This window comes from Pseudoalteromonas aurantia (genome assembly GCF_005886875.1).
Classification (GTDB): domain Bacteria; phylum Pseudomonadota; class Gammaproteobacteria; order Enterobacterales; family Alteromonadaceae; genus Pseudoalteromonas; species Pseudoalteromonas aurantia_A.
In genome coordinates this window covers 1-107,301 of sequence record NZ_PNBY01000074.1, presented here as the reverse complement: position 1 = coordinate 107,301, position 107,301 = coordinate 1, and the positions used below count along the sequence as shown (strand labels likewise).

88 protein-coding genes and 1 pseudogene are annotated in these 107,301 nt (G+C 41.1%); 47 read left to right on the top strand and 42 right to left on the bottom strand.

Annotated elements, in window-relative coordinates:
- Positions 1–589 precede the first annotated feature (589 nt).
- Positions 590–1,504, bottom strand: a complete 915-nt coding sequence (locus CWC18_RS15565; RefSeq protein ID WP_138592512.1) for a hypothetical protein — start codon at positions 1,502–1,504, stop codon at positions 590–592.
- 189 nt (positions 1,505–1,693) lie between these two features.
- Here CWC18_RS15565 and CWC18_RS15560 point away from each other — a divergent pair, with 189 nt between their 5' ends.
- Positions 1,694–2,410 carry a response regulator transcription factor gene (locus tag CWC18_RS15560; RefSeq protein ID WP_138592513.1) on the top strand — a complete coding sequence of 239 codons (717 nt, stop codon included), beginning with the start codon at positions 1,694–1,696 and terminating at the stop codon, positions 2,408–2,410.
- 105 nt (positions 2,411–2,515) lie between these two features.
- On the opposite strand, the gene CWC18_RS15555 is transcribed toward CWC18_RS15560, so the two are convergent.
- The 8 genes from CWC18_RS15555 to CWC18_RS15520 form a co-directional block, all read right to left on the bottom strand.
- Entirely contained in the window at positions 2,516–3,682 is a 1,167-nt protein-coding gene (locus CWC18_RS15555) for a mandelate racemase/muconate lactonizing enzyme family protein (protein WP_138592514.1), read from the bottom strand.
- Positions 3,679–4,836 carry an alpha/beta hydrolase gene (locus CWC18_RS15550; protein ID WP_138675634.1) on the bottom strand — a complete coding sequence of 386 codons (1,158 nt, stop codon included), beginning with the start codon at positions 4,834–4,836 and terminating at the stop codon, positions 3,679–3,681. The genes CWC18_RS15555 and CWC18_RS15550 overlap by 4 nt, the downstream gene beginning before the upstream one ends.
- Positions 4,833–6,539, bottom strand: a complete 1,707-nt coding sequence (locus CWC18_RS15545; RefSeq protein WP_138675633.1) for a GH3 auxin-responsive promoter family protein — start codon at positions 6,537–6,539, stop codon at positions 4,833–4,835. The genes CWC18_RS15550 and CWC18_RS15545 overlap by 4 nt, the downstream gene beginning before the upstream one ends.
- A gap of 41 nt (positions 6,540–6,580) precedes the next feature.
- Entirely contained in the window at positions 6,581–7,372 is a 792-nt protein-coding gene (locus CWC18_RS15540) for a thioesterase II family protein (RefSeq protein WP_171041128.1), read from the bottom strand.
- A gap of 1 nt (position 7,373) precedes the next feature.
- Entirely contained in the window at positions 7,374–7,796 is a 423-nt protein-coding gene (locus tag CWC18_RS15535) for a PaaI family thioesterase (RefSeq protein WP_138592518.1), read from the bottom strand.
- A 71-nt stretch (positions 7,797–7,867) separates the two neighbouring features.
- Positions 7,868–14,251, bottom strand: a complete 6,384-nt coding sequence (locus CWC18_RS15530; protein ID WP_138592519.1) for a type I polyketide synthase — start codon at positions 14,249–14,251, stop codon at positions 7,868–7,870.
- A 178-nt stretch (positions 14,252–14,429) separates the two neighbouring features.
- The gene (locus CWC18_RS15525) at positions 14,430–15,176 is read right to left on the bottom strand and encodes a LuxR family transcriptional regulator (RefSeq protein ID WP_138592520.1); all 747 of its coding nucleotides are present in this window, start codon (positions 15,174–15,176) and stop codon (positions 14,430–14,432) included.
- A gap of 83 nt (positions 15,177–15,259) precedes the next feature.
- Positions 15,260–15,856 (bottom strand): acyl-homoserine-lactone synthase, encoded by a 597-nt coding sequence (locus tag CWC18_RS15520; RefSeq protein WP_138592521.1) that lies wholly within the window; start codon positions 15,854–15,856, stop codon positions 15,260–15,262.
- A gap of 254 nt (positions 15,857–16,110) precedes the next feature.
- Between CWC18_RS15520 and CWC18_RS15515 the strand changes: the two genes are divergently transcribed.
- Positions 16,111–18,210: a TonB-dependent receptor plug domain-containing protein gene (locus CWC18_RS15515; protein WP_138592522.1), complete on the top strand. Its 2,100-nt coding sequence runs from the start codon at positions 16,111–16,113 to the stop codon at positions 18,208–18,210.
- 77 nt (positions 18,211–18,287) lie between these two features.
- Here CWC18_RS15515 and CWC18_RS15510 read toward each other — a convergent pair whose 3' ends face one another.
- On the bottom strand, positions 18,288–18,830 hold the full coding sequence (locus CWC18_RS15510; protein WP_138592523.1) for a DUF1415 domain-containing protein: 543 nt from the start codon (positions 18,828–18,830) through the stop codon (positions 18,288–18,290).
- The gene (gene waaA / locus CWC18_RS15505) at positions 18,827–20,101 is read right to left on the bottom strand and encodes a lipid IV(A) 3-deoxy-D-manno-octulosonic acid transferase (protein WP_138675632.1); all 1,275 of its coding nucleotides are present in this window, start codon (positions 20,099–20,101) and stop codon (positions 18,827–18,829) included. Before waaA ends, CWC18_RS15510 begins: the two co-directional genes overlap by 4 nt.
- 148 nt (positions 20,102–20,249) lie before the next feature.
- Here waaA and CWC18_RS15500 point away from each other — a divergent pair, with 148 nt between their 5' ends.
- Genes CWC18_RS15500 through hldE form a run of 3 tightly spaced genes read left to right on the top strand, consistent with a single transcriptional unit; the run spans position 20,250 to position 23,791 of the window.
- On the top strand, positions 20,250–21,701 hold the full coding sequence (locus CWC18_RS15500; protein WP_138675631.1) for a capsule assembly Wzi family protein: 1,452 nt from the start codon (positions 20,250–20,252) through the stop codon (positions 21,699–21,701).
- 54 nt (positions 21,702–21,755) lie between these two features.
- A complete protein-coding gene (locus CWC18_RS15495; protein WP_138675630.1) occupies positions 21,756–22,346 on the top strand; it encodes a D-sedoheptulose-7-phosphate isomerase in 591 nt (196 codons plus the stop codon).
- Positions 22,346–23,791 carry a bifunctional D-glycero-beta-D-manno-heptose-7-phosphate kinase/D-glycero-beta-D-manno-heptose 1-phosphate adenylyltransferase HldE gene (gene hldE, locus CWC18_RS15490; RefSeq protein ID WP_138675629.1) on the top strand — a complete coding sequence of 482 codons (1,446 nt, stop codon included), beginning with the start codon at positions 22,346–22,348 and terminating at the stop codon, positions 23,789–23,791. Before CWC18_RS15495 ends, hldE begins: the two co-directional genes overlap by 1 nt.
- Positions 23,792–23,812: 21 nt before the next feature.
- Here the strand turns inward: hldE and CWC18_RS15485 are convergent, their stop codons facing one another.
- Positions 23,813–24,532: a 3-deoxy-D-manno-octulosonic acid kinase gene (locus CWC18_RS15485; RefSeq protein WP_138675628.1), complete on the bottom strand. Its 720-nt coding sequence runs from the start codon at positions 24,530–24,532 to the stop codon at positions 23,813–23,815.
- Positions 24,533–24,656: 124 nt separating this feature from the next.
- On the opposite strand from CWC18_RS15485, the gene CWC18_RS15480 reads away from it, so the two are divergent.
- From CWC18_RS15480 to glpG, 6 genes are all read left to right on the top strand, one after another.
- On the top strand, positions 24,657–25,700 hold the full coding sequence (locus tag CWC18_RS15480) for a glycosyltransferase family 9 protein (RefSeq protein ID WP_138675627.1): 1,044 nt from the start codon (positions 24,657–24,659) through the stop codon (positions 25,698–25,700).
- A 7-nt stretch (positions 25,701–25,707) separates the two neighbouring features.
- The gene (gmhB, locus tag CWC18_RS15475; protein WP_171041127.1) at positions 25,708–26,265 is read left to right on the top strand and encodes a D-glycero-beta-D-manno-heptose 1,7-bisphosphate 7-phosphatase; all 558 of its coding nucleotides are present in this window, start codon (positions 25,708–25,710) and stop codon (positions 26,263–26,265) included.
- Between the two features lie 156 nt (positions 26,266–26,421).
- Entirely contained in the window at positions 26,422–27,618 is a 1,197-nt protein-coding gene (locus CWC18_RS15470; protein WP_138592531.1) for a glycine C-acetyltransferase, read from the top strand.
- A 44-nt stretch (positions 27,619–27,662) separates the two neighbouring features.
- On the top strand, positions 27,663–28,688 hold the full coding sequence (gene tdh, locus CWC18_RS15465) for an L-threonine 3-dehydrogenase (RefSeq protein ID WP_119862228.1): 1,026 nt from the start codon (positions 27,663–27,665) through the stop codon (positions 28,686–28,688).
- Between the two features lie 67 nt (positions 28,689–28,755).
- Positions 28,756–29,073 (top strand): thiosulfate sulfurtransferase GlpE, encoded by a 318-nt coding sequence (glpE, locus tag CWC18_RS15460; RefSeq protein ID WP_138675625.1) that lies wholly within the window; start codon positions 28,756–28,758, stop codon positions 29,071–29,073.
- Complete coding sequence (gene glpG / locus CWC18_RS15455) at positions 29,070–29,882, top strand: rhomboid family intramembrane serine protease GlpG (protein ID WP_138675624.1); 813 nt, start codon at positions 29,070–29,072, stop codon at positions 29,880–29,882. Before glpE ends, glpG begins: the two co-directional genes overlap by 4 nt.
- Before the next feature lie 7 nt (positions 29,883–29,889).
- Here the strand turns inward: glpG and CWC18_RS15450 are convergent, their stop codons facing one another.
- Positions 29,890–30,285 (bottom strand): flagellar basal body-associated protein FliL, encoded by a 396-nt coding sequence (locus CWC18_RS15450; RefSeq protein WP_138592534.1) that lies wholly within the window; start codon positions 30,283–30,285, stop codon positions 29,890–29,892.
- A 174-nt stretch (positions 30,286–30,459) separates the two neighbouring features.
- Here CWC18_RS15450 and CWC18_RS15445 point away from each other — a divergent pair, with 174 nt between their 5' ends.
- Positions 30,460–31,011: a chorismate--pyruvate lyase family protein gene (locus tag CWC18_RS15445; protein ID WP_171041126.1), complete on the top strand. Its 552-nt coding sequence runs from the start codon at positions 30,460–30,462 to the stop codon at positions 31,009–31,011.
- Complete coding sequence (gene ubiA / locus CWC18_RS15440) at positions 30,992–31,864, top strand: 4-hydroxybenzoate octaprenyltransferase (RefSeq protein WP_138675622.1); 873 nt, start codon at positions 30,992–30,994, stop codon at positions 31,862–31,864. Before CWC18_RS15445 ends, ubiA begins: the two co-directional genes overlap by 20 nt.
- Before the next feature lie 166 nt (positions 31,865–32,030).
- Here ubiA and CWC18_RS15435 read toward each other — a convergent pair whose 3' ends face one another.
- The 3 genes from CWC18_RS15435 to CWC18_RS15425 all read right to left on the bottom strand — a co-directional run bounded on the left by CWC18_RS15435 (position 32,031) and on the right by CWC18_RS15425 (position 35,022).
- Positions 32,031–32,927 (bottom strand): LysR family transcriptional regulator, encoded by an 897-nt coding sequence (locus CWC18_RS15435; protein ID WP_138675621.1) that lies wholly within the window; start codon positions 32,925–32,927, stop codon positions 32,031–32,033.
- Between the two features lie 110 nt (positions 32,928–33,037).
- Complete coding sequence (locus CWC18_RS15430) at positions 33,038–34,564, bottom strand: DUF3369 domain-containing protein (protein ID WP_138592538.1); 1,527 nt, start codon at positions 34,562–34,564, stop codon at positions 33,038–33,040.
- 62 nt (positions 34,565–34,626) lie between these two features.
- Complete coding sequence (locus tag CWC18_RS15425) at positions 34,627–35,022, bottom strand: DUF2721 domain-containing protein (RefSeq protein ID WP_138592539.1); 396 nt, start codon at positions 35,020–35,022, stop codon at positions 34,627–34,629.
- A 44-nt stretch (positions 35,023–35,066) separates the two neighbouring features.
- Between CWC18_RS15425 and CWC18_RS15420 the strand changes: the two genes are divergently transcribed.
- The 3 genes from CWC18_RS15420 (at position 35,067) to tsaD (ending at position 37,062) form a co-directional block, all read left to right on the top strand.
- Positions 35,067–35,390 (top strand): DUF2007 domain-containing protein, encoded by a 324-nt coding sequence (locus CWC18_RS15420; protein ID WP_138592540.1) that lies wholly within the window; start codon positions 35,067–35,069, stop codon positions 35,388–35,390.
- Positions 35,383–35,973 (top strand): YjaG family protein, encoded by a 591-nt coding sequence (locus tag CWC18_RS15415; RefSeq protein WP_138675620.1) that lies wholly within the window; start codon positions 35,383–35,385, stop codon positions 35,971–35,973. Before CWC18_RS15420 ends, CWC18_RS15415 begins: the two co-directional genes overlap by 8 nt.
- Positions 35,974–36,048: 75 nt before the next feature.
- Positions 36,049–37,062 (top strand): tRNA (adenosine(37)-N6)-threonylcarbamoyltransferase complex transferase subunit TsaD, encoded by a 1,014-nt coding sequence (gene tsaD, locus CWC18_RS15410; RefSeq protein ID WP_138592542.1) that lies wholly within the window; start codon positions 36,049–36,051, stop codon positions 37,060–37,062.
- On the opposite strand, the gene plsY is transcribed toward tsaD, so the two are convergent.
- Complete coding sequence (gene plsY, locus CWC18_RS15405; protein ID WP_138592543.1) at positions 37,059–37,646, bottom strand: glycerol-3-phosphate 1-O-acyltransferase PlsY; 588 nt, start codon at positions 37,644–37,646, stop codon at positions 37,059–37,061. The two genes, tsaD and plsY, sit on opposite strands and share 4 nt — an antisense overlap.
- Positions 37,647–37,758: 112 nt before the next feature.
- On the opposite strand from plsY, the gene folB reads away from it, so the two are divergent.
- Genes folB through CWC18_RS15390 form a run of 3 tightly spaced genes read left to right on the top strand, consistent with a single transcriptional unit; the run spans position 37,759 to position 39,403 of the window.
- Complete coding sequence (folB, locus tag CWC18_RS15400; protein ID WP_119862239.1) at positions 37,759–38,112, top strand: dihydroneopterin aldolase; 354 nt, start codon at positions 37,759–37,761, stop codon at positions 38,110–38,112.
- Between the two features lie 2 nt (positions 38,113–38,114).
- A complete protein-coding gene (gene folK / locus CWC18_RS15395; RefSeq protein ID WP_138592544.1) occupies positions 38,115–38,603 on the top strand; it encodes a 2-amino-4-hydroxy-6-hydroxymethyldihydropteridine diphosphokinase in 489 nt (162 codons plus the stop codon).
- Positions 38,600–39,403 (top strand): undecaprenyl-diphosphate phosphatase, encoded by an 804-nt coding sequence (locus CWC18_RS15390; RefSeq protein WP_138675619.1) that lies wholly within the window; start codon positions 38,600–38,602, stop codon positions 39,401–39,403. The genes folK and CWC18_RS15390 overlap by 4 nt, the downstream gene beginning before the upstream one ends.
- A 322-nt stretch (positions 39,404–39,725) precedes the next feature.
- Here the strand turns inward: CWC18_RS15390 and CWC18_RS15385 are convergent, their stop codons facing one another.
- Both CWC18_RS15385 and CWC18_RS15380 read right to left on the bottom strand, forming a co-directional pair.
- The gene (locus CWC18_RS15385; protein WP_138592546.1) at positions 39,726–42,629 is read right to left on the bottom strand and encodes a TonB-dependent receptor domain-containing protein; all 2,904 of its coding nucleotides are present in this window, start codon (positions 42,627–42,629) and stop codon (positions 39,726–39,728) included.
- Positions 42,630–43,056: 427 nt separating this feature from the next.
- A complete protein-coding gene (locus CWC18_RS15380; RefSeq protein ID WP_138675618.1) occupies positions 43,057–44,169 on the bottom strand; it encodes a tRNA nucleotidyltransferase in 1,113 nt (370 codons plus the stop codon).
- A 118-nt stretch (positions 44,170–44,287) separates the two neighbouring features.
- Between CWC18_RS15380 and CWC18_RS15375 the strand changes: the two genes are divergently transcribed.
- Positions 44,288–45,202 carry an ExeA family protein gene (locus CWC18_RS15375; protein WP_138592548.1) on the top strand — a complete coding sequence of 305 codons (915 nt, stop codon included), beginning with the start codon at positions 44,288–44,290 and terminating at the stop codon, positions 45,200–45,202.
- Between the two features lie 8 nt (positions 45,203–45,210).
- On the top strand, positions 45,211–46,272 hold the full coding sequence (locus tag CWC18_RS15370; RefSeq protein ID WP_138675617.1) for a general secretion pathway protein GspB: 1,062 nt from the start codon (positions 45,211–45,213) through the stop codon (positions 46,270–46,272).
- A 24-nt stretch (positions 46,273–46,296) separates the two neighbouring features.
- Here CWC18_RS15370 and CWC18_RS15365 read toward each other — a convergent pair whose 3' ends face one another.
- Together CWC18_RS15365 and putA are read right to left on the bottom strand one after the other, a co-directional pair.
- Positions 46,297–47,496: an HD-GYP domain-containing protein gene (locus CWC18_RS15365; protein ID WP_138592550.1), complete on the bottom strand. Its 1,200-nt coding sequence runs from the start codon at positions 47,494–47,496 to the stop codon at positions 46,297–46,299.
- 161 nt (positions 47,497–47,657) lie between these two features.
- The gene (gene putA / locus CWC18_RS15360; protein WP_138675616.1) at positions 47,658–51,461 is read right to left on the bottom strand and encodes a bifunctional proline dehydrogenase/L-glutamate gamma-semialdehyde dehydrogenase PutA; all 3,804 of its coding nucleotides are present in this window, start codon (positions 51,459–51,461) and stop codon (positions 47,658–47,660) included.
- Between the two features lie 313 nt (positions 51,462–51,774).
- Between putA and CWC18_RS15355 the strand changes: the two genes are divergently transcribed.
- The gene (locus CWC18_RS15355; RefSeq protein WP_138592552.1) at positions 51,775–52,254 is read left to right on the top strand and encodes a winged helix-turn-helix transcriptional regulator; all 480 of its coding nucleotides are present in this window, start codon (positions 51,775–51,777) and stop codon (positions 52,252–52,254) included.
- A gap of 162 nt (positions 52,255–52,416) precedes the next feature.
- Here CWC18_RS15355 and CWC18_RS15350 read toward each other — a convergent pair whose 3' ends face one another.
- A complete protein-coding gene (locus tag CWC18_RS15350) occupies positions 52,417–53,052 on the bottom strand; it encodes a TIGR04211 family SH3 domain-containing protein (RefSeq protein WP_138592553.1) in 636 nt (211 codons plus the stop codon).
- Positions 53,053–53,216: 164 nt separating this feature from the next.
- On the opposite strand from CWC18_RS15350, the gene CWC18_RS15345 reads away from it, so the two are divergent.
- From CWC18_RS15345 to CWC18_RS15305, 9 genes and pseudogenes are all read left to right on the top strand, one after another.
- A complete protein-coding gene (locus CWC18_RS15345; RefSeq protein ID WP_138592554.1) occupies positions 53,217–54,737 on the top strand; it encodes a CYTH domain-containing protein in 1,521 nt (506 codons plus the stop codon).
- Between the two features lie 227 nt (positions 54,738–54,964).
- The gene (locus CWC18_RS15340) at positions 54,965–55,810 is read left to right on the top strand and encodes an HDOD domain-containing protein (RefSeq protein ID WP_138675615.1); all 846 of its coding nucleotides are present in this window, start codon (positions 54,965–54,967) and stop codon (positions 55,808–55,810) included.
- Positions 55,811–55,975: 165 nt separating this feature from the next.
- Entirely contained in the window at positions 55,976–56,176 is a 201-nt protein-coding gene (locus CWC18_RS15335; protein WP_138675614.1) for a hypothetical protein, read from the top strand.
- Positions 56,177–56,337: 161 nt separating this feature from the next.
- On the top strand, positions 56,338–56,541 hold the full coding sequence (locus CWC18_RS15330) for a hypothetical protein (protein WP_138675613.1): 204 nt from the start codon (positions 56,338–56,340) through the stop codon (positions 56,539–56,541).
- 285 nt (positions 56,542–56,826) lie between these two features.
- A complete protein-coding gene (locus CWC18_RS15325) occupies positions 56,827–57,939 on the top strand; it encodes an RNA polymerase sigma factor (RefSeq protein WP_138675612.1) in 1,113 nt (370 codons plus the stop codon).
- 266 nt (positions 57,940–58,205) lie between these two features.
- Entirely contained in the window at positions 58,206–59,873 is a 1,668-nt protein-coding gene (locus tag CWC18_RS15320; RefSeq protein WP_138675611.1) for a CocE/NonD family hydrolase, read from the top strand.
- Positions 59,874–60,171: 298 nt separating this feature from the next.
- Positions 60,172–60,396, top strand: a complete 225-nt coding sequence (locus tag CWC18_RS15315) for a helix-turn-helix transcriptional regulator (RefSeq protein WP_249348214.1) — start codon at positions 60,172–60,174, stop codon at positions 60,394–60,396.
- 144 nt (positions 60,397–60,540) lie between these two features.
- Complete coding sequence (locus CWC18_RS15310; RefSeq protein ID WP_171041125.1) at positions 60,541–61,041, top strand: AzlC family ABC transporter permease; 501 nt, start codon at positions 60,541–60,543, stop codon at positions 61,039–61,041.
- Positions 61,038–61,339, top strand: a pseudogene (locus CWC18_RS15305) (AzlD domain-containing protein). Before CWC18_RS15310 ends, CWC18_RS15305 begins: the two are co-directional and overlap by 4 nt.
- A 63-nt stretch (positions 61,340–61,402) precedes the next feature.
- Here CWC18_RS15305 and phaC read toward each other — a convergent pair.
- From phaC to CWC18_RS15280, 5 genes are all read right to left on the bottom strand, one after another.
- Positions 61,403–63,172, bottom strand: coding sequence for a class I poly(R)-hydroxyalkanoic acid synthase (phaC, locus tag CWC18_RS15300; RefSeq protein ID WP_138675609.1), 1,770 nt, complete (start codon positions 63,170–63,172; stop codon positions 61,403–61,405).
- A 169-nt stretch (positions 63,173–63,341) separates the two neighbouring features.
- Positions 63,342–63,692, bottom strand: a complete 351-nt coding sequence (locus CWC18_RS15295; RefSeq protein WP_138592562.1) for a phasin family protein — start codon at positions 63,690–63,692, stop codon at positions 63,342–63,344.
- Positions 63,693–63,770: 78 nt separating this feature from the next.
- On the bottom strand, positions 63,771–64,520 hold the full coding sequence (locus CWC18_RS15290; RefSeq protein ID WP_138592563.1) for an SDR family oxidoreductase: 750 nt from the start codon (positions 64,518–64,520) through the stop codon (positions 63,771–63,773).
- A gap of 298 nt (positions 64,521–64,818) precedes the next feature.
- A complete protein-coding gene (locus tag CWC18_RS15285) occupies positions 64,819–65,787 on the bottom strand; it encodes an LNS2 domain-containing protein (protein ID WP_138675608.1) in 969 nt (322 codons plus the stop codon).
- 158 nt (positions 65,788–65,945) lie between these two features.
- Complete coding sequence (locus CWC18_RS15280; RefSeq protein WP_138675607.1) at positions 65,946–67,718, bottom strand: ABC transporter transmembrane domain-containing protein; 1,773 nt, start codon at positions 67,716–67,718, stop codon at positions 65,946–65,948.
- Between the two features lie 489 nt (positions 67,719–68,207).
- Here CWC18_RS15280 and CWC18_RS15275 point away from each other — a divergent pair, with 489 nt between their 5' ends.
- On the top strand, positions 68,208–70,205 hold the full coding sequence (locus CWC18_RS15275; RefSeq protein WP_138592566.1) for a S8 family serine peptidase: 1,998 nt from the start codon (positions 68,208–68,210) through the stop codon (positions 70,203–70,205).
- 90 nt (positions 70,206–70,295) lie between these two features.
- On the opposite strand, the gene CWC18_RS15270 is transcribed toward CWC18_RS15275, so the two are convergent.
- The 3 genes from CWC18_RS15270 to CWC18_RS15260 all read right to left on the bottom strand — a co-directional run bounded on the left by CWC18_RS15270 (position 70,296) and on the right by CWC18_RS15260 (position 72,547).
- Positions 70,296–71,561 carry a metal-dependent hydrolase family protein gene (locus tag CWC18_RS15270; protein WP_138675606.1) on the bottom strand — a complete coding sequence of 422 codons (1,266 nt, stop codon included), beginning with the start codon at positions 71,559–71,561 and terminating at the stop codon, positions 70,296–70,298.
- Between the two features lie 88 nt (positions 71,562–71,649).
- Positions 71,650–72,249, bottom strand: a complete 600-nt coding sequence (locus tag CWC18_RS15265) for a 1-acyl-sn-glycerol-3-phosphate acyltransferase (protein ID WP_249930142.1) — start codon at positions 72,247–72,249, stop codon at positions 71,650–71,652.
- Between the two features lie 46 nt (positions 72,250–72,295).
- Entirely contained in the window at positions 72,296–72,547 is a 252-nt protein-coding gene (locus tag CWC18_RS15260) for a helix-turn-helix domain-containing protein (protein WP_138592568.1), read from the bottom strand.
- Positions 72,548–72,809: 262 nt separating this feature from the next.
- Between CWC18_RS15260 and CWC18_RS15255 the strand changes: the two genes are divergently transcribed.
- A complete protein-coding gene (locus CWC18_RS15255; RefSeq protein WP_138592569.1) occupies positions 72,810–73,535 on the top strand; it encodes an XRE family transcriptional regulator in 726 nt (241 codons plus the stop codon).
- A 60-nt stretch (positions 73,536–73,595) separates the two neighbouring features.
- A complete protein-coding gene (locus tag CWC18_RS15250; protein WP_138675605.1) occupies positions 73,596–73,922 on the top strand; it encodes an HIT family protein in 327 nt (108 codons plus the stop codon).
- Between the two features lie 242 nt (positions 73,923–74,164).
- Here the strand turns inward: CWC18_RS15250 and rluA are convergent, their stop codons facing one another.
- Together rluA and CWC18_RS15240 are read right to left on the bottom strand one after the other, a co-directional pair.
- Positions 74,165–74,818 carry a bifunctional tRNA pseudouridine(32) synthase/23S rRNA pseudouridine(746) synthase RluA gene (gene rluA, locus CWC18_RS15245; protein WP_138592570.1) on the bottom strand — a complete coding sequence of 218 codons (654 nt, stop codon included), beginning with the start codon at positions 74,816–74,818 and terminating at the stop codon, positions 74,165–74,167.
- Between the two features lie 137 nt (positions 74,819–74,955).
- Complete coding sequence (locus CWC18_RS15240) at positions 74,956–76,116, bottom strand: LamG-like jellyroll fold domain-containing protein (RefSeq protein ID WP_138592571.1); 1,161 nt, start codon at positions 76,114–76,116, stop codon at positions 74,956–74,958.
- A 305-nt stretch (positions 76,117–76,421) separates the two neighbouring features.
- Between CWC18_RS15240 and CWC18_RS15235 the strand changes: the two genes are divergently transcribed.
- Positions 76,422–77,450: a hypothetical protein gene (locus CWC18_RS15235; protein ID WP_138675604.1), complete on the top strand. Its 1,029-nt coding sequence runs from the start codon at positions 76,422–76,424 to the stop codon at positions 77,448–77,450.
- A 122-nt stretch (positions 77,451–77,572) separates the two neighbouring features.
- On the opposite strand, the gene rapA is transcribed toward CWC18_RS15235, so the two are convergent.
- Positions 77,573–80,467, bottom strand: a complete 2,895-nt coding sequence (gene rapA / locus CWC18_RS15230; protein WP_138592573.1) for an RNA polymerase-associated protein RapA — start codon at positions 80,465–80,467, stop codon at positions 77,573–77,575.
- A gap of 279 nt (positions 80,468–80,746) precedes the next feature.
- Between rapA and CWC18_RS15225 the strand changes: the two genes are divergently transcribed.
- The 3 genes from CWC18_RS15225 (at position 80,747) to CWC18_RS15215 (ending at position 86,909) form a co-directional block, all read left to right on the top strand.
- Positions 80,747–82,153, top strand: coding sequence for a PhoH family protein (locus tag CWC18_RS15225; protein WP_119862275.1), 1,407 nt, complete (start codon positions 80,747–80,749; stop codon positions 82,151–82,153).
- A gap of 142 nt (positions 82,154–82,295) precedes the next feature.
- On the top strand, positions 82,296–86,006 hold the full coding sequence (locus tag CWC18_RS15220; protein ID WP_138675603.1) for a PAS domain-containing hybrid sensor histidine kinase/response regulator: 3,711 nt from the start codon (positions 82,296–82,298) through the stop codon (positions 86,004–86,006).
- Complete coding sequence (locus CWC18_RS15215; RefSeq protein ID WP_138592575.1) at positions 86,007–86,909, top strand: GGDEF domain-containing response regulator; 903 nt, start codon at positions 86,007–86,009, stop codon at positions 86,907–86,909.
- Positions 86,910–86,943: 34 nt separating this feature from the next.
- Here the strand turns inward: CWC18_RS15215 and CWC18_RS15210 are convergent, their stop codons facing one another.
- Positions 86,944–87,324, bottom strand: coding sequence for a DUF3192 domain-containing protein (locus tag CWC18_RS15210; protein ID WP_138592576.1), 381 nt, complete (start codon positions 87,322–87,324; stop codon positions 86,944–86,946).
- 147 nt (positions 87,325–87,471) lie between these two features.
- On the bottom strand, positions 87,472–88,419 hold the full coding sequence (locus CWC18_RS15205; RefSeq protein WP_138675602.1) for a D-2-hydroxyacid dehydrogenase: 948 nt from the start codon (positions 88,417–88,419) through the stop codon (positions 87,472–87,474).
- Between the two features lie 72 nt (positions 88,420–88,491).
- Between CWC18_RS15205 and zntR the strand changes: the two genes are divergently transcribed.
- The 4 genes from zntR (at position 88,492) to CWC18_RS15185 (ending at position 91,790) form a co-directional block, all read left to right on the top strand.
- The gene (gene zntR / locus CWC18_RS15200) at positions 88,492–88,902 is read left to right on the top strand and encodes a Zn(2+)-responsive transcriptional regulator (protein ID WP_138592578.1); all 411 of its coding nucleotides are present in this window, start codon (positions 88,492–88,494) and stop codon (positions 88,900–88,902) included.
- Positions 88,889–90,118 carry an SO_0444 family Cu/Zn efflux transporter gene (locus CWC18_RS15195; protein ID WP_138675601.1) on the top strand — a complete coding sequence of 410 codons (1,230 nt, stop codon included), beginning with the start codon at positions 88,889–88,891 and terminating at the stop codon, positions 90,116–90,118. Before zntR ends, CWC18_RS15195 begins: the two co-directional genes overlap by 14 nt.
- 106 nt (positions 90,119–90,224) lie before the next feature.
- Positions 90,225–91,319: a 1-acyl-sn-glycerol-3-phosphate acyltransferase gene (locus CWC18_RS15190; protein ID WP_138675600.1), complete on the top strand. Its 1,095-nt coding sequence runs from the start codon at positions 90,225–90,227 to the stop codon at positions 91,317–91,319.
- 222 nt (positions 91,320–91,541) lie between these two features.
- A complete protein-coding gene (locus CWC18_RS15185; RefSeq protein ID WP_138592581.1) occupies positions 91,542–91,790 on the top strand; it encodes a DUF1289 domain-containing protein in 249 nt (82 codons plus the stop codon).
- Here the strand turns inward: CWC18_RS15185 and CWC18_RS15180 are convergent.
- The gene (locus tag CWC18_RS15180; protein WP_138592582.1) at positions 91,787–92,473 is read right to left on the bottom strand and encodes a substrate-binding periplasmic protein; all 687 of its coding nucleotides are present in this window, start codon (positions 92,471–92,473) and stop codon (positions 91,787–91,789) included. The genes CWC18_RS15185 and CWC18_RS15180 overlap by 4 nt on opposite strands.
- A gap of 116 nt (positions 92,474–92,589) precedes the next feature.
- On the opposite strand from CWC18_RS15180, the gene CWC18_RS15175 reads away from it, so the two are divergent.
- Genes CWC18_RS15175 through CWC18_RS15165 form a run of 3 tightly spaced genes read left to right on the top strand, consistent with a single transcriptional unit; the run spans position 92,590 to position 97,698 of the window.
- Positions 92,590–92,799 (top strand): DUF3283 family protein, encoded by a 210-nt coding sequence (locus CWC18_RS15175; RefSeq protein ID WP_119862285.1) that lies wholly within the window; start codon positions 92,590–92,592, stop codon positions 92,797–92,799.
- Between the two features lie 17 nt (positions 92,800–92,816).
- Positions 92,817–93,206, top strand: a complete 390-nt coding sequence (locus CWC18_RS15170) for a GNAT family N-acetyltransferase (RefSeq protein ID WP_249348212.1) — start codon at positions 92,817–92,819, stop codon at positions 93,204–93,206.
- Between the two features lie 16 nt (positions 93,207–93,222).
- The gene (locus CWC18_RS15165) at positions 93,223–97,698 is read left to right on the top strand and encodes an EAL domain-containing protein (protein ID WP_138675598.1); all 4,476 of its coding nucleotides are present in this window, start codon (positions 93,223–93,225) and stop codon (positions 97,696–97,698) included.
- Here CWC18_RS15165 and CWC18_RS15160 read toward each other — a convergent pair.
- Positions 97,695–98,639 carry an ion transporter gene (locus CWC18_RS15160; RefSeq protein ID WP_138592585.1) on the bottom strand — a complete coding sequence of 315 codons (945 nt, stop codon included), beginning with the start codon at positions 98,637–98,639 and terminating at the stop codon, positions 97,695–97,697. The two genes, CWC18_RS15165 and CWC18_RS15160, sit on opposite strands and share 4 nt — an antisense overlap.
- On the bottom strand, positions 98,636–101,314 hold the full coding sequence (locus tag CWC18_RS15155) for a bifunctional acetate--CoA ligase family protein/GNAT family N-acetyltransferase (protein ID WP_138675597.1): 2,679 nt from the start codon (positions 101,312–101,314) through the stop codon (positions 98,636–98,638). The genes CWC18_RS15160 and CWC18_RS15155 overlap by 4 nt, the downstream gene beginning before the upstream one ends.
- A gap of 132 nt (positions 101,315–101,446) precedes the next feature.
- Between CWC18_RS15155 and CWC18_RS15150 the strand changes: the two genes are divergently transcribed.
- Positions 101,447–102,160, top strand: coding sequence for an SIMPL domain-containing protein (locus CWC18_RS15150; RefSeq protein ID WP_138592587.1), 714 nt, complete (start codon positions 101,447–101,449; stop codon positions 102,158–102,160).
- Here the strand turns inward: CWC18_RS15150 and CWC18_RS15145 are convergent.
- From CWC18_RS15145 to CWC18_RS15130, 4 genes are all read right to left on the bottom strand, one after another.
- Positions 102,111–102,923: a substrate-binding periplasmic protein gene (locus CWC18_RS15145; protein ID WP_138675596.1), complete on the bottom strand. Its 813-nt coding sequence runs from the start codon at positions 102,921–102,923 to the stop codon at positions 102,111–102,113. The two genes, CWC18_RS15150 and CWC18_RS15145, sit on opposite strands and share 50 nt — an antisense overlap.
- Positions 102,924–103,066: 143 nt before the next feature.
- Complete coding sequence (locus CWC18_RS15140) at positions 103,067–103,777, bottom strand: hypothetical protein (RefSeq protein ID WP_138592589.1); 711 nt, start codon at positions 103,775–103,777, stop codon at positions 103,067–103,069.
- Positions 103,778–103,927: 150 nt separating this feature from the next.
- Positions 103,928–104,437, bottom strand: coding sequence for an NUDIX hydrolase (locus tag CWC18_RS15135; protein ID WP_138592593.1), 510 nt, complete (start codon positions 104,435–104,437; stop codon positions 103,928–103,930).
- Positions 104,438–104,558: 121 nt separating this feature from the next.
- Positions 104,559–105,611 (bottom strand): aldo/keto reductase, encoded by a 1,053-nt coding sequence (locus CWC18_RS15130; RefSeq protein WP_138592590.1) that lies wholly within the window; start codon positions 105,609–105,611, stop codon positions 104,559–104,561.
- A 604-nt stretch (positions 105,612–106,215) separates the two neighbouring features.
- Here CWC18_RS15130 and dinB point away from each other — a divergent pair.
- Positions 106,216–107,274 carry a DNA polymerase IV gene (gene dinB / locus CWC18_RS15125; protein WP_138675595.1) on the top strand — a complete coding sequence of 353 codons (1,059 nt, stop codon included), beginning with the start codon at positions 106,216–106,218 and terminating at the stop codon, positions 107,272–107,274.
- Positions 107,275–107,301 lie beyond the last annotated feature (27 nt).

Sequence of the window (107,301 nt, the reverse complement as noted above, 5' to 3'; positions counted from 1 at the left end):
CCCCCATGCTTCTTGCCGCTGTTAATATCACAGGCTTCATATACTTACCCTGTTGTTTTCCTGACGAAGGTCAGGGTCAAAACCGCCATGCTTCTTGCCGCTGCTATTGTCACAGGTTTCATACGCTCACCCATTGTCTTCCTGACGCAGGTCAGGATCCATAACGTCTATGTTTACCGTTGGTATGATCACAAGTTTCTGAGCGCTAACTCATAGTCCTCCTGACGAAAGTCAGGATCCATTTCGCTGATATACCTCTTTTATTCCAAAAAGGTAATGAAAACCATGGATCCTGAAATGAATCCAGGGAGACAGGGATTTGTATCTAGAGACGGGTTTTGTATTTAGAGATAGAATTTTAACTTAGAGGTGTTCAGTTCATTCAGATAATGCCTTTAATATTCTTATACCTTTCATACTCTCAGCCCCCCAAATTTGCCCTTCTGACTAAGGTTAGGGAGGCTGAAAAGCCAACTTATCACATCAATTTTAGTGCCAGTTGACGTTGTGTTATGGTTTTATGTGATTTTTTAAGCCTTCTGTCATTGAATGCTATTTAGTAAAAAGGCATTTTCGTAAAATCATATTTTTACTTATCGGTATTCGTATAAAATGCACTTTCCGGCGTAAATGTTGTCGTTTGTAGTATGGATTGTCCAATAACATCATATTTTGTCTGATCACCTTCAGATTGTAACGCCTGCTGTGATTCATCTAACATATTTTGACTGCTTAATATGTGGCTCAATGTTAATGAGCCATCCAGGCAGACTTCCCCATAGTCCTGATTTACATGAAAGTTGTTTAACGCAGCAGCTTGTTCTGCCGATGTTAATGTTGTTGCTATATTTAGAATCGCCTTACCTTTAGAGTCCACAAGGCTAATATGTGAATGTTGAGGCTTTTCAAACATAATGTTAAGTGAAGACTTTGAAATTATATTTCTGTAAGCCCAAGGAAGAATGCAGTTATCGAAACGTTGCAGAAAATGTTTAAAGTACCCACCTTTATCTGCATTTAATATAGGTTCGATATGCCCCTGCGCAGTGATACTTTGGCTGTTCAAATACCAAGGTCTAAGACGTTGCATCAGGTGGTTACGACCAAAATTCAGGCGTTCACATAATGGGTCGGGTAAGATTGTATAGGAGATCCCCTTTAGAGCTGCCTGTTTGATACTCATGTTAATCTCGGTACTATTAAACCACGAGCTGAGAGCATATATATGATTTATGCCGAACAATTTCAGCTGCTCGATATCAGACATAGATAAAGGGATAGCAAGTACCATCCATAATTGATGATGCGCGTGTGAGGAGGGGGGGGCGCTTAATAAGTCGTTTAGTAAATTCGGTTGTGCACCCGAACAAATAGTTAATGTTTCTTTGGCATTATTTATGCTCATAGCTTGTCGCCAGCCTGGACGGTTGACTAATGTTGCAGCGCGGGTGAATAAGCGCTGGCAAATCAACATTTGCGTTTGGTTTAAAGCTGTTTCCTTCATAATTTCGCCTGTTCAGGTTTTTTCGGCCCTGTTGGACCTACTTTTCAATTTCATGACAATTTTAAAAAAGTCAGCCTATATTTACCCTGTTAAAACTGACAGGGCGGTGATTGGAAGAACAGCGATTGTTGTATTTTATCAGGCACGGTTAAATATGACACACATCAAGGAACAACGGGAATATCACTTATGACAGAGTTAAACTTTAGGTCTTTAAGCAGTGCAACAAGAGTACTTGTTGCTTATAGCGATGACGTACTTTCTGAAAGCTTATTGAATGAGCTTGAATTTGCTGGAGTTACGGTTGATTATGCGGGAAATTTTTTGACTGCAATGCACTTGTTGTCTGAACATGTGTTTGATTTTATTTTTGTCTCAGATAAATTAATAGGCGGAACTGGGACTAAATTAGTGACCCAAGTACGCTCTCATTTACCTCGAAATTTAGTAATTTTTTATAGTTACTCACACAAGCTTAACTTAGATGAGCGGCTCAACTTATACCGCCAAGGCGTGGACGACGTATATTGTGAATTAACGCCCGTTAGAGAGCAATTAGCAAAACTTAATGCGATAGCGAGCAGAACTCAAAGCGATGAACATAGTATTTTGACTCTTGGCCCATTGAGACTTGATATAAAAAATCGTCAAGTATTACGTGATGGCCAAGAAGTAAAGCTGACTCAAACTGGTTTTCAAATATTAAAAAAATTATTAAAAAGTTCACCGAACGTTGTTGCAAAGCAAGAACTTGAATGGGACCTATGGCGTGATGAGCCCCCGACAACAGATGTTTTGCGTTCTCACATGTATCATTTAAGAAGGCAGTTAGATAAGCCGTTTGGGTTTCCGCTTATTCATACGATTCATGGACATGGTTTTAAGCTGTTGCAGCAAGCGCATTAATTACAACGAAGAGTTTCCCTGGGATCCAGTCTGCCCGATTGGAGCGAGTGATTAAACCACTCGGCAAAAAGAGCATGTTATCCATGCTCTTTTTTTATGTGTCTTTTAAGAGAAGTTATGTGATTGATAGGTAACCTTTGAGATTAAGTCTTGATCAACCTCAATACCAAAGCCAGCATGTTCCTTTAATAGTGATATTGGGAGTTTACCAGCATGAGCGAACATGACACTTGGATGTGTAATATCTTGTTCCAGTAAGTATGTACCAAATGCCCCCTCATAAAATCGACACTTTGGTAGAAGTTGTGCAAGTGTATGCCCTGCGGCTGTGAGAATCGCGGTTTCACCAACTTGGGCGCCAAGTTGGCAATCAATGTCATGTGCTTGAGCTATTTTTGCAATTGCTAAACACGCTGAGATACCGCCAAGCTTCGATACTCTTAAATTAAATACTGTTGCGCCAGCATTTTCAGCAAACCACAATGCATCGTCATAATGACACAGTGATTCATCTATACATATGTCCATAATGCCTTTAAATTTTGAGACTAATTCTGGATATGCCGCTTTTAACTCAACGGGCATGGGTTGCTCACAACAAGCAACCCCTTTGTCAGCGAATTTTTTCAGTGCATCAATGGCTTGGTTTAAATCCCAGGCACCATTGGCGTCTAAACGTATTTCAATATCACCTGAATTAGCACTGCGAATTTTATCTATCAGTGCTAACTCAGCGTCTAGATCTGTGCCGACTTTGACCTTAAATTGTCTCAACGATAGCTTGTCATAGACACTTTGATACCGTTTAAATGCTTCATGGGAGCCCAATGAATAAGTGCCGCTATAACGAATATCAGGCACTTTGTTTGTCGTGGTATCTGAACTAAATAGCTTATAAACCGACGACTGTGTCGATTTTGCAAATGCATCAATAAGTGCTAATTCAGTAATAGCCAAAACACAGGTTTGACGGTTATTTATGTTATGTACTTCAAAGAATGAGTGGAGCCACTGTTTGAGCTCACCAAAACTTGAAAACGATTTATGTAATAGTGCTGGTAGCACTATATCTGACAGAGCCGAGATGACACTTTGATGTGTCTCCCCCGTGACATAGTCACGAGGAAGACATTCACCATAGCCAATCTGACCGTCGCTTAATTCAACTTCTAAAATCATGCCTTGAACCTCTTTACGAGTATGCAGCGCATGCTTAAAGCTGACTTTAAATGGAATATGTGTCTCACGAAGGCGACAGGCTATAATTTTCATTGTTCGATATACTCCAATACTTCTTGTTCATCGATGTCGCGGCCATTTAGAAAGTCATGGATATCTAAGACGGCTTGCTCCATATCACTGCTGAAACTAATGAAATGTTTATTGTCCAAGGCACGATAAAACTTTGCTACAGCGTTTTCTGGTGAGCGATTAATGTATGCAAGAGTTTTAGTGTTATTCATCATGGTGTCTTGTTCAGCAAGTAAATAGAACCTTGGGTAGTTGCTAAGCGGATCATTATTCATTGCTTCTCGACTTAAATTATATTGGCCTATGCCAACGACTGCATAATAAAAGCTTTGCGTTACTTCTCTTAAAGAACGCTGATCATGACGGATAGACCACAAATAAATCGGATCTTGTGTGAAGTAGTTACCCCCTTGGTCACCTTCTGTTTCTGGAATACTTGAAGGAAAGTAGTCGTATGGTTGTTTCGTTACAAACTCTTCTAACGTGAAGGGTAAAGGTAAATCAACAAATAAACCAGGGGTCGTAAATACGGCCTGTGATACATTGCTCGGGGCGTATTGGTTCATATATGCGGTGACAATATGTGCACCAAAACTGTTGCCCCAAATTGTAATCGAATTTTCAGGTATATCTTGGTGAGCAAGCGTTACGACTTGGTCAAGTGTCCATGTCCATGTTTTCCAGTTATTTATATGGCCTGGCTGTATTACAGGTTGAGTTGTATTGTTCAGATCCTTGTGCAAGGTGATCCCGCCTGATGACCGGCCAGAGCCGATACGGTCAAAAGCATAAACGGTGTAACCTAATACGGATAAATACTCAGCTGTAAAATTAAACCAGTCTTTATGTGATTGAAAACCATGGTTGTATATGATGGTTTGTCCATTACTACGCCATGGCGTCCACTTTGTATATGAAATGTCATACATTAAAGGGCGTTGAGCTTGTTCAGAAAGTTCAATGTCATTTAATTTCAGCGTATATTCTTGCCCTGTTAAATTTAACAGGTCAAATGGTGAGTAGAGGCTGTGCGCATAGCGATTGTTAGCCTCAACTTGTATAGAGCTATTACTTGCTGATGGGGCGCTTTTCACTGGTTCAGCATTAACATGTGTTACTGCGGTAATAGATAACCCTAAAAGAAGTGCACTTAACTGTGTTGTGATAATTTTCATGCTGCTGATTCCTTAATGCTTAAGCTTTGGTAAATGGTTTCTACTGTGAATGAGGTTAAAAGATTTTTGTCCATGCTAAGTGGGACTGTTTTGAATTGTGCTTCACGAACTCCCCCGGCAATTCGCGCGCGTTTAAATTTTTCGAGTGCCCCAAATGATAGGCTGTGTACAGCTGCTGGCTGAAGACGCAAGGATTCTCGCTTAGTTTTATATTCTAAATTGAGTTTTTGTAAATGAAGCTCAAATGCATCGGCAAATTCGGCATGCTCTTGCGTGCTATATCCTGGTTCAAACTCGGCATAGAGTTTATATTGATTGCTTTGTAAATCGGCATGACAATGATAAAAGTTAACTTGAATTTGGCAGTCAAACTCAGCCTGTTTAACGGCGCCTATAACTTGCTTTTCATATATTTTCTCACCCGTTATATTGGTGATCCCTTTACCTTTTTGTACAAAAACAATTTTCGGCGTATTGCCAACAAAACCAGTAACCTGAACTATGTCATTGATATTGTAACGATATAAACCAGCCTTATTGGTAAAGAATAAGTAGTATTGGCTGCCGAGCTCAATTTCGTCAGCGAGGTATGTTTTGGGGTTTGCATTATCAATTTCATCAGTACGGATAAACTCAAAGAAATTGTCTTCGATGGTAAGTACACCGTCGCCTCTATTTAAGTCTAGGGGAACTGAACCTCGTATTTCTGATGCTAAATACCCCAAATCTTTAATATTTACTTTGCCATACCATGCCTGCATTTTGTCAATAAATGTGGCAGAGTTACCGCCGGTCCAGGTTGCAACGACCTCTAGGTCTGGCCAGTAGTGGACTGGGCGAAGTTTATGCTCCTCATCTTGTTCAATACATTGCTCTAGGTAGTTGGCGCGTTCAGGGTTCGGCGTTAACCTATCTTCAACCAGTTTTCTGATGGGTTCAGGTAGTACTAATGTCTTGTCGAGGATCCCGAGTCTAATATCATTTATTAAACGTTCTTTCATGTCATCGGCTTTGTTACAAAGCAGGCTTAGAGTTGATGGGTTGGTTGAGGAGACTAAGCTCACGTTATTGTCGGCTAAACCAAGCAGCAAAATACAGTAGTAGCGGGTGTCATAATCAGCTATTTCGTATACTCCATAGGGAATTGAATACTTTGCTTTTATTGCCGGATCTAAATCTTTGACGTATTGCCCTGAGGTCGATCCAAACGGTGTGCCATCGGGTGCATATCCCTCGACTGCGGGTGAGACGATAACGACCCAGTTACCTTGCATTGCTTCAGGAGAGTTACAGGCTAATGAATAAGACCATAACATTGCTGAGCCTTTATGAGCCCCAGAGCGTTGCTCCGTTGTCACTGGAATATATTTGGGCTCTCCAGTTGAGCCACTTGTTGTAGCGTAATAGCAAGGGTTGCCACTGACTAATTGATCCGGTATCCCTTGCAAGTGCTTTTCCATATAGGGATAGAGTGAATCATAGTCTTGAAGTGGCACTTGGTTACGATAATTATCATACGTGACAACGTCATCAAAGTTATGATCAGTCCCGAATTGAGTGTGGCCATGTTTTTGTAAAATTGAGCGCAATAAGTCCAGTTGCGTTTGTCTACAGTTATGTGCACCAGACATAAACGCATTCATCAGTTCCTGACCTTGGGCCATGAATTGAGCCGCAGCATCATTGGGGGTGTTTGTTTTCATGCTAATTCATCCTTATAAGTTAGTCATTAATTAGTCAGTGTTTAGCTGGCGCATGCAAATTGGTTAATCTCAGATAATGCATCGCTGAGCTTGGTATTGATGTATTCGAATAACGCGTCTGGGTGCTGGTTTAAATAAAAGTGTTCTCCTTCTATATCGAATTGATTGAGTTGTTTAAGCGGCAATTGTCGCCATGCGTTTATTTGCGTATCTGAGACTAATTTGTCCTGTGTTGCTGCAATAATCTCTAACGGTTGTGTTATGGCATCTGCCTGACCTTCATATGAAAACTGTTCTAACAAATGATAGTCAGCACGAATAATGGGTAAAACACTTTGCATAAGCTCAGTATTTCTTAACACTTCTTCTGGCGTGCCTCCGAGCGTGCGAAGTTCATTGATAAGCGCAGGCTCCGGCAAATGGGCACGGCGTTTTAAAATACTCAGTTGCGGTGCGGGTCTGGCAGATATAAATGTGCCTAATGTGCTGACGCCTCTTTGATTCAATGCTGCGGTCACCAAAAACGCTAATAAGCCCCCCATGCTGTGGCCAAATATTGCAAAGGGCTTTGGGTAGTTCACAAGCTGTTCGACGATTGGGCTAACTAAATCGGCTACCTGCTCAGGGAACCCTTCACGGCTTCTGCTAGGACGCCCTGGCATTTTTAGGGCTGCGACGTCAAAGTGCGAATTTATTTTGTCGCACCATTTTGTATAGTTATGCTCATTGCCTCCAACAAAGGGAAAGCAAAATAATGTCGCGTCAGCACTGATGTCAGAGCCAAAGTACTCAAACCAGCGACGGTGTTGTCGAGAGTGAAGAGAATTAGTCATGTTAGCTCCCATGTACCAAGACACAGCAAGCCTTTGCTGTTGCACAAACTTCCCCTTCAGTATCAACAAGCTGACCTTCTGAGAAACCATGGGTCTTTGTCATTGACGACACTTTGCCAATCGCTTTTAGCGGTGTGTGAGGGGGAATTGCCCTGATGTAATTTAACGTTAAACTGACGGTACCGACGGTCGCATTTGATCCTTGTAATGTTTGAATTGCAAGGGCTGTGACAGAATCCAGCATTGTTGCGGCATAACCCCCATGCACTGTGCCATTGGCATTTAAGTGGGCCTCTGTAGGGGTTACCGTCACAGAGACTTCACCAGGAAGTGCACGTCCATCACTGAATGGGAAATAATCGATAATACTTGCTTTATTTACGTCACTGTTGAGCATATGATTAACGAGATTTAGACCAGTCATAGTTATATCCTTCTGTTTTATTATGTTTTTATGTAATTAGGGTACGGCGGCACATGGTGCCGCCTAATGTTTTAAGCGGCTTGTGCCAATTGCTCGTCCAGCGCTTGTTTTGCTAGTTGCTCAATGCTTGGACCAGCCAGTAAGACCATGCCAGACACTGATAGACCTAGATTGACAAATATGCGCTTGCTTAGCTCATGGGTCATCAGTGAGTCGACACCGAGCGACGTAATGCTCACCTTTGCGTCTATTTGTTCAATGGGGTAATTAAGCAGTGCCGATATCTGCTCTTTGAGGCTCTCAACCAATAAAGCGCGTTTTTCTAAGTTCGGCAGCTCATCAAGGGCTTTTTGGAATCGCAGGGCTGGAGAGTCCGCGTCTTTTTGAGCGAACTGCTCAAGCAGTAAGCTGAATCGAGCGGAGCTTTTGGATGGTTTGTTGACGTTGAACCAGAGTGGCCATTCAACGTCCATAATACCGCACATCACTTTTTTGGCACTAAGCGCTTCATCTAACTGGCTAAAGGCATATTCGTTATGCACACCATAGACCCCTTGCTCGGCTAGTATCTGTTTTACAGTATTATCTCGCGCAACCATTCCGGCATCCGCGAGGGCACCCCAGTTTATGGTAGTAGCGGCCAGACCTAAACTTTGTCTATGCTGAGCCAGTGTATTTAAGAATGCATTTGCAGCAATATAATTTGCTTGGCCAGGGTTACCAATCATTGAAGAAAGCGATGAGAACATGACAAAGCTTTCAATTTGTTCTTTTGCTAAATGACTAGTTGCTTTGTGCAGATTGACCGCGCCTAATGCTTTTGGTTCAAGTACCTTCTTGAATCGTTCTGGTGTCAATTGCGCTAAATTGTCATCATCAAGTACAGCGGCGCTGTGAATGATGCCTTTTAGTGGTGTGTTAACGTTATCGATATCGTGAATAAGCGCTGTTACTGCAGTGAGATCTGTAATGTCGACGCTATCGATATAGACTTCGCAACCGAGTTGTTCTATGTGTTCAATGACGCCTTTATCTGCATCGCCAACACGGCCACTGCGGCTTACTAACGCAAGACGTTTTACTCCCCAATCAGCCAATTGTTTGGCTAGACGCAAGCCGAACCCCGCTGTGCCCCCAGTGATTAAATAGGTGCTGTTGCACGTTAACCATGTTCTTTTTTGAGGTTTAGTTACTGAGATAGACTGAGTATCAAAGTCTATCGCGACTTTTCCTATATGCTGGGATTGAGCGACATATCTTAGTGCTTCCTGAGTCTCAGTTACTGAGAATGACTTACAAGGCACAATAAAGTTGTTTTGATCACTTAAGAAATCAGAGACTTCATCCATTAGAGCCTGAAATTGCGTTGGGCGCTGAACCATAATACGGTCAATATCTAATGAGTTAAATTGTAAGTTTTCATTAAAGCAGCGCATTGCTAGGCCAGAATTGTCAGCAATGTCTTTTTTACCGATTTCCACGAAGCGACCAAATGGCGCGAGCAATTCAACAGATTTTTGTAGTATCTCTCCATCTCTGGCGTTTAAGACGACATCGACACCATAGTTATCTGTCACAGTCTTAATATCTTGGAAAAAAGACAATGAGCGTGAATCAAACACGTGTGAAACTCCGCGAGATTTCAAGTATTGACGCTTATCATCACTGCCCGCAGTAGCAAATACTTCAGCGCCATTGCTGAGCGCAATATGAACAGCTGCTAATCCAACACCACCTGTGGCGTTATGAATGAGTACTTTATCTCCTTGTGTTAATCTCGCCAGATGTATCAGGCCTTGGTAAGCGGTCACATACCCCATATAGTTGACACTTTCGGCAAAGCTTAAATGTGCTGGCTTTTTGCTAATAAATTGATCTGCCGTGGTAATGTAGCTGCGGTATGCCCCTTTATCATAAAATGCGACAACTTCATCGCCGACTTCCCAGGCTGTATTTTTACCCGCTTTTGTGATGACGCCTGCCACTTCCATACCAAGCTCATCGCCAAAATAAGTATTTTCTGTGACAAATTCTGAAATACGGTTATGTACCTTCAATATGTCTTTGTAGTTAACACCGCTGGCCATGACGCGTATTTCAACTTCATTATCTTGCGGGTTGATTCGCTCTATCAAACTGTACTCTAAGCTACTCGCCTGGCCGGCTTCTGTTTGTAAAAGGTTTATGGGATCATCCGTCGTTGTGACTAGTTTACTGTCTTCATCGAGCTGACTAGAAGTGGGCGTGATACGTCGAACAAATCGTCCATCTTTATCGAAACGAATTTCTGTTTCTTTGAGGGTGTCTTCAAGCTCATTAAACAAGCAGGTTAATATCTGTGCTTGTTCTATATCACCGAAATCGAGGCTTTTACATAAGATATTTGGGTATTCGTTGACAATACTCGGTGCAAGCCCTGCTATCGGCGACGCTGAAAAATTGAACGTGTCGGCATGCGTTGAAAGCTCGTTAATTTGACCGTTGCGAGTTACTTTAAACAGCTCAATTTCATGCTCAGGGAAGTGGCTATTTAATGCTTCTACGGTATTGCGCAATGCATATGCATGCTGACTGACTTCGTATGCATTAAACTCTTCTGTATCGTTAAGGTGGCTAGACCACAGATCAATGATGACTCTTGGTTCAATAAATGGGCAGTTTTCAATCGCTTTTTCAATACTCGTTTGTGTTGTTGGATCTACCGTGAAGTGACTAAATCCATGTTTTTTATATGTTTCACCTGCATCAAGGGTCAGTACTTGCATACCTAGCTCAATGGCATGTGCTTTCAACGATTGTGCAAGTAGAGAACCATCGCTGAGTATTGCGATAGGAACACTTACGGCATTTCTCTGCTTTTCAGTGTATTGTGCTAACCATTCATAGTGATAATTATGAGGGTTATTTACTTCGTTATTTTGCTCGTTACTTTCAACCGCCATACAATGCAGTCCTTCGATCTGCACTACGGGCTGTTTTGATTCATCAAATAGATAAATATCACAATGCACACTGCGCTTTGATTGCTTGCGCATAATGGCGTAGCAGTAACCATTTTGTACACTTTGTTGTATGAGCGTCAGCTTTGCTATGGAAACAGGAATAAAGGCTTTTTCAAGTCCTGTAATGGTTAATAGAGACTGAAATGCAGCATCAAGCAGTGTTGGGTGAACCCGGTATTGATCTATTTCGTTAAGGACTTTTTCTACACAACTGACTTCAGCGAGTACCGCATCTTCAGATACTTTAAGCGACCGTATTGACTGAAAATAGTGGCCATAATCTAAGCCAGCATTACGGCACTGGTCGTAGAAAGTATGCACATCATAACTTTGCTGAACTGTTTGTGTGATCTCGGCGAAGTTGACTTGCTTTATTGGCAACGCTTGCGTTAAGCGTTTCGATGATGCAATGGGCTTCCAGTTATCGTTTTCATCAGCTACATTTCTAGACGCAATGTTTAGTCGTTGTGTGGTTGGGTTATAGCTAGTTTCCATTCTGGTTACGTGATTATCATCCACGGTCAGCATATTTTCTATTTTGATTTCTTCTAGCGTTAATACAGTATCCCCCGTTGCTTCTGTTGCAGCACACAGCATACTGTCAATCAGTCCTGCACCTGGGTATACGACTGTATCGTGTACTTTGTGATCATGAAGATATGGAATAAGGTAAGGGTTTAACTCTACTTGCCAAGTCGGTTCTAAGCGGTCCATACGTTCATTTAAATAAATATAGCCTGCGCGACCGTGCCGCTTTTCAAGTGAAAGCTGAGTTTCACGCCAATATGTATCACGTTGCCAAGGGTAGGTCGGTAAGCGAACAAATTGAGCACTGTCATCAAACTGCGTTTCCCAATTGGGATGTCCACCATGACAAATAAACTGTGCAAGCTGGTTGAAGAAGTAATGTTCCTCAGGCTCTTTTCTATGCAGAGAAGCCAATTGTTGGCGGCTGTCTTCGGCAATAGTGAGTCCCTCTTTGATAGCACTTTTTAATACTGGGTGAGGGCCAATTTCCATGACAGGAGCATCATTGACTTGAAGTAAAGTTTGTAACCCATCAGCAAATAGCACGGCTTGCCGAACGTTTTTCCACCAGTATTCGGCATCCAGTGATTCCCCGTCGATATGTTGCCCTGTCACTGTAGAGATAAGAGGAATATTGGTTTTACGCGGGGTAATATCACTCAAAGAAGAAAAAATATCAGCTTTGATCGTGTCCATATATCGGCTATGGTAGGCGATTTCTACGGCGAGTAATCGAGCAAAAATCTCTTTAGATACTAACTGAGCTTCAAGGAGTTCTAGTTGTTTTTTATCACCAGCAACGGTAATGGTTTTTGGACCATTGACGGCGGCGATTTCTATTTCTGGGTAGGATGTTTGCCAAGTACTAAACTCTTCAACCGAGCACCCAATGGCAAGCATTGAACCATTTTCTTTTGCACAGGTTTGTTGTAAGCGGCTGCGGTGATAACTGACTTTACACGCATCTTCTAATGATAAAGCACCTGAAATATAGGCCGCGCTGACTTCACCAACACTGTGGCCAATAACACTTAATGCTTTGATCCCATATGCAGCTAAGACATCATATAATGCGACTTGAATGGCAAAGTTGGCTGGCTGGGCTACCTGAGTTTCATGCATTCGTGAGGTATCTTGATTTTTTAATAGCTCATCTTTGACAGACCAGCCAGCTACCTCACTAAAGACAGTATCACAGCGCTCAATACTTGCGCGGAAAATATGATTATTTTCATAAAGTTGTCGACCCATACGCCACCATTGTGGTCCCATGCCTGTACAGATCAGGTTTATGCCGTCATATTTTTCGTGGCTGGTTCCGGTTGCACTAGCTGGGTGAGGCTGCTCGTCTAAGTAATCAGCAAGCTGTTCAATTAAATCATTTAAGTTAGCTACCACAAATGCGACTCTGATATTCAAGATGTCTCGCTTTTGTGACAAGGTGTATATGATATCTGAGAGGCTAACAGGCTGCTCTGTGCGTTCTGGTGCTTCTAGAAAATCGAGTAACCGCTGTGCCACTTGATAAAGTGCTTTGTCAGACTTAGCGGAAATTGGCACTATATAAGGCCCGTCAATAAAGTCGCTATCTCTGCTTTTTGGTTGGTTAGTTTGTTTTTGCTCTTTTTCTGATAGGGAACGCAATAAGGCATGACCGTTACTGCCGCCGTAACCGAATGAGTTAACGCCTGCAAAGTGCACTTTATCTTTATCTAATTGACGAACCGTGGTTGGGATTTCGATAGGGAGCTGGTCAAATGGAATTTCTGGATTGGGGTTATTGAAGTGCAAGTTAGGTGCAACTTCTTTACGGTTTACTGTCATTGCGGCTTTAATGAGCCCCGCAACACCTGATGCTGCTTCTGTATGGCCTATATTTGTCTTAATGGAGCCAACGAAGCAAGGGTTATCTAACTGACGCTTTTGTAATACTGAGCTGATTGCTTTGATCTCTAGAGGATCACCTGCTTTTGTGCCAGTTCCATGTGCTTCTATATAACTTAACTCTTCAGAGGTGACACCGGCTTTACCATAAACTTCTTCTAGTAAAGCTTGCTGAGATTCAGGATTAGGAAGGGAGATCCCCGTTGTTTGTCCGTCTTGGTTTACACCGGTTTCGCATATGACAGCGTAAATATCATCGCCATCGCTTATGGCTTTCTCTAGCGGTTTTAGCAATAAAATTGCAGCACCTTCTGAGCGCACATAGCCAGCAGCATCTGCATCAAAGGCTTTACAGCGACTATGGTGAGATAAAAATTGTCCTTTGCTCATGGTAAGCGGGTAATGTGGCGTCATCATTGTATTTGCGCCGCCGACCATTGCTAGTTCGCAGTCTCCTTGACGTAGGCTTTGTACCGCATAATGAAGCGCAGTCATTGATGCTGAACAAGCCGTGTCTATCGACATACTCGGGCCTGTTAGATTATAAACATAGGAAAGTCGGTTAGATAAAAGTGCATGTGTCACACCAAATGGCGTTTGGGAGTCAATGTTATAGATATTTTGACTGTCTAACTGAATCGTCTTATTGTCTATAGCAAAGCCGCCGACAAATACACCGGTTTTTACCTTCTGTATTGCGTCAGAGGTTACGCCGGCATCTTCCATCGCTTCCCAGCTAACTTCGAGCAGTAGTCTTTGCATTGGGTCGACTACATCAGCTTCTTTAGGAGATATATTGAAAAACAGTGGGTCAAAAGTGTCTAAACGCTGTGAGAGGAACCCACCTTGTTTTGCATATGTTTTACCGGGTTTTTTTCTATTTTCACTGTAGTATTTACGAACGTCCCATCGAGATCCTGGCACATCACATATCGCATCAATTCCTTTTTTTGCGTTATTCCAAAGTTGTTCTGCTGAGTTGGCCTTCCCTGGAAATCGACAGCCGACACCGATAATAGCTATTTGGTTAGATTTATTCATAACAGTTCCCAATTATTTATATTATTAAGTTTTATCAGAATGTAATTCTTATTCGTTTCTGATTGGTAATAATAATAAATTCGGTACTGTCGATTTTTTGTTTAATTATTGCCTATATTTAGTTTTATTGTGTTTTTTTAATCAAACCTAGTATTTATAACAGGTATGGGTTGCTTGTTTAAATTACTGGTTTTAATAACCCTGAAATAAGTAGCTTAGCTATTGCTTGCTGTCTGTTTGATGAGCTTGTTTTTTCTATAACATTATTCACATGGAAATTTGTTGTTCGTTCAGATATACCTAATATTTGAGCTGTTTCCCAAGCTGTTTTCCCTTCAATTACCCACTCCATACATTCAGACTCCCTACTTGTTAGTTCTATTTTGTTTGCTGGGCTATTGTTTATTTTTAAACGATTTGATGCTTCATATAAGTACGGAGTTATACTCAATAATATTTGATTTAAATTTATATATTTATCGAGTTCTATAAGTTGTTTTGAAGCAATGCTAATAAGGCCAAACTCACCAAACATACCTCGGATCGGTGCAGTGATCCCATCGACTAACCCTGCGTCCGCAGCCTGCTGCATGATTTTTATGTCTGCATGAGGGTTTGTGGTACTAATGATATTGGCATTTTGCCAAAAAATGGGGGTAACACTGGTTTGTGCATGGAGTACAACGGGGTCATTTTTCTTTAAATCATTCCCCAAATAATGTGACATCCAATCGCTCGGATAGTTGTCAATCACAAACATATCAGAAGATTTAAGCTGTTGAGGTGACACAACACACATTAGGTAATAGTCCATGTCGAGCTGCTTGACTATGGATTGTAAAATCTGCGTTAGCTGTGCTTTCGTCGAGGCGCGTTGGCACTGCATTAACCAACGCTCTATCATAAATGCGATATCTTGATCCATACTTATTTCCGTATCATGCTCTTCATTAATATCTACCAGTATCCGTGGTAGTTCGATGTCGATACGGAGTGGATGAACGCTAATTAATGAATTGAAAAAACTGCATTCTTAAATTCATCATTAATGCTCATTTTAATAGCGACGGAATTAACTCCGCCTATGTCCATACTTAAGCCGTTCCCTAGTCTACTGGTGGGTACACCCAGTATTCTAAGATAACGCTCTATTGCGCATGTTGTTACCATTACGTACTCTTCCACTCCTTGTTCGATTGCATGCAGGTATGCTTGCTGCAACACGCTATATGTTACGTAGCGTTTTTCATTTGGATCAAATAAATGTTCACTTTTTTGTGTGGCAAAGCGACTAATTTCTAATACCGACTTTGATTGAGGGGCTGCTTGGTTATCTAATAACTGAGGGAAGGTATCTTTTAACATATACTTGTTAGTCGTTTTTAAAATTCTTAAGCAACCCATTAGCTCACCACTATGATCTTTAGCAGTAACAAATACAGGGTCTAAATCATCATACTCATCTATTTCTTGATCATTAATAACTGGCACGTCCCATTTTAATTGTTTGTGAAATACATTGTACCTTAGTTTGTGTATTTTGTTTTTTGTGTCTGTGTCTATTTTATTAATGTTGTATGTGTTTTTTATTATATTATCTAGCATTGTATTATTCCTTTTTTTTAATGCTAGTAATTACACTTTAATCTGCTTTTTAATGAGCTTGGTTTTATAACAATGTATAACCTGAAAGCTTCTCTTGGGTTGTCCTGTTGTTTCTTACAGGTTGGTGATTTATTTTAATGTTAAGAGGGTTTTGCACAAAAAATTCACATTTAATATATTATTTTTATACGTTGAAAGACTCATAATTATCGTAGTTTTTTACACAATCAATTTAAGCTATTTAAGGTGTTGTCATGACATATAGAAATAATTATCAAAATAGTTTGGTGTATTCTACATTGGCCCTCGCAATATCAGGCGCAATCGTAGGGACGGCAAACGCAAATGAAACGGCCAACGAAAAAGTGCAAAGTGAAATAGAGACAATTCAGGTATTGGGGACTAGAGGATCGGGTCTGGAGCTTTCAAGCAGCAAAATCTTAAAAGTGCCAGGAGCGAATAATGATCCTTTAAAAGCGATTGAAGCTCTACCTGGTGTAATATTAACGCCACCAGCAACAGGGGGGCCAGTTGCAGAGCCTGCGATTAGAGGCTCAAGCTCTCAAGATAACTATTATGAAACTGACTTTTTAGAAGTCGGTTATACATTCCACAACGATGGTCTATCAACATATAACCCTAGGCTCATTGAAAACTTCTCATTAGAGACTGGTGCGTGGAGTTCGCAATTTAATGATGCCAACGGGGGGTTAATTGTTACTAAGCTTAGAGATCCCAGTTTCACTGAGTCAAATACAAATGTTGAGCTGAGTTTTATTCGCGCTTCTATCTTACATGAAGGTCAGATCAATGATGATATGGCTTATTATGTATCATTTCGAGAATCTTTGGTTCATTTATATATTGAAAACTTTATTGAAGATGAGGACTTTACTTACCCCACGCCGCCAAGGAACAATGATTATCAAACTAAGTTGGTATGGGATTTAAATAACCAAGACCGACTGACTTTTGTTGCAACCGGAGCCAATGATAAAATTGAAACAGAGTTCGATGAAGGCAGTCGAGATGTGGCTAAAAATCCAGATTTAGAAAGTGGTGAACTGTATGAGTTCAGCTACAATAATCAAGGGGTTATTTGGGATAGACAACTTGATAGATATCGCCATAAGATGGCATTAAACCACTTATCCAAAGAAGATATGTCTAAAGAGGGGGAGATATTAAACCTGAAGGCGGATACCGACATTTTGAGCTTAAAAGGTTTGGTAGAATATGATTTTGATTCGGGAGTATTAATGGTAGGGGGTGAATATCAACTGCAAACAGTTGATATGAACGCAGCAGGACGAGATTTCCCATGTAACGACGATTTTGAAATGTGCCCGCCAAGTTACTTTAGCCCTAAATTCTCAACAACGGAAGAACTCGATCTTGATGAAGTATCAGCCTACGTTGAGTGGCGTCAAGAGATTGGTAAGTTTGATATTAATGTTGGCGTTAATGCCAGTAAATATGATTATAACGATGAGTCATTGCTAGAACCTCGATTTAAGGCATCACTCCCTATTCAAGATGCAGGTAAGCTGAGTGTCAGTGTAGGCCGACATCACCAAGGATTTAAAGACTTTGCATTTGTTAGCGAAAGTTTAGGTAATCCAGAATTAGAGCAAGAAAAGTCAACTCAGTATGTACTAGGTTATGATTATGTTGTCGATGAGATTTGGGCTGTACGTGCACAATTATATTATAAAGAACTTGAAGATCTGATAGTGACAAACCCTGCTGCTCAAGCAAGTCGCTACGGTGAGGTGATTGCACCAAATACGACACGATATTTTAACGAAGGCGAAGGTCAAACATATGGTGCTGAGTTACTTATTAATAAAAACTACAGCGACAAATGGTATGGGTGGGTAAGTATTGCTTATTCACACTCAGATAGAACAAATAATGTTACTGGGGAGGAGTTTGATTATGCATTTGATCTGCCTTGGGTCGTCAATATGGTTGCCAGCTATGACATAAGCAATGAATGGCAAGTCGGTGCTAAATGGCGTTATCAAAGCGGCCGGCGTTATACGCAAGTGACAGGATCAACCCCTATCTATGACCCTAACTCTAATGCGCAATCTGAGCCTGTGTTATATCAACCAATATACGAGCCTTTTAACGAAAGTACCTTGAGTGCGTACCATAGATTGGATATACGTGTTGATTATAACACCGAGCTATGGGGTCAAGAAGCGAACGTATTTTTTGAGATATTGAATGTGTATGGCAATCGTTCTATTCAAGAGTTTGAATACAATGCGGACTACTCCAATTATGAGAAAGACTACATATTTCCTGATATGCCCTTGCCATCAATTGGTATAAATATTGATTTTTAAATAAAGAATGGCAACACAATGCCCATGTTTCACTGCATGAACATGGGCATTTTTTTCAGGTATCGTTTCGCTTTATTTTATTGAGGATGATGGCAGCTGTTTAATAGCTGTTGCCAAAAAGCTTTGCCTTTACGGTGTGCAAGTTTAATATTGTTCTGTGGGATACTTTCTGGGTCATCATATGTGGCGAGTGCCTGAGACATGCTTGCTTCACGAATTAAATGTAGGGTGGGAAAGGGCGCTCGATTGGTGTAATTGGCTGGGTCGTTGTCATCACTATCAGCAAATACATAGTCGGGATGAAAAGTCGCGATTTGGAATACGCCTTCATAATTTTGAATTCGAAGCATGGTGTTTGCAAGATCGATTAAATCGACAAAATCGTCAAAAAGTGCAAAACCATTGGGAAACATGAGCAATGTTGTTTCTCGGTCTGGATCGGATGTTAGTTGAGCACACTGCTCCAACATATCCATCACCGCATCATCATGTGTTGTGCTTTCGGATACGCAATAGTGAATGCGGTTTTCTTCAACTTCTTTACGTGCAAATGGACAAAAGTTATATTTAACTATGACTGCACTCACCCAACGTTGCATAGCGTTTATTTGAGCATTCATGAGATTGTCTCTTTTATTAAATTATGTTTTAAAACCTGTAGTGATTTTTCTATTGCACCTTGGTTTTTATTCAGGCAGCGCTTTGCGCTAGAGCCAAGTTTTTTAAGCTGGTGGGGATCGTTTAATAAACTGATTAATAGAGTTGCTAATTCCGCTTGGTCTTCAACACAAATAGCGCCTTGATGTAAAAATAGTTCAGGGTAGATATGTGCAAAGTTATAAATACTAGGGCCAGTAATAACACCTACATTAAACGCTGCGGCTTCTAAAGGGTTATGCCCACCTCTATCAATGAGGCTTCCGCCAATGTATGCGATATCGGCACTTCCATACAGCATTTTGAGCTCGCCTAACGTATCAGCAAGAATTACTTGCTTTGTCGGTGCGACCTGTTCGCTGCGTCGAGTGAAAGTGAACCCTTGTTGCGAGAGCAAGTCTGCGACCGGCTCGAATTGTTCTGGGTGCCTAGGCGCGATAATTAATAGTGTGTCAGGGTATATTTTTAGCAGTTCTTTGTGTGCATAAAGTAGCTTTTCATGTTCTATTGGGTGGCTTGAGCCTGCTATCCAAACGGGACGAGTATTAAATTCAGACTTTAATTGCTCAGCTTGTTGTTGGGCAGTGTCATCGACGTGGATATCAAATTTAATAGAGCCCGTGACGGTGACCTTATCTGCAGGTAAACCCAAACAGATAAAACGTTCAGCATCCTCATGACTATGACTTGCTATATGATTAATGCTACCCATAAGCGCTTTAGCTAATCGCGGTACTTTTTGATACCCGCGCAAAGACTTTTCAGACAGTCGGGCGTTGATGACAACTGTTGGGCACGCCACTTTTTGTGCCGCTGTCATAATATTTAACCATAATTCGGTCTCTAATGTAATGAACAGCTTTGGTGAAAGTGTCTTGATAAAGCGATTGGCACAATCCCAAAAGTCAAAAGGTAAATAGCACACAGGGACCTGGTTTTTAAAACTGTTTTTTACTTGTTGGCGACCAGTCGGGGTGTTACAGGTGATAATAATATGGTCATTTTTATGACGAGCTTTATACTCTGAAATCAATGGCACCGCAGCCAAGACTTCTCCAACTGACGCACAATGAAATATGACGGCATTTTTTGGTAAATTGATGAGTGAGAATGCAAAGCGCTCAGTAAAGTTCTGTCGATATGCAGGGGCTTTTTTACCTCTGAAAAAATACAGATAAATAACAATTAAGGGGCTGAGAATATAGAGTAAACAGCTATATAAGAAGCGGATCATGAGTTACATATCATAGTCATAAAAGGCTATTTTACTGTGTATCGAGAAAAAACTGAAATCTAATAACAAATTTACACACTTTAGGGTCGTGCCCCCACAAAATAACTTTGTTACCATAGCGGTATATTATAAAAACCAATGATAAAAGATGAAGTTTAAAATTACCTATTACCTAGCTGGTGCATTGTTTCTTTTCTCAAGCCAATCTTTTTCAGCCCCAACGGCTTACTTGCCAATAGGAAAAGACGCTATTTTAGAATATCAAATTGATAAAATGTTTGCTTTGACTGATGGTACGCCGATGGCTAAACCCTATCGAATAAGTGAAATCAACATGGCATTACGTAAACTCAGCGCGGTTGATAGGTCGCTATATAATAGTATTAGAGGGCGTCTAAAGCCGTACTTTAGTAAGGATGATATAACACGACAAGGTATTAAATTGAGAGCTGATTCTGGTGAAGTCGTGAAGTTGGCGAATGACCGAAGTAACACATCAGATGAGTATGCTGAGCTTTCTTTGGAAGGTGTATGGCGCGGTAGTGATAGCTCTTTGTTGCAGATAGGGGTTGATTATCGAGTCGATGCTGGTGATTTAGTGGCTTACAATACATTTTATGCATTGGGAGGTGACACATTTCAGCTTAATTTAGGGTATAAAGAACATTGGTTTTCTCCTTTTAAGAGCTTTGCACAAGTTTATTCTAATAACGCTAAGCCATTGCCGTCCGTTTCTCTGGGCTTAATAGCACCATTGAAAAATTGGTGGAACTTTGATTTTGAACTGTTCTACGCCGAAAGTGAGCATGTTGAAGACGCAATTTTGTATCAAGGTACGTTGCATAGTGGTAAGCCTAAGTTGGCGGGCACTCACTTTAGCATTGAGCCTTTAAGCGGTTGGAAGTTAGGCTTAAACCGTATGATGCAGTTTGGTGGCGGCCCACGAAAAGTGACGACCAAAGATGTCTTTAAAGCATACTTCGATCCTGCGGGTAATGACAATAGTGGCTTAACTGGCAGTAAAGATACAGAGCTTGGCGATCAATGGGTAACGTTTACCAGTACTTTACGCACAAGCATGTTAACCCCAGCAGAGTGGTATTTTGAGTATGGTGGTGAAGATACTAAGGGCCATAAAAACTATCAATTTGGTAACACGGCGACTAATTTTGGCGTGTATCTGCCACAAATGACAAAAGAGAGTACATTACGTTATGAGTACTCGAATCAACATAGTTTGTGGTACGTTAATGAAATTTATCCTGTGTATGGTAACTCCATCGATGGTGCTGTCATGGGGAGCTTTATTGGCGATCAGCGTCAGTTTGATGATGCCGCGCCGTCTCAAGCCCACATCATTGAGGCGACTTACAGTGAAAACCTACACTCACTATGGCGTGCAAAGTACACTAGAATTGCAAATGAAAGTAATTATCTTAACGAGCTCGGGCAGCTTGGTCAGAGTTATGAAGTGGGGCAGGAACTACAAATAAGCAATAGCCGAAAAATATCTCACCGTCAGGTTGAAACAACGTTAGCCGTTGGTAAAGATGTATTCGGTGAAAGCTATACTTGGTTATCAGTCAATGTATACTGGTAAATCACGGATACTATTTACAGAATAAAGCCAATAAGCGGTAATTTAGGAACTTATATGTCGCAAAATCAACATATTGAACAAAGCTATTTAGCCTCGTTACAACGTCACTTAGACGTTTTTAATACGATGGCGAACTATCATAAAGAATCCATGCAGCTACTTGAGGCATGTCAAAAGACACTGGCAAAGGGTGGTAAAGTAATTTGGTTTGGTAATGGTGGTAGCGCTGCAGATGCACAGCATTTAGCAGCTGAATTTGTTGTTCGATATAAGCTGGAAAGGGGACCATTAGCATCGATTGCATTAACCACGGACACCTCAATTCTGACAGCGCACAGTAACGACTATCATTTTGATACAGTATTTGAGAGACAAGTTCAGGCACTATGTAAGCCAGAAGATCTGGTCATTGGCTTAACGACCTCGGGAACCAGTACGAATATAAATTTAGCATTACAGGCGGCAAATGATATTGGCGCTTTCACTGTTGCATTGACGGGCAGAGAGGGGGGTAAGGTAAGAGACATTGCTAAGTTGCCTATTATTATTCGCAATGACGAAACTGCGCGTATTCAAGAAGCACACATGTTCATTGGTCACTGGTTATGTGAGGCAATTGATATGTCGATGGCGGAGCAACAATAATGGACTTATCACGCTTACAGCATTTAAATAAAGCGCGGGTATTGGTTGTGGGTGATGTCATGCTCGACCGCTATTGGTTAGGCGATACTGGTCGTATTTCGCCAGAAGCACCAGTGCCTGTCGTTAAAGTAAGCACTCTAGAAGACAAAGCGGGCGGTGCAGCCAATGTTGCAAAAAATGTTGCGCACCTTGATGGTAAAGTTGGGCTGTTGGGATTAATTGGTCAAGATGATATTGGTCAAACCCTTGAGCGTATTTTAGAGTCTGAAAATATACATTCACAATTAGTGAGTGTTACTGGGCTGCCTACGATTGCCAAAATGCGAGTTATTAGCCGTCACCAGCAAGTTGTACGTTTAGATTTAGAAGAGACATTTACTCAAGCACATAGCCGTTTGTTACGAGAAAATTTACAGCAAGTAATTGATGATTATGATTATGTATTATTCTCTGATTACAATAAGGGCGCTTTATCTGCAATTCAAGAGATGATCGCTGTAGCAAAGGCCGCGGGTAAAATTGTGCTTGTAGACCCTAAGTCATCAGATTTTTCAATATACAAAGGTGCTGATTTTATTACGCCGAACCTGAATGAGTTTCAGTTGGCTGGCGGTGAGGTTAAATCAGAGGAAGCTTTGACTCTGAGTGCGCGTAAGCTTTTAGCCGATGCGGGGGTAGATGCCATGTTATTGACTCGTTCAGAGCAAGGTATGTCATTGATAAGCCATACTGAAAAACATCATTTTGCTGCACAAGTTCGAGAAGTGAGTGATGTGACCGGGGCAGGTGATACGGTGATTGCAACACTTACAACGATGTTGGGTGCAGGTATGGTCGCAAAGGACGCGGTTGAAGTGGCGAACATTGCAGCGGGAATAGCTGTCAGCAAATTGGGGGCTGCAACGGTTACACCTGAAGAACTAAGCCAGAAATTAGGTCAATATTTGATTGAAAATGGTGAACATTATCAAGCGCCTTTTGATGACGTGCATCAGCATATCGCATTCGCGAAAAGAAATGGTGAACGCATTGTATTCACGAATGGCTGTTTTGACATACTACATGCTGGTCATGTTAAATATTTGGCACAAGCCAAAGCCATGGGGGATAAGCTGGTTGTTGGATTGAATAATGACGAGTCTATCTCACGTTTGAAAGGCGCAGACCGGCCTATAAACCCGTTAGATGAGCGTGCAATGGTTTTATCAGCCTTGGCCTCTGTTGATTGGGTGATCCCATTTGGCAGTGAAGCTGAGGGGGACACACCCGCAGAGCTTATTACACAATTAAGCCCTGATATTCTTGTGAAAGGGGGCGATTATAAAGTGTCTGAAATCGCTGGAGCCGAGCATGTTCTAAGTACGGGGGGGCGTGTTGAAGTACTTGATTTTCTGAACGGTTGCTCGACATCGAATATTATCAAAAAGGCACAGGCTACAGAATAGGGCTGGTCATTTGGGCGCTTATCAACGCGCTAAGGCTTGTTTATAAGCCAGATTAAGTTGTTCCCAATTGTTATCTGTGAAATAAAAGGTCGGCCATTTGCCGGCCTCTTTATAAAATGAACGACGTAGTCTGTCCATATTATGTTTTTGCCAGCTATGGGAAGGCGTGCGTAATTCACCTCGATCAAAGTCAATTAAATATACCTCTCCAGCTTCATTAAATAGAATGTTATTGATGTTTAAATCGGCATGATAGACGCCAGCACGGTGAAACTGAGCAATGGTTTGCGCAATTTTGTTGAGCTGATTTAATGTCATCTCTCTCGTTTGAAGCACTTCGCATAGACTGGTGGCGCCAGTAATAGCGGCGGTGATCAGATCACCCCGATAAATACAATAAGATGTAGATATTTTTGCGGCCACAGGACTGGGAACAGGTAAGCCTCGCTGCTCTAATTCGCATAATAATAAAAACTCTTTATATACTCGGGTGCTTTTTAAACCTTGAAAAAGGTATTGGTCAGATAATAACTTACCTACCATCCCGCCACGCCAGTAATGTTTTAATACACTGATTTGGTTATTGTGGCGAAAAAACCATGCGGTTGCCCGACCTTCTTTTGTACCTACAATTGCATTTTGCTGCTGCCAGTAATTTGGGTCAAAGTGCTCTGGAAGAAAAGGGGTTTTTGTATGGTCAGGCGTAAGGATATAACCCTGTTCAATGTTATTAATTAGCATGCAAAGTGACAACGTAAATCTAGATGAGTTAAGTGTATCGTTTTTTTACCCCGCTATAAACTTGCAAAGCCAGATGAATAATTTAAGATCGGGCACTAATTGAAGTTAACCCTATGGGATATGTGTGTCAGCTCAATATAATTCAATCTGTATTCTTAGGCTTTCAGCCATTGGAGACGTTTGTCATGCGGTAGCCGCTGTTCAAGCGATTCAAGCAGCACACCCTCATGCAAAAGTGACCTGGGTGCTTGGCAAGGTTGAGGCAATGCTCTTATCTGGTTTAGCGAACGTCGAGTTTATCATTTTTGATAAAAAGCAAGGTTCAGCTGCGTATAAGCAGTTAAAATCTGTGTTTAAAGGGCGACGGTTTGACGTACTTTTACACATGCAAGTGGCACTGCGAGCGAATCTAGCCGCACGTTGCATTCCCGCAAAGGTAAAAATTGGCTTTGACAAGCACCGCAGTAAAGAGCTGCACAGTCTATTTGTTAATCGCACAATTGATGCTCAGCAATCTGCGCATGTATTGGAAGGTTTTCAGAATTTTGCGAGTGCTATAGGTGCTAGCTGTAACGCGCCCAGTTGGGTTATGCCTTTTTCTGAGCAAGATGAGCACACGGCAAGTGGTTTGTTGGCAGGGCGAAACAAAGTGTTTGTGATAGCAGCCGCTGCAAGCAAAGCTGAGCGTAATTGGTTGCCAGAACGTTACGCGGAAGTCGCTCAGCATGCACATGAAAATGGGTTTGACGTGGTGCTAACGGGGGGGCCAACTGAACTAGAGCGTACTTTAGCGGATGATATTTTGAGTTATGTTACGTTCCCTGTTTTAAATTTAGTCGGTAAAACACAGTTAAAAGAACTGTTATGTGTATTAAAACAAGCAAAACTGGTCCTGGCACCCGATACTGGGCCTGCACATATGGCGGTAACGGTAGCCACGCCAGTGATAGGTTTATATGCCCATTCTAACCCTGCGCGAACAGGGCCTTATTTATATTTGGATTATGTGGTTGAGGTATATCACCAAAATTTAGTAAAGCAAAAAAATAAAACGGCTGACCAACTTCCGTGGGGCACTCGAGTCAAAGGTGCGGATTTAATGTCTCAGATAAGTACTGAGCGTGTTATTACGATGTTTGACAATGTCGTCATCAAAGAAGGGTTGTAGAAGTTCTATGAGTCGCAAAGCTGTTTTTTTAGATAGAGACGGTGTGATCAATGTGGATCATGCTTATGTTCACAAGATTGAAGACTTTCAATTTATTGAAGGCGTATTCGAAGCATGTCAGTACTTTTGTGAGCAAGGGTATTTAATTGTGATAGTCACAAATCAATCTGGTATTGGTCGAGGGTACTATACGGAACAACAATTTCATCAGTTAAGTACTTGGATGTGTCAGGAGTTTAAGCGCCACGATGTTGTTATTAGCCAAGTTTATTTTTGCCCTCACCACCCTAAACAAGCGCTGCCTGAGTATTTAACTGACTGCACATGTAGAAAGCCACAGCCAGGTATGCTCAATCAAGCAATCGCAGAATTTGATATTGATGTGGCTCAGAGTGTGATGGTGGGTGATAAAATATCGGATATTCAAGCCGCACGAGCTGCTGGCGTTAACACGGCAATACTGGTTGAGTCTGGTCAGATATTTGATAGAAAAACGATGGAACTCGCTGATTTTGTATGTTCATCACTAAAGAATGTACCCAGTATTATGTCTTCTACCTCATAAACATATACTTTGGGCTGTGGTGGCCAATAATCACAATTCGTGCAATTACGGCCTGAAACTTTTACAATACAATTCTATTTGATATCACTCACAACTCAGTCACGACGACCAAGTTGTAAGAATGTGAGTGACCCGTGCAACCAATGGAGACTCTAAATGAGAGCATCGGCCTTTTATAGCCAGTTAGAGCAGCAACTTGAAGAAGTTAAAGCTGAAGGTTTATACAAAAATGAGCGAGTGATCACGTCATCTCAGCAAGCTGAAATAGCCGTATCTTCGGGCAGTTCAGTTATTAATTTTTGTGCAAATAACTACTTGGGTTTAGCAAACAGCCCAAGCTTGATTGAAGCGGCGAAACAAGGCCTTGATGCCCATGGTTTTGGTGTGGCGTCTGTGCGTTTTATTTGTGGTACGCAAGATATTCATAAAACGTTGGAAGCGAAAATAAGTGAGTTCTTGCAAACAGAAGACACAATTTTATATTCTTCTTGTTTTGATGCAAACACCGGACTGTTTGAAACGATATTAGGGCCTGATGATGCGATTATTTCTGATGCGTTAAATCATGCTTCTATCATTGACGGTGTGCGTTTATGTAAGGCAAAACGTTTCCGCTATGCAAACAATGATATGGCTGCATTAGAAGAGCAACTTATTGCCGCTACACAAGCGGGTGCTAAAACTAAGTTGATCGCAACTGATGGCGTATTCTCAATGGATGGCGTGATTTGTAATTTAGAAGCAGTATGTGATTTGGCTGATAAATACGATGCATTGGTCATGGTTGATGATTCTCATGCGGTTGGCTTTGTCGGTGCAAATGGTCGCGGAACACCCGAGTATTGTGGTGTATTAGATCGAGTCGACATTATCACGGGCACATTGGGTAAAGCCCTTGGCGGTGCATCAGGTGGCTATACGTCAGGTAAAAAAGAAGTGATTGATTGGTTACGTCAACGTTCTCGTCCGTATTTATTCTCAAATTCACTGGCACCGTCTATTGTAACAGCTTCAATTGCAGTGCTTGAGATGCTTAAAGATGGAAAAGCGTTACGTGACACGCTGTGGAGCAATGCGGCGTATTTCCGTGAGCAAATGGAAGCGGCTGGCTTTACCTGTGCGGGTAAGGATCATGCCATTATTCCAGTGATGCTAGGGGATGCGAAAGTAGCAGCAGCAATGGCAGACAAACTACTTAGCGAAGGCATTTACGTAACGGGTTTCTCATTCCCAGTTGTCCCTAAGGGTCAAGCACGTATTCGAACTCAGATTTCTGCTGCGCATACCAAAGCGCAATTAGACACAGCGATTAATGCGTTTATCCGCATTGGTAAAGAATTAGAAATAATTTAAATAAATAGAGGAAGCAGCTGCTTCCTTTTTTACGAGCGAAAAGTATGAAAGCGTTATCTAAGTTAAAAGCAGAACCTGGGATCTGGATGACCGATGCTCCGAAACCGGAGATGGGACACAATGATTTATTGATCAAAATTCGTAAAACGGCGATATGTGGAACTGATGTACATATTTATAAGTGGGATGAGTGGGCGCAAAACACCATTCCAACGCCGATGGTAGTTGGTCATGAATATGTGGGTGAAGTTGTTGAGATGGGTCAAGAGGTCAGAGGTTTCAACATTGGTGACCGCGTATCTGGTGAAGGTCATATAACCTGTGGACACTGTCGTAACTGCCGTGCTGGTCGTGTACATTTGTGTCGTAATACCACAGGCGTTGGTGTTAACAGAGAAGGCTCTTTTGCTGAATATCTGGTGATCCCTGCATTTAACGCATTTAAAATTCCTGACAATATTTCTGATGAATTAGCGTCAATTTTTGACCCCTTTGGTAATGCAGTACATACGGCTTTGTCGTTTGATTTAGTCGGCGAAGACGTATTGATCACAGGTGCTGGCCCTATCGGTATTATGGCAGCAGCCGTTGCTAAGCATGTTGGTGCACGCCATGTTGTTATTACTGATGTTAATGAATATCGTCTTGAATTAGCAAGAAAAATGGGTGCGACACGCGCTGTAAATGTCTCTTCAGAAAAACTTGAAGATGTTATGTCAGAGCTTGGGATGACAGAAGGGTTCGATATTGGTTTAGAAATGTCAGGTGTACCTGTTGCTTTTAATAGCATGCTAAACAATATGAATCATGGTGGTAAAATTGCCATGCTTGGGATCCCTCCATCGGATATGGCAGTAGATTGGAATCAAGTTATTTTTAAAGGCTTGGTTATTAAAGGTATTTATGGCCGAGAGATGTTTGAAACATGGTATAAAATGGCCAGTCTTATCCAATCAGGGCTAGATCTAAACCCGATTATCACGCATCAATTTCATATTGATGAGTTTCAGACGGGCTTTGACACGATGATTTCTGGTCAGTCAGGGAAAGTTATTTTAAACTGGACTTAATATAGATCGTAACTATTAGCAATAGACGACTCAGGTCGTCTTTTTTAATTTTGAGAGAAGTAAATTTATGCCATGTAAACATATTTCAGTTGCCCAAACTCACGAAATGCTTGAGCGAGATGATGTCGTTATTGCAGACATCCGAGACCCAAATAGCTATGAAGGTGGCCACATCCCAGGTTCTGAGCATTTATCGAATGGCAATATTGGTCACTTCATGCAAGAAAAAGAATTTGAGCAGCCAATTATTGTTGTATGTTATCACGGAGTAAGTTCGCAAGGCGCTGCAAATTACCTGATAGAGCAAGGTTTTGAAGAGGTATATAGTATGGATGGTGGCTTCACACAATGGGCTGCTGAACTACCGAGTGTTATAGCTAAATGATTTTAATTGGTACCTCAGATAACCCACGTGCCGTGCAAGGAGCTGCTGATTATTTTAAGCGCCAAGGCGTCAATGCTGTATTGAAAAGCATGGATGGTTGGCATGTCGAAGTATGGGTACCAGAGTCAGAAGAACACAGTGCGATACCGCTTTGGAATGAGTTTGTTGATAATCCACATGATGAAAAGTATTTAACTGCTTCATGGCACACCGGGAACACAGAAACACAGTTTTTGTATAAAGGCGGCTCACTGAACTTAGCGAAACGATTTAATGAGTTACATTACTTCTTAAAGACCATTTTTGTGATCGCGCTTGTTATTTTTTCCTGTTTATATATTGTTGAAGGAAAAGCGGTTTATGCACTTTTACAGTTCGATCCACGCTCCCCATTAACATGGGTATCACCCGCTTTAATGCATTTCAGCGCATTGCATCTTATTTTTAACTTAGCTTGGTGGTTACACTTGGGAAATAAAATCATTAAGCGGGTTGGTGCTAAACAACTTATTTTGATATTTGTAATAAGTAGTTTAGTCAGTAACTGGGCACAATATTTGTTTGTCGACCCAAGGTTTGGTGGGTTGAGTGGAGTAGTTTACGCATTGCTGGGGTACGCCTGGGTGTATAGTGCGCAGCATAATCATCAGGAAGCATTAATTGAAAAGCCCGTAGTTGGCTTTATGCTTATATGGATGATATTTGGTTTTACAGATGTATTTTTTATTAGTATGGCAAATTGGGCGCATTTATTTGGTTTGCTGACCGGCATGCTATTAGCTTTACTATCTAAGCTAAAACGCGCTTAATACTAGTTTAGTGATAAAGGTATTTAGTAAAGAGCACTTCTCTGACAATTTCTTGCCCAGTTTCTTCATTGAGCAAGCCTTTTAGCTTTTCGGCACAGCGCATACGAATTTCTTCACGACCCGTTAGCGACTTAATTGTCTCTTCGGGTTCTTTACTGAGTATTTGCACTATTGCATCTCGTAAAAGCGGTGTGTGATGCTCGACAATTGCAATGTTTGATACATCATTGAGCATCAAGTCGACCGTTACCCTGACGTAGCCTAATTTTTTATTTGATTGACCGATATAGTTAGTAATTATATCGGGTTCAAAACCAAAGTATCCGACTGTGGACTCAGCTTTAACATTTACACTGCTAATTAGTAGTACGAGCGCCAAAGTTAAATAAGCATGCATCTTCATTATTATTTAAAGTCCTTGAGGTTTGCTCAATCAATTTGTGATGTGTAAGTGTATACTTATTTGAAAGAAATTTACAGATAACCTGCAAATTTTGAACTATAAATTCAAGCTGCTTTGTGGCTACAGTGCTCGATGGTATGATATCGCCCGTCGTATATAAGGGCTATATTTATTGTGTTTGAACATCCATTTTCTATTGATTTTTGTTGGCAAAGTACTGACAAATTAGACTGTCCATCGACGGAAATTGCAATGTTGCTTTTTGAACAAGGGTCTTTAACCTCTTTGTTAAAGGCTCGATGTAAGCATTTTCGTGTCAAGCTGTTATCAGAAAGATGGCTTACAGCAAGTTCAGGCCATAATAAGGTCTTTGATAACCAAAGTCATCGTGTATTGTGCCGCGAAGTTTTGCTTTATTGTGACGATGTTGCCACCGTCTATGCGCAAAGTTGGATCACTGAAGCTGCTTATTGGGACGAAGTTGGCGAGCTAGGAGAAACGCCGCTAGGCGAGGTGCTGTTTAGTGATGAGAGTTGGGGCCGTTCTGAGCTCGAAGTTAGTAATTTTAATGGCCAGAATACACCTATTTCATGCTTTACGTTAGAGAACGCACAAGCCTCGCAATCTTTTTACGCAAGGCGCAGAATATTTACCAAAGGTCAGTCACAGATAATGGTATGTGAAGTATTTTTATTTGGAGAAAAAGATGCAATTAAATGCACTTAGAGTAAGTAATTTATCTGAATATAGCCAGCTAATGAGGTTAGATAAACCTATCGGTACATTGTTGCTACTGTGGCCTACTTTATGTGCTTTGTGGATTGCAAGTCGTGGAGTGCCGCCATTAGAGTTAATAGTGGTATTTAGTTTAGGCGTCTTTATTATGCGTAGTGCTGGCTGTGTTATTAATGATTACGCAGATAGGAAGGTTGATGGCGCTGTACAGCGCACATCACAAAGGCCTCTTGCACGTAAAGCAGTCAAGCCTGGTGAAGCGTTAACACTCTTTGCTAGTTTGATCAGTGTCGCATTTTTACTCGTCATTCAGTTGAATTTTAATACTGTTTTACTATCGTTACTCGCGCTTGCACTGGCTGCTTGTTACCCTTTTATGAAACGTTTCACGCATTTACCTCAAGTAGTCCTCGGTGCAGCCTATAGTTGTTCAATTCCTATGGCATTTATGGCTACCAATGACACAGTGCCAATGTTAGCTTGGCTATTATTTGTAGCAAATTTACTCTGGACTGTCGCTTACGATACTATGTACGCCATGGTTGATAGAGAAGATGACTTAAAAATTGGGGTGAAGTCTACGGCGATATTGTTTGGTCAATTTGATAGGCATTGGGTTGCCTTATTGAATATGCTATTCATTGGAATAATGTTATTTGTTGGATATGTATTACAGTTAGGTACTGCTTACTGGGCAGGAGTGTGCTGTGCCGTTGTACTGCTTGTTAATCAACAAAAAAATATTACTAATCGTGATAGAGCTGCATGCTTTAAGGCATTTTTGAACAATAACTATGTTGGGATGGTTATTTTTCTGGGACTAGTTACCTCAATGGCGCTTTAGTGTTCAGTACGTGATGGGCTTGTCATTTAACGGAGTAGGTTGAGTTACTCAAGCACAGTGAAGGTATTGCAATTGTGCTTAAAGTAACTTGTTTGATAAAGTGTAATTTGTCAATGAACACAATAAAAGGTGGTAGTTCTACTTTTATTGTGTTCATAGGTAAATTTTATTGAGTAGCACAGGATTGGGCTTGTGCTGTTTGCTCAATCAATTCTAGTAAATGCTTTATATGACTATCGCTATTCACATGATGATTTGTTTGCACTACTAATTGCTCGTGATCAACATCTTTATTTGTTTTCAAAAGAACTAAATTAGGGTCTTGTGCAATCGTTTTTGAATGCTCAATGCTGGCAATAGCAAAGTGGTTTGAGTTTTTAAGTCCGTCAATCACTTGATCAATATTGCCAATTTTCATACTGGTTGATTTATTAAGCCCTTCAACAGCCTCGTTAAGCATAGTCTGAACTTGTTTTAGTTGCGAAAAGCAGCCATACATAGGAAAATCAGACAACTCTGAGCGCCTTAAACTGTCTTTGCTTGCAAGCGGGTGATGCTTTGATACGAATAAAATAAGCTGATCTGGTAAATGTATATCGCTCATCACATTACTTGCGCTTTGCAGATAGACACTAATATCAATTTCACCGAGTTGTAGCTTCCTTGTTAGCTCATTTTCGTCTTGTAATTGCATCTCTACTTTTACATTCGGATAGTCAGCTAAAAATTTGCCACATGACATAGGCACTATGGCACTCGCTTTACTTGTATAACCAATCACTAACTTGTGTTGGTCTCTACCAAACAAGCTTTGCTTAATCGTTTTTTTCGTGAGTTCTAGCTCAGAAAGCGTTGCTTTACAGTAGTTAAGAAACAACTCTCCTTGCTCAGTTAACTTTACTGAGCGGGTCGAGCGCTTAACTAATTCACACCCAATTTCATCTTCCAATGTTTGGATGCTGCGTGTCAGTGCCGAAGTACTGATTTTTGTTTGTTCAGCTGCTTGTCTAAAATGACGCAGACTACCTAGCGCAACAAACTGTTCTAGTTGTTCAAATCTCATTCGAAATTCCTTTTAATTTCATCAATACACAGAATTTGTGTGATTTTCCCTAATACTAATACAGCTACAGGAAAATTTAAAGTGAAATTTTTACATTTTGCTTACAAAGTTCAATCAGGATAACGGTCTCTTATCGCAATAAACTGGTCAATATTTTGCATAAATAAGTCTACAAGCTTAGGATCAAACTGTTTCGCTTTTTCAGATTGTATCAATGTTAATACCTTTTCTAAAGGCCATGCCTTTTTGTAACATCGGTCACTACCTAAGGCATCAAATACATCTGCTAGCGCGGTGATCCTTCCAACAATGTTAATATTTTCTCCCATTAATCCTTGCGGATAACCACTACCATCCCATTTTTCGTGATGCTGATGCGCAATTGTAGCACCACATTGTAAAATTTCATTGGTAGAGCTTTGTAAAATTTCATGTCCGATTTGAGCATGAGTTTGCATAATTTGCCACTCATCTGCGGTGAGTTTCGCTGGTTTGTTCAATATATTGTCAGGAATGCTTATTTTTCCTATGTCATGTAAAGGAGAAGCTAACTTAATGATTTCTGACTGATAATCACTTAACCCATATAATTGAGCAAGTAACATACTATAGTGAGCAACTCGTCTTACGTGCGAACCGGTTTCTTTTGAGCGCTTTTCTACGGCTTCACCCAGGATGTACGATAGCTCTTTCTGTGATTCTTTTACGGTTTCTCTAAGCTTTAAATTATCATAGGCGAGTGCAATGTTGTTCGAAAAAAATTCTAACAACTGATGGTCAGTATGTTGCAATGCTGATTCCTTACTGACATACAGCATGGTCTCTCCGCCGCATCGAGAAGGGAAATAGCCAATATACTCATGGTGTGTTTTACAGGAGGTTTTACTGTTGTGAGATTCAATAAAAAGGTTTTTAACACTGTTGGGGATGACATCAGAGTTAGGTTCAATACCTTCTCCAGAAGCTGCGAGTAACTTAAATTTAGTTGCCGCATCTTTTTGGTTATTAATTGCGGCTGCGCAGTAAATATCATTGTCTTTGAGGCCTAACACATCGGCTACATGTGATAAAATGGTAGAGGCAAAATCTCGAACACTATCACATTGTAAAAAAGAGGATGAGGCGTTAATTATTCGCTCTAAGCCTAGCTTATGTCGCTCAATGGTTTGTATATCTCGATGGGAACGCAATGCAGAGTAGAGCAATGTTTTGAGCTTAACAGCTGTAAGTTCTGTCTTATTTTTATAATCATTAATATCATAATCACGTATCACAGATTCTTCAGGCGCTTCGCCGGGCTGGCCTGTTCTTAGAATGAGTCTGATATCATGATTGGCGATGTCATTCCTAATATATTTAATTAAATCAAGTCCAGCATGATTGCTTTCCATTACAACATCAATGAGCCCAACGGAAATCTCATCTTCGCTTTGCAATATTTCCATAGCTTGTTTTGCTGAGTAAGCATGATGAAAGCGCAATGTTTTCTCTTCGAATTTAAAATTAGAGAGAACTAACTTGGTTACTTGATGAATATCTTCTTCATCATCAACAACTAGAATATCCCAAAAATCAGCGTGTTGTTCTTGGGTATTCGGTTCGTCTAGCGCTTCATTAGAAAAAAGAAAACTATTCACTTGTGGGCCTTTTTCAGACTACTCTCACGTTAAGTATAGTCATGAAAAGAGGCTGTGCTTAATTACAATGAGGGCTTTTTTTCGATATTTTGCAATTCTATTTCGATTGCATCACAAGAAATGTGAATTTCATATAAAGAAATAATCAGTGAAAGCGCTAAGCAACACAGGCTTGCTCCAAATAAAATAATGCCAGTTAATGCCACATCTATGAATAATGCAAACATAGAGAGAGTACATAATAAAAATGAAATAACGCCCCAAACTTGCATAAAGCGGATGAGCTTTATGCGCTTTCTGAGGTTATCGATTTGTGCTCTAACGAGGGGCCTTAAGGTATTGCCTTCGCGGGCATTTAATTCACGAATTAATTGTGCGAGCACTAAAAACCGATTCGTGTATGCTAAAAGTAATAATGAGATTGCAGGAAAAAGCAAGCCAGGTGTTGTGAGTGTCATAATTAATGCCTCTAACAGAGCGTTTTGCAATAGGTAAGTTAAGTATGACAGAAAATAACTTTAAATGGCGATGTGCTTTCACTACAGATAATTTGATGGAGGCACATATTGTGCAGGGGCTTTTTGCACAAGCAAAAATTCAGTCACGTATCAAGGGTAGTGCATTGCAAGGCGCCATTGGTGAAATACCAACCGAGCAGGCAAAATTAAGTCTCTATGTCTATGAGATAAAGCTACGCGATGCACAGCAAATATTGTTAAACTACGCACAATCGCAGCTACATGAAGATTGGCACTGCATACAGTGCCGTGAAATAAATGGCCCAGCATTTCAATATTGCTGGCAATGTGGGAAACAACATGAGTAAAGCAAATAACTTCCAACGTATCCGAGATTTAAATTATCTACAAAAGGCGGTATTGGCCGCTGCGGTCATTGAGCGTATGTTACCGAATTACGATTTATTTAGTGATGCAACCGGGTTTGGTGACATGGCAACGATGAAAAGTACGTTGAATGTCTGTTGGGAAATTATTGTTTTCCCTAAGAGTAAAATTAATTTAGAAAAGCAAGTTGATAAGGTTGAGGCAAATGTACCTGAACTATCACTATTCGATATGTTCGGCACATACCCAGCCATTGATACGGCCACTGCCTTATTGGGTCTGCTGCATGGTTTAATGGCCAAAGATGAACAGGAATTTATTGATATTGCGAAAATATCTCAAGCCACAGTCGCTCGATATGTTGAGTTTGTGCTGGAGAATGAAGAGATCGAACCAGACAATAGCCTTGTGCGAGAGCATGAAATAATGCAATACGAAATAGAGGTATTAGCAGGGCTGATTGATTTTGTGGAGCAAATGGGCCGGATCACCAGTGAGAGTGTAAAAGAACTTAAGCAACATGCGACTGCTGATGGGCAAACTAATATTGGTATAACAATTTAGCGTTGCAGTTTTACTTGCTGAGCAAAAGCAGCTCAAGGTAAAATTGATATTTTGAAATAAGGTGGGAGAAGTACATTGCGAATTTTAGGTATTGAATCATCATGTGATGAGACTGGAATTGCTATTTATGACGATGAACAAGGCTTGCTTGCACATCAGTTATACAGTCAAGTCAAAGTACATGCTGATTATGGTGGTGTTGTACCTGAGCTTGCTTCTCGTGATCATGTTAGAAAAACGATCCCCCTAATTGAAGCTGCATTTAAACAAGCTGGATGTGGTCCAGAGTCGTTGGATGGTGTGGCTTATACGGCAGGACCAGGTTTAGTGGGCGCATTGTTAGTGGGCACATCTATCGGGCGTTCAATGGCATTTGGTTGGGGGATCCCCGCTGTGGCAGTGCATCATATGGAAGGGCACTTACTAGCGCCGATGCTAGAAGAAGAGCAACCAGAATTTCCGTTTGTGGCATTGCTTGTATCGGGTGGTCACACCATGATGGTTAAAGTGACCGGTATTGGCGAGTATGAAGTGCTAGGTGAATCGGTTGACGATGCCGCGGGAGAGGCTTTTGATAAAACGGCTAAGTTACTAGGGCTTGATTACCCTGGTGGTCCGCGTTTAGCGAAGCTAGCTGAGCAAGGTATTGCAAAGAAGTTTATATTTCCGAGACCAATGACTGATAAACCTGGGCTTGATTTTAGTTTTAGTGGCTTAAAAACGGCTGCTGCTAATACCATTCGCTCTGAAGGCGATGACTTACAAACCAAAGCTGATATAGCCCATGCTTTTCAAACTGCGGTAATAGATACACTCGCAATAAAATGCAAAAGGGCGTTGAAGCAAACTGGTATAAAAAGTTTAGTTATTGCAGGAGGTGTGAGCGCAAATGTGGAGCTACGAGGCAAGCTGGAGCGAGTCATGCAAGGCATGCAGGGGAAAGTTTATTATCCGCGTACAGAGTTTTGTACTGACAATGGCGCAATGATTGCCTTCGCGGGAATGCAGCGTTTAAAAGCGAAACAATTCGCACCGTTAGATATGAAGACTCAACCACGTTGGCCACTTGATAGCTTAAAGCCGCTTTAATTTTTTTTCTTACCGACTTTAGGCTCTTGACCTTTTAAGAGCCTTGCAATGTTGGCTCTATGCCGCATGATGATCAAGATGGTTAAAAAACTCACCGGAATGGTGTATATCGGTTTTATCAACCATGTGTATAGCGGTGCAGCGGTTACCGTAATGATCGCCGCTAAAGAGGCATAACGCGTCAGCCAAAGTACACATAACCATGTAGCAATGAGCATCCCACCCAAAGACAGGCCGATAGGTAGCAATGCGCCAAATGCAGTAGCAACGGCTTTACCACCATTAAAGTGGAAGAAAATGGGGTAAATGTGACCTAAACAGGCAGCCACAGCCACGGCGCCTAACCAAACAGGTTCAATTTCTAAAAAGTAAGCACCCCATACAGGAATAGTTCCTTTTAAAATATCAAAAATAAGTACTAATGCCGCAGGTAACTTTCCTCCAAGCCTGAGTACATTTGTTGCCCCTGGATTATTCGACCCTGCAAAGCGAGGATCGGCTAAACCAAATACCTGACAAACGAGTACAGCTGACGAAATTGAGCCAATTAAGTACGCACAAATACAGATTAAACTAACTAACACACGTTTCCTTATTTTGTCTTACTAAGTTTTGGGCTATGATCGAACGTTGTTGTAGGTTGGTTTCAAGCATTAAAACAACCTTAATTTGAGTTACGTCATCGCTGGAGTATGAATGGATAAGGTCTATATCTCACAACTACACGTCGAAACCATAATAGGAGTTTACGACTTTGAGAAGGAAAGTAAACAAAGCTTGTACTTTGATATTGAGATGTTGACCGATATTTCGGCTGCTGCTCAATCAGATGATATTAGCTTGGCAGTGGATTATGCCAAAGTGAGTGAACGTGTCATTGCGCATACAATCAGTAAACCAGTAGAGTTATTAGAAACGTTAGTTGAGCAACTCGCGGCGATTATTTTAGCTGAATTTAATGTAGTCCAAGTGTCTATTTGCGTCAGTAAACCGGCAGCGGTGCCTGCAGCTAAAACTGTTGGTGTGGAAATTACACGGAAAAAGAAATAACAATGGCGCAGATTTATATTAGTTTGGGCTCTAACGTCAATAAAGAACATAACTTAGCCGTGGGCTTAAATACACTTTTAACGTATTTTCCTAATAGTATTCATTCGAGTGTTTATGAAAGTGAGGCGGTTGGTTTTGCTGGGAGTAATTTTTATAACTCCGTGCTCGGTGCGCACACAGATATGGCACTAGATGACGTTTGTCTACTTTTAAAGCGTATTGAGTTAGAGAATGGTAGAACACAGCAAGATAAAAAGTTCAGCCCTCGTACACTAGATTTAGATTTATTATTTTATGATGATGTCGTGTGCGACAGCCCCGCACAATTGCCTCGAGATGAAGTCGTTAAAAATGCGTTTGTTTTGTTGCCTTTGCAAGAAATTGCCGCTGATTTTTATCACCCTACCGAGCAGAAAACAATACAAGAAATCTATCGGGGTTATCACAACCCACAACAAAAATTATGGAAAGTGGAGTTTGAGTCGCAATGAGTCTGATTGAAATTATTGTATTGGCTTTGGTTCAGGGATTAACCGAGTTTTTACCTATATCTAGTTCTGCACATTTAATTTTGCCATCGCAATTATTGGGTTGGCATGATCAAGGTACAGCATTTGATGTTGCTGTTCATGTGGGAACACTTATCGCCGTTATCATTTATTTTCGTAAAGAAGTCGGTGAAATATTAAATGCGTGGTATAAGTCATTTGGTCAGCAAGGTCAAACAGAAGATAGCCAACTTGGCTGGTGGATTTTATTAGCGACTATTCCTTCGTTGATCATCGGCTATTTCTGCAAAGATTTTGTAGAGGTGTATTCTCGTAACGCTTACATTATTGCCACGACTACCATCGTCTTTGGTTTGTTACTGTGGTACGCAGACGTCAAAGCTAAGCAGATAAAAACGCTTTACCAGTTAAACTGGGTCAGCGCATTATTAATAGGCTTATCGCAAGTTGTCGCAATGTTGTTCCCTGGTACATCACGATCAGGGATCACTATGACTGTGGGGCTATTGATGGGCCTAAACAAACAAAGTGCGGCACGGTTTTCTTTTTTAATGTCAATCCCAGTCATTGCAGCGGCAGGCTCTTACTATATTTTTAAGTTAGCATCTTCAGATGAAATCATAGATTGGAGCGCCATACTACTGGGTTCTGTATTGTCTTTTGTTTCTGCGTATTTTTGTATTCACTTTTTCCTAAAGGTAATAGAGCGAATGGGCATGATGCCATTTGTTGTTTATAGATTATTATTGGGGTTGGGCTTATTTGCATTCCTGCTGTTATAGCGACGCTAAGCAGGTCGAGTTATTTGAGTGAAAAAAGCGCATTAAGCGCTTTTTTTATGCTTGGCTTTTATTTCGTTGAAGTCTGATTAGTGGATCCAGTACCAGCCATTTACTATACAAACTATATGAATAGGCGTGACGTAAAAGGGGAAGTGGAACTGAACTATTAGCCTTAAGCTAGCGACTAGGGAAGATGATAGTGCGTGTGATGGTCACTGTTTAAATGACAGTGATAAAAATGGATGAATAACTCAGCTAAATATAAAAACGCGCCGATAAAAAATCAGCGCGTTGAGGTATTACTTATGGGTTATTTCTTAATTTAGAAAGTGTATTTAGCACCTAAAGAAATACGACGTCCTTTAACATCGAAGAATTCACCATCGTCATATGCAAATGGATTACGTGGTGGAGCCTTATCCAACAAATTATTTATACCAACACGTAGTTGTAACTCATCCAATAGGTAAGTCTTATACATGAAGTCAAAAGTAGTATACGACGGAATATCGTTGTAGTTGTTGTCTTCAAGTGTCCACGTGTTGCTTTCTACAGTCGAGTGACGGTAATTAACAGTTAACACATATGCCGAGTCATCATGAGCATACGTTGATGATAAACGTGCTTTAATTCTTGGAGACTCCATTTCACCTAAGTTCACACGAAGGTCATCAGATCGACCAGTTGAGTTCTCAGTCGCTTCAGTTAAATAGGTTGCTGTGAACTTAACCGCAAGAGAACCATTGAATATATCAGTTCTATATGCTGATTCGAAGTCGAAGCCTTTACGTGCAAACTGCGCGGCATTGATTGGCTTGTCTATGAAGTAATCTATGTTACGAGTTTGCTCATTGCGAACTACGTTACCACAGAATGGGTTGTCTAATGAGTTTGACTCGTAGCAATATTGAACAGCATCTCTTCCAAAGTACTCTATCGCACCATCGATTTCAAATGACCAGTAATCTAAAGTGAAATCTAAGCCATCAACGAAAGAAGGCGTATAGATAACACCAATTGTATGGTCGTTAGACACTTCGTTCTCTAGGCTTTCATTACCGCGAATATAGCCAGGCAAGCTACCACCAGCTAACCACTCATCAGTTGGCATCCAGCCTGTAGGCATGTTATCCGCTGCACAGTTGCGGATCACATTGTCTTTAAATTCACTTCCTGAAGCGGTAATTGAATCGGCACGACAGATGTCTTTTCGGCCAGAATCGAACGTCTTAGAGTTTGGCGTAAATAAGTCACCTAGGTTTGGTGCCCTTACTGACTTTGAGCGGTTTAAGCGAACACGTAAATCATCTGTTACACCCCAGTTTAAGGCAAGCTTCCACGCATCATCAGCACCCGTTACAGAGTAATCCATGTAACGGAATGCTGTTTCAAGCGTTAAGTCTTGCGCAAAACGCATGCCCTCAATAAGCGGGATAGAGATTTCAGTAGAAAGTTCGTCTACTTCAATTTCACCATTCATAGCAAGACTAGAGTTACCAAAAATTAGCCCTTTTTCCATATTTTCAGATGGTGTCGTTGTTACTGATTCACGTCGGTGCTCCGCTGTAAATGCCGCAGCAACATAGCCTGCTGGTAGTTCAAATAAAGAACCATCAACTGTTACGGCAAATACGACTTGGTCGTGCTTTGCAAAACGTGTTGCGGTAGTGCCAATGTAGTCAATTTGCTCTTGTGTTGCTGATGTTGCACCCATGGTATTAAATGGTGTACAACCCGCTAAAGCACCAATGACATTGCCTTGTGCATCTCGGTCAGCACATACGATTTCGCCGTTGTACTCAACTGCGTCAATTGCATTGATTTGGTTTTGAGTTAAAACTTCACCTTCCCATAGCGTGTCTTGTTCAATACGACCATATTGAACATAGGCGCTGTAGCCCCAATCGTCGTTTAAAAAGCCTTCTGCGCCAATAGAGGTACGAAACACTTCTCGCTCTTGCCCGTATGTACGGTCACCCCAAAGATGCTCGTTTGCTTGACGCAGTGTTACTGATGTTAAGCCATTGTCATCAAGCAGCTTAGCCATATCGTCTTTCATGTAGGCATTATCACGACGGATTGTATGGCGGAAAAATGCAGGGCTACTTTCTGATGTTGCTTCTGTATTTGAGTAAGTAAAGTCAAATGTCAGTGCATGCTCATCATGTAATTGATATGTAGCGTACGCTGAAGCAATAACACGCTCAAGAGGGGTTTGAAAGTAATCTTTATAGCCGTGACCAAATACGCCATCACCTTGTTGACCTTCGCCTTGAATATAGTGGCGGGAAGGATTACCAACACCCGGGTTAGGAATACGGCCTAGACCATAATCAAAAGCACGTACGTTACCATTTTCATCAAAAGTATAATGATGGTTATTAAATGCGTTGTCATCAAATCCACCTTGAGTGAAGAAGTCACCGCCTTCAGAATAGTAAGCCAAGGCAGTAGGCTGACCTAATACAACTCTATTTGGAATGCCGTCTTCGCCACTTGTATTTGCTGGATTTAAATAGCTATTGACAGGTGTGCGCATAAAGTCACGGCTCAGCTGTGTGTAGCTTTTATTTTCGGTGTAATTCAGTGATGCAATGAACGATAGTTTGTCACCTTCCATTCCGCCTGTGATTGAGAAAAAGTTTTCTTCGCCACCGCTTTGCTCAGGTCGAATTGTTGATACATCAACTTCGATGCCATCCATTGATTTTTTAGTAATGATGTTTACAACACCCGCAACAGCATCTGCACCATATACGGCAGCAGCACCACCTGTGGCAATTTCAATACGTGCAACCATTGACGTTGGGATGTTGTTTAAATCGACAGCAGTTCCGCCTACTGAACCTGGCACAAAGCGACGACCATTTACTAACACTAATGTCCGCTCTGAACCAAGGCCGCGTAAATCAGTCGTATTTAGTCCAGACGAAAAGATATAGTTAGTTGTTGTCTCAGGAGAAAGTCCCACAGTCGCTTGTGGCATTTCTGCTAGTAAGTCATTAACGTTGGTAATACCTTGGTTTTCTAATTCCACGCCACTGATAACAGTTACTGGAGTCGGTGATGTTAGGTTAAAGCGTTTAATTTTAGAACCTGTTACTTGAATACGTTCTACTTTTTTTGCTTCGCCAGAATCACTTGCCATGACGGCTGAACCTGATACCGCGCCAGTTAATAGTGCTGCTTTGATACCTACAGCTAATAGATTTAACTTCTTCAACATAAGACCTTTTTCAATTGTTGTTACGGACCCCACTTACTTTTGTAAGTGCGGTTATGCTTATGCTGCGTTTTTAGCACATCTAAATGTAACAAGTGGGACTTAGGTAGTTGTTGGTTTTGTTTTTATTTTGTGGATGATGTTTATGTAGGTTTGTAATTTTGTTTTTCTGCGCATTTTTGCTGGTTTCGTAGCAGTATGGTGGTGTAACCAAAGCTTTACAGTGAGTGATTTTTAATTTGAATGTTATCGTTGATGTGAATTAAATTTTCAAAAAAGAAATGATTATTCAAACTATTAGGCTGATTAAGCAGCTTGAATGTTCAGTCTATGTTATTAAATTTTTAATTTTACCGCTTTTTTTTTATTCGTTCGGATATTTTTTTCTCGATAGGGAACTTTTATGCTCCCTATTGATGTCAGTGTACTCTTATGGGTGTAAATTAACTAAGAGTGTTATTAGAGATAATCGTTCATTAGTAAGCTGCTTTTTTATTTGTGCGCCACGAAACCCTTTGGTAATAATTGCTTGAGCGCTTATGGAACGAGTTTCTTGAGCAATTTTCTTTAATTTTTCACTCTGGCTTTTTTTAAACCCGACTGTAAAACGCATTATATCAATAAGTAGTTCGAAGCGCGCTGGTCGTCGCCAAAGGTCAATACTGTTAAATAGTTTCAATAGGTCATTGGGCGAGGGGGATGTCATTAACGTTGTCGTATGTTCACAGTAATCCCTCAATGCGACAGCATATTTACTGGGAATTTTTAGAGTTTGCTCTATTCCTGTGAGTTCAGTTACACATGCGTGTTGAAGCCATAAACAAAATAAGATCACTTTATAGTTTGGAGCTGACTTTGGTACTTGAGTTAGTTGGGCGTTTAGTTTTTGATGTGCGTCGTCACTCCACTGTACTAATAATGGCTGAACATCATTTAAGGCATTTAGATGAGATAATACTGTTGTGAAAACCTCAATGGATCCATCTCCTAAGCTTTTTTCTATTTCTAGCCAGACTCGCTCTTGTGTGAGTGTTTTTAGTTCTCCTTGCTGTACCATGTTTTTCATCAGCACCATTGTTTCATCAGCAATACAAAACCCTAAGTGATGATAACGTGCTGCGAATCGTGCGACGCGTAAAACCCTTAATGGGTCTTCGCAAAAAGCGGGGCCTACATGACGCAGTATTTTGTTGTTTAGATCTTGTTGGCCGTTATAGGGGTCAATTAAAGTACCGTTATCGGCTTGCGCTATCGCATTCACCGTTAAATCGCGTCTATATAAATCTTGCTCTAGGGTGATCGTCGGCTCAAAATCACAAATAAATCCACCGTAGCCTTGGCCATTTTTTCGTTCTGTTCGTGCTAGGGCATATTCATCTTGACTGACAGGGTGCAAAAAGACGGGGAAATCGTTGCCTACTTGTTTGTACCCTAAGGCGATCATTTTTGCAGGCGTTGACCCAACCACAACATAGTCTCTTTCAACGATTGGTCGGCCCAGTAGTGCATCACGAACAGCACCTCCCACTAAATATACTTTCATGTTTTCCTCAAATTATACCCTAGGGGTAAAACTAATTTCACAAAATTGGAAACAAGGTTTTAACTTGTTGGCTTTTTTTGCCATTATAGAGTGCATCATAACAATAAAGAGACACAACGTGTATTTACGCTACTTTGGGTTGAATGAAAAACCCTTTTCGATTGCCCCAAACCCGCAATACTTATTTTTGAGTGATAGGCATAAAGAAGCTCTGGCACATTTAACCTACGGATTGGGGGATGCTGGTGGGTTTGTTCTTTTAACTGGGGAAGTCGGTACCGGTAAAACAACGGTAACCCGAAGCATGCTGGCACAATTACCACAGAGCACACAAGTTGCTTTTATATTAAACCCTGCGTTATCTGAAATGGAGTTGTTAGCCAGTATTTGTGATGAATTTTCCATTGACTATGATGCTGAACAGGCAACGCTCAAGCGTTTAACCGATGTGATTAAAGCACGTTTGTTAGCCAATCATGAGCAAGGTGGCCACACCATGTTGATCATTGATGAGGCTCAACATCTTGCACCTGAGGTGCTAGAGCAACTCAGATTGTTAACAAATTTAGAAACCGACCATAAAAAGCTGTTGCAAATTGTGTTAGTTGGGCAGCCTGAGTTGCAACAATTATTGCAGCGTAATGAATTACGACAATTGGCGCAGCGGATCACGGCGCGGTATCATTTGTTACCTCTGAGTGAAGCACAAGTGTTTGCGTATATTCAACATCGCTTAAATAAAGCGGGGTGTAAAGCAACGCTGTTCGATCATGATGCGATTGCTTTTATGCATAAAGTAACGGCTGGGATCCCTCGGTTACTAAACCTGCTTGCGGACCGTTGTTTGTTAGGGGCTTTTTCGGCACAACAACAAGTAGTAAATAAAGTGATTGCAGAGCAAGCTGCACAAGAAGCTTTACCGCTTGGTTTAGTGCCACAAGAGGCAAGTGTGAAACGCAGCTACACGTGGCGTGTTGTTTCAGCATTTACGCTGTTGTTCTTCTCAGGTTTTGGCCTGTCATATATCGTATAGTGATAAAAATGTCATACTTATTTAATGCTTTAAAACAATCAGAAAAAACAGAGAGTTCTGAACCGTCTCATTTAGCTTATCAACATCAAAAGCAGTTGAACTTTTATCGCCGTTTATCTTTTGGGCTTGGTGGTATTGTGCTTTTTGGTGGTGCAATGGCTGCGGGGTTTGCGGCAGGCAAATTTGTGCAAACATCAACACTGCATAATAGTGAACAGCCTACAGTTGTGACTGAACAGGGTGTTCTCTCAGCACAATCAACCGTGCCTAAAAAAATAGCGCCAACGGAGTCAGCCAGTAACCCTATGTCTGCGCCTAATCTAGTTCAAGGTGCGGTTAATAACACCGCGAGTGTCGTTAATCAGCCCATGACACAAGGACAGCAACCTATGCAGTATCAGTGGGTATCAGTACAAATTGGTGTCAATGTTTCTGGGCAAGCGGTGTATGAGCAGCGTTTAGTACCGGTCAATAGCCAGCATTTGGGTAGCCCTATGGCAGTGCCAAGTCAGCAGCTTACACAACCTCGTTTGTTACATCCAAGTGCTTTACAGCCCAACGTGGTAAGATCGGGTGTGATATTGCAACCGAACTTAGTTCAACCACAACTAGTTCAGCAAGATTTAGTTCAGCCAAGCAGAGCAACCATAAATGGCAGTAACCAGTATCAAGCAGCAGGAAACACTGCGAATAGCGCTATAAAGCCTTACTCTGATCCTGAGCTCGATAATGTATCGGATGAACTTAAAGAAGCGTTTGCACAGGCCGTTTCTGATACTGAAGGTAACAATAGTGGTGAGGTGATAGCGACAAGTAAAGACTCAGCAAAAGCGGCACCAGTAGAGTTGTTACCAGCAGGTTTGCAAAATAGTATTCCGAGATTGCGTTACCAAGCACATATTTATGCAACTGAGGCTGACAAACGTTGGATAAAGCTTAACAATAGAGAATTGTATGAAGGCGATAGTATCGGTGCGCTGCAGTTGTTGGAGATAACGCCGGAGCAAGCGTTGTTTAACTTTGATGGTTATGAATTCACATTAAAAGCGATGCAAGATTGGCCACTGTGAAATAGTGGGTTGGTCTTACGCTCTTCACGGCAGCATGGAATGACGGAAAAATTTTAAGAGGTCCAAACTAAATTCTTCCGGTTTAATTGCTGCTTCTAAACCATCATTAACCCGCTTATTAGCAAGATCAATATCTTTTACTTCAATGTAGCGCATATGTTTGGCGTGGTAAAATACTTTCACAATGGGTTGCAGTGGGGTGTCTGGATTACTCCCGCTGACAATGCCGACTCGTTGACTGGTCAGTTTAACCAGTGTACCAACAGGGTACACGCCAATAGCATTAATAAACACATTAAGCAGCTCTGTATCGAAGTGGTGCGGTGTTTCCTCTCTTAGGAGGCGAAATGCTTTGACAGGGGTCATGCCTACCTTGTATACACGTTCAGCCGTTAATGCGTCATATACATCTACAATCGCGGCCATTCTCACATATTGAGATAGGTCTTTGGCTTCATAGCCAAATGGGTAGCCCGAACCGTCTAAGCGCTCGTGATGATAGCCTGCAATCTCCGTTGCGATCTTACCTAGTTGTGCGTTCATCACGATATCATAACTGTATTTCGCATGTTGCTTCATGACTTCAAATTCTTCGATACTCAATTGGGCCGGTTTTTGTAAAATGGTATCAGGAATATGTACTTTACCGATATCATGCAACAATGCCCCAGTTGTCATTTGCTCTATGACCGAGCGTTCTAACCCCATATGTTTGGCAAAAATACTAATTAAAATCGACACATTAATGGAGTGCTCTAATAGATAGGTATCTTTTTCTCTTATGCGGGCAATACAGGCCAGAGCATCTTGATTACGAAATACCGAATCAATAAGCCCATGAGCGGTTTCTTTGAACGCTGAGATATCAATAGTGCTGCCTGATTGGAGATCTTTAAAGGCTTTTTTTTGTAAATTTTTGGCTTCGTCATATAGCTTAGCCGCTTGGGTTAACTCAGAGTCCATACTGGTCGATTTATGCCATGGATTTACTACGCTATCGACTGCTTCTGGCATGTCACAAGGGGGAACATCGCTATGAGCTTCTTCATGAAGGGTTTTACTCGGATCTATTTCTACTTCAAGTACGCCAGTAGCCTTTAAGCTGTCGATGCTTTTTTGTGTTTTCACCCAGCCTTGGTTTTTAATTTTGATATGCCCAGTTTGCTTAATAACACCAACCACAAACATACCTGGGTTCAAGTCCTTGATATTTATTATTTTCATCTTGAGCCCTAAAAACGAGAGTGAGAATTATAAGCCTAGCAAAGAACAGCAAAAAAGGTAGTGATAAAGGGTGGCTTTTTATTGATTGTAAACAAAAAGAAGTGTGAGGTGGGAATGGACATAAGCTAAAAGTAACTTATGTCCATGATGTTTGTAATGGTTTATTCGTCGTCTTCAACTAGGGTCATCAGTGAGGTATTACCACCTGATGCCGTTGTATCAATACTGATGGTTTTCTCCGTCACGAGGCGGCTGATCAGCGTGTCATAGTATTCTGCACTGATAACGGGCAAAATTGCACCGCTACGAGCAGCTAAGTGCTGACTGAAGTAACCTAAACGTGATGAACGTGCAGCAACAACTGCACCTGCTAAATGCGGATGGGTGAGTACCGCGTATAACTGGTTTGGTTTAGCAACTTGGAACACACCTTCTGCAATGCCAGTAGAAATAAACTTATTTCTAAATGCTTGTGCTTCTTCATAAAACAGCTCTGATGCCACGGTTATCACGGTATTACCCGCCGCAAGCGCTGTAATGATAGAAATAGCCCAGAAGTTAAATGAAGTACTCTTATCGGCATAACACACCACACAGCCGCGCGCTTCAAGGTGCAAGGTATTCGACTCACCTGTCGGACCCGGTAAAGTGGTATGATTACGCATGCGTTTTTCTAAACGGTTAAGTTGGGTACGTGCATCAGCCAATGTTTTGGCTAAATCGTCGGCTAAGTCGTCAATGATCTCAACCGTTGCTATTTTAGCCAGTAATTGGCGAACAGCTGACACCCGATCATTTAAAGGGGTTGCACGCCAAATTTTCTCATCGCGCATTGAGTTACGCATTAAGCGATCAACTTGCTCTGTTGCACCAGGGAAGTTATGCGTTTCTAACTCATCTGCGGTTAAGTTGGTCATTTGCACGTTGTCTGGAGAGGCTTTCTCTTTAACCAAACGATATAAGTAGTTTGGTCCACCCGCTTTCGGGCCTGTTCCTGACAAGCCGCGTCCACCAAAAGGTTGCACGCCAACAATCGCCCCAATCATATTGCGGTTTACGTATACATTACCCGCTCTAGACATTTTAGCTAAATAGCGACAACGCTCTTCAATACGTGAATGAACACCCATTGTTAAGCCATAACCGGTGTTATTGATTTGATCAATAACATTGTCTAGCTCGTTGGCTTTATAGCGAATAACGTGTACAACAGGACCGAATACTTCACGTTTTAATATTGATAGATCTGCAATTTCGTATAAACGCGGGGCAAAGAAGAATGCACCATTTTCTGAATTATCAGGAATTGGCGATTCAAATAAGAGCTTGCCATTGGCTTTTAAGTACTCAACATGTGCAGTCAGCGTGTTCAGTGCTTTTTCGTCAATGACTGGGCCAACATCAGTATCAAGCTGAGCTGGGTCGCCGATATGTAATTCTTGCAGCGCGCCCTTTAGCATTTTAATAATGCCATCAGCCACGTCTTCTTGTAAGAATAAAACTCGCAGCGCCGAACACCGTTGTCCCGCACTTTGGAAACCAGATGAAATTACATCATCAACCACTTGCTCTGGTAAAGCCGTTGAGTCAACGATCATACAGTTTTGACCACCGGTTTCGGCTATCAGAGGAACTTGAATGTCATTTCGTTCAGCAAGAATTTGTGAAATTAACGTACCTGTTTCGGTAGAACCAGTGAACATCACGGCTTGAATACGCTCATCAGGGACTATGTGCTTACCTACCTCGCTACCGCGTGCGATAACCGCTTGTACAACATGTTCAGGTAACCCAACAATTTGCATTAGCTCAATACAACGTAGCGCGATCATACTGGTTTGCTCAGCAGGCTTCGCAATTACAGTATTCCCCGTCACAATCGCAGCAGCAACTTGGCCTAGGAATATGGCTAGAGGGAAGTTCCAAGGGCTAATACATAAAATAACCCCACGGGCTTCAAAGCGCTCATCTTCAGAGAGCTCTTCAGCACGCGCAGCATAGTAACGACAGAAATCGACGGCTTCACGAACTTCATCAACGCTGTCTTGGGTAATTTTACCAGCTTCTTTGATACAAATTGCCACGAGCTCATCATGATGGCGCTCTAGTATGTCGGCAATGCGGCGTAATAGTTCTGCGCGCTCAGATACTGGCGTCTCAGACCAACTTGCAAATGCAGTGTCAGCGTTAGCCAGCATAGCTTGCATTTCATCACTCTGGTGCAGTGGCACTTGACCGACAACCTCAGTATGATTTGCTGGGTTGCGAACCGCTAAAAAGCCTTCTTTAACATCCGCTTCAGTGATACGGTTATCTTTAAACCATTTGTCTAAGTTGTCTTTTAATGGCGAAATAACATTGATGTCTGTTAAATCCATGCCTCTTGAGTTATCACGCTCAGCACCATAAAGCTCAATAGGCAACGTAATTTGAGTATTAAATTTATTGCGTAAGCTTTGTAGGGTTTCAACTGGATCAGGCAATAAAGACTCGACTGGCTTAGTAACATCAACAATGGCATTTACGAATGACGAGTTAGCCCCATTTTCAAGCAAGCGTCGAACTAAGTAAGCCAATAAATCTTCATGTTGACCAACTGGTGCATATACACGACATTGTACATTGTCTTTTTCAACGATTTGATCGAATAAAGATTCGCCCATACCGTGTAAGCGTTGGAACTCAAAGCCTTTGTTATCGCCTTTTGCTACTTCAAGAATTGTCGCCGCAGTGTAAGCGTTATGTGTTGCGAACTGAGGGAATAATACATCTCGTGCTTCAAGTAATTTAATCGCACAGGCTTTGTATGATACATCTGTTGTTGCTTTACGTGTAAATACAGGGAAGTGATCTAAACCATCTTGTTGCGTGGTTTTAATTTCTGTATCCCAGTATGCGCCTTTTACCAAACGCACCATTAATTTACGACCAACACGGCGGGCTAAATCAGTCAACCATTCAACCACAAAAATCGCACGTTTCTGGTAGGCTTGTACAGCTAGACCAAACCCTTGCCAATCACCCAGTTCATCATCAGAGAAAACTGCTTCAATTACATCTAATGAGATGTCTAAACGGTCTGCTTCTTCAGCATCGACAGTAAACCCAATGTCATATTTTTTAGCAGCTAGCGCAAGCTCTTTTAGCTTAGGTACAATTTCGGTAAGTACACGGTCACGGTGACTGAATTCATAGCGAGGGTGAATAGCCGATAGCTTAACTGAAATGCCTGGGCTTTTGATTGGGCCACGGCCATTCGCTGCTTTACCTATTGAATGGATCGCATTCATATAGCTATTAAAGTAGCGCTGGGCATCTGCCATGGTGCGCGCGCCTTCGCCGAGCATATCGTAAGAATATACATAGCCCTTTTGCTCTTTTTCAGCAGCACGTTCAATTGCTTCGTCGATATTTTGGCCCATGACGAACTGCTTACCCATGATTTTCATGGCAAAGTTCACAGACTTGCGGATCACCGGCTCACCCAAGCGGCCAATGGTCTTTTTAAGTACACCGAATTGCTGATCTTTATTTTTATCTGTGTAGTTAACTATTTTACCGGTAACCAGTAGGCCCCAGCTTGATGCATTAACAAATAAAGAGTCACTACTTCCTAAATGAGAGCTCCAGTCACCATTCGCTAATTTGTCACGAATAAGGTTATCTTGAGTTTCTTTGTCTGGTACACGAAGCAATGCTTCAGCCAGACACATTAATACCACCCCTTCTTCTGAAGAAAGAGAGAATTCATTTAAAAGTGCATCCACGCCATTTTGACCATCTTGGTCTTTACGAATATTTACGACTATTTGGCGTGCGCGTTCCCATGCACGGCTTCGAGCCGTAACGCCTACTTCAGCAAGCGGCAAAATATGATCGATCACTTGCTCTTCATCAATACGGTAGAAGTCACGGATTTTTTGTCGAATAGGACAGGTAGTTATTAAATCGCCGTTATAAAGCATAAGGAACCCTCAGGAAAAGGAGTCAAAAACACAAGTAATTAACACGTATTTGGTCAGACATAGGGTAAGTTGGGTCAGACAAAATCGTGGCGCGATCAGCGCCTAATTAATTACAACATAGTTAATTAATGCAGGTGTTGGCTCAACATTATCACACCCTTAGACGGTGTGTAAGTTTTAGTCAATATGCATTGTGTTTAGTATCAAATTTTTCAGGCATTCTATCGGAGAATAAGCAGTATATGCTGTTTTATTTTGGGAAAATACGGTAAATTAGCGGGATAACTCTCTCATAAACAGAATTAAATGCTGCATGACAACTTCTACTAGAACTCGCGTATTAGACCGGATTGATTTAGCAATATTAGACGTGTTGCAAAAGAATGGTCGAATTTCGAATGTTAACTTGGCAAAAGAGGTTAATTTGAGCCCAAGCCCGTGTTTAGATAGAGTGAAAAAGCTAGAATCAGAGGGATATATTGAAGGCTATTCCGCCCGTTTAAACTCTGCGAAGCTCGGTCAAGCGTTGGTCGCACATGTAGAGATTACGTTAAAAAGCTCTACAGAAGCGGTATTTTCTGTATTTAGAGAACACATTGTGAAAATACCACAAGTTGTTAGCTGCGATATGGTTGCTGGTGGGTTTGATTACTTGGTGACTATTCGGGTTGCGGATATGGTGCAATATAGAGAAGTGCTGGGTAAGATTGTTGAAACGCCGGGTGTGAGTACAAATCATACTTATATGGTTATTGAGCACATAAAAATAGACAGTGGTTTAACCGTTTTATAAATCGGTGATATTTAAAGTCTCTCTAAAAAGCATTCATTGAAAAACGTTCTCATAAAAGTACTGTTATAAAAGTACTGTTATAAAAGTGCTCATTTGAGAGCGCTTTAGCTTTATAAATGACAAAGGCTGAATATTTCAGCCCTTGTTGTTTAGTCTGGCGATTTAAGCCCAGCCGTCGTAACGTTTACGGCGAGACAAAAAGATGGTTAATATAATGCCCAAGAACAACCCCGCAAATGCAATCCCACCACCATAGGCAAGTAGTTTGTGTTGTTCATCTTGCTTTTTAACATTACTTTCTTGGCGTTGTGTGGCTAATTGAGATTGTAAATCCGCAATGCTATTTTGCAACAGTGTGTTTTCGTTTTGTAAGTCGTCATTACTTTGTTGTAATTGCGGTAATTGACCTAGAGTGTTGTCTAACTCATTTTGTAGGGTAATCAGCATTTCGTTAGCTGCCGTGAGCTGTTGTTTTAACCCGGCTTGTTTGGAAACAAACTTGTCTTCTACCCACACTTCACGTTCTTTATCATCAATAATTTGAATATAACCATTTTGCGGCTGTGCGATTATACGGATCTGTGTGCCCGCATCGATTGACCCTAAAATACGGTAGTTTTTCCCCGGACCTGAATGTGCGTAGATGAAGAGGTTATCTACAATAAACCCTAAATCATCAGTGGTCTGTTCATCCGCCGTTACTGGTGCTGTAGCCAGCTGTAATTGCTCAGTGTCTTGTGCTGCTGAAAAGTGTGACATGAGCGCAAATACACTGGGTAATATAATTCGTTTCAACATCCCTCGACCCAAGTTTTAATAATTTTTTCAAATAGTATGGATTTCATTGAGCAATAGCAAGAGATAGCGAAAACTTCCTGGAACATACGGCAAAAAGATTGCAAACTGCAGGTGCATTGTATATTTTGGGCGTTCGATAATTAGATAGGTAACAACTTGCCATAATGGACACTGAAATAGAACTAAAGTTTTTACTTTCAGACAATGAAGTTCCTCTTATTCCAGGACTCATCACTCAATTTGCGAAAACAGTTAGTAACCAGCCCGCTCGGAATTTAAAAAACGCATATTACGACACCCCAAACAGAGAACTACGTGCACTTGATATTGGGCTTAGAACGCGTTGCTGTGACAATGACTGTGAACAAACCATAAAATTGGCAGGTGAGGTGGTTGGTGGCTTGCATCAACGACCAGAATACAATCTTCCTCTTCAGTCAGTAAAACCTGATTTGATGGCGTTTGCACAAGGAATATGGCCTCATGCTATGCAAGTTAGTAGCATTAATGAAAATCTATTCCCGATCTTCAGTACGAACTTTATTCGTCGCACTTGGTTAATCGAAACCGAGCAAGGCAGTAAAATTGAAGTAGTATTGGATAAAGGTGAAGTGGTTGCACAAGGCAAAGTAGAACCCATATCTGAGCTTGAGATTGAGCTTGTAGAAGGCACTAGGGATGATTTGTTTTTATTAGCGGATCATTTAATTAATGTATCTGGGCTACGCTTAGGGCTATACTCAAAAGCAGCTAGAGGTTATCGTTTAGCCGATGATAAACCACTAAAACCGAATAAGTTTATTGGTTTTGTGCCACTACAAGCCGGAGCGACGCAAGAGCAAGCGTTAGTTGCGGCAGTCAACTACGGTATTCAGTTTGTGCAAAAGCATGAACAATGCTACTTCAATAAACCGAGTTTAAAAACACTGAAGCGAGTTATCGACGGTGTAACGCTTATTCGCCATACGTTTCGTCTGTTTGCTGATATTGTAGATAAAACCACGACTGAGCATTTACGCAGTGAATTTAAGTGGCTATTGGATGAATTAGTTTGGGTCGAAAATGCCATTTATTTAAAAACCTATACGTCAAAACGTCATGCTTATTACAAAAAGATAAACAGTGCCCCAGAGCTTGCACAAGTGATTGGTGATTTAAAAGATGTGCAACCGACAGCAACTGACATTGAAGATTTATTTCATTGTCCGCGTTACAACCGCTTAATATTGACGCTCACTCGATGGTTAGTTGATAAAGAGTGGCGTCAGCACTGGGATCAAAAAGCACTCAATGCTGCAGAGCAACCTGTGTGTGATGTTGCAAGAGGCTTTTTTGACTCGGATTGGCGAAATTTAAAAGCGCAGCTTTCAGAAGATCAAGCTTTGACTAAAACCGATTATTTACGACTACGCCATCAGCTTGAAAATACCTTACTTAGCGGTAATTGTTTAGGCCAGTTATACGACAAAGAAGAGCGGCAGGAGTTTAGAATGCCGTGGATTGATATTGTTTATGGCATTTATGAACTCGATACTTTGTCATATTTAATGCAGCTTTGCCAAGGTCAGGATAGTGATGCTTTGAGAGATATTCAATCATGGTTAGAGAAAAAAGCAGACTTCTTAGTCAGTGCTATGGAACAAAGCCGTAATGCCTCTATGAATGTGCAGCCTTACTGGCGATGAATATCATGTAGCTTATTATTGGCAGAGTGCGAGTAATAAGCTCTATTCCTCTGACACACCATGAACTTTATTCTCAGTTTGACAAGCGGCTGTTACCACCAAGTTATGCATAGCGCAAGCGGCAATCTCCACTCATGATTGCGTGTTGTTTTAACGCGTATTCGCCAAGACAGCATAATATTGTTCGACTACACTCATAAAATCTTTCTCTCTCGTAGTTAGGTATTATGATTGATATTGACGACAAAGTACTGAGTGATCTACGTTCTGGGTTTAGCTTGCCAGCTAAGCCCGAAATACTACAAAAGCTGCAAGTTGAGTTAAACCAAGATGAGCCGGAGCTCGGGGCGATTGCAAAAATCATCTTGGAAGATGTGGCAACGTCTGCAGCGGTGCTGAAAGTGATTAATTCACCTGCCTATGGTATGTCTCGATCTGTGACAGATATTAAGCAAGCGGTGATGTTTTTAGGGGTTAATTGCATTACTCAGCTTGTAACAGGTCACCTATTGAAAAATGCCTTTAGCCAAAGTGATTGTGGTATTTCGCTTGAACGGTTTTGGGACAATGCTTCAGAACTGTCGCAAATAGCGATGCTGATTGGTCAGCAAATCAAACCAACGATCCCGGTTGAGAATTTACAGCTCGTAGGGCTATTTCATGATGCGGGTATCCCGGTAATGGCTATGAAATACGACAACTATTCTGAGCTGCTAACCAAGGCAACACAACGACCAGAGAAAACTCTCGTTATGTATGAAGAACAAGTTTATCCAGCGAACCATACTATTGTGGGGTATTTTTTAGCAACTTCTTGGCATTTACCCAAACCTATTTGCCAGATGATTTTACGTCACCATGACCCTGAGTATTTAAATGGGACCTTAGACCCCGTGACCAAGGCGACGTTTGCAGCATTAAAACTGGCTGAGAATTTAGCCTTTGAAGCCAAATATTTCCGTTCATGTGCTGATTGGCATGCATTTAGAGACAACGTGATGGTAGCGCTTGAGCTCAGCGATGATGAGTACACAGATATAAAAGAAGATGTTGAGGAGTTTTTCATTCACTAAACGTGATGTTTTTTTCATGTTTTTTTTGTACATTTTTTGTGGTTGTTTAGTCGTAGCATTAATGTTTTATTTTGAGTTAGCGCTGACTTTTGATATTTGCTGTAACGGCGTTGGCTCTGAGTAAAAGTAAAAAACACAACATGTACACATTAAAAGGATAGTTTAATGACTCATCACCAACGTAAGTGGGCAGCTGCATGCTTTGCCATCGCAAGTTTAAGTTCAGGCTATACTGTTGCGCAGAGTGAAGCACCAAATAGTCAATCGGTGAGTGAGCCAACCAACATAACATCACTTTGGGCGTCACCTGTGAGTTGCCACATAGATCCATCTGCACTCAGTAGAGCAATTTACAACAGCCGTTGATCAACACGCACGACTAGGTTTGTGATTTCTGGCCAATGCCACGGCCCCATTGTTATTCACAAACGAGATATAAAAATTAGTAATGATACGCATCAAAGTGGATCAATTCGTTTATTAAGAGACTCTATATCGCTGTTCAGGTGTCGGGCAATGGTTATTTTTTGGGAGATAACAAAACCCATGTAGAGTCTTTAATGGTATGGGGCAAAGCTTTAGCAGAGGTTAACCGTGAAAGCACTCTTGCCCAATTGCAGATGGGTGGGCAAACTCTGTTTGCTGCCTATCGTAATTCATCTATTACGTGGCCGTATTTTTTATATGGTAATGTGGTGTTTGAACTAGAGCATTCCATAGCCAGTAACTAGGTGGGTGTCGATAAACCACAATCGATTTTACTCGGTAATAATGCTACCGTAAACGGGACATTGTACCCGTCTTGGTAATGGGCAGGGCAAGATGGTAATGAGCCGTAAGCTTTCATAGCCTATAAACCCTAGCCGATACTAGACGTCGTTAGGGTTTTATGAAGTTTTTCGCATTGAAAGCTTCTTCCTTCATAAAATATAAATTAATAACAATATGAGTTTAATAGTCACACTGCGTGCTTGGGTTGTGTCTTATAAGTACGCTTAATTTAATGAGAGAAAAACATGACTAGCACGCTCACTGAAACTGAATTGAAAACCCAAGTACGACTGGCAAAAATGGGCAATGTGGATGCTTTTACATCTTTAGTAAAGCATTCAAGCAATGTTGTCGAGTGTATTGCTTTAGGAGTTGTCCGCGATATTGATGCCGCTAAAGATGTAGTACAAAAAGTATATATAAAAGTATGGACTGATATAAAGCAACTTAAGGAAGCGAGTAGTTTTTTACCTTGGGTGCGACAAATCACGCGTTATACGGCAATGAATAGTTTGCGTCGTACTATTGTAAACGTTGATATAGATGCGGAGTCTGCCGAAAGGTTGCTCGCGAAGTTATCTTGCGCAGGAACTGATTTAGACACTACGCTGCAACGAGCTGAACAAAGCCAACTCATTGCGCATCTGATTGAACAACTCCCTGAAGAATCTCGAGAGATCACGTTACTGTACTATAGAGAAGAACAAAGTTGTGAAGCTGTCGCACATTTACTTGATCTGGCGCCAGCCACAGTTAGAAAGCGTTTACAGAGAGTGCGAGAAAAAATTAAGTCACAAATATTAAATGACTATGGCCGTGTTATTTTAGCCAATGCACCAATCGAGTTGGCGAGTCTTATCACTATAAGCATATCATCAACCCCTGTTGCGGCGTCGATTGGAGCCGTTGCGGCGCCAACATCTTGGTACAGTAAGTTATTGATGATGTTAGGTGGGGCGGGGATTGGCGGCATGATTGCGATGCTTGCGATTTGGCTGAGTACTCGCTTAGTGTCTAGTCAGCTAGATGATGAGTACGCTAAACAGGCAGTAAAAAAATTACGAAATCACGGCTTCATTGCAGTTGGAGCTGGGACCGGTGTTATGGCGCTAGGCTATGCATCTACGCAAGGGTGGTTACTCCCGGTATTGGGTTTTATGATCATTTCTTGCTGGTTGGTTTGGAGCACGTTACATATTCGTTTGATTACTCAACAACTGAATTCAAGTGCTAACCAGGGTCAAAGAGTTGCGCAAAAAGCAGCGGGATTGGTTGGCCTCATTGTTGGTGTATTAAGTGGGGGGACAGGGCTTTATTTTGGTCTTGAAAACAGTGGCCGTTTTACATCCTTACTGTAAATGCCCTTTGAGCACAGCCTAGGAGTTTATTAATCAAGACGATAGAGAACCTTTGTGGCAAAAAGTTCGGGGGGAGTAGCTGAGGAGTAACAGTTTTTGAAATTCAACATTTGGAACTTTTATGGTGATGAAATAAAGCCTGTTACCCAAGCATAAGAGTTATCAGAAAGTTTGCAACTTCAGTATGTCCGACTAAAGTAAATAAATTGTAACTAGTGGTGTACATGCACTAGCTGCAATTAAATGACAACAGTTAAGGATACATAATGAAAATAATGACTCGAATATTTACGGTATTATGGGTGGCTCTATTTAGCACGCCGCTTATAAGCCTTCATGCCAATGCAGCGTCACATCTACCTATACTTGATTGGTTGAGTAAGCCGCAAGAGTTACTTCTCCCTCGCTCAGAACACTTTACCATTGACGATTCTATTGAGATCACAACAGAGGATGGATTAAATCTAAAAGCAAATATATTTGTACCGACGCAATTAGATGAAAAATTCCCTGCGGTGATATTTATCAATAGCTGGGCACTTAATGAGTACCAGTACATTAAGCAAGCCGCTTATTTGGCTGAACGTGGGTATATTGTACTGAGCTATGCAACGCGAGGGTTTGGTGGCTCTGAAGGGGTGGTTGATACCGCAGGACCCAACGATATTGCTGATTACAGCAAGGCCATAGACTTTCTAATTGATAACTATCCCGTAGATGTAAATGCGATTGGGACGGGCGGCATATCGTATGGTTCAGGTATAAGTTTAATTGGGGCGGCACAAGACAGCCGGGTTAAAGCTGTGGCTGCCTTAAGTAGCTGGGGTAGTCTGGTTGATTCACTATATGGCAATCAGTCGCCGCGACTGGCTTGGGGCGAGATATTAACATTGTCTGGTCAATTAACCGGTAACCTTGATGACACTGTGCCTCGTTACTGGGAGGCAATAAAGTCTCACGATGAAAGTACATTACCGGAGGTCATTGATTGGGCGTTAGTACGCTCTCCCTCAGAATATATTGATAAGTTAAATGCCAATGGTACAGCCATCTATTTAGCGAAAAGCTATGGCGATAATCTATTTCAACCAAATAGCTTAATGACTCTATTTGAGCAATTAACCACCCCGAAATACATCGACTTGCTGCCAGGCACCCATGGTACCGCTGAGGTTTTACCTGATCTATTGGGGATCGGCGAGAATCTTGTATGGGAAAATGTATACCACTGGTTTGATTTACACTTAAAGCAACAGCCAAATAGGTTACCCAGTGATAAACCCATCAATATGAAAGTAAAGTTTAGCGATAGTACTGACCAGTTTACTTCATTATCGGACACAAAAATTGCAACACAGCGATATTTTTTACATCCAAGAACGTGGTTTGATAATGGGGATTTAGAGGTAACGCCGTATGGCGTATCACAGAGTAAAGACAACACTTTAAATGCTTGGGCTGGCACCTTATTTACCACCAGCATCCCTGTACTCTCGCAGTTATTGGAGCAGCTGGAGGTTCCGGTATACAGTCATATATATGCGGCTTCAAATATACGTGGCATTTATTATCAATCGCCAAAAGCAGTGAGCAAGATGAAAATAAGAGGCAACCCCTCAGTGAGTTTATATGTCCAGCCACATGCAGAGCAGGCTCAGATAGTTGCTTACTTATATGATATGAATGCACTTGGTATGGCGAAACTTATTACTCATGGAGTGTATACACTCCCAAAAGCTAAGGCGGGTGAAGTTATTAAACTAGATATAGAAATGACTACCACCGCTTATGATGTCCCTCAAGGACATCGCGTTGTACTGGCGCTTGATACACAAGATCCACAATATAAAAAGCCAAACCGTCGGGCGTATTACATTGATATTGAATACGGCAATGGCAGAGAATCTGAGCTGACAATTCCCTTTATACGATAATAGCGTTGCAGTAGGTTTCACTGGCTTAATAAGTCACACGCGGTGCAAAGGGGGGACGCTTTTGTTGCATGATGTATAGCAGGCGTTATTGCATCAAACCATGTGACTGCTTTGTAAGCATTGAATACTTTTATAAAGCAGCCACATGTATTACTGCGCTTGGGTTAGGTGATATCCAGCACCAGTAAGTTATTCATATTTTGCGCGATGATTTATGGAGTGTGCCAATCAGCCGGAGGCTTTTTCCAAGTCAGTGACTTCCAGTGCCAGTTATAGGGCATTTTGATATAAGCGTCGTATGCGTCTGCAATTTGGTTCGCCGCCAAATACTTATCAAATTCAAGCGCGATTGAGGCATGCTAAAGGGTTGTTGCGTCAAGGTAATAATCAACTTGATGTCGCACTTGCATGTGGTTTTCATGACCAGAGCCATTTTCACAGACACTTTAAACGTTCCATGGGGGTGACGCCTGGGCATTATGCTAAGGCTGTGAGCTGCAATAACGTACAAGTTATTTATTAGTGCATAGAGTAGGGTATTTCTATCATTCAATGAGGTAATAATGATGAAAATGCTTGGTTTTAGAATACATAGTTCAGAAAATTATAATAAATATGGTTCGCTTATGCGTGGTGCTTTGGCTGTTTTCCCTTTGGCATTGGCGCTGTGGGTATTTTGCTTACGACCGTTTTGATCACATCTCGGCACATACTCTATAGTTTATCATTACGTCCTTCATTACACACATTCCCTACACGATGGCGAATTGCCTTAGGCTTTTTACTGACCGATGAGATGTTTGCTATTGTGATGGCCGATAAGTTTAAAAGCTTTAAGGCTGATCCCTGGTTTGCCTTAGGAGTAGGTGGCTGCTTTTATATTGCATGGAATCTTGCAACGACGCTGGGTATTGTGCTTGGCATGTCCATGCCACAGCTGTATAGCTTAGGGTTAGACTTTGCCATTGTAGCGACGTTTATCGCGTTGATTGTGCCTAGTATTAAAACATTTCCCATCTTGGTATGTGTTGCCGTTGCGGCGTATAGCGCCGTTGTTTTTGCGCTTTTTCAGTGGCAGGTGGGTTTATTTTTATCTTCTGTGCTCGGTATGTTGGTAGGGTACATAACTGAAGTCGCGTACAAAAATAAAGGGAGAGAAGTGTTATGAGCTGGGCTGTTTTATTCGCTATGGCAGCGATTATCTTTATCAGTCGTTACGTGTTCTTAGAGCCTAGGCTGCCTTTGGTGCTTAGCCCTAACATTCAGCGGTTATTAACCACTCTGCACCTGCGGTATTGAGTGCGATTGCTGCACCTTTGGTCTTTATTGACGGTGAGCAATTACATATTGGGCTGCAAAGCCGTTACTTTATTGGCGCAGTAGTCGCCTGTTTACTTATTGTGTTAACTCGTAATACCTTAGTGACAGTGCTTGGTAGTATGGGGTTATTTTTCTTTGTGTTATAAACCCGATGATGAGTAAAAGAAAAGGTGAGTTACTACCCTAAAAGTAGTTCCTCACCTTTTGGGCTAAAGTTTTACTTTGACGTATTCACCGGGGGCATCATAAATACCGGGGGCATCTTCTGTGTGAGTTGCACGCGCAGGGACTTTTTCACTGTTGTGGCTTGTCACCCACTTTTGCCAATGTGTCCACCAAGACCCTTTACTATGTCTAGCTTTGTCAAACCAATCTTGGGGGTCGCCTGTTGCGTCAGGGCCAAACCAGTAGCCATATTTATTGGCTTGTGGCGGGTTAATTACGCCGGCTATGTGCCCTGACTCTCCCAGTACAAAAGTGACATTTTTACTGGTCTGCTGAGCGCCTTTAAAAGTGCCTTGCCAAAGCGCAATATGATCGTCTCTTGTGGAGAGCATATAAATGGGTTGTTTAATTTTGCTTAAGTCGATTTTAGTACCGCGAATACTGACTTGCTTTTCACAAATAAGCTTATTTTCTAAGTACAGTTCTCTGAGCATAAAGTTATGGCAGTTAGCGGTTAAGTTGGTGCTATCGCTGTTCCAATACAATAAATCCATACTCATTGGTGCTTTGCCTTTTAGGTAATTATTGACGTAATAATTCCAATAAAGGCTATTTTCTCTAAGCATGCTGAATGAGGTGCCGAGCATATGCCCGTGCATAATGCCATTTTGTGTATTGTATGCTTCCAGCGCACTCACTGTGGGTTCATTGACAAAAACACCGAGCTCACCAGGTTGTGAGAAATCCAGCAGGGTTGTAAGTAGCGTGGCACTTTTTATCCTTTGTTTCATTCGCTTTGAAACAAAGTAAGCCATGGCTGTTGCTAAAAGCGTCCCTCCAATACAGTAACCGATTGCATTAATATCACTTTCACCAGTGTGTTTTTCTATGGCATCAACGGCGGCTATGACGCCATCAACCACATAGTCTTCAAAGCCAATATCTTTCATACTGATATCTGGGTTTTTCCACGACATCATGAAAACGGTATGACCTTGTTCAACCGCCCACTTCACCATCGAATTACTGCTTTGTAAGTCAAGAATATAATACTTATTGACAAACGGCGGCACGAATAAGAGAGGGACTTGATACACTTCATCACTGCTGGCGTTATATTGAATGAGCTCAAATAAATGATTTTGGTAGACAACACGCCCTGGTGTCGTTGCTAAATCAGTGCCTAATTCAAAGGCGCTTTCATCTGTCATGCTGATCCGCAGCATGTCTCCGCCTTTTTCTAAATCGCTTTTAAATAACTCAAAGCCGTCAATGAGGTTCTGTCCGTTAGAGTCTAAAGTTAGCTTTAACAGTTCTGGGTTAGTAGAGATAAAATTTGACGGCGACAGTGAGTTCACGGTTTGTCGAGCAAAAAATTCTAAGCGCTCTTTCAGTTTGTCGTCAAGCCCCGGGGTTTCACGAATTGAACTCAGTAATGATTGGCCAAAGAGTAAATAGCTTTGCTTGATATAATTGAACCACGGGTTTTCTTGCCATTCATCGGCTTTAAAGCGGCGATCGCCTCTCTCTTCTGTCACGGCTTGTGTTGTATTGTCGAGATCTGTGGGGGCGAAAGTTTGTTGAATAATGTGTAGTTGGTTTTGCCACCAATCTAATTGGTTTTTTTGCATGGTTTCAGGTTTTTTTATTATGGCATCGAGCCATGCACTAAAATCACGGTTACTTTGTTCAGAAAGTGCCTTTTGCACAGGGTTATCTTTGAATAACGAATTATTGAATGCAGTGTACATGTCTTGGTTGTATTGCCACCATGCATTCAGAGTTTGGTTTAGATCTTTATCTTGAGTATCCATTACGTTCGTCCTAATGGCATTGGTTAATATCAATAACAACAAGGAGTAGGTGCGCTAGGTCATTAGTGTGTTTACATAAATCTATACTTAAACACGGTGACCATCACACACCTCAAGTTGGCGAATGATTACGTGATGTAATGATTCGGCTTAGCAAATTGATGCGCGATTAAGCCGGTGTTTGAGCTGCTTGAAGGTTCTCTTTTGTTAACTCTTCAAGATTGTCTTTGAACTCTTGACCTAATTGAGATAGCTTTTGACCATCCTCAATCATTTGTTGGCTGATATTATTCAAGACGTTAACTTGGCTTGCATTAAAATCAACGAATGACTTTGCATCTTTTACGTCTGCAGCAGCTTTAACTTGTGCTACTGAGGTATTTGAAAAGTTCTGCACCGCATTTACTTGAATGCTTGCAAGTTGTTCAATATTTTGTGCAACTAATTGGTTGAACTTAAGCATAGGTGATAGAAGCTTTTCATTTTGCTCTGAAAATGTTTTTAATAGATCTGTGTACATGATTGCTGGTCCTTTTAACGTTCATTAATAAATACTGCATGGGGTATCTGTATTAGGCCGTGATGACCCAACTTAGATTTAGTTCATGTATAAACCACCGTTAAGCGCGAGTGTTTCACCCGTAATATAGGCCGCTTTCTCTGAGGCCAAATACACTACGGCATGTGCAACTTCATCAGGTGAAGCAAGCCGTTGCATAGGGACTTGGGCTTTTATATTGTCTAGTACGTCTTGGCGCATAGCGGCAACCATTGGCGTTTCGGTATAACCCGGAGCGATGACATTTACGGTCACACCAGCTCTTGCCCCTTCATAAGCTAATGATTTGGTAAACCCGACCATACCCGCTTTGGCTGCGGCGTAATTGGCTTGACCAAATTGACCTTTTTGGCCATTAACGCTGGAAATATTAATGATGCGACCGTATTTGTTATTACACATATGTGCAAAAAGCGGTTGTGTCATATTAAACAGTGAATTGAGGTTCGTATTTATAACTTCATTCCATTGCGTTGATGACATCTTTTTAAATGATGTATCACGAGTGATCCCTGCATTATTCACTAATACATCAATGCGGCCCCGTTCAACAATTGTGTCAGTGAGTTGTGCTTCACACGCTTGTACATTAGTCACATCTAAAAAAAGAGGTTTGACTTGAGAGGGGTTTATCTGGGTTTGGTTCAACCAAGCATCATAATTTGCTTGTGTTCGGCGTTCACTTGCAACGGCAATAATAAAATAATTGGCATTAGCAAGCTGCTTAGCGATCGCAGTTCCAATTCCACCAAAGGCGCCAGTGACAATGGCTGTTTGTTGATTTTCCATAATGATACTCCGTATCTGTTGTAGCAAATTAACTGCAAACCTTTACTACGTTCTCTAATGCGTTTGGCATGGCACTAGAAAGGTTTAAAGTGATAACCTCATTGTTGATGGTGAACATGACGTTCAAGTAACAAAAGGGTGTCATTTTTAATACACGTAGCTTTAACTGCCTATAAACTTAATGCAAACTAGAGAATTTGCTGTATTTCGCATATTTATGGCTGATATAGGTGTTAATTATTTGTAAATTAATATTTGTGAGTAATAAGTCTAACTTGAGTCGTTTTAGCCAGTTTAATTATTCACATTGGGCTAGTGGAAAAGTGTCAACTTCTTGCGTTATGTGCTCACGATAGCTGTTACCTAGAATAGCTGAGGTGCCAAAATGTCCAGCATCTTCACCAATTGTAAAGCTGTTTGATGCGCCCACCCCCGAGTTTATAAAGGCTTGTGCGTCAGTTTTAGCATTCCCATAGGCTCTGACAATGTTGAGCCCTTTGGCTTTGAGTTGGTTAATTTGTGTCGTTTTATACTCGGCAGTACGGAACAAGCTTGTTTCGTTGCTCAGCGATGTTCGTAGGTAGCCTTGCGGTAAGTTCATCCAAGATAGCCAACTTCTGGTTCCTTTAGCGTACCAATACACGCGAGCTGTTAAATAGATGGGTTGATAGCCTAAATCAATATATCGACGCACGAGTGCGTATGCGGCTTCTTTTGGCTCTGCGCGTTTAATGCCAGTATAATCGCCAATTTGTTCTACATCAGACTCGGTCAATGTACCGTCTATATCAAATAATACTGCAGGGGTGTTGGGGTCGATAACACTCAAAAAACCTTGTGTACCAGTGCCATCAGCAGGGACTGCTGCATATAGTCGATATTGTCCGGCTGTTAATGGGGGTAAAGAGACGCTGGCTTTACCATCATGATTTGTTATTGCTTGCTCAATGAACTGCCAGTCAGGGTCATGTTCTCCACGTAAGTAGAAATGGACCGTTTCAAACTCTAAATCTTTATGGGCGATACTGCCATAATCAAATTTAGCTGTGACAGTTACAGGTTGGCCCGCTGCAGTCACTTCATCATGGATCATATGATAATTGGGCAGCCACGTAATAAAACGATTTAATGCATTATGGTAGGGGGCTATGGCAACATTGGGCGGCGCAATAGTGCGCTCCATGACCTCAGGTTGTGGGCACTTTGGCAACGCCTGTACTGACAAAGTGGTAGTAAAAAGTGTGGCAACGAGACAGGTATTTTTCATTATTCTTCCTTAATTTCCAGTGTGGATAAAGTTTAGAATAAAAACTTTGTGTTGCAAAAATGTTTAATTTTGATTTTTTGCCCTAATTAAACCTAGGGCCTATTAAACCTCGCGAGAGTCGCACCTGAAAAAACGCGACTCCTCTTTTTAAAGTGGCTTTAAACCGATTTGAATTGCAGTTTCACTAAGCGCTGATACAGTTCGCAGCTTTGCAATAATTGCTCGTGATTGCCCACTTCAACGAGTTTTCCTGCATCTAATACAGCGATTTTGTCAGCGTGCTGTATGGTGGATAAGCGATGGGCAATAATAATGGTCGTTCGATTGTGCATGAGAGTGTCAAGTGCTTGTTGTACGTGATATTCACTCTCACTGTCTAGGGCACTGGTTGCTTCATCTAATAATAAAATGTGTGGGTCTTTTAAGATTGCACGTGCAATCGCAATACGTTGTTTTTGACCGCCCGATAACCTTACTCCACGTTCACCTAAAAAGCTGTTATAGCCATCAGGTAAGGCAAGAATGAATTCGTGAGCATAAGCTTTCTTGGCAGCTTCAATGACTTGTTCATCACTTGCTAGTTCGTTGCCGTACCGAATATTATGCATCACGTCGCTACTAAATAGTGCTGGTTGTTGAGGCACAATGGCCATTTGTTGTCGTAAATCCTGCGGGGAAAGATCGCGAATATCAACGTTGTCTAAGAGGATTTTGCCTGATTGAGGATCGTAAAATCGCTGTAGAAGTTCAAATAAGGTACTTTTCCCGGCGCCTGAGGGCCCTACAAGTGCTAACACTTTGCCTTGTTCTATGGTTAAGTTTAGGTGTTTAGTCGCGGCTTGATTCGGGCGAGAAGGGTAGTTAAAGCAAACATCTTTAACGGTTATTTGCGCAGCGAGAGAGCCTGCATTGAGTGATGTCACATACGAGGCTTGAATGAGACTTTTCGCTTGTAGTATTTCTATGAGTCGCTCGGTCGCGCCAGCGGCTCGTTGTAACTCTCCAATCACCTCAGAAATTGTGGCTAACGAAGATGCGACTAAAATAGCATAAAAGACAAATGCACCTAAGTCCCCGCCGCTCATATGACCAGAGATAACGTCGCTCCCCCCCACCCAAAGCATACCGGTAATGGCACCAAAAACGATAATAATAACGCCCGCGATCAATGTTGCACGTTGCTGTATTCGACGACGACCTATCGCGAAAGCTTGCTCAACCTCGTTTTTAAATGAGGTTTTCTCAGCGCTCTCTTGTGTGTAACTTTGCACTGTTTTTATGTGCTCAATCGCTTCACCCGCATAACTACCCACATCGGACATGGAGTCTTGGCTTTGCCGAGACAGTGTTCTTACCTTGCGACCATAGACTAAAATGGGCACTAAGATAAAAGGAACTGCACATAATACGATCAGGGTCAGTTTGATATTGGTCGCAAATAGCATAAATAATGCACCAATGAGCATTAAAGCGCTACGAATAGCCATCGATAATGATGACCCCACGATGCTTTGGAGGAGCGTTGTATCTGTGGTGAGGCGTGACATGATATCGCCACTTTTTGTGGTTTCGAAATAACTTGGGTGCAGAGATATCACGTGATTAAACACGGCTAAACGAATATCAGCACTGACTCGTTCACCTATCCATGACACTAAGTAAAATCGTGCGTATGTGCCGATAGAGATCAGCACAGTAATGAGTAAAATAAATTGTACGGCATGCTGTAGCTGCTCAAGAGACTGCTCAGCAAAGCCTTGATCAATTAATAACCTGACGCCTTGACCAATAGAAAGGGTCAACCCTGAGGTAAATATTAGTGCCGTGGCTGCTATGATAGTTCGGCCTAAATAGGGACGAATAAAGCGCTTCAATTCAAACAAAATTGACAGTTTTTTGTTACTTGAAGTGTTGCTGTTTTGTTCGCTCATCTGGTCACTCTGCACGTTTACTGTTCCTGGGGTTATAAGTTGATTGGGGCAATTATCACAGTCAAATGGTTAAGCTGAGAATGAATTTTACGCAGAATACGTGTGTTTCAGGCATGTTGTATATGCGTGACACACGACTCTTTTGTATTTACTGTAACACTTTATGTTTTGTGTCTAACTCTTATCTTAATGAATCCTTACTTTTTATATAAATCAATGCGTTATTTTTCTATTGGCGGTTCGAGCCCAAAGTGGATATACAGGTACTCTCGAAGCTAACTTGCTGCCTTTTTGTATACAATTATTTAAATATTTAGTCGATTAAGTTAAATATTTATTGCATGCATGATTTTATTACGGTAGCTTGTACCGAAAATTACACAGCGTATTTGGGTACAGATATACTGTGAATAACTCAAGTAAGAAAGGACAACCTCCTGCACAGTGGATGCGCCATAAAAATAATAATTCGCACGAAGGAAGTTCATAATGAGCAATAGTTTTAAGTTAAATACAGTCGCATTGTCATTAATCGCTGCCAGCAGCTTTTCAAACCAAGCTCATGCCGAGCAAACATATATTGTTAAAATGAACAAGGGCACTCAAGCTCACACTCAACAGCTAAACACACAAGCACAGCATACAATTAATGATGTGATGAATCAGAATATTGTTGATACTTTGGTGTCAAATGTCGCAGAGCAAGTCGTTACGATGACATTAACTGAAGAGCAAGTTGCATTAATGAATGCGTCAGGCCAGTTTGCTTACATCGAAGAAGACTTCGAATACACGCCATTTTCAACATCACAGACAAGCCCTTATGGCATTGCGCAAGTACAAGCTAATTTAGTATCAGATACGAATGTAGATCAAATCAAGGTATGTATCATTGATTCAGGCTATGACTTAGGCCATCCCGATTTGCCACAAAACGCAACCGGCTTTGCTGATGCGGCTGTTGGTTTATGGTACAAAGATGGATCAGGCCACGGGACGCACGTTGCAGGTTCGATTGCCGCAATTAACAACAGCGTGGGGGTTGTCGGTGTATTACCAAGTAATAAAGTGGGCATTCATTCTGTGCGTGTCTTTGATGATGAAGGCAAACAAGGTCTAAATTCGCGAATTGGTCGTGCTGTAGATAATTGTGTCGAAAATGGCGCAAAAGTAATTAACATGAGCTTAGGGGGGGCTTCAAAAAGCCAATACTTAGAAGATCGTCTAAATGCGGCCTACAACAAAGGTGTTTTGATCATCGCGGCGGCTGGTAATGGTGGTGACGCAACACTTAGCTATCCGGCAAGTTATGACAGCGTTGTATCTGTAGCTAATATTGATAGAGACCGTAACAAAAATGATTCGTCTCAGTATAATGCGCAAGTTGAGATTTCAGGCCCAGGCACCGATGTTTTGTCAACTGTGCCTAGAGGAACAGGTGTTGTTGCGGGTGTGACGGTATCAGGTGGTTCAGCATTTAGTGCCAGTGGTATGACACATTCAGTAGAAGGTAAGCTAACAGCTGAACTTGCGGATTGTGGCCAAGCACTTAGTACATGTACAGCCCCTGCAAAAATTTGTTTAATTGAGCGTGGTGGCGCGACTTTCGCTAGTAAAGCGTTGAACTGTCAAGCTGGTGGCGGTATTGCTGCATTAGTGTATAACAACGCGGCGGGTTCTTTTGGTGGTACTTTGGGAGATAACGCGAATCATGGTGTAACAATTCCTGTATTAGCGTTAACGCAAGCTTCGGGAAATAGCTTGAAGCCGTATGTTGCATCGCAAGTTACAGCACAACTTGAAAGCATTTCAGATTACGACGTTAAGTCGGGTACATCTATGGCAAGTCCGCACGTTGCAGGTGTTGCTGCATTAGTTTGGAGCAACCATACACAATGTACTAACGTAGAAATTCGTAACGCTTTGAATGCAACAACGGTTGATTTAGGCAGCGTAGGGCGTGATCATCAGTTTGGCTATGGTTTAGTTCAAGCGAAGGCAGCAACAGATTACTTAACGCAAAATGGCTGTGCTGGTTCGGCACAAAACCAAGCACCCATTGCGCAATTTGATACACAGTGTACAGCACTGAGTTGTTCATTTGATGCTAGCAGCAGCCGAGATGCGGATGGTCAAATCACACAGTTTGATTGGAATATTGCAGGCCAAGTTGCGACTGGTTCTGCAACATCATACACATTTGCTACAGCCGGTACCTATGCGATTGAACTAACAGTTACGGATAACGAAGGGGCAGCATCAAGCTTTAATAAATCAATCACGGTTACTGATGGTGACGTAGTGTCTGGTTGTGACGGGATTGAAGCATGGTCTGCGAGTAAAACATACAGTAAGCCAGGTACGCTAGTATCGTACAATGGCAAAAAATATAGTAATAACTGGTGGCACAGTAACAAAAACCCAGAACAAAACTCCAATGTTGGCAACAACTGGAAGGTGTGGACTGACTTAGGTGTATGTAAATAACCTCGACTGTTAAAATAGCTTCCATTATTTATAAGTGATAAAAGCGCCTTTATGGAAACTTACAGGCGCTTTTCTCTTTGATTTGATCGATTATTGTTTAAAAACAGTGCCTTCTTTCATTACAAATCGGACCTGTTCAAGGGTTGATATGTTCTTTAGGGGGTTTTCATCCACTGCAATGATATCAGCCATAAAACCAGCTTTGATTTGCCCTACATTATCTAGTTTGAGTAAATCGGCACTATTGATTGTCGACGATTGAATTGCTTGTAAAGGCGTCATACCAAATTTTACCATACGAGAAAATTGCTTTGCGTTATCCCCATGAGGGTAAATTGCCGCATCGGAGCCAAAGACCATTTTTAGGCCAGCATTAACCGCTTTAGTGAAGCTATCGCGTTGCGCTTTAGAAACAAGTTTTTCTTTATTTATATTTTCTTGCGGTACACCATTTGCCTCGCCAAAGGCTAATGTATATTCGGTATTGTAGATATCACACGATAAAAAAGTACCGTGCTTAAGGGCCAGTTGAATTGCTTCTTTGTCCATAAAGCTACAGTGTTCAATGCTATCAATACCGGCACGGATCGCGGCTTTAATACCACTTGTCCCATGCGCGTGTGCAGCAATGACGAGTCCTCTAAGGTGCGCTTCATCTGCGGCGGCTTTGAGCTCTTGTTCACTAAATTGTTGTACACCTACTTTAGTACCTTTTGAGAAGACACCGCCGGTAGCACATACTTTAATGGTGTTAGCACCATATTTTATATTTTCTCTTACTTTAGCACGGACTGCCCACGGCCCGTCAGCGACTCCCCCTGAGCGTAACTTTTTCTCTGGCGCACTGAAATTATCGTCGCAATGACCGCCGGTGATAGAAATGGCATGTCCAGCACTAAATATTCGTGGGCCAGGTATTTCATTGGCATTGATACCGTCACGGGTTGCTATGACGCTATACCCCGCAGCACCTAAATTACGCACGGTTGTGAAGCCTGCGAGCAATGTTATTTTGGCATTTTTTACAGCTTTAACGGTTTGCCGGGGAATAGAGTAATTACGAGATGCTAAAAAATTATCTGTCGCGTCTGTCGTAAGGTGCACATGCATATCCATTAAGCCGGGCAGGAGTATTTTATTTGGTAAGTTTATCACTATCGCACCCTTGGGAGGGCGCAATTGGCCTTGTGTTGATACTCTAACGATTTTTTTGTTTTCTATTAATAGAGTGGGGTTGTCGATCAGTTTACCACTTTTTACATCAAGGTATGCCTTGGCTGATAGGAGTGTAGTCTGGGCATAGGCCGTTGACATGCTGGCAAGTGCTAGGCTAAATAACATGTATTTAAGCTTCATTGTACTTTATTCTTATTTCGTAGTGAGGAACGCTAAGTATAGAATAAGTCAAAACTACTAGCCAAAGGGTACAAGGTGAACAACCCGATCAGTCAGATACTTGGGAAGGATATTTTGCCACCTCTTTAGGAAATAGTTGTTTAAACCGTGTTAGCTCAGACTCTATATCGTGAGTTATATTCAATGCTGGTAATACCGTAAAGGTTTTTGAGCGGTAATCTAATCGCATTGGAACAACTGGCACATTAGCTGCGCTTGCCATATATAAAAAGCCTGTTTTCCACAGTTTAGTATATTTACGAGTCCCTTCTGGCGCTAACCCTAATATCAGCGCGTCTTGTTGGTTAAATTGTTGGGTGATTTGCTCCACAACCCCATGGGCCGCGCTGCGGTCAACAGCAATACCGGCCAATTTCTTTAACAAGTATCCGAAAGGCCCTATAAAAATACTATGTTTACCAAGGAATTGTACTTTGAGGTCGAGTTTTAGTTTGACCGCAATGGCAATGACAAAGTCCCAATTTGATGTATGAGGTGCAATGGCTGCAATGAACTTTGCATCGCTGGGAAAAGTCCCTTCAATTCGCCACCCCATTACTTTTAGGATCACAGAGCCAATCCAACGGCCAATTGGGCTATGTGTTTTTGGTGTTGCTTTAGGAATATCTCTACTGTTTAGGTTATGCATTATTGTTACGCTTTTTCTTGGTATTATACCATAGCTTTTGTTCATACTATGAATTCGGCTTTTTCATCCCGATAATAATATTCGTAATATCAAGTAAATAAACGTCTTCGACTAATCCAATAACATCATTCCAACGAGGATTGAATTCGTTATTTTCCCAGCGACGAAGTGTACGCTCTTCAATACCGTAATTTGCAGCTGATTCAGCTTGCGTATATCCGCGACTTTTCCGTGCGAACTTTAAAATGTCTGAGCCTCTGGGTGTTCTGTTAATTCTAGCTGGGGTGTTTTTTTGCATAATTCATATTCTCCTTCATTTATTACGCATTAATGTATTTATAGTATGAAAAATGCTATAAATAGGTGTATAATGCAGCATTAAATACGCAATTATTGTTTTTAATGACGACTTAATACGTTACTTGCTGCGTATTTTTTTGAATTATAGATTCAAAAGTTACGCACTGCAAATGTTATTTGTAACTTTTTATGCATTCTCATTTGCTTATATTTATAAATGCGTTTGAATTACCTTGAATTATTTATAAGGCTTTATCTATATGTCTGAAAGTTTTAGTGAAAGTGTTTTTAGCGATGAGCATCCACGTGCGTCATTTGCCACGCGTGTGGAGCAAGCGATAAAACCTGACAGTATACGCACGTTTGCGTCAAAAATAGGTGTTTCTGAAGGGACTCTGCGTAGAATATTGAAGGGTGAAGATCCTAAGCTCAGTATTATTGAACGAATAGCACAAGAGTCGAAGACAGATTTTTTGTGGTTGGTTAAGGGGGAAGATAACCAGCCTAGTGATAATTCAACCTCACCATTACTGAGTCAATGTGTTGTGAGTGTGGACGAATTTCAAGAAAAGTTTGTATTAGTGCCGGGGTATCACATTTCGGTTAGTACAGGGTATGGCGCATTTAACGATGCAGCTTTGGTTGAACGCCATCTTGCTTTTAGGAAAAAGTGGATTGACTATAAGAACTTGGATAAGAGTCAGTTGGCTGTTGTATTTGCTAAAGGTGACTCAATGGAGCCAACCATTCATAACAATAATACTATCTTGGTAGATTTATCCGATAAAAAGCTGAGCGAAGGATTGATCTACGTTGTTAGATTAGGGGAAGAGCTTTATGCAAAACGTTTACAGCAATATATTGATGGCTCAGTACGCTTGATTAGTGATAATAAAGAATACGTAGAACAGCATGTACAAGCACATGAGCTTGATCAACTTGAAATAATTGGCAAAGTGGTTTGGATTGGGAAAGATTTATCCTAGAGTGGCTATTCATAGGCTAATATAATGTAAGGTTGAGCCTATTTTAAAGGAAATATAAACATGGATGATTTTTATTGCGAGCAGGTTTTAAGTAAAAAAACGGCCGTTAATGTTGTTGCCGAAACAACTGACGCCATAGCCTTTCATCATACCAAACCATTTTGGCCTGTGCATATTGTGGTGATCCCAAAAGTTCATGTCCCCTCCTTGACTGACCTAGCTAATTACGACGCGACTATTGTGCACGCGGTAATGGCATTGGTGACACAAGTTGCCAAACAAGTAGAAGCGGAACATGGTGCATGCCGGGTATTAACTAACTTAGGTGATTATCAGGATTCAAAGCACCTGCATTTTCATGTAAATTATGGCGACTCCTTTTCATGACTTAAGGATTGCGCCTTTGTGCTTTTGCTTGATACAAACTGGCGTCGAGTGAATTGTAGATAGGAGTAAATATCAGAAAAATGTTAAGCAATGGCTCACACTTCCTTCACTACATTCAAGCAAGTTTACTCCTGATTTCCCATTGGCTGGGGTTAGGGCTATGACCTCCAGCGCGTTAGATTTGTTTAACAGAGTGCACCAGAGGTGAAGGTACTTAGTCAGTCACCGAATGAGCAAACAGGCTAAAAGGGCACTGGTGCTTCAAATGTCATGAGTTGCTCAGTAGCTGGATGACTGATCTGGAGCATTTCGGCGTGCAGTTGCAAGCGTTCAGCTGCTACTAGGGCGTCTCCTGTGGCATACAGCCGGTCACCCAAGATCACATTCCCTAGCGATAACATATGAACGCGTAATTGATGTGAGCGACCAGTGATTGGTGTCAACTTTACGCGGGTTGCATTGGGTTCACTCTCAAGCACTTGATAATGTGTAAGAGAGGGTTTCCCTGTATCATGACAGACCATTTGTTTTGGCCTATTTGGCCAGTCACATATCAGCGGTAAGTCAATGGAACCCGTTTTTGAGGCTAATTGCCCGTGAACGCGAGCAATATAGTGTTTATTGGTTAGGCGGTCTTGGAATTGTATGCTTAAAAACCGGTGCGCTTCTTTACTCATTGCTAAACACAGCACACCAGAAGTTGCCATATCAAGGCGATGAACAATACGTGCGCTCGGAAATACCCTATTAACTCGTGCGATTGCACAGTCGGCATGTTTGGGATCTTTGCCTGGCACTGTTAATAACCCACTTGGTTTATTGATAACCAGCATAAAGTCATCTTGATAGAGAATTTCTAAATATGGGTCGCACGGCGGCGCGTAGTTTAAAAGCACAGGATCACCCTAGGTCAAATCAGGCGGGCTATTCTAGCTATATTTTAAAAAATCATAAAGGGTTAAATCTATGAATCTGAAATGGGTGGCCTAACTTGTAATTAACACTCTGTTTTTGAAAAAAGTGAGCTGCGGTGTTAGAGCACTACTCCTCCTTTTTGAGCAATGTTGTAACAATGCCTAGAGTTTCCCGCATGAAAATGTGCTTGTATTGCGGGAGGCGTGAGTACTTTGTGGTGTAATACAACTTCTCCGATTGCACCTTGAAATAGACCAGATATATAAGAGGAGCGGCTGCCAATCCTTAAAGGCATACTATTACTTAATGAGCCCTGTCTATTGGTAGGGTCATGGCTGTCGATATGCTCACCATTGAGGTAAAAGCGAATACCATCAACTTTATCTCTGTCTATAGAGACGGCGACATGGTGCCATTGATTGTCAGCAGCAAATGCTTGAGAGTTGTAAAAGGTGCAAGATGAGTCCGTTTCTTGACAGTACCAAGTACCTCCTTCATCAGCGAGCTGTAAAGCGATATAACCATCATCAATATAAAAAGCGTAGCCACGTGCATCTGAGATTTGGTCCCCGAATTGTTTATCTATAATGATGTGCTGACCGAGCGCTTTGGTGCGTATCCATGCCGTAATAGAAAAGTCACCAAGCCCAACATCCAAAATATCTTGATTCGCTAGCTCTATATAATCATCAAACCCGTCAAGACAAAATGCAAGGTCTTTAGTTTTCGTTGCAAGGTGTACGCTATCTGATGTTATTTTCGCAATATGTGTGGTGTTAGTTTGATTTTCGTTCGATGCCAATAGTAGGATAATGAAAATAACAACACTAATCGAACTACTCAATACAACTTTTTGATGGTTTGTTTTTTTCTTAAGGATCTGAATTAAGTTGTTTTTTTTCCATTTTAAAGGCGCATCAATATAATAGCCATGGCCTCGCCTATTTTTTATATAATTATACTTTTCAGGATGCTCTAATTGTTTGCGTAATATACAGATTCGTTGTTTAACATTTTCGTCAGCGGTGACTACTTTACCCCAAACTAAGTCAAGTAACTCACGGGATGAAAGAGGGGTTGGTGATTTTATAATAAGGCAAATCAATAGGTTATATGAAAGATCGGAAAGATTTAAATCGATATCTTCACGAAATGCTTTTCGCTCTGTAAAACTCACATATACATCATGTACCCAGACCCCAATGTATTGCTGAGGTGTTGTAGTAGAAGTTGATACTTGTTTAGGCTGTTCACTCATGTGTTTTTGATTTTTATCCATATTAATATTATCCTACCCACTGTGTAACAAAATTTACCATAGGACATTGGTCGCTTTTATATTGCTTGGAAAACTTTTACTTACTTTTACTCGCAGAGTGACTCTTTTTATGTCAAATTTAAATTTAAATTTAGATTTATTTATATCGCAATACTCTATTGGTATGCTACTTATTAATAAATGTACAATTAAAGGTGTGTATTTATAGCTGTATTTATGAGGACAATAAATACGGTACTTTGTTCATAAATGGAATTAGGGAGCTGTGCAAATATCGCCCAGGGGGGATGTGGCACAAATAAATAATGGAAATACTAAAATCACGTTCACGAACACTTCAACATGATGCTTTAGACGCTAACAACAAAGGAAAGTTGAGGGCATCGCCTCGTTTACAAAGTGCATTGGTACAATTAAACAAGTACGCTATAAGCTCAATCCACCAAGGCTTTTTTTTACGCTACTTGAACACTGATTTAAAGCAGGTTGATTATGACCGGAATATACATTACGCATTAGCAATGCATGATGTAGGAATACCCACGAAGAAAAATAGCGTGAGGGATTTGTGGTCTCATTGTCAGCATACCCATCGAGCCCTTGAGTGGGCAAGGCAAAATACTAACCCAAATCACCGTTGGCAACCTGGCGCAATTCGTCGGCTTGAATGGCTGTTAGGGGTTGACGATATGTTGTCGATAGAGCATGCAGATCAATGGCCAATAGCGAAGCGAGAGTTGGGCTATGATATTGCACCTAAGGGTTTAGGTGAATGGTTTGATTATGCAAATAATTCGCACAGTATTGAACGGGTTTTAGTCGCCTATGAGCACCTTTGTATACTCCGTAGTCATGAGCAAGATGATGGCCGGGTAGCGAGTGTGTTTTTAGAAGCTGTGTTAAATGACTTGCGACCAAGCAATCGTTATTGGCTTACTCCGTTATTTGTTCAACCTGATCGCGACTTAACATCATTGCTGGTTTCTTATCCAGAGTTTGAAGAGGTAATATCGAAATGGGAAAACCAATTTGAGAATTTAGTCGATAAGCAGCGGTATATTTATAATGCTTTAAAAGCATTTGATACGGAGTTTGATTTAGTATTGCAAACACAGCCTATGCCTAAAGGTTGGTATGAACTCAAAATGATATTGTTAGCTAAGCCGATTATCACTATGGAAATAGCACATGTTTATTTGGAGGCATCAAGCTGTATGTTTGAATATGGTTTACTGCAGGTAAAGCATATAAAAGCGTTAAACAATATGACGGTTTTTGAATGCCCTGCGGTGTTTGAACTATGGGGGAGATGGGAGAATATCGTCAAATTTTAGCTAAAGTGGTATGAATAATTTTATATGTATCTTTTGATATCAATAGTTTCAAAAAAGCCCTGTCATTTGATTGAGTGACAGGGCATTTTAACTGGGCTCTTAACCTGATGTTTGAGCCTGGTTTAGTGAGACACAACAATGAGGCGAATCGCGTCCAGCTTTAATTGTGCTTTTTCTATATAAGTGCTGAGCTCTGATTTTTGCTTGGTAAACACTTGAATTTCTTCATCTCGAATATTTGGATTAATGGCTTTCAATGCTTCTAAGCGAGCTTGCTCATCCCCCATTGTTGATTGCATTTTTACCATTGCATTTTCAGTCAGTGTGTTTAGTTGTACATTCGCTAATTCTGTTGCTTGGGTAATGAGCGGATGAATTGCGCTTTGTAATGCATTGGCGAGTTTACTTGCCGTCTGACGGCCAACAGCAGAGAGCTGGCTATTGAATGCATCAAAAGCAACATTATCAGCTAGGTTATTACCTGCTTTATCAAGTAATACCCGCACCGGGGTTGGCGGTAAAAAGCGACCAACTTGGAGTGCTTTAGGTGCAGATGCTTCTGCGATGTAGATCAGTTCAACGAAAAAGGTACCCGCTGGTAACTTTTTATTTTTCAGTAAGGCAACCGAGGCACAGCCAAAATCATCATCACAGATCATATCCATTGCACCTTGCACCATAGGGTGGTCCCAACTGATAAAGTGTGCGTCTTCTTGTGATAAAGACGTATCTCGGTCAAATGTCACTGTGATGCCATCTTCTTTTAAACATGGAAAAGAAGGGTTAAGCATATGTTCTGTTGGCTTGAGAATAATGGTGTTCTCGCCTTTATCTTCTTGGTTAACCCCAAAGGTATCGAAAACGTTGATCATGTAACCTGGTAAGATCACGTCATTATCAAGTTTTTCAATTTCAGCTACCAAAGCTTCAGCATGGCCTTGTCCACTTGAATGCAGTTCTAATAACCGGTCACGGCCCTGTTCCATTTGTGCACGCAATACTTGATTTTGTTTAGCTGCTTGCTCTATTAATGGGTCTAGCTCATCTTCATCACAGTTATGTGCGCCAATAAGTTCAAGTAAATCTTCGCTAAACTCCTTGTATAGCATTTGTCCTGTTGTGCTGGTGGTTTCAAATGCATCCAGGCCTTCGTTGTACCAACGCAGAAGCACTTCTTGAGCTGTGTTTTCAAAGTAAGGTACGTGAATATTTACATCATACTTTTGTCCAATTCGGTCTAAGCGTCCGATCCGTTGTTCGAGTAAATCAGGGTTCAATGGTAAATCAAATAATACCAAATGATGTGAAAACTGGAAGTTACGGCCTTCTGAACCAATTTCAGAACACAATAAAATTTGTGCAGAGTCGTACTCATCGGCGAAAAATGCTGCAGCACGGTCACGTTCGACGATAGACATACCCTCGTGGAATACCGCAGCTTTAATGGCTTCACGTTCACGCAGTATTTGCTCAAGGCTAATTGCAGTTTGTGCTTCTGCACAGATCAACAATATCTTTTCTTGTTTTAATGATTTTAACGTTTCAATTAACCAATTAACACGCGGATCAAATGCTGTCCAACCGCTGCCTTCGCCTTCAAATTCTTGGAAAATTTTCTCTGGGAATAAAGCTCTTACAGCAGACTTTTCAGCGCTTTGGATCCCACCCATATTACCTAGTACAGACATGGCTGTTTTATACTGTTTTGGAATTTCAACAGGGTAGCTGTGTAGTTTTCTGCCTGGGTATCCGTCAATGCCACTGCGACTGTTACGGAACAAAATTCGGCCAGTGCCATGTCTATCTAATAGCATGGATAGTATTTCTTGCTTGGCTTGCTCGTCGCCAGCCTGCGCGCTGGTGAGTAGGGTGCTGATATCAGTTTCTTGTAATAAATCAATGAGCGTAGCTTTTGCTTGCTCATCTAATGCTCTTTCTTGTAGTAGCTGGTTCGCCGCGTCTGCCACGTCTTTATATTTGCTTTCTTCACTCACAAATGCGTCGTAGTCGTAAAATCTATCAGGGTCGAGTAGTTGTAATCGTGCAAAATGGCTGCGGTGGCCTAGCTGATCAGGGGTTGCCGTCAAGAGAATTAGCCCAGGGATATCTTGTGCTAATTCTGCCATACGTGAGTATTCAGTGCTTGGCTTGTTGTTTTCTATTGTTAAATGGTGTGCTTCGTCAATCACTAGCAAATCCCAATCTGCCAAGGTCGCTTGTTCAAACCAGCGACGCTTTTTCGCGATAAACTCAAGACTCACTAAAATAAGTTGTTCGGTTTCAAATACGTTGGGAGAATCTGCAAAGGCTTCATCACAGCGTTCTTCATCAAAAATAGAGAAGCGCAGGTTAAAGCGACGTAACATTTCTACAAGCCATTGGTGTTGTAAGTTTTCTGGTACCACGATTAATACGCGGTTAGCGCGACCGGTTAAGATCTGTTGATGTAAAATCATACCCGCTTCGATAGTTTTACCCAGACCCACTTCATCAGAGAGTAACACCCGAGGTGCAAAACGTTTACCGACTTCATCGGCAATATATAACTGGTGTGGGATCAGGCTTGCTCTTTGTCCGACAACGCCTTTCAAATGAGACTGCTGACGGGCAAACTGATGTTGCCATGTTTGATAGCGCAGCGTGTAGCGGTCGAATCTATCTACTTGACCTGCAAATAGCCTGTCTTGTGGTTTATTGAATTTGATAAAGTGATCAAGAAACGTTTCTTTTAATGTGGTTTTTTCTTCGGTGTCGAGACGAATACCGTGATAACACAATAAATCACCGACAGGTTCAACAGTTTCCACCTGCAGTTCCCACTCATCAGCACTGCGAATAACATCACCTGGATTGAACACAACGCGTGTCACAGGGGCTTCTTGCATTGAGTAAACGCGGTTTTCTCCACTGGCGGGAAATAATATAGTCACTTGGCGCCCTTCTAATGCCACGATGGTGCCCAATCCTAAATCTGATTCAGTATCACTGATCCAGCGCTGACCTAAGGAAAAATTCATGTTCGTCTCGTTTAACCCGAAAAAAGGCGGCTATGTTACCCGTTCATTTAAGCTTGTTCAATCTTGTTTATTTTAAGCGAATGTGCCTATCTCGATTCTTACTGTGGTTCTTGTAAATTATTGAGATTTATTTGTATTCGGAACATTTATTTGCTTCGCTGCTGTCATAAAACGGACTTTTATGACAAATAGACTAAACTTGGACTATAGCCTTTATGTTTGATGATGAATCAGAGTATCGGCTATGGCATAAATATTTGCAAACGACAGGAATACGCTATGGGAAAAGATCAAGAACTCGACAAAAAAATGTACGTACTTGACACCAACGTACTACTTCACGAGCCCCTCGCTTATCTTTCATTTCAAGAGCACGATGTTGTCATCCCGATGACAGTGCTTGAAGAGTTAGATCATATTAAAGATCGAAAGCGCGATGTTAGTCGTGATGCAAGAATTGCGATTCGCAGCTTAGACGGTGTATTAAAAGACGCGTCTCCTGAAGAAATGCTTGACGGTGTACGTTTACCAAGTGTGCAATCGAGCAATGAATCAGGCCCATTGTCACGCGGTAAACTGATTATTGTGAACGACCACTTATTTCCAGACAGTATTTCAGGTCTTCCTGGAAACGAGAATGATCATATTATTATTAATTGTGCTGTAAGACTGCAAAAGCAGCATACACAAACTAAGGTTGTGTTGGTTACCAAAGACATCAATATGCGGTTAAAAGCCAAAGGTGCGGGGTTGCAGTTTGTAGAAGACTACCGTACTGACCAGCTTATTGATGATATTAAGTTATTGAGCCTAGGCTATAAGAAGTTTAGTGGGGATTTTTGGCAAAGTGTGGGAGATTGTACGTCGGAGCAGCAAGGCCGCTATACATTACATCATGTTCCAAAAAGCTTGTTGCCTGATGTGTTCTGTAATGAGTATTTAGTCGATGACAGTGAGCATTTTGCAGCCCGCATTACTGGCTATGATGATGCGAATATCACTTTGAAAGATTTAGGGGTTGAGCGACTGATGCATCAGAATGCATGGGGTGTACAGCCGAAAAATGTGTATCAAGGTATGGCGATGGATGCATTGCTTGACCCGAATATTGAGCTGGTAATATTAACGGGACCTGCTGGGTGTGGTAAAACGTTATTGGCTCTTGCGAGCGCACTTGAAATGATCATTGAGAAGGGCATTTACGATAAAGTAATCGTTACGCGTAATACTCCTGAAATTGCTGAAAGCATTGGGTTTTTACCCGGTACTGAAGAAGAGAAAATGGCACCGTGGCTGGCTGCTATTACAGATACACTCGAAGTCCTGCACAAAAATGATGAAAGCCCTATTTCTAGTCGAAACTATATTATGGAGAAGGCCAATATTCAGTTTAAGTCAGTGAATTTTATGCGAGGGCGGAGTATCCAAAATGCCGTGGTTATTTTAGATGAAAGCCAAAACTTAACGGCATCACAATTAAAAACCATTATTACTCGTTGCGGAGAGGGCACTAAGCTCATTTGTACGGGTAATTTAGCGCAAATTGACAGTAATTACTTAACACCTTTAACTTCTGGTTTGACGTATATTGTTGAACGTTTTAAACACTTCGAAGGCAGTGCAACCATTAACCTCAATGGGGTAGTACGTAGTCGTTTAGCCTCGTTTGCGGAAGAGAATTTGTAGTATTATTATCCTTGTAGAAAGTCACTGTGATGAGTGGCTTTCTATCACCTTTGTTTATATCTCCAGAGATTGACGGATCTCTTGCTTATCGGTGTTTTGCTGGTTAAGGTGTTTGTCATAAGGAACGAACCAGTCATCCTTTATGGACTTTGAACAAGAATTTGTGCCACTCAAAAAGTATCGGCGTGCGATAGCAGTCACTTTAAGTGTTGCCATGTTGCTTGCTGGGATTTTATGTCTTCACCTTTATCACATTAAATTAGAAAGAAGCTATGACGATCGCGTTGCGCATTTTCAACGCCTGAGCGGACAGTTAGACCGTGCTATGTTTGCTGCTGATAGTGTATTTCAAAGCGTCTTTGTTAGTTTAGATCAACCTTTAACCTATCACTTTGACCCATTTATTATGGCAACCTTAGATCAGCATGCTAATTATTATTACCGTAAATTACCCCATGGTGCAGGCGAAATTATAGGGCAAGGGATATTTTTACAAAGTACGCACGCTACACGCCAATGGCAGCAGGTTATGGCGTTAGGCCCTGCTTTTAACACCGCATTAGCTTTGATCCGTTCTGTAGATGCTGTGGCTTATATCAAAGACAATGGCTTTGCGTTTGTGAAACGCCGGGAAAGTAACGATAGTCGCTTATTAACGGCAATACTGGATGGTAAATTGAGTCCAGATTTTACAAAAAAAGCGTATAATAGTAGCAGTAAAATTGAGGTGAACGGTCAAACGTACTTCAGTATTGGACAGCGACGTTCGAGTACCTCCAATGAACATGTGGTATTAATTTACAATGCTGACAAGGTCGAGGCTTGGCTTAACAAGGTAACCCTAACAGACTCTGAAGCGACACTCATCACTAAATCACATATTAATCTGTTATCTGAAAAAGAATTTAACCTTGAGCCACTGAATGAAATGACATTGTTGGCACCTTGGATTGGTGGTGTACATTTATTCAGTCAAAAAGAGGCAAGGCCTATTGATTTGGCATTCAAGCAGAGTGAGCGGGCTTTTAGAAACCCTATTTTGTATGAGATTGGCTTAGAGCTGTTATTTTTGACAGGTTTTATAATCGCAACCTTTTTAGCCGTTACTTGGCTAAGTGGACGCATATTTATTCGACCGGTTAGTCACTTTGTTAGGTATCTGATCTTACAAGAGCATACGCCGAAGACAACATTTGATTATGTGATCCCAGTTGATTGGCAACCATGGTTTGCACAAATAAAGCGTGTAGTGATGCAAAAGCAGGCACTATTAGAGCAGCTTAAACAGCATAACTTGGTATTAGATGAGCAAGTACGAGCGCAAAAAAAGGCGCTTGCGTGTTCTTTAGATGTAAAAGAGCGTCAGGCATCACTCCTTAATACCATGTTAGATAATATTCCAGATTTAATTTACTTTAAAAATATAGATGGGTCATTCATTGGTTGTAACGCTGCTTTTGAGACGTTCTTACATGTAAAAAGAGAGGAAATCGTCGGCCGAGAGTTACACGAAATAACCGATAAATTTTCAGAGTTAACAGCCCTCGAACAGTATATGCGTTTGCAGCAACGATCACTCACTCAGACATTGGTCTTGGATGAAAAAAGTTACATGCTGACATTGGCACCTTTTTATAATGAGCAGCACCGGCTGATCGGCAGCTTTGGTGTCGCGCGCGATGTCACTGAGCAGCAGCAAACTATGAAGTCTTTACAAACTTCAGAAGAAAACTTTAAAGCGGCCATGGAGTATGCGCCAAATGGTGTTATTTTGGCATCAATTGACGGGGGGGTTTTAGTATTAAATAAGGCTGCTAAGCGCTATTTAGCAGCGCATACGCCAGCAGCGGGTAGCCAGTTATCAGCGTTATTCTCTGAAGAAAGTTACCAATCACTAGTGGAAACGTTTGACTGTTTATTGAAGCATGAGCAAAAAATGGCCGAGCTTACATTAGCCCAGCCAGGACATTATAGTTGGTTGCAATTAAGTGTTTCGCTAGTGTGGGACAAACAACGACAGCCAAAGTATTTTGTTATTCATCTTCAGAATATTACACAGTTAACGCGTGCAAAGTTAGATGCAGAGCGCGCGACGTTGGCGAAGAGTCGTTTTATTGCGAATATGAGCCATGAGATCCGCACACCGATCAATGTTGTACTTGGGTTAATCGATATTATTAAAAAGCAAGGACTCAGTGGTTCGCAAATGGCATACATGAGTCAAGTTACGTATGCGGCCCAGCAGCTATTAAATATGCTGAATAGCATTTTGGCGTTTGCAAAAGTAGAAAGTAATCAAGATAGCTTGGTTATGAAAGAGTTTAATCTAATCGACTTATTTGATGATTGTTCTCGGTTAATTAAGCCTTTGTGTGATCAAAAAAGCTTGGTTTTAGTGAGTCAAATAGATAGCTCTGTCTCACCTAAGCGTCTGGGTGACATTAATAAACTTAAATTGGTTTTAATTAATCTACTCAATAATGCAGTTAAGTACTCAGAAAGTGGCCAGATCACTTTATCTGTCACGACAGTAAAAGAACAGGAAGAAGAGCACTTGTGCTTTAGCGTCAGTGATACGGGAGTAGGGATAAAAGCGCAGAACCAAGAGCGGCTGTTTGATGCTTTCACACAAGGTGATGATTCATTCTCGCGCAAACACGAAGGTATTGGACTAGGGCTTGCAATCGTAAAACAGGAAGTTGCCTTACTTGGAGGTGAAATAAAACTTCACAGTCAATATGGACAAGGGAGCAAATTCTATTTCTCTTTACCTTTATCTAAGGCTGAATCTAATTTAGGTAACGTCAGAGTTCTATGGTTTGGCGGTTCTAAACCTTCCATTGTACTTGCTGATGTTCATGTGCAGTGTGAACCAGATATCGCACATGTGATTACGAGATTAAAAGAGCAGGATTTTGACTACTTACTATGTGAGGTCACACCTGAGCCGTCAATAATAGATATGCTCGTGAGTGAAGAGGTAATGAGTTTAGTGCAACGGATTTATATGCCTAATAGCTCAAACTCATTTATTGAGCACAACGAAAATGTGGTTGGTGTGTTGCAAGATGGTTATATACAACGCATACGCAATGATATTGAAGCTCAGCAACAGAGCCCAGAAAAAGCCAATGATAAACTAGCTACTATTGAAGGTATGCTGTGCTTGGTGATAGATGATAATGAATTGAATTTAGATATCACAGTGAACTTACTCCAGCAGCAATCAGCCAGTGTTGTTAAGTGTAACTCAGCGAAAGATGTTGTTTTGCTTGTTAGGCAGTTGCAACCTGACGTTATATTAATGGATGTTCATATGCCTGAGCTAGATGGCTATACAGCAACACGACTGTTACGCCGAGAAATTCCCGAATTGCCAGTATCAATTGTTGCACTTACAGCAAATGAGCAAGCACAAGAAATTGATCAAGCTTTGGCACATGGTATGGATAACCATTTGATAAAACCAGTGTCGAGAGAGTTACTCACACAGGTGCTGGCACAGTATTCGAAGTCACCAGTTAGTTTTTTTGATCGTACATTCGCGCTAAAACAGGTTATGGGCAAAGAAGATTTTTTGCTCACAATGTTGCAAAAGTTTGCTAAGCTATGCATTGAGTATATACAACAACTGGAAGAGCCACAGTCAGCCATAGACTTAGCATTATTAGCCCACAGCATCAAAGGGGCTGCTGCAGGCTTGGGTTTCAATAGGCTTGCAGAGGATGCAAAGTTGCTAGAGCTGCATATAAAAAAAACAGATGGAATTAAAGAACAAGCGCTCGTTACCAATCTTAAGCAAAAACTGAAACAAACCGAGTCATATCTGGCGATTGAATGCCAAGGGGATTAAATGCAAAAGACTGCTCGAATTCTAATTGTTGATGATGATCCACTTAATCGGGTGGTATTAGACAATACATTATCGCAAGAGTATCAAATATCGCAGTGCGAAAGTGCGGAGCAAGCTTTAACATTTTTAGCTGATAATAAGGTTGATTTGATTATTTCAGACATTCGCATGCCGGGTATATCTGGATACGAGTTACTTGAGCGTCTGAAAGCCAACCAGAACACGTATGCGATCCCTGTTATCATTATTTCCGCAAGTAATAGCTATAATGATGAAGCGAAAGGGTTACAAATGGGAGCTATGGATTACATTACTAAGCCTTTTAGCCCGTTAATTGTAAAAGCCAGGGTAAAAAATCATTTAGCAATTAAACAGAAAAACGATCTGTTGGAGAAGTTAGCATCAATTGATGGGTTAACAGAGATCCCTAACAGGCGTTTGCTTGATGAGACCTTGTCTCAACAGTATCTGTTGTGTGCCGAACACAGTAAATCTCTCAGTTTATTGCTAATTGATATAGACTACTTTAAAGAATTTAATGAGCACTATGGGTATGCCGCCGGGGATGATTGCTTAGTCAAAGTTGCCCATTCTTTGGATTGTGCTATCCAAGCTTATCAGGGGTTCGTTGCGCGTTATGATGGTGTACGCTTTGCCGTGATATTAACAGGGCATAGTAGCGAAAGTGCGTTAGAGGCCGCATCTCATATGCATGATTCAATTGATTGCTTAATGGTCGCACATGGCACGTCACCAATTTGTGCACATTTAAGTATCAGTATAGGTATGGTGCATATTGCGACAGACTTTGGAGGCAATGAACAGCAGGTGTTTAAGTTAGCTGATAGTGCGCTGTATCAAGCGCACCAGTATCAAGAGAGAGTAGTAGTGATAAACAAATAACAGGTATTTGTTTAGCACTACCAATAAACTGATGCTATAGATACTCAGAGACTGCGCTTTGACCAAACCCAATTAATTTACCATCTTTGAATACTAATGGAGTACACTCATCTTTGGTCACTTTACCGTCTGAATGTTTGCTGTTTGTTGAGAAATATAGCACTTGAAATATGGCGTCACCTTTACTTACTAGCTCTGAAAAATCTGGTGTGTCGAACTGTTGAATTACAGCGCTGTAGTCGGCACCACTTACCAAATTAGCTATTTTATCTCTATTGGATTTTTGATGCGCTTGCCAATTTTTGCCACTGTGCTTTGATTTCCAGCCGTATTCTGCCTCACCATCAGATACCGCGACGATACAGCCAGATAAGAACGGCGTTGCTATTAATGCGGCGATAAGTAGTTTTTTCATTTTTTTTCCTAGAGAGTCATTTTATTTAAACTTATGCAAATAAATTGCCAATATTTTTATTCAATAAAATCAGTATCTTGAGTTTTTATTAACGTTTTTTTTTTAAGTTTTATAACTTAATAGTATTTTTAACTAATACTTAGTGTTTTATACAATACGGTTGATATCACCACCATGGTGAAAAGCGGTAATATTCTCAGCAATACACTTTATCAACCTGTTTATTGACTCTTGGGCCGCCCATGCATTGTGTGGAGTAAGGAGTAAGTTATCTCCCGTGTAATTTAATAAAGGGTTAGTATTTTGTGCTGGTTCTACCGTGAGTACATCAAATCCGGCAGCAGCTATAACTTTCTGTTTTAGGGCATCTACCAGCGCTTGCTCGTTAACGATACCGCCGCGGGCAGTATTGAGCAATACGGCAGAAGGCTTCAGTTGTTTAAATACACGAGCATCAAATAAATCTTTAGTTTGTTCATTAAGTGGGCAATGTATGGAAATAATATCAGCCGATTGCACAGCGTCTAAAAATGCAACACGCCCAGCCCTAACAGATGTTTCATTTGGACGTTCAGCGATAATGACGTTAGCGCCAAACGCGCGTGCAACAGTTGCAACAGCTTGACCCAGCGTACCATAGCCAATTATGACAAAGTTTTTATGTGCAATCTCATTGATTGAATGATCTAATCTACAAAACATATCGCTTTTTTGCCATAAACCATTGCTGCTGTCATTAAGGTAGCGGTGCATATTCCCCATTAAATTACCGAGTAAGGTAAAGGTGTGTTGCACAACGGCTGGTGTGGAATACCCTGCCACATTACAGACAGCAACACCGTGTGCTTTAGCGGCAACGAGGTCGATATTGTTTGTGCCAGTTGCAGCCACGCAAATGAGTTTTAGTTTAGGTAGTGCTGATAATGTCTCTGCGTTGATAACGACTTTATTCGTAATAATAATGTCAGCGTCCATACAGCGAGTGACAACCTGAGCGCCATCCGTGATTTGGTAAGAAGTTAACTCGCCCAATAATTCAATCGGAGTGAGGGGGTTATTTGCCAATGTTTTGGCGTCGAGAAGAACTATTTTCATAAACGACCTTTGCTATGCTTGACCTTGGGGTTTACTCTAAGGTTTATACTCTATCATACTCAGGAGGAAGATATGAAAATTGGTCAGTTCGCAAAGGCACTAGGCGTGAGTACAGATACGTTGCGTTACTATGAAGCGCATGGATTACTAGCGCCATCTTCACGTACTGAGTCTGGTTATAGAGTTTATACCCAAATGCACTTACAGCAAATGCACTTTATACTGAGAGCGAAAGACGTTGGCTTTAGTCTACGAGAAATTCAGGAGTTGTTGAATATTCAAATTGATAAGCATCAACACCGCTGTGAAGAAGTAAAGTATATTACGCTGCAAAAGCGAGATTTGGTGCAAAAAAAAATTAATGAATTGCAGAGATTTGAACGTTCATTAACGTTTTTGGCTGACCGCTGCTGTGGCGGTAAAGAAAGTGCTGACTCTTGTTCAATATTAACGGCTTTAGAGGAAATAGATGATATTAATTAATAACTTTTGGGCGCTGTTTTTACTATCGGCCCCTTGGCTTATGTTAGGGTTATTATTAGCGGGAATACTAAATGTTTTTATACCAGCTAATTTTTTGCAGCGTCATTTAGGGAAAGAAGGGATATGGACTACCATTAAAGCCGCACTCATTGGAGCTCCTATGCCGTTATGCTCTTGCGGTGTTATTCCTGCAGCTGTGGGCTTAAGGCGAGCAGGCGGATCAAAGAGTGCAACTACTGCCTTTTTGGTCTCAACACCAGAAACTGGGGTAGATTCAGTCTCGGTATCTTACGTCTTATTAGGACCTTTTCTGGCGATTATTCGGCCTATTGCAGCAGTCACGAGTGCGATAGTTGCAGGGATACTTGTCGGCAGTGAAAAGCCGATAAACACAGACCGAGAATGTAATACGCTTTCTAGCAACAGCACACAAAACCTTGATGAAAAAGAGGGAAGTACCTCATCTAGCTGCTGCGCTTCTGCAAAGCCACAACCTAGACAAAGTGCGGTATGTTGTGACTCTGTAACACCTGCTCAAACACAGACGCTTACTCAAACACAGCTTGAACATAAGAAAAAGGTGCAACACGATGATGCCGCGACAGTTAGTTCGTGTTGCGCATCTCAAGCTTCCAAACCTGAACAAAATGTACTTTTAAATAAGGTGTGGCAAGCCGTTAAGTTCAGTTCAAACAAATTATTATCAGATACCATGGTTTGGTTAATGATAGGACTCTTTTTTGCTGCGTTGGTGCAAACATTTGTGCCGACTTCGTTTCTCAGTCAGTGGGGGAATGGGATTATTGCCATGCTGGTGGTGGTCTTAGTAAGCATTCCAATGTATATATGTGCAACAGCTTCAACACCGATTGCGGCAGGGCTATTGCTGGCTGGTGTGTCACCAGGTGCGGTGTTGGTATTTATGTTGGCAGGGCCGGCAACGAATATTGCCACACTGGGTGTGGTGGGTAAAGAGTTAGGGCAAAGAGCCGTTTTCGCGTATTTAATAGGCGTGATAGGCGTTGCGATTGCATTTGGCTTTTTGACAGACTATTTAGTTGATTACTATGGATTTGAAGTGAATTCGACAATGATTATGCAGCATGAAATATTACCTCATTGGTTTTCCACTGGCTGTGCAATAATACTGTCTTTATTAATGTTACGGCTGCTCTTTATTAAATGGACTAAAAGTCATTATGTTTCAATGCAGTAGTATTACTTGCAATGGTGGTCAGACTTGTTAATCTTAGCTTAACAGCCAATAGCAAGATAAAATAGTCCCGTTATTTCGTTTAATTTTTGACAAAAAGAGCCGTTGAGTGGATAAATACGCAGATATAAGACCTTACAATGATGAAGAAGTTGCCGCGGCATTAAGTCGGTTGCTCGCAGACAATAGCTTCATTGATGTGATCACGACACATACTTTACCTACATGGTTAAGCAGATGGTCTGCATTGTGCCGCCCTCTTGTGCGTAGTCAATTACGTCGTAAATGGGGAGACTTCAACACGGTTAAACAAGTGCAAAATGAAGTTGCGCGTTATTTAGAAATGCTGATACACAATACAACGAGTAAAGTGACATATTCAGGCCTTGATTCGTTGGATAAAGAGTCTGCATATTTGTTTATTTCTAACCATAGAGATATTGTACTGGACCCTGCACTAATGAACTGGGGTTTGCACAGTCATAATATGAATACAGTGCGTATCGCAATTGGTGATAACTTACTACAAGTACCTTACATCACGGAATTAATGAGGTTAAACAAAAGCTTTATAGTAAAGCGCTCAGCAAAGGCGCCTAAAGAGATGCTAAAAGCACTCTCACATCTTTCAAGTTATATTTTTGATTCTTTGGACTCCGGGCAGTCTATTTGGATCGCACAGAAAGAAGGTCGTGCGAAAGATGGGGTGGATCAAACTGATCCTGCGTTACTTAAAATGTTACAGCTGTATGGAAGAAAACAAAAACTGCCTTTTAGTGAGTATATAAAGCAGTTAAAGATTGTTCCTGTGTCTATTTCTTATCAGTATGAACCCTGTGCGGTTGCCAAAGCAAAAGAGTTAGTGCACAAGCAACAACACGGGAGCTACGTTAAGGCTGACGGAGAAGATATAGAGAGTATTCTTGAGGGGATCCGTTCAGATAAAGGGCATGTTCATATTTCTTTTGGGCAACCGATCACTGAACAGTGTGACTCACCCGAAATGTTAGCAGAAACCATAGATAAACAAATTATTGGACAGTATTTTTTGCATCCCAGTAACTACATTGCCGCTGGAAATAAGCATGAGGTGTCAGATGAAGAGCAACTTGATTTTATGAGTTGGCTAGAGCTAGTGCCCGAAGAGTTAAAAAAGCAAGTGTTGGATATGTACGCTGAACCTTTAAAACGTAAAGTGACATAATAACAACGAGCAACAGCTTTCATTGGAAAACGCCACATTTAATGTGGCGTTTTTTGTTTTATAAAATCATGTTTCTTAGGTTTGGTGATTTATCATACAAAATAGGTTTATACTCTAGATAGGCGGATACTGAGTTTCTTTAGGTCGTCTGATTTTAGACTCAACTAAGCACAGTGCTATGGCTTCATTTATCAGTATAAATTCGACATGTAGTGAGAGTGTGTGGAACAAATTGAAATATTTGAGATCCCAAGTCCGTGTAAAGGGATATGCGAAGTAAATAATAGGGGCTATTGCAAAGGCTGTTATCGTAGCAGAGATGAGCGGTTTACTTGGGGGCAACTAACAGATCAACAAAAACGCGCGGTTGTGATTTTATGTCAGCAAAGGTATCAGCGCTACTTAAAAAAGAAAACAAGCAGTAATACAGCCACAAAGGGTAATAAAGAGCAGCAACAACTTGATTTTTAAATGCCATACTTTTGCTTGAGCATAGCGATCGTACCTTCCTTAGCCATAGTTCCTAAAATGTGATTAATTTGAGGAACTAGCTTAGCGTGCTTTTTGTGTAAATAATGATAGATATTGATTTTGTGTAATGTTTTGCTGGTGATATCCAGTGACTGTAGCTTTTCTCTATATTTTTTTACATGAAACTCGACGACAAGGGCTGCACTGACTTTTTTTTGTATAAGAAGGTTAAGCTGTGCAGAGCTACTCTTAACTTTAATGATTTCCCCTTGATAATTCTGATCTTTTAAATAGGCTTCTGGCGCTACATAAGAGCTTATAATAACGATGGACTCGGATCCAAACATAGAACAGGTTTTACAGTAACTGAGAAGTTGCAGGTTAGCATGCATAATTGGGAAACTAATTTGCATTAATGCAGGGTACTGCTCAGTTACACTATCAACTCTCCCTAACTGACCATCTAATACCCCTTCATTAGCGGCGACTAAAGCACTTTGATGATTGAAGTCTATCACCTTTAATGAATAGCCAAGCTCTTTGTAGACTAACGTCATTAATTCAATGACATACCGAGACTGAGGGTTATCTGCAGGACGATTAAACAATAAGGTATTGCTACTAATTGCAGTAGAGCTAAAAATTAAAAGGCATAATGCCAAGGCGCGCAGTGTAATGTTCATAGGTCCTGTTATTTTATTATTATTTCAGGCTGTTCACAGGTGTTGCATATCTCAGTCTAGCAAATTAATAATTTATGTTACACTAGCAAAATGTTTACTTCTGCAATAATGTCATTATGAGTTTTAATCTTTGCAAATTACCTCGTCATGAAAAGTATCAAATCCAGTTAGAATATGAATCGTCATTTTGGGCATATCAAATTAAACGTGGAAAGCGCTCTAGAGAAATGGTGTACGACACCATTAATAGCCGCCCGGTGTCAGAGCAGACCTTTTTAAAACAGCGATTTGAGTATTATCTTAGTATTATGCTTGCAGGGTCATAGTGTACTCGGTTCATTGTTTGCAGCCCATAGCAGTCCCTTTGGTAAATAAGTTTTATAAGCAATTCTCAGTAAGGGGGTGGGCGAACAAACAAGATCAATGTTGGGTTGCGAAGTCCGACAGAATCATTGCAGCATGTAGAGTACAACATAAAGGTGAAGTCCTTTTCTTATCGACCGTATTTGTTGACCCTGCATTTAGATCACAAGGTGTGGCAAGGCAGCTAGTCGTCACCGCGGTAGCATCGCAGCACTGTCGCATTTACACTTTTGTATATCGTGGCCTTGAGCCGTTTTATCAGGGGTTAGGTTTTGAACGAGCATTAAGCATGCCTGAGCATTTATCGATTAGTTTTGCTAATTACGTGAGGCAAAAACGTGATATTGTGGCGATGTGTATCTATAAATAATTGTTAACTGTCGTTTATGAGATCTTTGGTATTTTTATATATTTTACTGATCATTTTGAGTTTTAGTGTTACAGCTGAAATAAAACGATTATCTCCTTCTGAGGGGTTATCGCAAAGCTATGTAAATACGCTCATCATAGACAACAAAGGTTACCTCTGGCTATCTACTGAAGGCGGTTTAAATAGATACGATGGATATCAAGTCTTACGTGTTAAAGGTCCGCAAGGTGAGCTTGAAGAAGTTGTCATCGATCGAATTTACCAAGACCCACTAAACCGCATTTGGATAGCGTCAAGTCGCTTAGGTCTCTACAGCTATGATCCCGTCTTAGATGTATACCAAAAATATTTGCAAGCCGTTAAATCTCAAGAAGAAATGATAGAGCAATCAGTCAATCAAATGCTGGCAAAAAACGATGAACAGCTTTGGCTGGGGCGCGGAGATAATGTTGCGTTATTGGATATTGCATCGGGTGATGTATCTATAGAGGTGACTCTTCCGATCAATAAGCAGTCAGGTTTTGTTAGGAAGCTACTGCGTAAAGGAAACCATTTATTTATTGCGACGTCAGAAGGTGCATTCGCATATAACCTTGATTCAAAGGTGTTAAGTCACATTACACATGTCAACAATCCAGCTCATAACTTACAACAGCATACTAAATCTTTGGCGCTTTTAGGCAATGATAAATTGCTTGTTGGTGCAGTTAACGGACTATATGAAGTAAATATTGCACACTTAGAGAAATTAGACGAGGGGACTCACGATTGGCAGGGGAGGCAACTTTTATATGATATGAATGTTTGGAAAATAGCCGTAAAACCTGAAGCTCTATTATTGGGAACAGATAAAGGACTCATGCACTATCGTCTTTCTGATGGCACACTGACGAGAGATGAACGTATAGCGACTAGCCAATATACATTAACAGACAAAAGCATCATTGATTTTTTGGAGGATAAATATGGGGCTTTATGGCTTGCCACTAAACGTGATGGGGCCTTTTATATTCCCAAACAAAAAACGCAGTTTAAAAACGTAAACAACAGCTCAGTAAATGGAACTGGATTTTCCCATTCGACTGTGTGGTCCTTACTGGAATATAAAGGCAAAATTTGGGCATCAACCAATGATGGCCTGACAAGTTATGATATTGCGAGCAATGAAACAGTTGCTTATCTCAAAGGGTACATGGGAGAACTGGTGATGCCAGAGTTTTCTATTTCTCGTACTTTCTTATATAAAGATAAAATTTGGCTCGAAAGTAACCGAGGGTTATATATCTTTGACCCAAATACCTACGAAGTCAACCGGCCCATAGTCAAAAATAGTGAGCAGCAAAAAGTCATTGATGGATTTTTGTTTGGGACACTTTTGATGCCTAATGGGAAGTTATATTTTATCCACCCAAGCGAAGGCTTTTTTTATTATGACATTGAAAAAGAGTTATTACAGAAGCTTGAGGGGGATATTGGGTCGAGAAACCCGTTTTTGTCTTATGGTTTTTTACCGCCTTTACCTGATGAGCCTACGTACCCCCTATATTACTCTGGTGGTATTTTATACAGAATGGACCCAGATACTTCTGAGTTAGATATTATTTACTCTGTACCAGATGCAAATGAAAACCTTCCCGTTTCCCTATTAACTTATAGCGTCGATAAGAATAATATCCTGTGGTTGGCTTTTTCAAACTTTGGCTTAGTTGGTTTATCTCTAGATGGTTTTGAAGTTGTTCATACAATTGATTTAAAAAAGCTAAAACTGGGAACCCCAATGTATGGGATGCGCCAAGATGATGCACAAATGATTTGGATGTCGTCACATAAGGGAATTTGGCGTTTGGACCCGGATAACTTACATATGCAGCAATTTACCATCAATGATGGTTTGTTTACCAATGAGTTTAATGGTGGCTCATCATTAAAATTATCGGATGGTCGGATTGTTTATGGCTCCTTAAAAGGTTTTACTATTTTTGATCCCCAAAAAAACCGCCCTCATGAACCCTTACTATCTCGTGTTAACATCACCTCTGTGGACCTCATGTCACGAAAATTACATTCATATGGTTTAAAAACCTTCGGTGATATTGTGTTGAATCATGATGATATTGGCCTTGAAGTCGCATTTTCGGCCATGGTATTCAATTATCAGCAAGGCATTGTGTATGAGTATCAAATATCGGGTGGGCAAAAGATTCTCACACGTGGCAATAATCGCGTTACTTTTCCTAAGCTTAATCCAGGACATTATCAATTAAAAGTGTGGGCAAAAGACCCTTTAACTGGAGATTATACGAAACCCGCAAAATTGAATATTCGTGTCAACTATCCAGTTTGGCGCTCACCGACCGCCTTAGTCATTTATTTGATGTTGGCATTGTTTATTTTTGGCTTGTGGCTATACCGAAAAAGTCGTATTGAGCAGATGATCATTGCGGCGCATAGGGAGACGCAAAATAGTGAAGCCCGTTTAAAGCTTGCGCTTGAAAGTAGTGGATCTGGCGTATGGGATTGGCACTTACAAAGTCAGTTGATTTATCAACCTCGGTTATTTTCAGAATTAGAGTATGCGCAAAATAATATTGGTCTCGATGAGTATTTACAGCTAATTCACCCGCATGATAGAGGTATATTTCGACTCGAGTGGTTGGAGTTCGTGTCGACCAATAAAGGTGTCTTCAATTGTACCTATCGACTTAAACATGCAAAAGGGCATTGGCGTTGGTATAAAGACTTTGGCAAAGTGATGGCTTGGCATGACGGCACACCTGAACGCGTGACGGGTACATATACGAACTTGACCAGAGAACGAATGTTTGAAGAACGAGCACGATTATTTGGTGCCGCCTTTGAAAAAACCCGTGACTGGGTGTTTATTTTGGATAAGAACTTGCGTATCCAAGCATGTAATACCGCACTACAGCATGCCTTCAACATTGAGGCTGAGCCAAAATCCAGCACTAATTTACATTTGGGCCTTAGCCGTCATACGCGCATGGACTATTTACGTAAAATGACCCAATTAAACGTGGGGGAGCATATTAGTGCTGAAGAGCAATTAGTATTAGCGAATAATCAAACATGTCATGTGTTGATAAAAATAAGTGCTGTGGATGGGTTACAAGGCGATTTACATAATTATGTTGTTGTTTTAACTGATATATCTTCGCAAAAGCGTACAGAGAAAGAACTATATCAATTAGCGAATTATGACGCATTAACACAGCTACCTAATAAAGCCTTATTTATTGATAGAACGCATCATGCCATTGAGCAAAATCATAATACGCAACCGGTGGCGGTATTAGCGATCCGTTTTAAGCGTTTACAACATTACCAAGACAGTTACGATCGAGATTTTTTTGAAGCGCTGGTACAACAATTGGCGACGACATTGCAATGCTGCTTTCGAGACCAAGACAGTTTAGCCATTGGCGTCAATAAAGCGTTTTATGTACTCATGGAACAAGTTGATGATGTGTCTCAGGTGATACGTTATGTGAGTTGTTTAATGAGTCGCTTTGATGCCCCCATTTGTGTATTAGAGCAAAGCTGTAATATGCAATTAAGCATAGGTGTTGCAATGTACCCAGAAGATGCAATGGATGCGTTTACACTGAGTGATAATGCGAAAATAGCGCTAAGTCATGCAATAAAACATGGGGGTAATCATTACCAATTTTATCGAAGTGAGCTTAATAAACAGGTACAAAAGACCATTGAAATTGAGAATATGCTACAAATAGCATGTCAAAGGAGTGAATTTAGTAATTTGTATCAGCCCATTATCAACGGTACGAGCAAAGTGATTGATGGGTTTGAAGTCATGTTACATTGGCCGCAAAACGACAATTATAGTCAAACGGAATTATCCGACTCAGCGCAGCAGTCTGGTGTGATCACAGAGTTAATGCTGTATACCTTAGAAAGAGCGTTAATTGAGTTAAAACAATGGCATTTGATTGCTCCACAGTTGTATATTTCGGTTAACTTATCTCCTTACGATTTTCAATATTCGGACTTAGCAAATAAGATTGATGGTATCTTAAAGCGAGCACAGGTACATGGTAAGCATGTGGTGTTTGAGGTATCAGAACCAGTAATGATGACAGATATACCCAACGCGTTAGCTCGCATGTATCAGTTGAAGGTACTTGGTTGTCGTTTGTTTATGGATGACTTTGGCACCAGTTATGCTTCATTGACGTATTTGAAGAAACTCCCGGTTGATGTCCTTAAAATTGATAAAGGCTTTATCCAAGATATTGGTATTGATACTGAACATGAAATCATTATTCACTCAATATTATCTTTGGCGCACAGCTTGGGGATCCAATGTGTTGCCGATGGCATTGAAGCGTCTGCTCAAATGAAGTTTTTACGTTTACTTGGCTGTGATTACTTTCAAGGCGCACTGTTTAGTGAGCCAGTGCCTGGTGAGCAAGTGGATGAATTGCTCAAATATGGGTGGCAACAACGGTTTTAAAGCTTGTGGCCACAATGCCTACAATACATCGCATATGCCCGTTGACTGGTCATAAGTTTGATGGCTTGATTTGCTTCGCTGGGGCTTAACCCTAGTTCTATGCGTAGGGTTTCCAAATGTTGTCGCTCTTGCTCGTCTAAAGCACCATCATGGAGGCTGTGCAATACAGCTTCATTAAATGCATCTCTACGTTTTCTAAGCTGTTCAGCGAAACTCGATGCAAGTAAACCCGTGGGAATGGCCACCATGCCCATACTCAATAATGTGATCACGCCGCCAAAAAGCCGGCCAATGGGTGTAATTGGCACAACGTCACCGTAACCTACGGTGGTTAGCGTTGCCATTGCCCACCACATGGACTCAGGTATTGAGCCAAATTTGTCAGGCTGTACATCGTGTTCGAGTAAATAGATGCCACACGATGCCATAATGAGTACCACAGACATAATAAAAAAGGCAGCAAGCAAACTACTGCCTTCTTGTTTAAATGCGGCGAGTAACAGTTGCATAGCGCGAGAATATCGAGTGAGTTTAAATATTCTAAATAATCGTATTACTCTTAAGAAGCGTAAATCAAATGCAAAAAACATCATGAGTAAAGAGGGGAGGATCGCCATTAAATCAATAAGCGCTAAGGGCGAAAATAGGTATTTGATGCGTTTTCTACTGTTGGATGTGTTGAGTTCTTTATCGCCTGTTTGCTCCACACATGACCAAAGTCTTAGTAAGTACTCGATGGCAAAGATCCCCACCGATGTTACCTCTAATAATAAAAAGTGATGGTGATATTGGGCGGTTAGTTCGGGGACTGATTCCAAGACAATGGCGACGACATTAATCATAATGAGTGTAATTAAGAAAGCATCTAGATATCCGCCAGCCTTTCGATAAGCGCCTTGACCTGCCAAAAGTGCAGCGACTTTTGTACGATATCTAGTCATGCTTCGCTACCTATTTTTAAACGCATATTTACGGTACCTTCTTCAAAATCCCGAGTCACGGTAAACCCCAGCTTTTTCGATAGTTCAATCATACCGGTATTCTCTGGGAGCGTGATGCCTTCAATGGTTGAAACACCAAGAGATTGGCAATGTTTAATAGCAGCTTGCATTAACACTTTTCCAAGTCCAAGTCCTTGGCAATCGGAGCGTACAATGACTGAAAATTCCGCGCTATAATTATCAGGGTCCATTAACACCCGTGACACCCCGAGTGTTTTGTAGGTGCTTTTATAAGGTTGTGAGACAATAAATGCCATTTCACGATCATAGTCAATCTGTGTCATCTTGGCGAGCTGGTCATGATTAAACTGGGGAAGTTCACCAAAAAAGCGTCGATATCGGTCTTCTTTGCTAAGTGATTGATCAAACTCTTGATGAGCACGTTCATCTTCTGGCTTGATAGGGCGTAATGTTGCAATAGTCTCGTTTTTCAAGGTGATTTGTGATTCGAGCTCTTTTGGATAAGGCCTGATCGCAAGTCTTTTTTTCCCTTGTTGTGGCTGGTATGCGCGCAGCGTAATATTGGCATCCAATACGAGAAATTGTCCGGAGTTTGCTAAAATAGGGTTAAGCTCAATACTATGGATATTCGGCTGATCTACCACTAGTTGAGATACACGGGTCAATAGCGCACATAAACGATATTTATCAACTTTTTCTGGTAATGTGCGATTTTTTAGGACGCCTTTATCTTGTGCTGCGGCAATGAGGTATTTCGCTAAGTTCATATTTAATGGTGGGAGTGATACTGCGGCTTGAGAAAACTCTAAGCCTGTGCCAGCCTCACCCAATAATATAACTGGGCCAAAATTATGTTCCGTTTTTACCGCGATACGAAGCTCATGCGCACCCGCTCGCGGTGCCATTTTCTGTAGTGAAAACCCTTCTATTTCAGCATCAGGATAGGTTTCTTTGATACGCAATAGCATGGCAAAAGCCGTTTGCTCAACTTCATTCGCGTCATTGAGATTTAATACTACGCCTCCCACTTCAGACTTGGACGGGATTGATGCACTGATAAGTTTCAATGCAATTGGAAAGCCCAATACTAGAGCTTGCTCTTTAGCTTCACTGGGGGTCAGGGCAACTAATGTTTCTATACAGTTCACGCCATAATAACACAGTATTTGGCTGGCTAGGTGAGTTGATAAATGTGTAAAGCCTTGCTCGATGAAGTGTTCAACTTGCTGTTTTGCTGACAGGCTATCTACTTGATTATCTTCGCTAGTGGATTCCGGAGTTTGTGTTAGATGCTTTTGGTTTCGTCGATAACTCACCAAATGCATGAAGGCTCCAACTGCTCCCTCTGGCGTGCGATAAGTTGGAATAGCATGTTCAGCACATTCATAGCGTGCTTCGTAGGCGGCTTCCTCACCCATAAAGTTAGTCATGACATACGGTCGTGCCATTTTTGGTATTTTATTGAGCGTTGTAGCGATAATTTGAGCATACTCTTCACTGGGAGCCAAAGCTGAAGGGGTATGGATAATGAGTAAGTTTTTAACCTCTGGGGCTTTAAGTAAAATCTCTAGTGCCTGCTGGTAACGCTTAGGGGAGGAGTCACCAAAAATATCTACAGGGTTAGAGGTCATGTCTGATTGCGGGATCACTTTATTCAGTGCATCTTTGGTTTGTTGTGAAAGTTGGGCCAGTTTACCTGAACGTTGTAAGAGGGTATCTACTGCCATTATCCCTGGACCTCCTCCATTGGTTAAAATGGTGAGTTGTTCGATTTGTAATAGTTTTGGATGTAAAGCGAGGGTTTGGGTGGCGGCAAACAATTCTCTTAAGTCGTTTACACGCAGCATTCCTGTCCGTTGGAACATTGCATCGTATACCGCATCGTCAGATGTTTTACCGCCAGTATGAATAAAAGCGGCTTCAGCCCCAGCTTGTGTTCGGCCAGTCTTTATGACAATTACGGGTTTACTGAATGCTGCCGCACGAGCTGCAGAGATAAACCGTCTTACATCCTCGATATTGTCGATATAAAGCAAGATTGCTTTTGTTTTAGCATCTCGGCCAAAAAAGTCGAGCAGCTCGTCAAAATCAATATCTAGGCAATCGCCAACCGATATAAAATATGAGAACCCTATTCTTTTGTTTTTTGCCCAATCTAGAATTGTAGAGCATACGGCAGCAGACTGAGAGACAAAGGCAAGTCGCCCTGGTTTGGCAACCGTATGAGAAAAACTGGCATTTAGGCCAAGATGTGGGATGAGTAACCCTAGGCAATTTGGGCCAAGTAAAGTGACGTTAACCGCGTTTGCGATTTGTTTTAAAGAGGCTTTTTGCTGCATATTTAAGCCCGCAGCAATCACGATTGCATGTTGGCAGCCACGTTTCCCGAGCTGCTCAATAATGCTATTTATGGTGGTTTTATTAGTACATATGACAGCAAGATCAGGTGTATGCGGTAAGCTGTCTATATTGGGATAGGCTAAGACACCATGGACAGCGTTATGTTTGGGGCTAACAGGCATAATGGGCCCTTTAAAACCGCCTTGTAACAAATTACGCATAACAATATAGCCGGCTCGACTAGGGTTATTAGATGCACCAATGACGGCAACAGAGCGAGGGGAAAAAAACTGACTTATGCGTTTCACGCTCATAAAGGTTCCTTAATTATTTTTCGAGTTCAGCTTAGGCTCATCGGCTAGGTATCACTCTATCATTTATTTAGCAATGATCGAGTTGATTTACATTAGACTTTGATCTGAGTAATTATTTTAGGAGAAGCAGATATGAGGGCTGACGTGTCAAAGCATGTTGGGGCGGCGACTGTTCTAGCATTGGGCTTAGTGTGTAGTACTTGGTTGATTAAACATACTGTCATTGATGTAAAGGCAATGGAAAGAACGGTGCAAGTGAAGGGGTTAGCGGAGCAGGAGGTGCCCGCAGATACTGTTATTTGGCCCGTTTTTTATAAAGATGCGGATAATGATTTAGATGTGTTAATTGCGCGTGTCGATAAGAAAAATGCTGCAATTCGCGCTTTTTTAGTGCTTCAGGGGTTTAATGGTGACGAAGTCAGCGTTACAGCGCCCTCGATTGTAGACAAATTTGCACAAGAATATAGTCAAAATGAGCGTGGTTTTCGTTATGTGGCCAAAGCGGGCATCACTGTTTTTAGTCGTTCTCCAGATAAAGTGAGAACCGCATTGTCACAATTGAGTGAATTGGCAAAGCAAGGGATAGCCATTACTCAAGACGATTATCAAAATCGTGTAGAATATATGTTCACAGGGCTTAATGATATAAAACCCCAGATGGTTCAATTGGCAACTCAGAAAGCCAGAGAGGTCGCGCTTAAATTTGCAAAAGACTCAGACTCTCAACTAGGTAAAATTAAATCAGCTCGACAAGGTCAGTTTAGTATTCGAGATAGAGACAGCAATACGCCATACATTAAAGTTGTTCGGGTTGTCGCGGGTGTGGAGTATTATCTGTCTGACTAGCTAAATGTTGACGCGGTATCGCCAATTGCCAGCGGGTGAGTATGTGTTCATACATGCCCGTTTGCTTTATTTTTTGTAACGCTTTGGCGAGTCGCTGGCATATATTACGAGGGATATGCTTATTGGCAGCGAGCTGTAGTGCAGAGGGAAAGCGATTAATATGTAGCATTTTAGAAACTTGGTTTACGCCATACCCTGAGTTTTTTAATTCTTTTTTTAGTGTCATGGTATTTGTCATAACTAAATCTACTCTTTGTTTAAAGAGTAGATCCCATAATTGCTTGTAATGGCTTGCAAGTACTAGATTTTTATCCTCTTGAAATCCCTCTTTTTGCAAATAATGTGCACTTGAATACCCTCGAATAGTGCTAACTTTTAACCCTTTAGCGTCAGTGAGGCTTTCGACTTGATGAGGTAAGTTTTTTAAGCCAACAAGATAGGCATCGGCAAAATACAATTGGCCTAACCAAGTGAATTTTGGTTGACGTTCAGGGGTCTGTAATAAGGACATCATTAACGCTAAGGGGTTATTTTTGAGCTCATGATACGCTCGTGCCATAGGCATTATTTCAAACTGCCCACTGAGCTGCGCCTCATGCAGTATCGCTTTTGTAATATCTACTAATGCACCTGCTGCGTTTCCATTTTTGTCAATATAGTGGTAAGGAGGTAAATCTTCGGCGAAAAACGTTAGGGTCTGTGCATGACTATGGTTTGGCCAAAAAAGTGCAAGATAAACGAGTATATAAAGTGTACATCGCATACAACTACCTCTTCATAAGTAATTTTTGATTGTAGGGAATTTAGTCAGCAAGCGATAGTAGTTATTTGTTATTTCAATCATAGCGATGTTAGGTCGTACGTAATTACTTTCTAGCATGGTGCTAGAAAGTGAGGTGTAGAATGTTATGGTTTTTTTTTAAGCCACTTACCCATTGCTTTGTCATATGCTTGAGTGATAGCTGTTTTGTTGCATGTATATGGCAAGCTCTGCCACTGGTTTGTGAGTCCGCTATCTGAAACGCGATTGTTCACATCGCCATTAAACACTTTAAAACAGGTCGTGCCGTTTTGATACTCAGTGAAGGTCTGGTTTTTTGAAATGACCAATGCTTCTCCTTTATTTGTGTTTTTATAGTGTGCAGGGACGTTAATTCGTTTTTGCTGAGTTGATGATGAATTAGGTGTTGTATACGACAACCCTGTAGCGCGAATATTTTGCAGTACTTTATAAGGATTAATAGTTTGTTGGCTTTGTGTTGGAGTATTACGTGGAGTTTCCTCGCTTTTAATTTTTTTTGTTTGCGTCATTGTAGGCTCGATTGGATGCGTTTTAGGCTCTGTTACTTCTGAGGCTTTGGGTGGTATGGGGACAGCATCTGCTTTTGAGTGTTCAGGTGTTGAGTCTATTACTTCGGTGTTGGGGAGCGGAGGAGTCTCGGCTTCCTTTAATTTTTTTGGCGGGGCTTGTTCTTGTTTTCGTTCCATTACTAAGTATGTTTTCAATGCCGGCGTATTGGCTAATGAGGGGGTATTAACAATGTGAGATTTGAGAAAATAAAAAAGTATGGCATGTAAGAGCACAGAGTAAATAACTGTCTTTATTATGAATTTCACCTAAATATCCCTGTGTTTTCAATAAGCAGGTATGACACATAGGTGACAGGAAAGTTCAGTTCAGATACGCAATTTATAGGTAAACTACATGCTGTATAGTAAAAGTGGTATCTGAAGATTAGCCGTGTTTAATGGTTAGCAGCGGTACTTTTAGGTAAGTAATGCTGTTCGTATTTGTTCAAGCAGTGAGATTTCTCTGATGAGTGATAAACCCTTTTTTGAACTGTTTGCGAGCGTCTTTTTGTTATGTTCAATGGCAATGTTTATATCAACCCATACAGGGGACATACCGTTAGCACTTTCATAATCTTCCATTTGAGGTGCATCGAAGTTGCCACAAATATCGCAAATATAGCAATCGGACACGATATGAATGACATCAAAATCCGCTTTGTGCCAAATTCGGTACTCTTCATAGCGACCAAATGGCGTGATATGCATGATTTCTTTAGCACCGGTTTCTTCTTGTAGCTCTCTAAGTAATGCATCCTCTAGGCATTCACCTTCATCAACCCCACCACCAGGTAAAGTATAATCATCGTAGCGCGCCGTGTATAACAGAAGAATTTTGTTACCGTCTAGCACAATGGCACGGGTGGTTTGACGAGTAAACTGGTTGCCTTCAAGTGGCACGATAGGCATGGTGTTAAGACTGCGCATATATAAAGAAAAACCGATATTCATAAAAGGCGCTATTATACGGATCACCTTGTAAGATACACAACCAATATACCTGCGCTTTTTTACATAGAGATATTGGTTGCGTGCAACGAGTCTATAATTAGAACGGGGCCGGATATTGTTTGAATACCTCGCTAATATCAGCCAACACTTGCGTACTAAGGGCTGTGTCGAAAGCTGTTAAGTTTTCTTTGAGTTGCGACATTGTCGTTGCACCAATAATTGTTGATGTAACGCCGTCTACTTGGTTACACCATGCAAGTGCCAGTTGCGCGGGAGTGAGTCCGTGTTGTTTAGCAACGTTTACATAGCGCTTAGTGGCTTCGTTACTATATTGGGTATCTCTGAATAAGCCTTGTCGCTGTGTTATGGTCCATCGACTTCCCTCTGGTCGCGCACCATCAAGGTATTTTCCCGTTAAAAACCCAGCAGCGAGTGGTGACCAAGGCAAATAAGCGATATCTTCATGTACACAGTTCTCGATAAGGTATGGCCAGTCTTTGGCATGTAATAAACTAAACTCATTTTGTATCGAAACCGGTTTGGGTAAATTGTGCAATGTTGCGAGCTTTAAATATGTATTGATCCCCCACGTTGTATCATCAGACAAGCCCCAATGACGTATTTTCCCTGCCTTTATACACTCATTTAAGCCTTGCAATATGTCGAGCATGTCTGCCGTTTCTTGTTCGGCATTGACGTGTGAAAAGTTAATTTGCCCCGGTTGATGCTTGGCAAAGTGGGGTGATGTTCTATTAGGCCAATGTAATTGGTATACATCAATGTAGTCGGTTTTTAAGCGTGTGAGAGATCCGTCGACAGCTTCAATGACTGACTGCCCTGAGATTGGCGTGCCATTTCTGACCCAGCTCAGTCCAGGTCCTGCAATTTTACTTGCGATAATAAGCTGCTCACGCTTTTCACTGTGGCGTGATAACCAATCACCAATAATTGCTTCTGTTTTGCCATAAGTGTCTTTAGAAGGCGGCACAGCATACATTTCAGCAGTATCGATAAAGTTAATGCCTTTACTAATGGCATAGTTAATTTGTTCATCAGCGTCATGTTGGTTGTTTTGTAGTCCCCATGTCATGCTGCCTAAACAAATACGAGAGACATCAAGTTTGCTGCTACCTAAACGACTAAACTGCATGCTAACTCCTTGTTGTTATTAATTATGAGAAAAAGGAAGGATCTCAACTCTTAGTGTAGTTTACATGAGATGCTGGGAAAAGTTGCAAAAGTTTATAACTTTAGGTCATAATGTCTGTATATAAAAACAGTGTTTCGGTATGCGCAAGTTTATACACATTGATATGATTGTTTTTAAACTTTAGAGTATGAAACTCACAGCAAGAATTGTATGAAGGATATTGAGTTAGTTAACCTTATACTAAGAGAACGATACTTAAGTGGAAATTGTATGTGTAATTACATTAGGATTTAGTCATAGGTTTAGTGGAATACGGAAAATTGCACATATAGATATGGATGCTTTTTAAACTCTAAGGTGTTATCAGTTAGCATATATTGTAAGTGCTGCTTCTAAAATATTATTAGTTATCTTTTTAGCGTGTATAGAGCACATCTCAATTTTTGGATGCGGAGTGATGCGAAAAATAGTGCATATAGACATGGATGCTTTTTAAACTCTAGGGTGTTACCAGTTAGCATTTATTGTAAGTGCTACTTCTAGAGTATTACTAGTTATTTTTTCAGATTGTATGTAGCACATCTCAATTTTTGGATGCGGAGTAATGCGAAAAATAGTGCATGTAGATATGGACGCATTTTATGTTTCTGTTGAGCTCAGAGACAATCCGGAACTCATGGGTAAACCTGTTGCGGTTGGCGGAAGCAGAGGCTCTAGAGGTGTTCTTTCTACTTGCAACTATGTGGCAAGACAGTTTGGTATTAAAAGCGCAATGCCTACAAGTGTAGCGTTGAGAAAATGTCCCGACCTTATTCTTTTACCCGGTAGAATGGACGTTTATAAGCAGGTTAGTGAGCAAATTAGAGCTATATTTGAGCGCTATACAGATTTAATTGAGCCTTTGAGTTTAGATGAAGCCTATTTAGATGTTAGCAATTGTAAATTATTTGGTGGTTCAGCAACTTTAATTGCGCAAGACATTTGTCGAACTATTCACTGCGAATTAAATCTAACCGCTTCAGCAGGTGTCGCGCCAATTAAATACTTGGCGAAGGTTGCGTCTGATATAAACAAGCCTAATGGTATTTATGTAATTCCCCCCAGTGACGTCGACTCATTCATCGACACAATGGAGCTTAAAAAGATTCCTGGCGTAGGAAAAGTAACGAATGAAAAATTGCTTGCAGATAATTTAAAGTTCGGCAAGGACGTTAAAGCATCTACCCTAGAATACTTGTCAATTAAGTATGGAAAACTAGGTCAATTGTTGTGGGAGAGGTGTCGTGGAATAGACAATAGGCCTGTCGTAGTAAGCAGAATAAGAAAGTCAGTTGGAATAGAAAGGACATTTCCCGAAGACTATTGCGATATTGAGTTATTAGACAGAGTGTTGCTTGATGAACTAGTTCCAGAACTCAAGCGGAGATCTTCTAAATACTTAACCGACAGAGGAATAAGTAAGGTTGGTGTGAAAATTAAATTTTCTGATTTTCATCAAACAACAAAAGATTTTACCGTTCAACGATTAGAGCCTGAAATTTTATCAGAATTGCTCCGAGAGGCATTTCTTCGAGGTAATGGTAAGTCTGTTCGTTTACTCGGAGTGCACATTGGTCTATCCGAGTGCAAAAAGACATCTGAACAAATCTCTTTTGATTGGTAATATCTAAGTGTAGTGGCATAGTTAATT

Excerpts from the sequence above, each read along its gene's own strand:
- CWC18_RS15220 (WP_138675603.1), top strand. The coding sequence starts at position 82,296 with ATGGACTTTGAACAAGAATTTGTGCCACTCAAAAAGTATCGGCGTGCG.
- CWC18_RS15525 (WP_138592520.1), bottom strand. The coding sequence starts at position 15,176 with ATGGATCAAGATATCGCATTTATGATAGAGCGTTGGTTAATGCAGTGC.
- glpG (WP_138675624.1), top strand. The coding sequence starts at position 29,070 with ATGATTTTAATTGGTACCTCAGATAACCCACGTGCCGTGCAAGGAGCT.
- CWC18_RS15355 (WP_138592552.1), top strand. The coding sequence starts at position 51,775 with ATGACAACTTCTACTAGAACTCGCGTATTAGACCGGATTGATTTAGCA.
- CWC18_RS15175 (WP_119862285.1), top strand. The coding sequence starts at position 92,590 with ATGAGTTTTAATCTTTGCAAATTACCTCGTCATGAAAAGTATCAAATC.
- CWC18_RS15510 (WP_138592523.1), bottom strand. The coding sequence starts at position 18,830 with ATGAATGCTCAAATAAACGCTATGCAACGTTGGGTGAGTGCAGTCATA.
- CWC18_RS15290 (WP_138592563.1), bottom strand. The coding sequence starts at position 64,520 with ATGGAAAATCAACAAACAGCCATTGTCACTGGCGCCTTTGGTGGAATT.
- CWC18_RS15320 (WP_138675611.1), top strand. The coding sequence starts at position 58,206 with ATGAAAATAATGACTCGAATATTTACGGTATTATGGGTGGCTCTATTT.
- waaA (WP_138675632.1), bottom strand. The coding sequence starts at position 20,101 with ATGATCCGCTTCTTATATAGCTGTTTACTCTATATTCTCAGCCCCTTA.
- CWC18_RS15365 (WP_138592550.1), bottom strand. The coding sequence starts at position 47,496 with ATGAAAATAATAAATATCAAGGACTTGAACCCAGGTATGTTTGTGGTT.
- CWC18_RS15555 (WP_138592514.1), bottom strand. The coding sequence starts at position 3,682 with ATGAAAATTATAGCCTGTCGCCTTCGTGAGACACATATTCCATTTAAA.
- tdh (WP_119862228.1), top strand. The coding sequence starts at position 27,663 with ATGAAAGCGTTATCTAAGTTAAAAGCAGAACCTGGGATCTGGATGACC.
- CWC18_RS15325 (WP_138675612.1), top strand. The coding sequence starts at position 56,827 with ATGACTAGCACGCTCACTGAAACTGAATTGAAAACCCAAGTACGACTG.
- CWC18_RS15240 (WP_138592571.1), bottom strand. The coding sequence starts at position 76,116 with ATGGATAAAAATCAAAAACACATGAGTGAACAGCCTAAACAAGTATCA.
- CWC18_RS15215 (WP_138592575.1), top strand. The coding sequence starts at position 86,007 with ATGCAAAAGACTGCTCGAATTCTAATTGTTGATGATGATCCACTTAAT.
- zntR (WP_138592578.1), top strand. The coding sequence starts at position 88,492 with ATGAAAATTGGTCAGTTCGCAAAGGCACTAGGCGTGAGTACAGATACG.
- CWC18_RS15535 (WP_138592518.1), bottom strand. The coding sequence starts at position 7,796 with ATGACTGGTCTAAATCTCGTTAATCATATGCTCAACAGTGACGTAAAT.
- CWC18_RS15345 (WP_138592554.1), top strand. The coding sequence starts at position 53,217 with ATGGACACTGAAATAGAACTAAAGTTTTTACTTTCAGACAATGAAGTT.
- CWC18_RS15235 (WP_138675604.1), top strand. The coding sequence starts at position 76,422 with ATGGAAATACTAAAATCACGTTCACGAACACTTCAACATGATGCTTTA.
- CWC18_RS15280 (WP_138675607.1), bottom strand. The coding sequence starts at position 67,718 with ATGAGCGAACAAAACAGCAACACTTCAAGTAACAAAAAACTGTCAATT.
- CWC18_RS15255 (WP_138592569.1), top strand. The coding sequence starts at position 72,810 with ATGTCTGAAAGTTTTAGTGAAAGTGTTTTTAGCGATGAGCATCCACGT.
- CWC18_RS15145 (WP_138675596.1), bottom strand. The coding sequence starts at position 102,923 with ATGCGATGTACACTTTATATACTCGTTTATCTTGCACTTTTTTGGCCA.
- CWC18_RS15160 (WP_138592585.1), bottom strand. The coding sequence starts at position 98,639 with ATGACTAGATATCGTACAAAAGTCGCTGCACTTTTGGCAGGTCAAGGC.
- CWC18_RS15550 (WP_138675634.1), bottom strand. The coding sequence starts at position 4,836 with ATGAAAATTATCACAACACAGTTAAGTGCACTTCTTTTAGGGTTATCT.
- CWC18_RS15295 (WP_138592562.1), bottom strand. The coding sequence starts at position 63,692 with ATGTACACAGATCTATTAAAAACATTTTCAGAGCAAAATGAAAAGCTT.
- CWC18_RS15390 (WP_138675619.1), top strand. The coding sequence starts at position 38,600 with ATGAGTCTGATTGAAATTATTGTATTGGCTTTGGTTCAGGGATTAACC.
- CWC18_RS15380 (WP_138675618.1), bottom strand. The coding sequence starts at position 44,169 with ATGAAAGTATATTTAGTGGGAGGTGCTGTTCGTGATGCACTACTGGGC.
- CWC18_RS15370 (WP_138675617.1), top strand. The coding sequence starts at position 45,211 with ATGTCATACTTATTTAATGCTTTAAAACAATCAGAAAAAACAGAGAGT.
- CWC18_RS15420 (WP_138592540.1), top strand. The coding sequence starts at position 35,067 with ATGACAGAAAATAACTTTAAATGGCGATGTGCTTTCACTACAGATAAT.
- CWC18_RS15425 (WP_138592539.1), bottom strand. The coding sequence starts at position 35,022 with ATGACACTCACAACACCTGGCTTGCTTTTTCCTGCAATCTCATTATTA.
- CWC18_RS15180 (WP_138592582.1), bottom strand. The coding sequence starts at position 92,473 with ATGAACATTACACTGCGCGCCTTGGCATTATGCCTTTTAATTTTTAGC.
- CWC18_RS15470 (WP_138592531.1), top strand. The coding sequence starts at position 26,422 with ATGAGAGCATCGGCCTTTTATAGCCAGTTAGAGCAGCAACTTGAAGAA.
- CWC18_RS15415 (WP_138675620.1), top strand. The coding sequence starts at position 35,383 with ATGAGTAAAGCAAATAACTTCCAACGTATCCGAGATTTAAATTATCTA.
- CWC18_RS15165 (WP_138675598.1), top strand. The coding sequence starts at position 93,223 with ATGAGATCTTTGGTATTTTTATATATTTTACTGATCATTTTGAGTTTT.
- CWC18_RS15335 (WP_138675614.1), top strand. The coding sequence starts at position 55,976 with ATGACTCATCACCAACGTAAGTGGGCAGCTGCATGCTTTGCCATCGCA.
- CWC18_RS15545 (WP_138675633.1), bottom strand. The coding sequence starts at position 6,539 with ATGAAAACAAACACCCCCAATGATGCTGCGGCTCAATTCATGGCCCAA.
- rapA (WP_138592573.1), bottom strand. The coding sequence starts at position 80,467 with ATGAATTTTTCCTTAGGTCAGCGCTGGATCAGTGATACTGAATCAGAT.
- CWC18_RS15530 (WP_138592519.1), bottom strand. The coding sequence starts at position 14,251 with ATGAATAAATCTAACCAAATAGCTATTATCGGTGTCGGCTGTCGATTT.
- CWC18_RS15155 (WP_138675597.1), bottom strand. The coding sequence starts at position 101,314 with ATGAGCGTGAAACGCATAAGTCAGTTTTTTTCCCCTCGCTCTGTTGCC.
- CWC18_RS15540 (WP_171041128.1), bottom strand. The coding sequence starts at position 7,372 with ATGACTAATTCTCTTCACTCTCGACAACACCGTCGCTGGTTTGAGTAC.
- CWC18_RS15520 (WP_138592521.1), bottom strand. The coding sequence starts at position 15,856 with ATGCTAGATAATATAATAAAAAACACATACAACATTAATAAAATAGAC.
- CWC18_RS15285 (WP_138675608.1), bottom strand. The coding sequence starts at position 65,787 with ATGAAAAATACCTGTCTCGTTGCCACACTTTTTACTACCACTTTGTCA.
- CWC18_RS15340 (WP_138675615.1), top strand. The coding sequence starts at position 54,965 with ATGATTGATATTGACGACAAAGTACTGAGTGATCTACGTTCTGGGTTT.
- CWC18_RS15135 (WP_138592593.1), bottom strand. The coding sequence starts at position 104,437 with ATGCGCAGTCTTAACACCATGCCTATCGTGCCACTTGAAGGCAACCAG.
- CWC18_RS15435 (WP_138675621.1), bottom strand. The coding sequence starts at position 32,927 with ATGAGATTTGAACAACTAGAACAGTTTGTTGCGCTAGGTAGTCTGCGT.
- CWC18_RS15565 (WP_138592512.1), bottom strand. The coding sequence starts at position 1,504 with ATGAAGGAAACAGCTTTAAACCAAACGCAAATGTTGATTTGCCAGCGC.
- CWC18_RS15150 (WP_138592587.1), top strand. The coding sequence starts at position 101,447 with ATGAGGGCTGACGTGTCAAAGCATGTTGGGGCGGCGACTGTTCTAGCA.
- CWC18_RS15260 (WP_138592568.1), bottom strand. The coding sequence starts at position 72,547 with ATGCAAAAAAACACCCCAGCTAGAATTAACAGAACACCCAGAGGCTCA.
- CWC18_RS15315 (WP_249348214.1), top strand. The coding sequence starts at position 60,172 with ATGCGTCTGCAATTTGGTTCGCCGCCAAATACTTATCAAATTCAAGCG.
- hldE (WP_138675629.1), top strand. The coding sequence starts at position 22,346 with ATGGACTTATCACGCTTACAGCATTTAAATAAAGCGCGGGTATTGGTT.
- ubiA (WP_138675622.1), top strand. The coding sequence starts at position 30,992 with ATGCAATTAAATGCACTTAGAGTAAGTAATTTATCTGAATATAGCCAG.
- CWC18_RS15515 (WP_138592522.1), top strand. The coding sequence starts at position 16,111 with ATGACATATAGAAATAATTATCAAAATAGTTTGGTGTATTCTACATTG.
- CWC18_RS15210 (WP_138592576.1), bottom strand. The coding sequence starts at position 87,324 with ATGAAAAAACTACTTATCGCCGCATTAATAGCAACGCCGTTCTTATCT.
- CWC18_RS15250 (WP_138675605.1), top strand. The coding sequence starts at position 73,596 with ATGGATGATTTTTATTGCGAGCAGGTTTTAAGTAAAAAAACGGCCGTT.
- CWC18_RS15485 (WP_138675628.1), bottom strand. The coding sequence starts at position 24,532 with ATGCTAATTAATAACATTGAACAGGGTTATATCCTTACGCCTGACCAT.
- gmhB (WP_171041127.1), top strand. The coding sequence starts at position 25,708 with ATGAGTCGCAAAGCTGTTTTTTTAGATAGAGACGGTGTGATCAATGTG.
- dinB (WP_138675595.1), top strand. The coding sequence starts at position 106,216 with ATGCGAAAAATAGTGCATGTAGATATGGACGCATTTTATGTTTCTGTT.
- CWC18_RS15195 (WP_138675601.1), top strand. The coding sequence starts at position 88,889 with ATGATATTAATTAATAACTTTTGGGCGCTGTTTTTACTATCGGCCCCT.
- CWC18_RS15500 (WP_138675631.1), top strand. The coding sequence starts at position 20,250 with ATGAAGTTTAAAATTACCTATTACCTAGCTGGTGCATTGTTTCTTTTC.
- glpE (WP_138675625.1), top strand. The coding sequence starts at position 28,756 with ATGCCATGTAAACATATTTCAGTTGCCCAAACTCACGAAATGCTTGAG.
- putA (WP_138675616.1), bottom strand. The coding sequence starts at position 51,461 with ATGCTTTATAACGGCGATTTAATAACTACCTGTCCTATTCGACAAAAA.
- CWC18_RS15495 (WP_138675630.1), top strand. The coding sequence starts at position 21,756 with ATGTCGCAAAATCAACATATTGAACAAAGCTATTTAGCCTCGTTACAA.
- CWC18_RS15130 (WP_138592590.1), bottom strand. The coding sequence starts at position 105,611 with ATGCAGTTTAGTCGTTTAGGTAGCAGCAAACTTGATGTCTCTCGTATT.
- folB (WP_119862239.1), top strand. The coding sequence starts at position 37,759 with ATGGATAAGGTCTATATCTCACAACTACACGTCGAAACCATAATAGGA.
- phaC (WP_138675609.1), bottom strand. The coding sequence starts at position 63,172 with ATGGATACTCAAGATAAAGATCTAAACCAAACTCTGAATGCATGGTGG.
- CWC18_RS15225 (WP_119862275.1), top strand. The coding sequence starts at position 80,747 with ATGGGAAAAGATCAAGAACTCGACAAAAAAATGTACGTACTTGACACC.
- CWC18_RS15275 (WP_138592566.1), top strand. The coding sequence starts at position 68,208 with ATGAGCAATAGTTTTAAGTTAAATACAGTCGCATTGTCATTAATCGCT.
- CWC18_RS15450 (WP_138592534.1), bottom strand. The coding sequence starts at position 30,285 with ATGAAGATGCATGCTTATTTAACTTTGGCGCTCGTACTACTAATTAGC.
- CWC18_RS15270 (WP_138675606.1), bottom strand. The coding sequence starts at position 71,561 with ATGAAGCTTAAATACATGTTATTTAGCCTAGCACTTGCCAGCATGTCA.
- CWC18_RS15350 (WP_138592553.1), bottom strand. The coding sequence starts at position 53,052 with ATGTTGAAACGAATTATATTACCCAGTGTATTTGCGCTCATGTCACAC.
- CWC18_RS15385 (WP_138592546.1), bottom strand. The coding sequence starts at position 42,629 with ATGTTGAAGAAGTTAAATCTATTAGCTGTAGGTATCAAAGCAGCACTA.
- folK (WP_138592544.1), top strand. The coding sequence starts at position 38,115 with ATGGCGCAGATTTATATTAGTTTGGGCTCTAACGTCAATAAAGAACAT.
- CWC18_RS15560 (WP_138592513.1), top strand. The coding sequence starts at position 1,694 with ATGACAGAGTTAAACTTTAGGTCTTTAAGCAGTGCAACAAGAGTACTT.
- CWC18_RS15265 (WP_249930142.1), bottom strand. The coding sequence starts at position 72,249 with ATGCATAACCTAAACAGTAGAGATATTCCTAAAGCAACACCAAAAACA.
- CWC18_RS15205 (WP_138675602.1), bottom strand. The coding sequence starts at position 88,419 with ATGAAAATAGTTCTTCTCGACGCCAAAACATTGGCAAATAACCCCCTC.